Origin of the sequence: Psychroflexus longus (genome assembly GCF_020164595.1) — a bacterium.
Lineage (GTDB): Bacteria > Bacteroidota > Bacteroidia > Flavobacteriales > Flavobacteriaceae > Psychroflexus > Psychroflexus longus.
The window spans coordinates 1-102,069 of record NZ_JAIQZE010000013.1 but is presented as its reverse complement, the minus strand read 5'-3'; the positions used below and the strand labels follow the sequence as shown (position 1 = coordinate 102,069).

At 36.2% G+C, this 102,069-nt stretch carries 86 protein-coding genes and 2 tRNA genes; 57 read left to right on the top strand and 31 right to left on the bottom strand.

The features are described 5' to 3' along the window. Window positions 1-628: 628 nt before the first annotated feature. Window positions 629-1,591: a site-specific tyrosine recombinase/integron integrase gene (gene xerA / locus LB452_RS11640; protein ID WP_224461909.1), complete on the bottom strand. Its 963-nt coding sequence runs from the start codon at window positions 1,589-1,591 to the stop codon at window positions 629-631. Window positions 1,592-2,372: 781 nt separating this feature from the next. On the opposite strand from xerA, the gene LB452_RS11635 reads away from it, so the two are divergent. After that, a complete protein-coding gene (locus tag LB452_RS11635) occupies window positions 2,373-4,961 on the top strand; it encodes a M14 family zinc carboxypeptidase (RefSeq protein ID WP_224461908.1) in 2,589 nt (862 codons plus the stop codon). 105 nt (window positions 4,962-5,066) lie between these two features. Here the strand turns inward: LB452_RS11635 and LB452_RS11630 are convergent, their stop codons facing one another. Beyond that, a complete protein-coding gene (locus LB452_RS11630; RefSeq protein ID WP_224461907.1) occupies window positions 5,067-5,621 on the bottom strand; it encodes a manganese efflux pump MntP in 555 nt (184 codons plus the stop codon). A 318-nt stretch (window positions 5,622-5,939) separates the two neighbouring features. Here LB452_RS11630 and LB452_RS11625 point away from each other — a divergent pair, with 318 nt between their 5' ends. Continuing rightward, window positions 5,940-6,440, top strand: a complete 501-nt coding sequence (locus LB452_RS11625; RefSeq protein WP_224461906.1) for a flavin reductase family protein — start codon at window positions 5,940-5,942, stop codon at window positions 6,438-6,440. Between the two features lie 520 nt (window positions 6,441-6,960). Here the strand turns inward: LB452_RS11625 and LB452_RS11620 are convergent. The 9 genes from LB452_RS11620 to LB452_RS11580 all read right to left on the bottom strand — a co-directional run bounded on the left by LB452_RS11620 (window position 6,961) and on the right by LB452_RS11580 (window position 14,800). Further along, window positions 6,961-8,256 carry a hypothetical protein gene (locus tag LB452_RS11620; RefSeq protein ID WP_224461905.1) on the bottom strand — a complete coding sequence of 432 codons (1,296 nt, stop codon included), beginning with the start codon at window positions 8,254-8,256 and terminating at the stop codon, window positions 6,961-6,963. A gap of 649 nt (window positions 8,257-8,905) precedes the next feature. Further along, window positions 8,906-8,980, bottom strand: a tRNA-Val gene (locus LB452_RS11615). A gap of 40 nt (window positions 8,981-9,020) precedes the next feature. After that, window positions 9,021-9,095 (bottom strand) — tRNA-Val (locus LB452_RS11610). 59 nt (window positions 9,096-9,154) lie between these two features. Then, the gene (locus tag LB452_RS11605; RefSeq protein WP_224461904.1) at window positions 9,155-10,375 is read right to left on the bottom strand and encodes a bifunctional folylpolyglutamate synthase/dihydrofolate synthase; all 1,221 of its coding nucleotides are present in this window, start codon (window positions 10,373-10,375) and stop codon (window positions 9,155-9,157) included. Window positions 10,376-10,378: 3 nt separating this feature from the next. Next, entirely contained in the window at window positions 10,379-11,263 is an 885-nt protein-coding gene (locus LB452_RS11600) for an energy transducer TonB (protein ID WP_224461903.1), read from the bottom strand. Window positions 11,264-11,266: 3 nt separating this feature from the next. After that, complete coding sequence (locus tag LB452_RS11595) at window positions 11,267-11,659, bottom strand: ExbD/TolR family protein (protein WP_224461902.1); 393 nt, start codon at window positions 11,657-11,659, stop codon at window positions 11,267-11,269. A 2-nt stretch (window positions 11,660-11,661) separates the two neighbouring features. Then, window positions 11,662-12,351, bottom strand: a complete 690-nt coding sequence (locus tag LB452_RS11590) for a MotA/TolQ/ExbB proton channel family protein (RefSeq protein WP_224461901.1) — start codon at window positions 12,349-12,351, stop codon at window positions 11,662-11,664. Between the two features lie 77 nt (window positions 12,352-12,428). Beyond that, complete coding sequence (locus tag LB452_RS11585; protein ID WP_224461900.1) at window positions 12,429-13,655, bottom strand: Glu/Leu/Phe/Val dehydrogenase dimerization domain-containing protein; 1,227 nt, start codon at window positions 13,653-13,655, stop codon at window positions 12,429-12,431. 92 nt (window positions 13,656-13,747) lie between these two features. Next, window positions 13,748-14,800: an anhydro-N-acetylmuramic acid kinase gene (locus LB452_RS11580; protein WP_224461899.1), complete on the bottom strand. Its 1,053-nt coding sequence runs from the start codon at window positions 14,798-14,800 to the stop codon at window positions 13,748-13,750. 168 nt (window positions 14,801-14,968) lie between these two features. On the opposite strand from LB452_RS11580, the gene LB452_RS11575 reads away from it, so the two are divergent. The 6 genes from LB452_RS11575 (at window position 14,969) to arfB (ending at window position 19,696) form a co-directional block, all read left to right on the top strand. Beyond that, entirely contained in the window at window positions 14,969-16,111 is a 1,143-nt protein-coding gene (locus LB452_RS11575) for an acyl-CoA dehydrogenase family protein (protein ID WP_224461898.1), read from the top strand. A gap of 244 nt (window positions 16,112-16,355) precedes the next feature. Continuing rightward, the gene (locus tag LB452_RS11570) at window positions 16,356-16,616 is read left to right on the top strand and encodes a thiamine-binding protein (protein WP_224461897.1); all 261 of its coding nucleotides are present in this window, start codon (window positions 16,356-16,358) and stop codon (window positions 16,614-16,616) included. After that, a complete protein-coding gene (gene pnuC / locus LB452_RS11565) occupies window positions 16,600-17,238 on the top strand; it encodes a nicotinamide riboside transporter PnuC (RefSeq protein WP_224461896.1) in 639 nt (212 codons plus the stop codon). The genes LB452_RS11570 and pnuC overlap by 17 nt, the downstream gene beginning before the upstream one ends. Beyond that, entirely contained in the window at window positions 17,193-17,747 is a 555-nt protein-coding gene (locus LB452_RS11560) for an AAA family ATPase (RefSeq protein ID WP_224461895.1), read from the top strand. Before pnuC ends, LB452_RS11560 begins: the two co-directional genes overlap by 46 nt. A 7-nt stretch (window positions 17,748-17,754) precedes the next feature. Continuing rightward, a complete protein-coding gene (locus tag LB452_RS11555) occupies window positions 17,755-19,299 on the top strand; it encodes a DUF4301 family protein (RefSeq protein WP_224461894.1) in 1,545 nt (514 codons plus the stop codon). Continuing rightward, window positions 19,292-19,696 (top strand): alternative ribosome rescue aminoacyl-tRNA hydrolase ArfB, encoded by a 405-nt coding sequence (gene arfB / locus LB452_RS11550; RefSeq protein WP_224461893.1) that lies wholly within the window; start codon window positions 19,292-19,294, stop codon window positions 19,694-19,696. The genes LB452_RS11555 and arfB overlap by 8 nt, the downstream gene beginning before the upstream one ends. A 46-nt stretch (window positions 19,697-19,742) precedes the next feature. On the opposite strand, the gene LB452_RS11545 is transcribed toward arfB, so the two are convergent. Both LB452_RS11545 and LB452_RS11540 read right to left on the bottom strand, forming a co-directional pair. After that, a complete protein-coding gene (locus LB452_RS11545; RefSeq protein ID WP_224461892.1) occupies window positions 19,743-20,858 on the bottom strand; it encodes an NAD(P)/FAD-dependent oxidoreductase in 1,116 nt (371 codons plus the stop codon). A gap of 159 nt (window positions 20,859-21,017) precedes the next feature. Then, complete coding sequence (locus LB452_RS11540) at window positions 21,018-23,525, bottom strand: phosphoenolpyruvate carboxylase (RefSeq protein ID WP_224461891.1); 2,508 nt, start codon at window positions 23,523-23,525, stop codon at window positions 21,018-21,020. Between the two features lie 399 nt (window positions 23,526-23,924). Between LB452_RS11540 and LB452_RS11535 the strand changes: the two genes are divergently transcribed. After that, the gene (locus LB452_RS11535; RefSeq protein WP_224461890.1) at window positions 23,925-26,300 is read left to right on the top strand and encodes a TonB-dependent receptor; all 2,376 of its coding nucleotides are present in this window, start codon (window positions 23,925-23,927) and stop codon (window positions 26,298-26,300) included. Between the two features lie 60 nt (window positions 26,301-26,360). On the opposite strand, the gene LB452_RS11530 is transcribed toward LB452_RS11535, so the two are convergent. Further along, a complete protein-coding gene (locus LB452_RS11530) occupies window positions 26,361-27,356 on the bottom strand; it encodes a DUF4837 family protein (protein ID WP_224461889.1) in 996 nt (331 codons plus the stop codon). 72 nt (window positions 27,357-27,428) lie between these two features. Next, window positions 27,429-27,950 carry a DUF4304 domain-containing protein gene (locus tag LB452_RS11525; RefSeq protein WP_224461888.1) on the bottom strand — a complete coding sequence of 174 codons (522 nt, stop codon included), beginning with the start codon at window positions 27,948-27,950 and terminating at the stop codon, window positions 27,429-27,431. A 199-nt stretch (window positions 27,951-28,149) separates the two neighbouring features. Here LB452_RS11525 and LB452_RS11520 point away from each other — a divergent pair, with 199 nt between their 5' ends. The 10 genes from LB452_RS11520 (at window position 28,150) to LB452_RS11475 (ending at window position 39,309) form a co-directional block, all read left to right on the top strand. Next, the gene (locus LB452_RS11520; protein ID WP_224461887.1) at window positions 28,150-28,767 is read left to right on the top strand and encodes a porin family protein; all 618 of its coding nucleotides are present in this window, start codon (window positions 28,150-28,152) and stop codon (window positions 28,765-28,767) included. Between the two features lie 61 nt (window positions 28,768-28,828). After that, window positions 28,829-29,647, top strand: coding sequence for a pseudouridine synthase (locus LB452_RS11515; protein ID WP_224461886.1), 819 nt, complete (start codon window positions 28,829-28,831; stop codon window positions 29,645-29,647). Between the two features lie 8 nt (window positions 29,648-29,655). Further along, window positions 29,656-31,674: a hypothetical protein gene (locus tag LB452_RS11510; RefSeq protein ID WP_224461885.1), complete on the top strand. Its 2,019-nt coding sequence runs from the start codon at window positions 29,656-29,658 to the stop codon at window positions 31,672-31,674. A 5-nt stretch (window positions 31,675-31,679) separates the two neighbouring features. Then, the gene (locus LB452_RS11505) at window positions 31,680-32,501 is read left to right on the top strand and encodes a DUF2490 domain-containing protein (RefSeq protein WP_224461884.1); all 822 of its coding nucleotides are present in this window, start codon (window positions 31,680-31,682) and stop codon (window positions 32,499-32,501) included. A gap of 13 nt (window positions 32,502-32,514) precedes the next feature. Then, window positions 32,515-33,408: an MORN repeat-containing protein gene (locus tag LB452_RS11500; protein WP_224461883.1), complete on the top strand. Its 894-nt coding sequence runs from the start codon at window positions 32,515-32,517 to the stop codon at window positions 33,406-33,408. 231 nt (window positions 33,409-33,639) lie between these two features. Then, window positions 33,640-35,040, top strand: a complete 1,401-nt coding sequence (locus LB452_RS11495; RefSeq protein ID WP_224461882.1) for an arginine decarboxylase — start codon at window positions 33,640-33,642, stop codon at window positions 35,038-35,040. After that, window positions 35,030-35,905: an agmatinase gene (speB, locus tag LB452_RS11490; protein WP_224461881.1), complete on the top strand. Its 876-nt coding sequence runs from the start codon at window positions 35,030-35,032 to the stop codon at window positions 35,903-35,905. The genes LB452_RS11495 and speB overlap by 11 nt, the downstream gene beginning before the upstream one ends. Window positions 35,906-36,107: 202 nt before the next feature. Next, a complete protein-coding gene (locus LB452_RS11485) occupies window positions 36,108-37,076 on the top strand; it encodes a deoxyhypusine synthase family protein (protein WP_224461880.1) in 969 nt (322 codons plus the stop codon). A 218-nt stretch (window positions 37,077-37,294) separates the two neighbouring features. After that, on the top strand, window positions 37,295-38,833 hold the full coding sequence (locus LB452_RS11480) for a carbon-nitrogen hydrolase family protein (protein ID WP_224461879.1): 1,539 nt from the start codon (window positions 37,295-37,297) through the stop codon (window positions 38,831-38,833). Window positions 38,834-38,946: 113 nt separating this feature from the next. Further along, entirely contained in the window at window positions 38,947-39,309 is a 363-nt protein-coding gene (locus tag LB452_RS11475) for a hypothetical protein (protein WP_224461878.1), read from the top strand. A gap of 114 nt (window positions 39,310-39,423) precedes the next feature. On the opposite strand, the gene LB452_RS11470 is transcribed toward LB452_RS11475, so the two are convergent. Then, a complete protein-coding gene (locus LB452_RS11470; protein WP_224461877.1) occupies window positions 39,424-40,116 on the bottom strand; it encodes a zinc metallopeptidase in 693 nt (230 codons plus the stop codon). 711 nt (window positions 40,117-40,827) lie between these two features. Here LB452_RS11470 and rplM point away from each other — a divergent pair. The 11 genes from rplM (at window position 40,828) to LB452_RS11415 (ending at window position 52,644) form a co-directional block, all read left to right on the top strand. After that, window positions 40,828-41,283: a 50S ribosomal protein L13 gene (rplM, locus tag LB452_RS11465; RefSeq protein WP_224461876.1), complete on the top strand. Its 456-nt coding sequence runs from the start codon at window positions 40,828-40,830 to the stop codon at window positions 41,281-41,283. Next, window positions 41,284-41,670 carry a 30S ribosomal protein S9 gene (gene rpsI, locus LB452_RS11460; protein ID WP_224461875.1) on the top strand — a complete coding sequence of 129 codons (387 nt, stop codon included), beginning with the start codon at window positions 41,284-41,286 and terminating at the stop codon, window positions 41,668-41,670. Window positions 41,671-41,828: 158 nt separating this feature from the next. Next, entirely contained in the window at window positions 41,829-42,701 is an 873-nt protein-coding gene (gene rpsB, locus LB452_RS11455) for a 30S ribosomal protein S2 (protein ID WP_224461874.1), read from the top strand. 73 nt (window positions 42,702-42,774) lie between these two features. After that, complete coding sequence (tsf, locus tag LB452_RS11450; protein WP_224461873.1) at window positions 42,775-43,596, top strand: translation elongation factor Ts; 822 nt, start codon at window positions 42,775-42,777, stop codon at window positions 43,594-43,596. A gap of 131 nt (window positions 43,597-43,727) precedes the next feature. Beyond that, window positions 43,728-44,435, top strand: a complete 708-nt coding sequence (gene pyrH / locus LB452_RS11445; protein ID WP_224461872.1) for a UMP kinase — start codon at window positions 43,728-43,730, stop codon at window positions 44,433-44,435. Window positions 44,436-44,437: 2 nt separating this feature from the next. Further along, window positions 44,438-44,992, top strand: coding sequence for a ribosome recycling factor (frr, locus tag LB452_RS11440; protein WP_224461871.1), 555 nt, complete (start codon window positions 44,438-44,440; stop codon window positions 44,990-44,992). A 32-nt stretch (window positions 44,993-45,024) separates the two neighbouring features. Further along, window positions 45,025-47,325: a DUF5686 family protein gene (locus LB452_RS11435; protein ID WP_224461870.1), complete on the top strand. Its 2,301-nt coding sequence runs from the start codon at window positions 45,025-45,027 to the stop codon at window positions 47,323-47,325. A 58-nt stretch (window positions 47,326-47,383) separates the two neighbouring features. Further along, a complete protein-coding gene (locus LB452_RS11430) occupies window positions 47,384-49,786 on the top strand; it encodes an efflux RND transporter permease subunit (RefSeq protein ID WP_224461869.1) in 2,403 nt (800 codons plus the stop codon). Next, window positions 49,776-50,501, top strand: coding sequence for a tRNA1(Val) (adenine(37)-N6)-methyltransferase (locus LB452_RS11425; protein ID WP_224461868.1), 726 nt, complete (start codon window positions 49,776-49,778; stop codon window positions 50,499-50,501). Before LB452_RS11430 ends, LB452_RS11425 begins: the two co-directional genes overlap by 11 nt. A gap of 87 nt (window positions 50,502-50,588) precedes the next feature. Next, entirely contained in the window at window positions 50,589-51,767 is a 1,179-nt protein-coding gene (locus LB452_RS11420) for an acyl-CoA dehydrogenase family protein (RefSeq protein ID WP_224461867.1), read from the top strand. A gap of 94 nt (window positions 51,768-51,861) precedes the next feature. Then, complete coding sequence (locus LB452_RS11415) at window positions 51,862-52,644, top strand: DUF3050 domain-containing protein (RefSeq protein ID WP_224461866.1); 783 nt, start codon at window positions 51,862-51,864, stop codon at window positions 52,642-52,644. 156 nt (window positions 52,645-52,800) lie between these two features. Here the strand turns inward: LB452_RS11415 and LB452_RS11410 are convergent, their stop codons facing one another. Beyond that, window positions 52,801-53,136 carry a single-stranded DNA-binding protein gene (locus LB452_RS11410; protein ID WP_224461865.1) on the bottom strand — a complete coding sequence of 112 codons (336 nt, stop codon included), beginning with the start codon at window positions 53,134-53,136 and terminating at the stop codon, window positions 52,801-52,803. Window positions 53,137-53,761: 625 nt separating this feature from the next. Here LB452_RS11410 and LB452_RS11405 point away from each other — a divergent pair. The 8 genes from LB452_RS11405 (at window position 53,762) to LB452_RS11370 (ending at window position 61,200) form a co-directional block, all read left to right on the top strand. Beyond that, a complete protein-coding gene (locus tag LB452_RS11405; RefSeq protein ID WP_224461864.1) occupies window positions 53,762-54,253 on the top strand; it encodes a hypothetical protein in 492 nt (163 codons plus the stop codon). Window positions 54,254-54,318: 65 nt separating this feature from the next. After that, on the top strand, window positions 54,319-54,516 hold the full coding sequence (locus LB452_RS11400; RefSeq protein WP_224461863.1) for a hypothetical protein: 198 nt from the start codon (window positions 54,319-54,321) through the stop codon (window positions 54,514-54,516). Window positions 54,517-54,901: 385 nt separating this feature from the next. After that, on the top strand, window positions 54,902-55,186 hold the full coding sequence (locus LB452_RS11395; RefSeq protein WP_224461862.1) for a hypothetical protein: 285 nt from the start codon (window positions 54,902-54,904) through the stop codon (window positions 55,184-55,186). A gap of 62 nt (window positions 55,187-55,248) precedes the next feature. Further along, window positions 55,249-56,034 carry a GLPGLI family protein gene (locus LB452_RS11390; protein ID WP_224461861.1) on the top strand — a complete coding sequence of 262 codons (786 nt, stop codon included), beginning with the start codon at window positions 55,249-55,251 and terminating at the stop codon, window positions 56,032-56,034. Between the two features lie 174 nt (window positions 56,035-56,208). Further along, window positions 56,209-56,871 carry a GLPGLI family protein gene (locus LB452_RS11385; protein WP_224461860.1) on the top strand — a complete coding sequence of 221 codons (663 nt, stop codon included), beginning with the start codon at window positions 56,209-56,211 and terminating at the stop codon, window positions 56,869-56,871. A 125-nt stretch (window positions 56,872-56,996) separates the two neighbouring features. Then, complete coding sequence (locus tag LB452_RS11380; RefSeq protein WP_224461859.1) at window positions 56,997-57,770, top strand: GLPGLI family protein; 774 nt, start codon at window positions 56,997-56,999, stop codon at window positions 57,768-57,770. Between the two features lie 3 nt (window positions 57,771-57,773). Continuing rightward, the gene (locus LB452_RS11375; protein WP_224461858.1) at window positions 57,774-58,529 is read left to right on the top strand and encodes a GLPGLI family protein; all 756 of its coding nucleotides are present in this window, start codon (window positions 57,774-57,776) and stop codon (window positions 58,527-58,529) included. Window positions 58,530-58,533: 4 nt separating this feature from the next. Then, window positions 58,534-61,200 carry a carboxypeptidase-like regulatory domain-containing protein gene (locus tag LB452_RS11370; RefSeq protein WP_224461857.1) on the top strand — a complete coding sequence of 889 codons (2,667 nt, stop codon included), beginning with the start codon at window positions 58,534-58,536 and terminating at the stop codon, window positions 61,198-61,200. A 196-nt stretch (window positions 61,201-61,396) separates the two neighbouring features. Here the strand turns inward: LB452_RS11370 and LB452_RS11365 are convergent, their stop codons facing one another. The 6 genes from LB452_RS11365 to LB452_RS11340 form a co-directional block, all read right to left on the bottom strand. Beyond that, the gene (locus LB452_RS11365; RefSeq protein ID WP_224461911.1) at window positions 61,397-61,726 is read right to left on the bottom strand and encodes a 2Fe-2S iron-sulfur cluster-binding protein; all 330 of its coding nucleotides are present in this window, start codon (window positions 61,724-61,726) and stop codon (window positions 61,397-61,399) included. 205 nt (window positions 61,727-61,931) lie between these two features. Then, complete coding sequence (locus tag LB452_RS11360) at window positions 61,932-62,993, bottom strand: NAD(P)/FAD-dependent oxidoreductase (RefSeq protein WP_224461856.1); 1,062 nt, start codon at window positions 62,991-62,993, stop codon at window positions 61,932-61,934. 37 nt (window positions 62,994-63,030) lie between these two features. Then, complete coding sequence (locus LB452_RS11355) at window positions 63,031-63,285, bottom strand: NifU family protein (RefSeq protein WP_224461910.1); 255 nt, start codon at window positions 63,283-63,285, stop codon at window positions 63,031-63,033. Window positions 63,286-63,290: 5 nt separating this feature from the next. Beyond that, window positions 63,291-64,430: an Mrp/NBP35 family ATP-binding protein gene (locus LB452_RS11350; RefSeq protein ID WP_224461855.1), complete on the bottom strand. Its 1,140-nt coding sequence runs from the start codon at window positions 64,428-64,430 to the stop codon at window positions 63,291-63,293. 137 nt (window positions 64,431-64,567) lie between these two features. After that, window positions 64,568-65,545, bottom strand: a complete 978-nt coding sequence (locus LB452_RS11345; protein WP_224461854.1) for a LuxE/PaaK family acyltransferase — start codon at window positions 65,543-65,545, stop codon at window positions 64,568-64,570. A gap of 83 nt (window positions 65,546-65,628) precedes the next feature. Beyond that, window positions 65,629-67,575 carry a T9SS type A sorting domain-containing protein gene (locus LB452_RS11340; protein WP_224461853.1) on the bottom strand — a complete coding sequence of 649 codons (1,947 nt, stop codon included), beginning with the start codon at window positions 67,573-67,575 and terminating at the stop codon, window positions 65,629-65,631. A 282-nt stretch (window positions 67,576-67,857) separates the two neighbouring features. Between LB452_RS11340 and LB452_RS11335 the strand changes: the two genes are divergently transcribed. The 4 genes from LB452_RS11335 (at window position 67,858) to LB452_RS11320 (ending at window position 73,909) form a co-directional block, all read left to right on the top strand. Continuing rightward, window positions 67,858-69,129, top strand: a complete 1,272-nt coding sequence (locus tag LB452_RS11335; RefSeq protein WP_224461852.1) for a hypothetical protein — start codon at window positions 67,858-67,860, stop codon at window positions 69,127-69,129. 83 nt (window positions 69,130-69,212) lie between these two features. After that, the gene (locus LB452_RS11330; RefSeq protein ID WP_224461851.1) at window positions 69,213-72,026 is read left to right on the top strand and encodes a TonB-dependent receptor; all 2,814 of its coding nucleotides are present in this window, start codon (window positions 69,213-69,215) and stop codon (window positions 72,024-72,026) included. A gap of 120 nt (window positions 72,027-72,146) precedes the next feature. Next, on the top strand, window positions 72,147-72,833 hold the full coding sequence (locus LB452_RS11325) for a response regulator transcription factor (protein WP_224461850.1): 687 nt from the start codon (window positions 72,147-72,149) through the stop codon (window positions 72,831-72,833). Continuing rightward, window positions 72,830-73,909 (top strand): sensor histidine kinase, encoded by a 1,080-nt coding sequence (locus LB452_RS11320; RefSeq protein WP_224461849.1) that lies wholly within the window; start codon window positions 72,830-72,832, stop codon window positions 73,907-73,909. The genes LB452_RS11325 and LB452_RS11320 overlap by 4 nt, the downstream gene beginning before the upstream one ends. Here the strand turns inward: LB452_RS11320 and LB452_RS11315 are convergent. After that, window positions 73,848-74,909 carry a glycosyltransferase gene (locus tag LB452_RS11315; RefSeq protein WP_224461848.1) on the bottom strand — a complete coding sequence of 354 codons (1,062 nt, stop codon included), beginning with the start codon at window positions 74,907-74,909 and terminating at the stop codon, window positions 73,848-73,850. The genes LB452_RS11320 and LB452_RS11315 overlap by 62 nt on opposite strands. A 59-nt stretch (window positions 74,910-74,968) precedes the next feature. Here LB452_RS11315 and trmB point away from each other — a divergent pair, with 59 nt between their 5' ends. The 4 genes from trmB to LB452_RS11295 all read left to right on the top strand — a co-directional run bounded on the left by trmB (window position 74,969) and on the right by LB452_RS11295 (window position 80,240). After that, window positions 74,969-75,646 carry a tRNA (guanosine(46)-N7)-methyltransferase TrmB gene (gene trmB, locus LB452_RS11310; RefSeq protein WP_224461847.1) on the top strand — a complete coding sequence of 226 codons (678 nt, stop codon included), beginning with the start codon at window positions 74,969-74,971 and terminating at the stop codon, window positions 75,644-75,646. 3 nt (window positions 75,647-75,649) lie between these two features. Continuing rightward, window positions 75,650-76,273: a LysE family translocator gene (locus tag LB452_RS11305; RefSeq protein ID WP_224461846.1), complete on the top strand. Its 624-nt coding sequence runs from the start codon at window positions 75,650-75,652 to the stop codon at window positions 76,271-76,273. A gap of 3 nt (window positions 76,274-76,276) precedes the next feature. Then, on the top strand, window positions 76,277-76,618 hold the full coding sequence (locus LB452_RS11300; protein ID WP_224461845.1) for an MGMT family protein: 342 nt from the start codon (window positions 76,277-76,279) through the stop codon (window positions 76,616-76,618). Window positions 76,619-76,835: 217 nt separating this feature from the next. Continuing rightward, window positions 76,836-80,240, top strand: coding sequence for a hypothetical protein (locus LB452_RS11295; protein ID WP_224461844.1), 3,405 nt, complete (start codon window positions 76,836-76,838; stop codon window positions 80,238-80,240). On the opposite strand, the gene LB452_RS11290 is transcribed toward LB452_RS11295, so the two are convergent. Then, the gene (locus LB452_RS11290; protein ID WP_224461843.1) at window positions 80,237-81,763 is read right to left on the bottom strand and encodes a lytic transglycosylase domain-containing protein; all 1,527 of its coding nucleotides are present in this window, start codon (window positions 81,761-81,763) and stop codon (window positions 80,237-80,239) included. The two genes, LB452_RS11295 and LB452_RS11290, sit on opposite strands and share 4 nt — an antisense overlap. 138 nt (window positions 81,764-81,901) lie before the next feature. Here LB452_RS11290 and LB452_RS11285 point away from each other — a divergent pair, with 138 nt between their 5' ends. Continuing rightward, a complete protein-coding gene (locus tag LB452_RS11285) occupies window positions 81,902-82,945 on the top strand; it encodes a ferredoxin--NADP reductase (protein WP_224461842.1) in 1,044 nt (347 codons plus the stop codon). Here the strand turns inward: LB452_RS11285 and LB452_RS11280 are convergent. The 4 genes from LB452_RS11280 to LB452_RS11265 all read right to left on the bottom strand — a co-directional run bounded on the left by LB452_RS11280 (window position 82,942) and on the right by LB452_RS11265 (window position 88,579). After that, window positions 82,942-83,334 (bottom strand): DUF2721 domain-containing protein, encoded by a 393-nt coding sequence (locus tag LB452_RS11280; protein ID WP_224461841.1) that lies wholly within the window; start codon window positions 83,332-83,334, stop codon window positions 82,942-82,944. The two genes, LB452_RS11285 and LB452_RS11280, sit on opposite strands and share 4 nt — an antisense overlap. A 64-nt stretch (window positions 83,335-83,398) precedes the next feature. After that, entirely contained in the window at window positions 83,399-85,666 is a 2,268-nt protein-coding gene (locus tag LB452_RS11275; protein WP_224461840.1) for a TonB-dependent receptor, read from the bottom strand. A gap of 264 nt (window positions 85,667-85,930) precedes the next feature. Next, on the bottom strand, window positions 85,931-88,036 hold the full coding sequence (gene ovoA, locus LB452_RS11270; RefSeq protein WP_224461839.1) for a 5-histidylcysteine sulfoxide synthase: 2,106 nt from the start codon (window positions 88,034-88,036) through the stop codon (window positions 85,931-85,933). Window positions 88,037-88,045: 9 nt separating this feature from the next. After that, on the bottom strand, window positions 88,046-88,579 hold the full coding sequence (locus LB452_RS11265) for a GNAT family N-acetyltransferase (protein WP_224461838.1): 534 nt from the start codon (window positions 88,577-88,579) through the stop codon (window positions 88,046-88,048). A gap of 235 nt (window positions 88,580-88,814) precedes the next feature. On the opposite strand from LB452_RS11265, the gene LB452_RS11260 reads away from it, so the two are divergent. The 3 genes from LB452_RS11260 (at window position 88,815) to LB452_RS11250 (ending at window position 90,804) form a co-directional block, all read left to right on the top strand. Continuing rightward, window positions 88,815-89,468, top strand: a complete 654-nt coding sequence (locus LB452_RS11260; protein ID WP_224461837.1) for a metal-dependent transcriptional regulator — start codon at window positions 88,815-88,817, stop codon at window positions 89,466-89,468. A 2-nt stretch (window positions 89,469-89,470) separates the two neighbouring features. Beyond that, window positions 89,471-90,292 carry a ZIP family metal transporter gene (locus LB452_RS11255; RefSeq protein WP_224461836.1) on the top strand — a complete coding sequence of 274 codons (822 nt, stop codon included), beginning with the start codon at window positions 89,471-89,473 and terminating at the stop codon, window positions 90,290-90,292. A gap of 122 nt (window positions 90,293-90,414) precedes the next feature. Beyond that, the gene (locus LB452_RS11250; RefSeq protein ID WP_224461835.1) at window positions 90,415-90,804 is read left to right on the top strand and encodes a cupredoxin domain-containing protein; all 390 of its coding nucleotides are present in this window, start codon (window positions 90,415-90,417) and stop codon (window positions 90,802-90,804) included. Between the two features lie 3 nt (window positions 90,805-90,807). Here LB452_RS11250 and LB452_RS11245 read toward each other — a convergent pair whose 3' ends face one another. Next, window positions 90,808-91,404: a lipoprotein signal peptidase gene (locus tag LB452_RS11245; RefSeq protein WP_224461834.1), complete on the bottom strand. Its 597-nt coding sequence runs from the start codon at window positions 91,402-91,404 to the stop codon at window positions 90,808-90,810. 273 nt (window positions 91,405-91,677) lie between these two features. Here LB452_RS11245 and LB452_RS11240 point away from each other — a divergent pair, with 273 nt between their 5' ends. The 6 genes from LB452_RS11240 to LB452_RS11215 all read left to right on the top strand — a co-directional run bounded on the left by LB452_RS11240 (window position 91,678) and on the right by LB452_RS11215 (window position 99,950). Continuing rightward, window positions 91,678-92,415 carry a hypothetical protein gene (locus tag LB452_RS11240; RefSeq protein ID WP_224461833.1) on the top strand — a complete coding sequence of 246 codons (738 nt, stop codon included), beginning with the start codon at window positions 91,678-91,680 and terminating at the stop codon, window positions 92,413-92,415. Next, window positions 92,412-95,165, top strand: coding sequence for a TonB-dependent receptor (locus LB452_RS11235; RefSeq protein WP_224461832.1), 2,754 nt, complete (start codon window positions 92,412-92,414; stop codon window positions 95,163-95,165). The genes LB452_RS11240 and LB452_RS11235 overlap by 4 nt, the downstream gene beginning before the upstream one ends. A 49-nt stretch (window positions 95,166-95,214) precedes the next feature. Then, window positions 95,215-96,339, top strand: coding sequence for a DUF4249 domain-containing protein (locus LB452_RS11230; protein ID WP_224461831.1), 1,125 nt, complete (start codon window positions 95,215-95,217; stop codon window positions 96,337-96,339). A 15-nt stretch (window positions 96,340-96,354) separates the two neighbouring features. After that, window positions 96,355-98,064 carry a hypothetical protein gene (locus LB452_RS11225; RefSeq protein WP_224461830.1) on the top strand — a complete coding sequence of 570 codons (1,710 nt, stop codon included), beginning with the start codon at window positions 96,355-96,357 and terminating at the stop codon, window positions 98,062-98,064. A gap of 194 nt (window positions 98,065-98,258) precedes the next feature. Next, a complete protein-coding gene (locus LB452_RS11220; protein ID WP_224461829.1) occupies window positions 98,259-98,690 on the top strand; it encodes a hypothetical protein in 432 nt (143 codons plus the stop codon). Window positions 98,691-98,981: 291 nt separating this feature from the next. After that, a complete protein-coding gene (locus LB452_RS11215) occupies window positions 98,982-99,950 on the top strand; it encodes a bile acid:sodium symporter family protein (protein WP_224461828.1) in 969 nt (322 codons plus the stop codon). Between the two features lie 128 nt (window positions 99,951-100,078). Here the strand turns inward: LB452_RS11215 and LB452_RS11210 are convergent, their stop codons facing one another. After that, window positions 100,079-100,681 carry a porin family protein gene (locus LB452_RS11210; RefSeq protein ID WP_224461827.1) on the bottom strand — a complete coding sequence of 201 codons (603 nt, stop codon included), beginning with the start codon at window positions 100,679-100,681 and terminating at the stop codon, window positions 100,079-100,081. 139 nt (window positions 100,682-100,820) lie between these two features. On the opposite strand from LB452_RS11210, the gene LB452_RS11205 reads away from it, so the two are divergent. After that, window positions 100,821-101,669: a fructosamine kinase family protein gene (locus LB452_RS11205; protein ID WP_224461826.1), complete on the top strand. Its 849-nt coding sequence runs from the start codon at window positions 100,821-100,823 to the stop codon at window positions 101,667-101,669. Window positions 101,670-102,069: the final 400 nt, after the last annotated feature.

The window sequence follows — 102,069 nt, the reverse complement described above, 5'->3', positions numbered from 1 at the left end:
ACTCAACTCCCCAATTCTTGAAAATATAACAGTTTCTTCTTCCGTTTGAGCATTCAAAGTCAAAGTTAGAATTCCAATAAATAACGTTAATATGAATTTCATACGGTTCTCATAAATGTTTTACAACTCGTTATATGTTGATAAAAATACACGTTTAATTCAATTATTTACGGGATAAACGCATGTTTTTATCACTTTTATATTCAAAGATGTTAATTATGTTACATTTTTTCTCACCAAAAAAAAAAGAACTCAACAATCAGAATTATTCAAATCACTCACTATAATTACCCCTTTTTCAAAGGAAAGCATAAAAAAGATCTAGGCATTCTACAGTATAGCTTAAGCATAGCTTAAGTATGGAGAGTGTATTAAAAATATAAACTCAATTGGAGATGTAATTTTCACTTGAGGAAGAATTAAGTTTGACTTAAAGATGACTTAATTTCCTCTTGAGGGTTTTGTAAATTCGACTTCACGAAGTGCATAAAAAGACTAGTCTTTTTATGCAAAAAGAGTACTACTTTCAGAAGAAAAGACTACTCTTTAATTTTTAACGATTTCGGTCGGTTTTGGATATATAAATTTACTAAAATATAGCCAGATCCTATGCGCTCTAAAATATTTACTACAAAGATTTACGAGGCAATCCCCTTGATGGATTACCCTTAGTCAGCTGTTTATGCTTAGATACAGCCACATCCAAAGGATTTTGTATAGCACTGATGGATCTCTCCGTTACATGCGTATAAATCATAGTCGTCTCAGGCCGGGAGTGACCAAGTAATTCCTGTATATAACGAATATCCACACCATTCTCCAACAGATGCGTGGCAAAACTATGCCGCAAGGTATGGGGCGTAACCTTTTTCCTGATGTTTGCCAATTGGCAACTTTTTTTCAAAAAAGCCCTTACCGATGAGGCAGAATAAGCCATACCTTTTTCACCCTCAAAGAAAAAACGCTCAGGTCTATACGTCCGTACATAATTCAGCAGCAAAGGCTGTATACTCTGTCCCAAAGTGGTATGCCTGTCCTTTCTTCCCTTGCCAGACTTCACGTAGACCGACTGCCTTTCAAGATCCACATCAGCCAGCTTCAATTTCAAAAGCTCACCAATGCGCAGCCCGGAAGAATATATCAAACCCAGGATCGCACGATGTTTCAGGTTGCGAGTGGCTTGCAAGATAGAAATCACCTCTTCCGTAGAAAGGACATCAGGCAATTTCCGGTCTTTTTTAGGTATCGAAATTTTTTCAACTTCCACGTTCAGGTAACTATTTAGTCTAAAGAAATGTTTTAGCGCATTCATAGCCTGCCTGTGCGAGCTTATGCTGTAGTTGCGTTTAGCCAAGACCCCTTCAGCAAACAACTCCACCGATCTGTTGGACAAGTCAGTCAAAGCTTTAGAATTATTAAATTTCAAAAAAAGTTCTATAAAGTTGGAATAAGTATTCACCGTAGAAACACTCTTGCGTTGCCCTTTCAGATACTCACTGTAATCCTGCAGTGCAGCTAGATGCTGTGAGTTCAAAATCGATTCCATACGACGTTCAGCTTTAGCCTTCTGCATAGCCGAGTAGTCCACCACCCAGTCAGTACGGTTCAAAACCCGCATCAGTCGCCGTTTAGAAGCATCCAAGTCAGGAACATAATAGCACCTATGCGTCTGCGTCCATTTGCAATCAGGAAGCCCGCTCAAAGCCGATTTCAACTCAGCATCAAACCCAAACCGAATCGCTACACAATCCATATTCTTATGCTTCAAAGGCTTCAAAACAACAGTTTTCATAATAAAGGAAGTATTAAAATAACGATACAATATAAATCAAAAAAACATTATATAAGTCTAATGCCTTGGTAATCAGTAATAATTTCTTCTGAATTTGATACCGGTAAGACTTATTTTTCTTCGATAAATACACCTGAAACTTTAGCAATCACTTCCAACCCCCGTGGTTCAAAACACAAAAAAATCGCCAAGCCTGGCGATTTTTGAATTGTGCACTCGCATTAAAAAAGATTTGACCGGCTATTTAAATCTGAAATGGCAAACTGTAAAAGCATGATCAATGAAACATTTGTAGACTAGATTTAATTGAGAACCAAGCTTAATAAAAGATACCGTCCATAACGGACCTCATATGTGGTTTAAGGGGTGTTTTTGAAAATATGTTTTATTGACGGTGCAAATAATAAATCTCTCTCATATCCTTTCAAATTCTGTTTACCTGTTTTTAGCAAAAATGACCGCTAAAAAGACAAAGTTACAGCAGAAGCCTTGGCTAAATAATTTCTTCATTTTCAATTCACTTACCCATAATAAAATATACTTATATTAGCTACTATGAAGCTCTAAAACACAATGACTTATGAAGTTTATATTTTCAATATTCTTACTGCTTGCCACGTTTCAATTTCAGGCGCAGGATTATTTCCTGCAAGACAAAGGCCCCTTTGATCCTGATATTCCAAGTCCGGAAGTATTCTTAGGCTATTCTGTGGGTTCTCACCACACCCGCCACGACCAGATCGTTGCCTATCTCACAAAGCTGGCAGAAGTGTCAGACCGAGCTGAAATCCTCCAGTATGGGAAGACCTACGAGCACCGGCCTTTGGTTATGCTCAACGTTTCAAATCCGGACCATTTAGAAAATCTGTCTGAACTTCAGAAGAAGCACCTTCAGTCGACAGACCCAAATAGCAATGTAGACGTATCAGAGTTACCAGTCTTTATCAATCTGGGGTACAACGTGCATGGCAATGAGCCCTCCAGTTCGGAAGCAGCATTATTATCAGCCTATATTCTGGTAGCTTCAGAACATGCTGACATCCAAAAATTCCGTAATGAAGCAGTCATCATGATCGATCCAACCATCAATCCAGACGGGAGAGACCGCCACACTCAATGGGCAAATATGTTTAAAGGCGACCCTTTGGTCGCCGATCCTGCAGACGCCGAACATAATGAGCGCTGGCCGGGAGGAAGAACCAACCATTATTGGTTTGACCTCAATCGCGACTGGCTACTCGGCATTCACCCAGAAAGCAGAGGAAAGCTCAATTGGTATCATGAATGGTATCCCAATGTGGTCACCGACTTTCATGAGATGGGAACCAATAGCACCTATTTCTTTGAGCCGATGAAAGCCAATGCTTCCAAAGATCCTATCATGCCAGCAGAAAATTACACAACCTTGAATGATAAGTTCGCTGAGTATTATGTAGAGGCTTTAGATGCTATTGGTTCTTTTTACTTTACCAAAGAGGTTTTTGATGGCACTTACCCAGGTTACGGTTCATCTTATCCAGATTTGCAAGGCGGCTTAGGTATTTTGTTTGAACAGGCGAGCTCGCGCGGACATGTACAGGAAACACCAACTGGCGAAATTACTTTTGCTTTTACAATCAGAAATCAATTAACATCCAGTCTGGCCACAGTGAAAGCCGCAGTAGAAAACAAGGATTTGCTTTACGATTATCAGAAGCGCTTTTTCAAATCAGCCATTTCCAATGCCGATAAAAGTAAGGTTGAAGGCTATGTTTTTGGTGATGATTATGATGAGAACAGAACCAAAGCCTTTATAGATAAACTTCTGCTACACCGGATCAAGCTCTACGAACTTGAAGAAAGTGTAAAAACAAAAGGCAAAACCTTTAGTCCTGGGAACGCTTATTATGTGCCTACCAGGCAGCCACAATACCGCATGGTGCAAACCATGTTCGAAACTTATGAAGAATACACCGATAGTGTCTTTTATGATGCTTCAGCCTGGTCGCTGGTCAATTTTTACAATTTGGAATATGCTCCACTAAAAAAAGCAGCTAAAAAAGGAAAAGAAGTAACTCGCGAAGATTTAAAACTTAAAAATATTGAAGTTGAAAAATCGAACTACGCTTACCTTGTGGACTGGAACGCTTACAATTCTCCAGCCCTTTTATGGAGATTGCAAAATGCAGGAGCAAATGTACTTTCTGCCTTCAAGCCTTTTTCATTATCTATTAAAGGCAAGCAAAAAGATTTTGATTACGGCACATTAGTGATTCCGGTGAGCCAGCAACGTATAAGCGGTGATTCTCTATACAATTTGGTAAGAAATGCAGCAAATGAATACTCCGTTGAAGTCTCATCTGCAACTACCGGATATAGTAAATCAGGAGTAGATTTAGGAAGCCGGTATATCAATACTTTAGAAAAACCTGAAGCATTTATGCTGGTAGAAGATGGCGTTTCTTCCTACGAAGCCGGAGAGGTGTGGCATCTTTTGGACACTCGGGTGGATATGCCCATCAGTAAAATTCCTATGCGAAATTTTGAAAACATCAATTGGGAACGCTACAATACGATGGTGATGGTTTCCGGGAGTTACAAGCAACTCGATTCTACCGATCATCAGAAAATTAAAAATTGGGTAAGTTCCGGCAATACATTAATTACGATAAGAAATGCTTCCGAATGGGCCATCAAGAATAAGATTGTAAAAGAAAGGCTTTTAGAAGAAGAGGAAGATAAAGAAAGCGACGAGGAAACAGAAGAGAAGAAGGATAAGAAAATTGAAAGAAAACCTTACGTTGAGGCTTCAGAAAATATAGGAAAAAAATCCGTTGGAGGTGCTATTTTTGAGGTTGACCTGGACTTGACGCATCCTTTAGCTTTTGGTTATCAGCGGGAAAAATTACCTGTTTATAGAAATAGCAGTGTTTGGATCGCTCCAAGTGAAAGTCCTTATGCTACTGTAGCAAAATACACCGATGACCCGCATATCGACGGATTTATCACCGATAAAAATTTAAACGAATTTTTAAAACCTTCCGCCTCTTTGATTGTAAGCAAACTAGGGAAGGGGAGAGTGGTTCTATTTGCTGATAATCCAAACTTTAGAGGGTCGTGGTATGGAACCAATCGCTTGTTTCTGAATGCGCTATTTTTAGGCCAGCATATCGATGTTCCATCTGAGTAAGTGACTTTTACTTTAGCTATTTACGTTAAAAAAGGGATTGCAATTTTGAATTGTAATCCCTTTTATGATTCAAAATCTATAAATCACTTCCTCTTTTTGAAAAGATTAAAAAGGCGTGTCTAGAAAATTAATGACAGCCAAAACAATTAAAACAATACCGGCGAAGACCTGAACGTATTTACCAAATTTATCTTTCACGTATTTCCCGGTCTTGAGTCCAATAAAAGAAAATATACCAGAAAAGAACGCGATAATAGATGCTAGTTTTAATGGAGAAACCCCGCCGAGACCAAGACTAAATCCCACGAGAAGATTATCCAGACTCAGTCCGAGTGCCACAAGCAGTAAACCTTTGATGGAAGTGATAAATTCTAAAGAGTCTTTTCTTTGTTTTTTAGTTCTGTAAGCAGAAATGATGGTATAAATTCCAAATCCTGCCAAAATCAAACCTCCAATTAATTTGGAATAGCTCTCTATAAACGAACTTACAAATTGACCTATATATAAACCCACTAGAGGAACAGTAAATTCTACAAGAATAAAAATGATAACAATCCTCAAATGGTATTTTTTAGTGTCCAAAGCACCAAGCCCAAACGAAAAGGATAGATTGTTAGATGCTATAACAATTGCAAGGAGAATAAGTTCAAGTTTATTCATGTGTCAAATTTAAGACTTTAGCAAGTGAACAAATAAAGACCTTTAAGTTATGAAAAAAATGATTACATGTCTAAGTTTTACACCTAATTATTAAGTGCAGTACTATCAAATTGCCAAATCTTTTCCTTAGTACTTCAATCTTTTTTATTAACTGCCCACTAATAATCTTTCCATTTCTTTAACAGCGATATTCTCTTATTTCCTTTAAATTTAAAAATGTGGATGTTAAGTTATATTAAGTATCTTATTTAGAAACTTGATCAGCTTTTATAAAGCATCTTACAGAATTATGTTTTACTAATTAAATTCAAATAAATTATGAGCAAACTAACACATAAATTTACTTACGGATACTACATTCTTACAGCTTTAAAAAAGTCCGAGGATTTAGAAACACGAGATAAAGATTACATAGCGGCTGGAACTGTCAATTGGGTTTCACAAGTTTCCTTTTCACCAGAGATTATTTCTGTCTCCGTTGGTCAAAAAAGTGATCTTAATGAAACTATTGATTACAGTGAATATTTTACCTTGCATTTACTTTCAGAAGATCACAAGGAGTACGTGAAGAAATTTGGAATCAAATCCACAATTGAAGATAACAAAATAAACGGGGTGCCTTTCAAAAAACAAAATGATCAGGCTATTGTTGAAGACACTTTAGGGTATATAACTTGCAAAGTCGTTAAAAGTCAAAATGTAGGGGATCATACCGTTTATTTCGGAGAAGTTGTTAATGAGGAAGTCCATAAAGACAAACAAGCTTTATGCACCATGCAGCTTCCATCAGAATACACCAAAGACAAAGCGGAGATCTAGTATTCAATATTTGACTATACTACTAAAAAAATCCAATGCAACTGCATTGGATTTTTTGCTTTATATCATTCTGGACTCTGTTAATTAGAATTTACTTTCAAGTTTCGAGAGAGGCTGTTACTCGTGTATTGTCTACTTTTTTTTCATACAGACATGTTCACGTTTCTAGAAAAAATCATTAAAAAAATACTCCTTTTAAATGATGAAATAGGTAAGGGCCTTTAGCCCTGTAATTTTCTTTATATAAATATTTTTTGTAAATAAAAAAGGGTATAGCCCTGACGTATTATATGTAAGAGACCTTGGCAAACTTATCATTTATTCAAAACTAAAGCTTTCTTCTAGTAATGTAAATCGAATACCAACCGTAATTCTTGTATTTGTCAGGAGTAAATTAACTGATACTGCTTACAAACTCGGGTTATTTCATAATCGAATTATTACAAAAAAATGCCTCTGATCTTTAATGGTCAGAGGCATTTCTTCAGTATAAATTATTAGTTATTTCTGGGATTTTCTTCTATTCACAGACTACAGCATGTGCTATAATCCAGAAGTCTCCATCTCCACTGTAAGAAACAGTAAATGAATCGCTTGATTCACCATTTAAATTATTAGTGTTTCCATACTGCCCTGGAGCTATTGTAGAAGGAGGGTTATCACCAAGATATAAATGAGTCTCAATCATTCTATATCCACTGTTCATATCATAGGTGACTGTCACATCAGTACCCGATACTTCAATTGTCAAAAGACCAACTAAAGTTCCGCTGCTTGTATTGTTCTGGCCAGCACCAGCCCAAATATCCAAAGTATATGTACCATCTTGAACATCGGTAAACTCATTAGCCCATCCCCAACGACCATTGGTCAATTCAAGATCCATAAAAGTGTTGTTCCCAAAAGCAAATGCTGTTTCGCAGCCAGTTTCATCAAAGTCATCATAATCATCATCACAATTTTCATTGAGATGGAGGTAGCCACTCTCTTCGTTGATAGAGTCAACTTCATCCAGTGACAGAGTGGTTTCTACAAGTATTCCGTTCACAAATAACTTGATGAAGAATGATTGATCTTCTGTAGGAATACTTGGGTCGTATGGTAATTTTAAACAAAGGAGTTCGTTAGCTTCATCATCACTGTTATAATCACCATCAGCAGAACCACTCCAGATTAAATCTTCATCACTAGTTTCATTTTCATTTGGATAGACAAAGGCATCTAGGGAAGCTACAGCGTGTCCAGTATCAGGCATGCAATAGTTAGCAAATACACAAAGATTCTTTACTTGTTTAATAGTAATATCCCAGAATACAAAACCAAATTGTGGTGGTGTGAAGGCTTCGATACATAGCACTTCCAAGTCATATTCTATTTTCCTGTAATTTTCAACCGTTACATCAAAAGGCAAGGCCTGACTTACGAATGGACCAAACTCACTATCTGCACTAGGAGTTGCATAAAGTGGGTGATCATCTGTGTCATAAAGCTGAACGCTTGTCACTTGATAAGTGCCTGGGCCGAGCTCAATAAGATCCGTCTTGTAATTATCGCCCCATGCCTTTAGATTGATGTTATAGGTTTCTCCGCTCATTTCGATAACTGCATAAGAAGCTAGAGCCATGTCACAAGATTCTACATCATTTTTACTATTAGTAATTCCAGATTTGGCAGTACTTACCCTGTCCCCAGCAAGTAAGAATTCAACACCACCTTGTTCTTCCTGCGATGTAGATTCTTCATCTTGACAGGAATACATAAAGAGCATTGCTGCGCAAGCAAAAAGTAAACTGAAAGGTTTAATTAATTTTTTCATGATTTCAATGTTTTAGGTTTAAATTGTTAATAAAAAGTATTTTTTTAACTGATAATTCTCAGGGATTTAATGTGTGGTTCCATAATTCTCAGTTTTTTATTTATGATAAAATTAAGATTTAACTATATTTTTTTTTAGTTTTTTAACAAAAAACAAACTTTAAAAAAGTTATCAACAAATTAATAATGCACTGAAAAGCAGATAACTATTGGTTTTTACCAAAATTTAATAGCATTATAAATGAAAAAATGATAATATTTATTCTTAAATAAAAACTAAAAAAATTGCGTTCTTTTATTTGATAGTGTTGTTTTATGTATTCTTTTAATACTATTTTGAATATAAATGTGGTTTGAAATTCTGAAGTGCATCATATTGAATTTTGTTGACCCAAAGTTGAAGTTTGCTCCCGAAAATAGAAATCAAAACTGCTGGTGCGTTTTTTTGGAATTACCGTATTCAGGAATAAATAGTTTAAAGGGTTTGATTGGATTAGCTAGTGTTGATTCATAAAAGAAAACTTCTGCGAATAGGAATCTATAACTGATAGCGTAGCTTGTGTCTGTTTTATTTGGTAGAAGCTCTCAGGCAAGTAGTTTTTGCCAAACAAAAAATCCAATACCGAATGGCATTGGATTTCCGATTGATGTGGGTCATACTGGATTCGAACCAGTGACTTTCACCCTGTCAAGGTAACACTCTGAACCAACTGAGTTAATGACCCGACTCTAAAATAAAAAAACCCTAACTTTAGCTAGGGTTAGTGGGCGATGAGGGGTTCGAACCCCCGACCCCCTCGGTGTAAACGAGGTGCTCTGAACCAGCTGAGCTAATCGCCCCAAATTGGGATTGCAAATATAAACCTTATTTTGATTTCTCAAACTAATTTTTTTGTTTTTTATAAAATTTCTGCAACTGTAAATGTGCTGCCACCAATATAAATCAGATCATTCTGTTTTGCTACACGTTGAGCTGCTTTCAATGCATTTTCAACAGTTGTGAACGCTTTTCCGTAAAGTGAATAATCCTTGGCCTTATAGTACAAATCAGTAGCCTCCATGCCTCTCGGTACATTGGGTTTAGAGAAATAATATTTAGCAGATTTTGGAAACAATGGTAAAATGCTGTCCAGATCCTTGTCATTGACGAAGCCTAAAACCATATGTAACTTTTCATACTTTTCTTCCTGCACCTGTTTCATCACCAAAGCCAAGCCTTCCTTATTATGTGCAGTATCTGCTATTGTTTTCGGCTCTAGCTCCAGCACCTCCCATCGGCCTCTCAATTGAGTATTTGCTTTTACTTCCGTAAGACCTTTTTTTATGGCTGTCTTTGTAATTTTCCAGGTTCCTTGGCTTTGTAAAACTTCAAGACTTTTTAGGCAAGTTTTGAGATTAGGCTTTTGGTAGTGACCTCCTAGATCGGTCTTGATCACCGTATCATCCATATCTTCGGCAAAAAATATAGGAGATCCTTCTTTTTTTGCTTTCGTTTTGAATACTCGTTTTGTTCCTGCAGTGGTCTCCCCGATAACCACCGGCACCTTCTTTTTGATGATACCCGCTTTTTCACCAGCTATTTCTTCAAGGGTGTTGCCAAGCATAGCAGTATGGTCAAGACCTATATTGGTGATAACAGAAAGGATCGGCGTAATAACATTTGTAGAATCTAGCCTTCCCCCTAATCCAACTTCAATGATAGCAATATCCACTTCTTCTTTTGCAAAGTATTGAAAGGCCATACCCACGGTCATTTCAAAAAACGATAGCTTTTGGGTTTCCAGAAAATCCTTGTGAATTTCTATAAAGCTAATTACATCAGCTTTAGGGATGGTCACGCCATTTATTCTGATGCGCTCGCGAAAATCTTTCAGATGTGGAGATGTATATAAGCCAACTTTATACCCTGCGGTTTGCAAAACCGAAGCTAGCATATGGCTCACAGAACCTTTGCCATTTGTGCCTCCTACGTGAATGCTTTTGAAATGATGCTGAGGATTCTTCAGTTGCTTCATTAAAGCTAAAGTATTTGTCAAATCCTTTTTGAAGGCAACCTGTCCTTGTCGCTGGTACATTGGAAGTTGATCAAACATCCAGTGAAGCGTTTCAGTATATGTCATTTATTATTCAGATAATTTGAAAACGTAAGTTATAAATCCGATTTGAGTTGAGGGAGCTTTAGAGTCGCTATTGAACTTAGTCGCTAAAGCTGCACGTTTAGCCGGATCCATTAGGCAGGCACTTGAGTTGGTTGTTCCTTTAGCTCCTGGAGTTGCTTTTACAACATCGCCATTTCTATTGACCTCAATTCGAACGACTACTTCTCCAGATTCATCGCATTCCTGGACAAATGTCTTTTTGGATAATGCTTTTCTACCACCAAGTCTATAGTTTCCATCGCCGTCAAGTCCTTTTCCAGTACCATAGTAATTCTTGGCATTAGGATCCCCATTGGGGTCTCCTTTATCACCAGCCTGATTGTCATTGCCTTCGCCACCGTCAGCTTTACCATCATTTTCGGGACCATTCATCAGACTTTCCATAGCATCGGTTACCGATTTTTCTGGTTTTTGTTCTTTTATGGGTTCCGGCTCGGGTTCTGGAGTAGGTTCAGGTTGAGTTTCCTCTATTTTTTCTTTTACTTCTTCTTTTGGTTTTTCAGGTTGTTTTTTCTGTTCTTTTACGACTTCTTTTTTTTCTTCAATAACTGGTGCTTCCTCAGTTTCCTGTGTCACCACATCCTCTTGGATGTTCTCTGCAGTACTGGTTTCTTCAACTTCCTGCGGAGGAGGTGTACTTTTGGGCTGAGGTGAAGTTTTCACGGGCGCATCGGGCTGAACATCTCCGGAACCAACCTCTGTAGTTCCAAAATTAATAGCGATACCACGTTCTTCTGGAGGATCCAGGTACTTCAATCCAAAGAAAAACATCAATAAGATAAACAGGATATAAATCCCTGTAGTAATCAGGAATGATTTTTTCTCGTGTTTGGTTTTAAATAGACTCACGTTTTAGTTGGGTTTGACGGCCAAAACAATTTTATATTTATTTCTATTGGCTATATCCATTATTCTCACAGCCTTCTCGATAGGCACACCTTCTGCAGCTCTCAGAATAATAGTAGGTTCTTCAATTCCTCTGAGTTTTGCCTTCAAAGTGCTTTCAATTCTGTTGGAATTTACTTTTTCCTCATTCACATAAAACTCCAACTCTTTAGTAATACTTACCGCAATATTTTGAGTAGACGTAGTTTTTCCTTTAGCTTTTGGTAAAATCAAATCCAAGGCTTCTGGTGTAATTACAGGAGACGTCAACATGAAAAAGATAAGCAACAGAAAAACAATGTCTGTCATGGAAGACATGCTGAAGGTGGCGCTTACTTTATTTCTACCTCGTAAATTCATAATTAACTAGGTTCATTTAATAAGTCTAAGAAATCCACAGCGGTGGCTTCCATCTGGTGAACCACTTTATCGGTTCTTACCACGACATGGTTGTACCCAATGTATGCGATAATTCCTACAATAAGTCCTGCAACAGTAGTAGTCATAGCTGTATAAATACCTTCTGCGAGAGATCCCATTTCGGCTTGCCCGCTGCTGGTTGCCAGTTCATGAAAGGCGATGACCATTCCTATGACTGTTCCCAGGAAACCTATCATTGGTGCTGCACCGGCGATAGTGGCTAGTACACTCACGTTTTTTTCTAACTTATAAACTTCCAGACGGCCGGCATTTTCGATGGCGGTATTGATATCTTCTAGTGGAGAACCAATCCTGGAAATTCCTTTTTCAGTAAGCCTGGCGACAGGAGAATTTTCCTGAGCACATCGAATTTTTGCGGATTCAATATTGCCAGAAGTCACGCTGTCTTTAATCTGATTCATAAAATTCTTATCGGTTTTGGAAGCCGCTTTTATGGCAAATATGCGTTCAAAATAGATGTAAATCGCAAAAAATAAAAGCACTGCCAAAATCAGTATGATAATGGTTCCTCCCGGACCACCACTAAACATTAAATCGATGATGGATAAGGTTTTTTCTTCAACGACTTCCTCAGCAACTTCAGGGGTTTCTTGAGCAAAAGGTATAAACATGGGTTATAGTGTATTATATGGTATAAGTAACGCTAAAGTAAGCAATTAATTTTATCACTAGATAAGTATTTTCAGCTTTAGACCAATTGTTTTAATGCGATTTCAAAAGCGACTTTACTGATGTGTTTCTTGTCATTATTATTTTCAAAGGTCTGCTGAATGGCATTTTTAATAGTCACAGAAATATCATTGAAAATCGCCTCATCGGTCATTAAGACTTTGCGCTCCATGAAGTAGGCAAAGACTCTAGCCATACCGCAGTTGGCAATAAAGTCTGGAATCACACTCGCTTTTTGGTCGGCGTATTCCATAATAGGTCCAAAGAAAATCTCCTTATCCGCAAAAGGTACATTGGCCCCGCACGATATCATTTCAAGGCCATGCTCTACCAAATTATCAATTTGATCTTTTTGTATCAATCGAGAGGCCGCACAGGGAGCGAAAATTTCTGCACCGAGTGACCAGAACCTCTTATTGGCTTCTTTAAAAGGAATCAAATCCGGACTTTGTAACGTATTTCCATCTTTGGCCAAAAACAGGTCTTTTATTTCTTCAAACGTATACCCCTCCTCGTTGATGAGTCCTCCATTTCTGTCGAGTATTCCTATGATTTTAACGCCCATTTTGGCTAAATAAAAAGCGGCAGAAGCCCCAACGTTTCCAAATCCCTGGATGATGGCTTTTTTACCGTTGACATCTCCTCCGTAAATGTTGTAAAAATGCCTTGCAGATTCTGCCACCCCAAAGCCCGTACACATATCGGCAACTGTATATTTTCTTAAAATGTCCGGCGTATAATCTGTGTTTTCTATCACTTTGACAACCCCTTGGCGCAATTGCCCGATTCTATTAATTTTATCGGCCTCTGTAGGCTGGAAATGACCGTTGAATACGCCTTCCTGCGGATGCCAGACACCGCAGCTTTCGGTGATAGGAATTACCTCGTTGATTTCGTCGACATTCAAGTCGCCTCCAGTCCCGTAATAACTTTTTAGTAAAGGTGAAACCGCTTTATACCAGCGTTCCAAAACCGCTTGTTTTCTAGGATCTTCAGGATTGAAGTTGATGCCAGATTTCGCTCCGCCAATATCAGGTCCTGAAACCGTGAATTTGATCTCCATGGTTTTAGCCAAAGACAGCACCTCGTTTTCGTTGAGTCCTTCGCGCATTCGTGTACCGCCGCCAGCTGCGCCGCCTTTTAGAGAGTTGATGACCGTCCATCCTTCAGCTTCCGTTTCAGAATCTCTCCAGTGAAACACAATTTCAGGGGCCTTATCTTCGTATTTATTTAAAAGTTCTTTCATAAGAAATCTCTACCTTTTTATTGATTTGGCCGCAAATATAAAGATTCACTAAGGCACTATTAATTTTAGCATCAATAATTCTTAAGAAGATATTAAGGTAGAAAGACTTTACCTGAAGAATGATCACGCGAAGCTCCCGTTACAGACGACAACACGTTTATTTCTCCTCTGTCTTTCAACACACCCAAAAGCGCAAAAATTAGAGCTTCTTTATAGTTGATGATGCCTGGGGCTGGGAGAATCAATTCAGCATTGGTTTCAGCAGAAATGAGTTCCATTAAGTAGGTGTTGAAGGCGCCGCCTCCTGTAAAAAGAACACGTTTATGTCCGGAAATAGCCTTTGCAATTTGATGGGCGAAGTGCTGAGTACAGGTGGCAATAATTTCTTCGGAACCTGATTTTGCTAGATTTAATAGGGGAAGAAATTCAGCTTCCAGCCATTCGATACCTAGGGATTTTGGCCAGGGTTTGGAATAATACTGAAGCTGGTCGAGTTGTGCTAAAAGCTCCATATTCACAACTGAAGCCCTTGCGATAGAACCACTTTCATCAAATTCTTTCCCCAGTTTGTTGGCATAAGGATTCAATACTTTGTTGACAGGGCAAATGTCGTAAGCGATACGTTGATTATCCTTTTCAAAAGAAATATTGGTAAAACCACCAATATTCAAGCAGGCATCAAATTCTCCGAAAAGCAACCGATCACCAATTGGAACCAAAGGAGCGCCTTGACCGCCAAGTTCCACATCCTGAACTCTGAAATCACAAATGATTTTTTGTGCTGTTAGCTTTGCCAGTTTGGAAAGATTGCCGATTTGGTAAGTAAATTGATTTTCAGGTTGATGTAAGATTGTATGCCCATGAGATGCTATAAAATCAAGTGCGGATACATTGTTGTCGTTGATAAATTTGTTGATAAATTCAGATAGCAGGATTGTATAGTCTTCATCTAGGGCTTTAATTTTATCTAAAGGCCAGGTGTGCGCATGAGCTAACTTTTCTTTCCAAACAGGAGAATATGCATAAGTACTGGCAGTATGGATTTCAAAAGAAAAAGACGTTCCTGCTTTAATTGTGCAATGCAAAAGATCAATTCCGTCTATTGAGGTACCAGACATGACGCCGATGACAGAGTAAGTTTTCATGTGCTTATTTATACTTCAAAATTAATGCAATGCTTTTGATTAATCTTGTAATAGATCTTCATTTCCAGATTTTACATTAATCTTAATTTATGAAACCTTACGTTGAAAAATATGTAGGTAAACCCTATATTTGTGTCAAATTTTTAATAAAACTGAAATAATAATTATATGGATTTTAAGTTGACAGAAGAACATGAAATGATTCGCCAGGCGGCGAGAGATTTCGCAAATAATGAGTTGAAACCTGGAGTCATTGAGCGTGATGAGAAGCAAGAGTTCCCGAAAGAGCAAATCAAAAAATTAGGAGAACTTGGTTTTATGGGAATGATGGCGTCACCAGAGTATGGTGGTGGTGGAATGGATACTGTGTCTTATGTTCTGGCGATGGAAGAATTGTCAAAAATTGATGCTTCGGCTTCTGTTGTCGTTTCTGTAAATAATTCTTTAGTCTGTTGGGGTTTGGATACTTACGGTACTGAAGAACAAAAGAAAAAATACTTAACCCAACTAACTACAGGTGAAAAAATTGGAGCTTTTTGCTTAAGTGAGCCTGAAGCTGGTAGTGATGCAACTTCACAAAAAACAACCGCAATAGATAAAGGTGATCATTACGTGATCAACGGAACCAAAAACTGGATTACCAACGGAGGTTCTGCAGATATTTATCTAGTCATTGCGCATACCGATAAAGAGAAAAAGCATAGAGGAATCAATGCTTTTATTCTTGAAAAGGGAATGGAGGGGTTTGAGATAGGTCCTAAAGAACAAAAGATGGGAATTCGTGGAAGTGATACGCACTCGTTAACTTTCAACGATGTAAAGGTTCCTAAAGAAAATAGAATTGGTGAAGATGGATTTGGATTCAAATTTGCCATGAAAACGCTTGCTGGTGGAAGAATTGGGATTGCTGCACAAGCTTTGGGTATTGCAGCCGGAGCTTACGAAATGGCAAAAGCCTATTCCAAAATCAGAAAAGCATTTGGAACTGAAATCATGAACCATCAAGCTATTGCTTTCAAACTAGCTGACATGCACACTAGCATCGAAGCGGCAAGACACATGGTGATGAAAGCAGCCTGGGATAAAGATAATGGTGAAAATTATGATCTTTCTGGTGCAATGGCGAAGTTGTATGCTTCTCAAGTCGCGATGGATGTGACTGTTGAAGCGGTACAAGTTCACGGTGGAAACGGTTATGTGAAGGAATACCACGTGGAGCGCTTGATGCGAGATGCAAAAATCACTCAGATTTACGAAGGAACTTCAGAAATCCAAAAAATAGTCATCTCCAGAAGTATACTGGCAGACTAGATTTGAAATAGATTTAAACAAAAGCCTGGAGTTTTAAAATTCCAGGCTTTTTTTGTTGCTTGTTATTCAGATCCCTATGCATCCAGAAAGCGTTTCCTGCTTCGGTAATAGAGATCCATCAATCGTCGAAAAAGCTCCTTCTGAATAACAAGTGTCGCCGACTTTGCTGGAAATAAGCAATTATTTAAAAGACTTCTTTTGTTCTTGTAAAAAATGGTAACCTTGTGACACGAAACTAAAAGCTATGAAAATTTCAGTAGAATTAACCTTAACCCCCATACAAGACGACTACGAACCGATTATCATAAATTTTATAAAAGCCATGAGAAATTCTGGACTTACAGTTCTGGAAAATCCGTTGAGTACTCAGGTCTATGGAGAATATGATAGGGTGATGCAGATTTTGAAGGACGAAGTGGAAGTTGCCTTTGAAGCGATGGATCGTGGTTTATTGCACATGAAACTAGTAAAATCTGACAGAAGTGATTATGAGCCTCATTTTTGATTGGTTATTTTCAGAATATGAAAATACGCCCACTCATTATATAGTTTTAGAAGTCATTGCTGTCATCTTTGGTTTCTTGAGTGTTTTATTTTCCAAAAAAGACAACATTCTTGTATTTCCAACGGGAATTATAAGCACGCTGATATTTGTCTATATCCTTTACCAATATGGTCTTCTTGGCGATATGATGATAAATGCTTATTACTTTTCTATGAGTGTCTACGGTTGGTACCTATGGACAAGAAAGGTTGACGATTCTCATTTTATACCCATTGAAAAGGCTTCTCCTAGAGAAAATATTAAATCGATCTTTCTTTTTGTAGCAACCGCTATTTTTGTAACTGTAATCTACGAAGTGTTCGATAAATGGGATGGATGGGTCACGTATATGGATGTCATAACGACCTCCATTTTCTTTGTTGGAATGTGGTTGATGGCCAAGAAAAGATTAGAAAACTGGATCTATTGGATTGTTGGTGATCTCATCTCAATTCCTTTGTATTATTATAAAGGTCTTACGTTTACATCTTTTCAATTCATACTTTTTACTATTATTGCGGTTTACGGATATTTAGAATGGAAGAAGAACTTAAACAAACCCAAAGCAAGCTTACTAAAATAGTCCTTTTCGGTCCTGAATCTTCTGGGAAGTCCAGTTTAGCTGAAGCCTTAGCAGAGGAGTATAATACGGAATGGGTTCCTGAGTTTGCCAGAGAATATCTACAAGAGAAGTACAACGATTCTGCTGAGGTTTGTGAGCCATCAGACCTTATTCCCATTGCAAAAGGTCAAATCCAATTGGAGAACAAACTCGCAGAAAAAGCAAAGAATTATCTTTTTTGTGATACCAATGTTTTACAAACGCTTACTTATGCTAAAGTTTATTATGAAAACTTTCAAAGTGATGTATTAGAGCAGTGCGTAGAACAACATGAGTACACTTATTACTTCCTTACCTATATCGACACCCCATGGGTCGCAGACGATTTACGAGATAAACCCGAGCAGAGAAGTGAAATGTTTAGTATATTTGAAAATGCGCTCATCCTAAGAAATCTCCCTTGTACAATTTTGAAAGGAGATTTGAAGCAACGTTTACAAACAGCCAAATCTATTATTAAAGCAATATAATTCTATCATGAATTTTCAATCAGACGACTTATCTCATTTAGAGGACTATCATCAATCTGTTCAAAAAATTGAGAAAGATCTACAACATTTTAAAAAAGGATTTCCAAAACTTGAAATCGTAAAACCCGCTACTTTGGGAGACGGAATCCTGCATCTAGACTCCAAAGAAAAAAAAGAATTTATTGAAGTATACGAACAGTCAGCCTTACAAGTTTTAAAATTTGTTCCGGCGAGTGGCGCAGCCTCAAGAATGTTTAGATCCCTCCATCAATTTCTGGATGAATATCCAGATTCTAATGCGAGCTTCGAAAATTTTTTAGAAAAAGATAAATTTAAAGACCTAAAAGTATTTTTTGACTCCGTAGAACATCTTGCCTTTTATGAGGACTTGATTCTCGCATTAAAAGGTAGAGGTGTAGACTTTGACGAATTGTCCCGAGGAACTAAAGCCTATGAGCTGACTAAACAAATGCTGACTAAAGAAGGCTTCCAGATGGCAGATTTGCCAAAAGGGCTTATTCCATTTCATAAGTATCCTCAAGAAAAGTTATCAGCCTTCGAGGAACACTTTTACGAAGCCACAAACTACGCAGTAAAAGATGGTAAAGCCAAACTTCATTTCACTATCTCTTCAGACCATACTGGTAGTTTCAAAAATAAATTAAAAGATTTCCAGCCTAAGATTGAAAAGGAAACAGGAATTAGCTTTGAGGTTGAATTTTCTTTCCAGCATGCTTCGACAGATACAATTTGCCTGGACTCAAAAGGTAAAATATTCAGAGATGAAGATGGTAAAATCTTATTTCGTCCTGCCGGTCACGGTGCTTTAGTGGAGAATTTGAATCAACTTGATGCGGATATTATATTCATAAAAAATATAGACAACGTCGCTCATCAAGAGCCGGCTTTAGAAGCTGGCCAATCCTCATTGGAATACAAATCAGTACTTGCAGGCTTACTGATTCGATTGCAAGACAAAGCATTTTCAATTTTAAAAAATCTTGAAAAAGAATCCGTCAGTGAAGAAACTATTGAGGAAGCTGTCACTTTTTTGAAGAATGATCTGAACATTCACGTAGATTTTAAAAACAAGGAAGAAATAATTTATTATCTCAATCGACCTATACGAGTTTGCGGAATGGTTGTGAATGAGGGAGCTCCGGGCGGTGGTCCGTTCTGGATTAAAAATGAAGACGATAGTATTTCATTACAAATTGTAGAAAAGTCTCAGGTCGATTTGACTCAGCAAGATCAGAAAGAAAAATTAGAGGTTTCAACGCATTTCAATCCTGTTGATATCGTTTGTAGTCTGAAAAATTATAAGGGTGAAGCTTTTGATTTGAAGCAATTTGTTGATGCCAATAAAGGCTTTATCGCCAAGAAGTTTGTTGGAGGTGAAGCTATAAAAGCACTGGAATTGCCTGGACTTTGGAATGGCGGAATGGCTTTTTGGAATACGGTTTTTGTCGAAGTTCCTGCAGAAAGTTTTAATCCTGTAAAAACCGTGGTAGACCTTCTCAAGCCTGGTCATCAACCTAAAACTGATGTTTAACACTAAGCAATTATATAGTGAGCTTCAGTTTCAATTTGCCTTAAGTGGCGGACCTGGTGGACAACACGTCAATAAAACAGAAACTAAAGTCATCATTACCTGGCATCCTTCATCTTCAGCTGTTTTTTCTGAATCTCAAAAAGCTTTAATCCAAAGTAAACTTGCTTCAAGAATTAACTCTGAAGGTGAACTTAGGTTAAGCGTCGCTAAAACGCGAAGTCAACTTCAGAATAAAAAACTGGCAATAGCGATGCTGGAAGACCTGCTTAAAAAAGCACTTCATAAACCGAAAAAGCGGATCAAGACCAAACCATCTCGCTCTTCCAAATTGAAACGTCTTCAGAAGAAAAAACAGCATTCTGATAAAAAGCAATTAAGGAAAAAACCGAAGCTTTAGAAAAGTCAAGGCTGTAAATCATTAGTGTTTCTTTCGCAAACAGCTTTTAGTCAATCAAATCTGCCAATTCCTTGCCGACGCTGCTGCCAATGGCAACGCCCATTCCTCCGAGCCGAACTGCACAGCACACCCGATTCGATATCGGTTTTATGATTGGCCTTTTTTGTTGTCCAACTCCTAAAATACCACTCCAGCGCTGATCGATTTCAAAATTTTGATCAGGTAAAATGACGTCTTTCAGCAATTTTTCCAAGGCCTTTTGAATACGCGAGGTGGTTTCTAAAACGGAGGTGGTTTCGCCATCACTGTCCAGATTTCTACCACCACCAATTAATATTCTGTTGTGGATATTTCTAAAATAATAAAAACCTTCATCCAGATGGAAAGTGCCCTTAATGGACAAATAAGGAATAGGCTTGGTGACCAACACTTGATTTCTAGCTGGAGTAACATTAAGTTCTAATAATTCAGAGGCAAACGCATTGGTCGCTATAAGTAGATGCTTCGTTTTAAAATCAAAATTCTCCAGTTGAACATGAACCGATTCTGCCTCAGTCGAAAATGATTTGACTTTAATAGAATTCAAAATAGAAATACCTTCACACTGTGCTTTTTTCAATAAAGCCTGCATCATTTTCCCCGTATCGATTTGTCCTTCAAAAGGATTGAAAATTAAATTTGGTAAAGCATTTTTAAAGCCAAAGTCATTAGTTATTAGTTTAAAAGTGTCTGCCTTAAAAACGGGACGTAGCAGTTCATTGAGCATTTCTAAATGTGCTTCGCAATTTTCAAAAGTGTCTTTATTTTTATCTAGAAAAACTTCGTACCCGCCATGTTGCTGGAAGTCGATCTGTTTTTCCCCAAGCTTAGATTTTAGTAGTTCCAAGCCATTAACGCGTTGCTGGACCAAATTCAGAAGTTCTTCTTTAGTATGACTTTTCATGTCCGAAAGCAATTCACTTGCACTGCCAAAACAAGCGAAGCCAGCGTTTTTGGTGCTAGCCCCTTGTGGTAAAATCCCTTTTTCCAAAATTAGAATTTTTGCTTTAGGGTTTTTCTTCCTGAGTTGCAGCGCACAGGATAAACCTACAATCCCGCTTCCTACTATGCAAAAATCTACATTATCAAACCATTTATGCTGTTCCCAATAGGATAAATTCAAAGTGTTGTTTTTTGATTATTAATCGAAATATTTGAATACTTTTATTTCAGTTTTAATGAAAATATCAAATCGCAATCGGGATGTTCTATCAACTTCTCGACTGCGATAGAATAGAAAAAAGTATTTCTTTCAGGCTTTGATTTAAATTCAAAATACTACTTAGGCAGAATTTCGACTTGCGTTGATATTTCCAAATAAAGCTCTAATCACCATTTTTTCATAAATCTCTTTGTTAGCATCATCCTCTTGGATCTTTTGTAAAGCGTACTGTTGTATGCTGAGTAGCGGCAGAATAATATCTTCACGCATATTTATGGATTTTCTAGCTAGCTCTTCGTTTTCCATCAACTCGTTCTGTTTTGTCAATTTAAGAACCAGTTTTTTAGTAAGCTCATATTCTTCGCGTAAATTCATCCAGAACTTACCGTATTTTTTATCATTTTTCATGTAAGATGTCAACGGGAAATATGATTTTTTCATTGACATGATGCTATTCAAAATAAGAGATCTAAAAAAGGCTGAGTGTTTGTAAAGGTCTTCAACCACATGAAATTGATCTGCATAAGTATTAAGCGCTGTCCCTAGTCCGTAATATCCTGGTACATTTTGTCTTATCAACCCCCAGGATCCAACGAATGGTATGGCTCTCAAATCTTTCAATTGAAGTTTGGCATTTTGATTTCTTTTGGTCGGTCTACTACCTATGTTTGTAGCTCCGTAATACCTAAGGGTTGTCATTTCTTCCAAATAAGGAATGAATAACTCGTGTTCCTTAAGACTTATGTATTTCTCGTAACTTTTATCAGCTAGTTCGGTTAGTAATTCTTTATGATTTGGCTTCCAGCTTTTGCTTTGTTTTGATTTTACTCCTGCCAGAAGTAACTGTTCAAAATTATAAGTCGCCTGCTCATGAGTTCCAAAAACACTGGTAATTGTTTGTCCCTGTATAGTCAATTGAATCTTTTCGTTTGCAATTTCGTTGCCTTGAGCAGCGTAAAATTGATGCGTTTTTCCTCCACCCCGCGCTGGAGGTCCGCCACGACCATCAAAAAATACAACCTGATAACCTTCTTTTCTTGATAAAGTCGTTAAGCGTTCTTTGGTCCTATAGATTTCCCAGTTGGCTTTCAGGTAACCACCATCCTTGGTACCGTCTGAAAATCCTAACATGATGTGCTGTTCTTTGTTTCTTTTATGCAAATGTGTCTTATAAATTTCATTGTCATAAAGCGCTCTCATCACAGATTCAGAATTGTCCATTCCGTCCATAGTTTCAAATAACGGGACAATATCTATTTGTATATCTTCTTCCTTATATCCGCAATATTTGAAAAGAGCATACACATGTAAAACATCAAAAATACTTTCAGAATTGGAAATGATATAACGATGTAAACCACGCCGGCCGTTCAGCTTTTGGATGTCCCGAATTTGATACACGTTTTCAATTGTATCCACAACCAAATCATCCGAATAGTCAGCTGGATTTATTTCCAACGATTCCTGTGTTAAGTATTTTAATTTTTCTTCTGAAGACAAGTCGCTATAATCGACATTAAACTCCTTTTTGAAAATTTCAGCGATCACTTGGTTATGAATGCTGCTATCCTGACGGATATCTAAAGTTGCAAAATGATTTCCAAAGAGGTGCACTCTTCCAATAAAATCATCGATTAAGTCGATATTCAAAGACTGGTATTTGTCCCCGACCAACTTTCTCACTCGGTACATGATTTTGAGAATTTCTTCAGATTTTAAGCTGGTTTTCTTCTTGAAGATTTGCTTATATAATTTGCGTTTTAGTTTGTTCAAAGGTTCATTAACTTCCCTGAAAGTGAGTTTACGCATCAAAACTTTCAAGTGGTTGTAATAACATTTCATGATAGTAATCCGCAATTGAGTGGCCACCTCATAAGTAGTTTCTTTGGTTACAAACGGATTTCCGTCTCGATCGCCGCCTGGCCAAAACCCCATTTCCAGCAAATTAGGGTTGAAGTCTGGGGGCAAATTCGCAGCTTTTCCAATTTGATGGTAGATTTTACCAAGCGTTTCATAATACACATATCTTAAGTAAAAAATGATACTTTGTGCTTCTTCAAAAGGGGTGGGTTTTTCTCTATTAATAAACGGAGTATAAGCTAACTGTTGAAGGATATTGTCAATTTTCGTAATGCTATCTATTTGAACGGCATTGCGAAGTTCATGCATTATTCCTTGCACATTGTTGGGGTAAAATTGTGTGGGATGAGCTGTAAAGACAACTCTGGAGCTAAAATTCTTCAGGTGTTCAACCAGATCTTGGTAATTTGCGTTACCAGGCTGTAAAACGTTCTCGATTTTTTGTTTTTTAAAACTAGAAAATGCCGCATCCTCGATACTATCAAACAAAACTACCTGACGTTCGATATACTTTATCATTCTGAACAGTAAATCAAACTTTTCTTTGTCGGAAGTTAACTCCGTATGGTTAGACAGAAAGTCTTCAATTACTGCTTTTGGCTCTGCGTCTTTTTTATATCCTTCATTGCTCAACTTATGAAGAAGTGGAATGAAAACACCAGTATAAGTAGTATTTTCGTTTGGAAGATTTAAAAACAAACTGTTATAAATTAAATATTTATTGCTTACAATTTGTCTAAATTTTTCAGCACGTTCATTATTTTTCATGGTCTGTTGGTTTTTGGTTTAAATCTTAACTTAATAAGCTAGTTTATCAAAAATAAAGAAAAACCAAGAGTAAAATTTAAAACAGAAGTTTAATCCTAAGTGTTTAAAATTTGAGTCCCAAAACTTAAGTTTATAATCAATATATTTTTATCAATAATTAGTGCATTTATAATGACCGAAATTAAATTCAATTACATAAGTTTGCAACACATCTCAAAGGGGTGTTTTGTGAAAGCAAGACTGAGATCATACCCAATGAACCTGGGCAAGTAATGTTGCCAAGGGAAAATGACAAGTTCGTCATGCATTGTTTTATACTCCTGATACCAGAGCGGTCTTCAGGTTTTTTTATGTTTAACATTGAATAATTGCCCCTTTTATTCGTAAATCATTTTACGAATGAAAATCAAATTATTTCTAGTATTAGCTATCTTCTTTGGATGGCAATCCTTCTCACAAGATTACACGATAGAAGGAAAAGTAACAGGCAAGGGTAAAGCACTTTCAGGAGTAAGTGTATACGCCAAATCTACTAATTATGGAACAGTCTCCGATGCGAATGGAGACTATCAATTGAAAGTTTCACCAGGAACTTACACGCTTATTTTTAACTTCGGAAACAGGAGAGAATTTAAGGTGAATGTATATTCCAATCAAAGGCTTGATGTTGATATGTCCAAGGCTGAAGAGGCTCTAGATGAGGTTTTGGTCCAGGCATTTCGGGTTAATGCGGATTCACCAATTACGCACTCCAACTTCAGTAAAAAAGAAATAGAAGAGCGTAATCTAGGTCAGGATATCCCTATTCTACTAAATGTACTTCCTTCGGTCGTGTCCACAACCGATGCTGGGAATGGCGTGGGTTACACGTCTATAAGAGTGCGTGGTAGTGACGCCTCCAGAGTGAATGTGACCTTGAATGGTATTCCTTTTAATGACCAGGAAAGTCAAGGCTCCTTCTGGGTGAATTTGCCAGACTTTGCTTCTTCCACAGAGAACATTCAATTGCAAAGAGGTGTGGGAACCTCCACTAACGGCTCAGGAGCTTTTGGAGCAAGTTTGAATATCTTGACTGAAGCCAAAAATGATGAGCCAAGTGCTGAGTTGAGCAACTCATTTGGTTCTTTCAATACACGACGCCATACCGTGGAATTTGGAACTGGACTTTTGGAAGACAAATTCACGTTCTCGGGCCGATTGTCTCAAATCAAGTCCGATGGTTATATCGATAGGGCTTCTTCCGATCTTAAATCTTATTTTTTGCAGGGAACCTTTAAAGATGGAAATACCTTCATAAAGGCTTTGACTTTTGGAGGAAACAATGTGACTTACCAAGCCTGGTATGGTGTAGATCGACAAACTCTGGAAACTGATAGAACGTTCAATCCTTCCGGTCAATATACCGATGAAAATGGGCAAACCCAATTTTATGACAATGAAGTTGATAATTATAAGCAAGATCACTATCAGTTACACTGGAACCAGAGATTGAATCAGAACTGGTCGACAAATTTAAGTTTGAACTACACCTACGGTCGTGGTTATTTTGAACAATATGAAGAAAATGCTGACTTGGCTTTTCATGAAATTGGGCCAGTTACAGTAGGTAATGCTACGATAGAAGAGTCAGATTTGATACGAAGACGTTGGCTAGACAATGATTATTATGTCATTAACGGAACTGCAACTTATGCCGACAGTCAGCTTGAGTTTACCTCTGGCTTGTTTTACAGCTATTACACCAACGATCATTTTGGAGAAGTGATCTGGTCGCGATTTGCTGGTGATTCTGAAATTCGAGATAACTATTATTTCGGTACGGGGACAAAGCAAGAATTTACAGCGTTTAGTAAAGCTACTTTAAAGGTGGATGATAGGCTGAGCCTCTTTGGAGATCTGCAGGGACGCTTTGTGAATTATGAAACAACAGGTTTGACTTCAGACAAAGAAAACCTACTGGTTGATGAAAATTTCAATTTTTTTAATCCTAAAGCTGGTGCAACTTTTGAATTGAACGCCGACCAACAACTATACGCATCTTATGGTAAAGCCAGAAGAGAGCCGCGTCGTCGCGATTTTGAAAATGGCATTACCAATCCAGAAGTTCTGGATGACTTTGAATTGGGTTGGAGAGTTGATTTAGGAAATTCCAGCATTAATACAAACGCTTACTATATGTATTACAAAGACCAGATGGTTTTAACTGGAGCCATAGATGATGTGGGAGCACCAATTAGGGAGACTAGTGGGGAAAGCTACAGGCTAGGATTAGAAATCGATGCGGATATTAAAATCAATCGTTTGTTTTCTGCTCGACCAAATTTGACTTTAAGTCGAAATAAAAATATCGATTTTAGAGCAAATCTAGACGGCCAAATTAGGGACCTTGGAGAAACTAATATTTCTTTTTCTCCAGAAATTATAGCAGCCAATCAATTGATTTATCATCCTAGCGAGGAGTTTCAGGTAAATTTGATATCAAAATTTGTAGGTGAGCAGTATATGGGCAATATTGATAGTGAAGTGTCATTGCTGGATAGTTTTTTCACCAATGATATCAACATTGTTTACGAGTGGAAAGATGCACCTTTATTCAAATCGGTTGTATTTACAGGGCTTGTGAATAATGTGTTTGATGTAAAGTACGAGTCCAATGGGTATTTTTTCTTTTTTGATACACAAAATGATGCAGGTCAAGTTCAAACAGTTGAAGGTGCTGGATTTTATCCACAGGCAGGTATTAATTTCTTAGCGGGAGTGACACTAAAGTTTTAATCATAAAATTTATAAATAAAAAAGACCTCCAAGTGGAGGTCTTTTTTATATCAAATCCATTTAGTCTATAAACCGAGCAGATTTCAGTATGGCTTCAATTTCAAACATTTGCAATCTTTTGGAAGAAGAAGGCTTGAAAACAAAACCTTCTAAAATGAGATAACGATCATTTTTTTCATCTCTCACAGCATAAGTCATAAAAGGCCCAGCCATAAAAAAGCCTTTCACTTCCCAGGTTCCTTTGATCTCGTAAGCAAACTTTCCATCAATTTCAGTTTCAAACAGATATGGAGCATAAGCTTCCTCAGTAATCATGTGAGTGTCTTCCGTTGGGCCGGGAATATACTTTTCACCGACTGAATCTCTCATTTTTATGACATTGGCTATAATATTGTTGTTTTTTTCAATAGTAGAAGTGGGAACTTCATAAGCAAGTAATTCCATACTTCCATTTTTTATGTCCTTACGCATCCAGAAAAACTTATCTTCCTGCTTCGCGTAGCGATATGCGGAAGGAAAAAGCATTGTGAATCCCAATGATTTCTTGAGAACATCTACTTCTTTCGGAGCTTTTCTCATCCTTCTCCTTTTTTCTTTTAATTCAGTTTTGCTGAAAAGTTCCAGAAATTTCTCTTTATGAGTATTCAATTCTGTGATGATTGAGGAAGAATTGGGACCTGTAATCGCTATCCCAGTTTGAGGCTTGGCAAAAGAATCAATCAAAACTTGATGCCCAATCTTCTCAGAAGTTTCAATCTTTAGGAATGTTCTGTTCTTTCTTGCAAAACCATTAAAAGCTTTGGGTGGGATTTGGTTCAACGCATACTTTGGTTCTTGTTGAGGTAAGCCCTGAACATCCTCAGCAAAAATTTCCCGAATGTGTTCACCTATCGAGTCCTGCCAGTCTTCGTTGGTGATCACAACGTTAAGTTGATTCAAATTACCAGAAGATTCAGCCTTGTAAGCAGAATTTTTTGTGTCAGTGCAGGAATAAATAGAAATAAAGAAAACGAGCGCAAGGCTGAATTTCCCGAAGCGGCGTAAAGTTGATTGCATTTTTTGGAGTTTTTTGTTGGATACTACTTATCCAATATTGTTCCAAAAGTACGATTCTTAATAATAACTTTTCTAGCTCGCTATATTGTTCATAAGCTTGAATCTGTGTTCCTGGATGAATCGATCCAGTCTTTGATTCCAAAAAGGCACATCTTTGTAAAATTCTACACAATCCTGCAAAGTCTCCTGCTTAAGTAATTGGGGTATAATGTAATCTTCGAAGTCACGTGTGATTAGCTTCAGAAATTCTTCTGAATTGTCTTCATTGGTCAATGAATAGCCGATGCTATTTTTAAACCTATGAAACTGAAGTTCCTCGGGAAGATAGCAATCTTGAGAAACGCAAACCGCTAGCTCTGTGATCTCTGGACGTTTCCTTGATGAAGATTTAATCGGTGGTATCATCATGCCTAAATTGATTCTGAAATCAATTTTATCATCTGTAGACCACCAGTACTTTTGAAGTGTAAGTACTAAAGAAAACTCTTCTGAAGATTTCCACCAAATTTCGCCGTCATTATTAAAACCAGCTTCAAGCATAATTGGTTTTAAGATTTCGGCTTCCATTTTTTGTAATAATTCAATTGCTTTCATAACTAAGGGTATTTGACTTATTCAAATGTACAAGCCTTCTCTGGTTTTGATTTACGGTTCAACCGTAATCATAGTGCGGGAAAACCGTAAAATTTTACTTTACACTTACATAACAATCCAGTTCGTGATAACCTTAGTTAAAAACTCATCTTTTTGAAAAAAAAGTTATTCAAAATAATTACATTTGTTTTTTTTAAATATGAAGTATACCACTGCACTTGTTATAATCTTTATCACCTTTCTTTCTCCAACTGCATTTGCGCAAGAGCAACATTCTACATTGGAATACGGTGCCAAGTTTGGTTTATCTATATCTGAGTTGAAAGGCACTGAGAATCTGAAGTCTTTGCGATCGACTTTCACTGCTGGATTAATTTCAGAATATAGTTTTAGTGAAAAATATGCTTTACAACTGGAGTTATTATATTCCAGGCAAGGAAGCACAAATAGGGGGAATGAACAAGGATCTTATTTTGAAGACAGTGTAAACCTTAACTACTTCAACTTACCAATTCTTGGAAAATATTATATCAATAAGGGCTTAGCTTTCGAATTGGGGCCTCAGTTTGGGTATCTTATAAATGCCAATTATGAAAACAAACAAGCAGAAAATTCTAATAAAATAAATGTAGACGATGATTTCGAAACCTTGGACATGTCGATTTCTGCGGGTGTAAGTTATAAAACAGATTGGGGCTTTTTTGTTGGAGCTAGATACAGCCTTGGTTTAAACAATATCAACGACGGATTTAATTTTGAATCTGGCAATTTAAATAACGCAGTATTTCAGCTTTATTTCGGTTATTTAATTAAATAAAGCTTAGCTTTTCCAAATCGTCAACTGCTTTAAAAACAGTATCTTTGCGCAAATTTTGAAAATGAAAGACCCAAATAAACATAAAGACCCCAGCAAAAAGGGATCAAAAAGCAAATTCAGCAAAAAAGAAGTTGCTCAGTCTAAAGTAGATAAACAGATTAAAAACCCTAACGCAGGAATGCGTCTTAATAAATATGTATCAAACTCTGGCGTTTGTTCCAGAAGAGATGCAGACATCTACATAAAGTCGGGAAATGTTACTGTCAATGGTAAAGTTGTTACCGAGATGGGACATCAGGTCAAGCTCGACGATGAGGTCAAGTTTGACGGAAGATTGATTAACCCTGAACCTAAAACCTATGTTTTGCTTAATAAGCCGAAAGGGTTTTATGTTACAGGAAGTTATGAAAAAGGAAAATTGACTGCTTTGGATTTGGTTCAAAATGCGTCTAAATCTAAACTTGCTCCAGTTGGAAAACTAGACACCAGTTCAATGGGATTGATCTTGTTCACCAATGATGGGACACTGGCCAAGAAATTGTCAGGACATAAAAATGGTATTAGGCAAATCTATCAGGTAGAACTGACCAAACCTCTCAAAGAATCCGACCTTGAAGTCATAAAAGACGGCCCCTTTATAGAAGGGTCTAAAGTAAAAATAGAAGACGTTGCTTATGTAGATAACCGACCAAAAAATATAATTGGACTTGAGTTGAGAAGCCAGCGTGCTCATATTGTACAGCGTATCTTTAAAAAGCTAGGTTATGAAATTGAAAAACTCGATCGAGTGGTCTACGCCAACCTAGATAAAAAAAATGTACCCAGAGGTCATTACCGTATTCTCACCAAGCAGGAGGTTATCAATTTAGGAATGGTTTAAAAGTACTTATGAATAAATTGGACAGATACTTTTCATTGAACATCTTCTTTATATTAAGTAGAGTAACTCTGGTTCTAATTTTAATTTCTTCATCTGTGGTGTTTGCTCAGCGAAAAGAAGTTAAAAGAGACTCATTAATTATTAATGACAGTATTTCCGGAATTGTCAATTACGAATACGACTCCTCTAATGGTGAGAACCAATATGACGGAAAATTTTCTTTTGAATCTGTATCCTCTTCAAAGTTAAAGAGTTTCGATTATCAAGCTTTCACCTATAATGGTGAATTTTCATCCGATAAAAAGACTGGTAACTGGTCTTATTCTGACAAAAAAATGAAAGTGGAAAATCAGAAATTTGTTTCAGATTTTAGGGTAGGAAATTTGGCAACAGGAACAGAAAATAGGATTTCTGGTGAATTTCAGGAAGGAATAGCTGTTGGTAATTGGGAAGTGGTCAAGCAAGATTATGTAAACTCTGAAATTAAGGACACGCTATTCTTGATCGAATCCACGTTCAAAAAAAATCGATTAATAGGATCTTTAAAATCAAGCTCCAAGTCTATTACTGTTCAGGGCTACTTCAACGCAGATGGTTATTTCCATGGGGAATGGGTGATTCAACATAAGACTGAAAACCAACCTATTCAAGAAAACAGGACTTACGAAGCAGGAATTTTAAAAGCTTACCAAATTGTAATCGATGGTAAGATCTTCGATATTTCCTATTCAGGATTTGATACTACGGGAGTGGAAGATGGTGAGCAGTGGGAAGATTACACCTTGCAAGACGGGTATTTTGATATACTCAATCTCATAGATTTAGAAGTTGAACAAACCATTTCTTCGGAGGTGAAATTCTTAATCAATAACCGCCATCAAAAGACCAATGATTTTATAGAAAACAGCGTCCTGGCGTTTTCATTTAATTCCGGATTCGACATTTGGAATACCTTAAGAGGTAGTAGTCCTTTAGGTCTGGGAAAGTTTAAGGTAAGGAAATTTGAATTTTCATCAAACGAACAAAAAATAGTCAAAAAAATAGCTGATGACTTTCAGGAGATACAATCTATTCTGAAAAAATTTGAAAATAATCCGAAAGTCAAAATTGGTAAGCCAGTACACAAAAAATTTAATGAAGCTGAATTGATTTTTAATGTTTATAAAAATGAGTTAAGCCAGCTTAAGAGGATGGTAGAGGTGATCACTTCAGATGCTTTCGAGTATGTGGATAGAAAAGAAATTTATGGTAAGATTTGGCCTAAACTTCTCTTTCCAGTTGAAGTCACCTATGAGTTTCAATCAGAATTGGTGACGAAGTCTCATGAATTCCCTGAAGCTCCCGAACGAGAAAACTTCGATCTGGATAAAGCTAGTTCCTTAATCCAAAACATAAAGATGGATGTAGAGGCCATAAATTTGGAAGTCCAAAAGATATTCAAGGAGATGGAAATTGAAAAATCACTTTCCAATGATGAAGAACGTCTTGTAGAAAAGAAAGATAAAATTGAAAGTTTATTCAATCCAGATTCAAAAGGAAATGATTTAAATAGGTATCATCAAAGATATTCAGAATTAGTTTTAAAACTCACTAAAAACACCTTCAATTCCTACGGTGGTTTGAAGGTTGACCAAAAGAAAAATAGGATTAAGGATTTACTTCGTTGTTACAACAACCTTCTCGATTTCCACACTTTCCTTGACAATTTAGAATCTAAAAACAAAAGGTTGGACGAAGCTTACACAAATACAACTTTCAATGCGTATATGATGGTTGATATGTCTGAAAGGATAAAAGAAAATATTTATACGGCCTTTGTTGAAAGTTTAAGACCCTATTTGTTTGAAAGATTAAGCAACGATTTCAACTGTGAAAATCTAGAATTGGCTATGGAGGATATTGATAGCGTTTATCAAAAAATGCTGGAACTTAGCAAACGTGATACTAGGGCTGAGGAAAAAGAATTGAGAAGAGAGAAAGACCCTGAAGTTATTTTGTCTGTTCTGGAATTGAAGTTGAAATATTAATATATATGAAGTTAAACGGATCGATTAAATTCAGTTTATTCTTTGTTTTTATTGCAAGTTTTGTTTTTTCTCAAGAAGACAACACAAACTTTCCAGATCAGTCTATTTTGAATGAACCTGAAACACTAACCTGGATCAATAGTTACGGAACTTTCAGGCTAAGTGAGAAGTGGTTCTGGCACGGAGAGTTACATTACCGAATGCGTGAAAATGGGAGTAGAAATTTCATTGGCGATGTTGCTCAGGTTTACAACAGGCATGGAATTCAATATATACCTAACAAAAGCTTTAAATTTACACTGGGAGGTGTTTTGCGAGTAGATTTTGGTGACCAAAGTGGGGATGCTTTCGAAGAAATAAGATTGGAGCCCAGGATATGGCATGAGTATCAATGGATAATGCCCTACGAACGTTTTAGGATTTATCACCGTATAAGAATTGAACACCGTTGGAAAAAGAGTTTCCAAAAAGGTTCGGAATATGTTTTTGGCAACAGATGGCGTTATAAATTTATGATGAAGATTCCACTGAATAAACCTAAATTACAGCCCGGAGCTTTCTATTTTAATCCAGATGTTGAGTTGATTATGCAAAGTGGAAAAGGTATTGTAGATAATCCTATTGAGGATTTAAGGCTATATCCTGGTATTGGATACATTGCCTCACCCCGCGTAAGTTACTCGGCGAATATGATGTATACCACTGGTCAATCTGGAATAGATGGAGGGGTTTATCGAGAACGTTGGATATTCAAATTCAACGTGTATATCAACTTAGATTTGAGGAAATTCGATGATAAAATACCTGAAACTAGATTTTACGATTAATCAAAATTAAAGCATGAGCTCTAAAGACAAAAAAAATAAGAATCAGTATAAAATATTGTTCATTGTTTCATTGATTGCCATTTTGGCTTTGGTTGTGATTGTATTCTCTCTAGACTCTAAACTTAATACTTATCAAAACAGTGACACCATACCCGCTTCAGTTTATTCCGAATTAGAGTCTGATGTTACTATTCTAAAAGATATTATTTCAGCTGATGAGGTATGGATGATAGACAATCAACCAGAGAATGCTCTGAAACGGTATAAAAATCTTGAGATATCAGATAATGATCTAAGAAAAATGGTAGATCAAAGAATAAAACGGATCCAGAATATTTTACAATCTGAAAATGATGATGAACTCACTAAAATAAATCTACGAACTGAGCTCAGTAATACCATTGATTTGAAAGATTCTATTTCTACTCGCTTGGATTCTCTGCAGCGAACATTCAAGCTGTCATTGAATGAAATCAAGAGAGCCAATGATAGTCTTGAAAGTGAATTGAACGTCAAGTCCAAAGAGTTAAACCGCAAAGAGACCTTAAAGGTGATAAGTTTTAAATCCGATAAGGATATATTGATCCACTACGTTGGCGAAACTGAAAATAATATAGCTACAGGCAGTGGAGTAGGTGTGTGGACCAACGGCTCTATTTATAGGGGTGAATGGAAAGATAACAAACCGCATGGAAAAGGTGAGTTCCAATGGGCGGACGGCGCTAAATACGAAGGTGATTTTGTGATGGGTGAACGAACAGGTGAAGGTACTTTTAGCTATCCTACTGGAGAGAAATACGTTGGAGAATTTAAAGAGGGGTTGAGAAACGGCACTGGAACCCTTTATGATATTGATGGTAACGTAAGTTTTGAAGGTAAATGGGAAAAAGATAAACCAGTCCAGTAATGAGACGTTTTATACCATAAAGTAACCCAAATTTTAACATTTGTGAGCTTTTTCTATTTATGAAAATGATTTTCATTTGTATAAGTTTTCAAAATTAAATTTAACTTCACATATGAAGTTTCTTCAATATTGTAATTCTCTTACTAATACAACACATAATTCAATTTGGTGTTGATCTTCTTATTTAAAATATTTTTTTACTTAACTTTAAGGTTAATAATTAATTCATAAATGAATACAAAGTACATTGACTTAATAAGCCAAACCTATGATTTCCCCCAAGATGAATTTACTCTTAAAGGTGACGAACTTAAATTTCATGATATAGACCTTATGGGTCTAGTTGAGAAATATGGAGCTCCTTTAAAATTCACTTACCTTCCAAAAATTTCTGAAAATATTGGTCGTGCCAAAAAATGGTTCCAAGATGCCATAGAAAAGCACGAGTATAAGGGAACTTATAATTATTGCTATTGTACCAAAAGCTCCCATTTTAAGCACGTTTTGGATGAAGCGCTAAAAAATGATATCCACATCGAAACCTCTTCTGCTTTTGATATTGATATCGTTAATAGTCTGAAAGAGAAAAGGAAAATTACCAAAGACACCTTTGTGATTTGTAACGGTTTCAAGAGAGATCAATACGTATCCAATATAGCGAATCTAATCAATGGGGGACATCAAAACTGTATTCCTGTGATTGATAACTATGAAGAAATAGCATTACTCACCAAAGAAATTGATAAGGATTTCAAAATAGGAATAAGAATCGCCTCTGAAGAAGAACCTAAATTTGAATTTTACACTTCAAGGTTAGGAATTGGTTATAAAAATATTGTTCCTTTTTACGAAGATCAGATTAAAAACAACGATCAGGTTGAGTTGAAGATGCTTCATTTTTTTATTAATACAGGTATAAGAGATAATGCCTACTATTGGAATGAGCTTCAAAAATGTTTGAGAGTCTACACGCGCCTCAAAAAAGTATGTCCTAGTCTGGATAGCCTAAATATTGGTGGTGGTTTTCCAATAAAGAATTCTCTGGCATTCGAGTATGATTATGAATACATTATCGATGAGGTTATCAATCAAATCAAACTGACATGCGAGGAAGAGGATGTTCCTGTGCCTCATATTTTTACTGAATTTGGAAGTTTTACAGTAGGCGAAAGTGGTGGAGCGATTTATGAAGTTTTGTACCAAAAGCAACAAAATGACCGTGAGAAATGGAATATGATCAACTCTTCATTTATAACGACTTTACCAGATTCCTGGGCGATAAGTAAACGTTTTATCATGCTAGCCATTAACAGATGGCAAGATAGATACGAGCGAGTACTTCTTGGGGGATTGACCTGCGATAGTGATGATTATTACAATTCTGAACAGCATATGAACGCGATTTACCTCCCGAAGTATGAAAAAGATAACCCGCTTTATATTGGTTTTTTCAATACCGGTGCTTATCAGGAAACTATTGGAGGTTTTGGAGGATTGCAGCATTGTTTAATTCCAGCCCCCAAACATATTCTTATACAAAAAAACGACGATGGAAGTCTGTCGACAGAATTATTTAGTGAACAACAAAAAAGTGAAGATTTACTCAAAATTTTAGGTTATCATGGCATCTAACAAAAATTATGCAGGAATTCCAGACAAGTACGCACGTATCGACGAAGCGAAAGTCGTTTTAATTCCAGTTCCCTATGATGGAACAAGTTCTTGGCAAAAAGGAGCAGACAAAGGGCCTCAGGCTTTTCTGGAAGCTTCAGAAAACATGGAATTGTTTGATATAGAAACCCGAACAGAAGTTTATAAAAAAGGAATTTATCTCGCTCCTCCAGTATCCGAAAACAGCTCGCCAGAAAAAATGGTAGAAGCTGTTCATAAGACCACCAAAAATTATTTAAAGCAGGAAAAGTTTGTCACTATTTTTGGAGGAGAACACTCTGTTTCTATAGGAACCATTCGTGCTTTTCATGAGCAATTTCCAGAGTTAACCGTTGTTCAAATTGATGCACATGCAGATTTAAGGCCTTCTTACGAGGGCAGCGCGTGCAGTCACGCTTGTGCTGTTCATGAAGCCAGTAAAAAAGGGAACCTGATCCAAGTGGGCATACGCTCTATGGATGAATCTGAATTGGAGCATATGGACGAGAACAGAGTCTATTTTGCACATGATCTTTACGAAGACTGGACTGATGATGCGATAGGACAAATGACCCCAAACGTTTTTATCACTATCGACCTGGATGCTTTCGATCCTTCCATAATGCCGTCTACTGGAACTCCAGAGCCTGGGGGCTTGTTTTGGTATGAGACCTTAGAATTCCTGAAAGAAATTTTCAAAAAGAAAAATGTTGTTGGATTTGATATCGTAGAGCTTTGCCCAAATGAAGTGGATAAATCATCTGATTTTTTAGCCGCTAAACTGTATTACAAAATGTTAAGCTATAAGTTTAAGTATGAAAATGCTTCTGAGGAAGAGGAGGATTAAATAGTAGTAGATATCAGAAGTGAGATATTAAATTTTCAGTAAGGAAACAAGACACATGAGCCACGACTTCTTGTGATAAAAAATAATTTTGATCATCTAGAAGAAATTAAAAGGATCATTTTAGTTTTATCATATTTGACTCTTGACTCTATGTTCCTTGTTCTTCTCTCAGAATTAAATTAAAATAATAAAACAAAAAACCATGACCAAACCCATTTCAGACTTTATAGAAAAATATTATTTACACTTCAACGCCGCGAGTTTAGTGGATGCTGCCAAGGCTTATGAAAAGCAACTGGAAGGCGGTTCTAAAATGCTGGTTTCTTTGGCTGGAGCCATGAGTACAGCAGAATTGGGTAAGATTTTCGCAGAGATGATTCGCCAGGATAAATTACATATTGTCTCTTGTACTGGAGCGAATCTGGAAGAAGATGTCATGAATCTAGTCGCTCACTCGCATTACAAACGCATTCCTGAATACAGGGATTTAACGCCTCAGGATGAGTGGAATTTATTAGAGAAAGGCTTGAATCGGGTTACCGATACTTGTATCCCTGAAGAAGAAGCATTTAGACGTTTGCAAAAGCACATCGTGAAGATATGGAAAGATGCCGAAGCCAAAGGCGAGCGCTATTTCCCGCACGAGTACATGTATAAATTATTGCTTTCAGGAGTTTTGGAAGAATACTACGAGATCGATTTGAAAGACTCCTGGATGTATGCCGCCGCAGAGAAGAACCTTCCAATTGTCGTTCCAGGATGGGAAGACAGTACGATGGGAAATATTTTTGCGAGCTATGTGATGAAGGGTGAGTTGAAAGCTTCGACGGTAAAATCTGGAATTGAATACATGACCTTTTTAGCCGATTGGTACACCGAAAATTCAAAAGAAGGCATTGGCTTTTTTCAGATTGGTGGAGGAATTGCAGGTGATTTCCCAATTTGTGTCGTGCCTATGTTATATCAGGATATGGAACGCACAGATACGCCATTTTGGAATTATTTCTGTCAGATTTCAGACTCAACGACCAGTTATGGATCTTATTCTGGAGCGGTGCCAAACGAAAAAATTACTTGGGGAAAACTGGACATCAACACGCCAAAATTCATTATTGAAAGCGACGCTACCATTGTTGCTCCCTTGATTTTCGCGTATTTGCTAGAAATGTAAGCCTCATTTTTCGTTCATCTACTTTTGAACGTTAATTGTAAAACCTTCAGGAATCATCTTCACTTTGGACGCCGCTCTTAAGTGAAGATGATATTTAAAGCTTATTTTCTTGAAGCTTTATAGCTAACTTTGCACAAATTCAGAAGAAAAATAACTTCTCTATTCTATTCTGAATTTAATACTTACTATTTCGAATCTATAACTAAATTAAAGATCACATGTCGACTGAAAATTCTCCAAAAATCGAACAAATTGAACTGAAATACTTATCCCTTAAGGATTTTGAAGTCCTGAAAGAAGTATTCGTGGAAATTTATGGCGACGTTCCCGATGCGTATTGGCAAAAGGATGAGTTGAAACGATTGATCGATATTTTCCCTGAAGGTCAGGTGGTGATTTTAGTAAATGGGGATATTGCCGGTTGTGCGTTTTCTATTATCGTGGATTACGATAAATTGTCCGATAACCATACCTATGATGACATAGCTGGAGATGTAAAATTTAAAAACCACACAGGAGACGGTGATATGTTGTATGGTATCGATGTGATAATTCGTAAAGAATACAGAGGCTTGAAGTTAGGGAGAAGGCTTTACGATTATCGTAAGGAATTAACCGAACAATTGAATCTAAAGGGAATTGTTTTTGGCGGTAGAATTCCAAATTATCATAAGGTTTCAAATCGATTCACCCCTAAACAATATATCCAAAACGTAAGGACCAAGGAGATCGATGATCCTGTTTTGAATTTTCAGTTGTCCAATGATTTTAGACCTGTGCGAATCTTGTCAAACTATCTCGATGGTGATAAAGATTCCAGGGAATATGCAGTCTTGATGCAATGGGATAATATTTATTATGAAAAGAAGACCAAAGTCCCATCCAATCAAAAAAGTGAAGTTCGTCTTGGCTTGGTACAGTGGCAGATGAGGCCTTATCGAAGTTTGGAAGAATTGTTACATCAGGTGGAATATTTCGTAGAATCGCTTTCTGGTTACCGCTCAGATTTTGCGCTATTTCCAGAATTTTTCAATGCTCCGCTGATGTCTAAGTATAACCACTTGAGCGAGCCTGATGCCATACGAGAACTGGCTAAATACACAGAGCCTGTCAAAAATAAAATGGCAGAACTGTCAATTGCTTACAATATCAATATCATTTCGGGCAGTATGCCAGAAATTATAGACAATAAACTTTATAATGTAGGTTATTTATGTAAACGTGATGGAAGTATAGAGCGTTATGAGAAAATACATGTGACTCCAGATGAAGCTCGTGTATGGGGAATGCAGCGTGGAAGTGAGTTTAAGGTGTTTGATACAGACTGTGGGAAAATAGGGATTTTGATATGCTATGATGTGGAGTTTCCGGAGTTATCCAGGATTCTGGCCAAAGAAGGTATGGATATTTTGTTCGTTCCTTTTCTTACGGATACACAAAATGGATTTTCTAGAGTGAAACTTTGCGCGCAGGCCAGAGCGGTAGAAAATGAGTGTTATGTCGCAATCGCCGGGAGTGTGGGTAATTTGCCAAAGGTTCATAATATGGATATTCAATATGCACAATCGGCTGTATTTACACCTTCGGATTTTGCTTTCCCAAGTGATGGCATAAAAGCACAAACCACACCCAACACGGAAATGATTTTAATTGCAGATGTGGACTTGCTGGCTTTACGAGAACTTCATAATTTCGGAAGTGTCAAGAATTTGAAAGATATTCGTAATGATTTGTATACCTTGAAACGGCATAAGTAAAATAGATTATTCTCTAAATTACATTGAAATAATAATTTAGTTAGACCTCATTTAAAAATAATAAAGTTTTAGGGAAACAATTATTCTTTTGGATTTTATGCTATATTTAGAGTGTGCGAAAATTCTTAATTGTCATAATACCATCTTTTCTGCTTTGCTTAGGTTCATGTTCGGATTCCGAAAATGAGGCAAATGATATTGAAGTAGAGATCTGCGATGATGGAATTGATAATGACAGTAATGGTTTTGTGGATTGTGAAGATGCAAGTTGCTCTTCAAACAGGGCTTGTATTGAAAGTAGTTGTGATGATGGAATTGATAACGATGGAGACGGTTTTATAGATTGCGAAGATTTAGATTGTGAAGATTTTCAAGATTGCCTTATTGAACGTTGCATCGACGGAATTGACAACGACGGGGATGGTTTAATAGATTGTGATGATCCGGATTGCCAATCAAATATCAATTGTACTTAGTCTATTGCGAACAAAATTACTTTAGTCAATCTTAAAATGATAGCCGAAAGCTAAAAAAGGCGTTTTAGAAACCTCTAAAACGCCTTTTATACTATTATACTATTGAATAGTTTTTTAATCTCGACCCATGTAAATACTAAGGAAATAAAGTAAAGTGGCGAGAGAACCAATGGCTGCAACCACATATGTTCTTGCGGCCCACTTCAAAGAATCTTCAGACATTTTATATTCTTCCTGGTTGACGATGTTATGATCTTTCATCCAGGCTAAAGCTCGGTTACTTGCATCATATTCTACAGGTAGCGTGATGAAACTGAATAATGTACCCAGACCAAACATAATGATACCAGCTAGAAGTACAGTTTGACCAACACCTACGCTTACCATTGTCATCAAAATAAGGCCACCAAAAATGACCCATTGGCTCCATTGGGAAGCAACACTAACAAGTGGGACAAGTTGGCTTCTCATTTCTAACCATGAATAGGCTTTAGCGTGTTGTACAGCATGACCTACTTCGTGAGCTGCAACTGCAGCAGCAGCTGCGTTCCTTTGATTGTAAACACTTTCACTTAAGTTTACTGTCTTTTTAGTGGGGTGATAATGATCAGTCAATTGCCCTGGTGTAGAAATCACTTTTACATCATGAATATGATGATGTTCCAGCATTTTTCTGGCAATTTCGGCTCCAGTCATTCCATTCTGGAGTTGAATTTTTGAGTATTTTTTGAATTTACTTTTCAGTTTATTACTCACATACCAACTTACAAGTAAGATGGCTCCAATTAAAACGTAATATCCTATCATTGTTGTCTTTTTAAATGCTTAATCAAAAGTTTGACCAAAAATACATTTGTCAGGTTAATTTTGAAATACAAACTCTAGAAATTCTAAATCTGAATTTTATTTTACTGTTTTCAAAATCTAATAACTGACGACTTGTGATTGTAAATCTTAATGTTAATGCTTCCGGTGTTTGTTGAGCCATTAAAGGTTGTTGCATTTGTTTACACATCATTATTTTGTGTGTTAGTGCCCTTGTCAATAACTTTTAAACAACTTATATTTTGATTATTTTTAAAAGTAAATTCAACTTTTGGAATATTTGAATCTGTTGGAGTTGTCACTAAAATTGACTTTTATTCCATTATAATATGTCATCTACTAAGTAGGACTGGGATTTAAGGTTTAGTCATTATTTTAATCACCATGAGTACCAGTGTTGAATACAGTAAGAAACTATTCAGCTTAAATACAATTTTAAGAAAAACCGTGAAGTGTCACTCCTCATTGTCCTAGGACACATTGGTAATGCCTGAAATAAAAATTTTAACTTGATTGAGGATTTCCACAAACTTCGTTTTATCACTCAAGTAAGACCTAAAGACTTGAGTCTAAATGTGTTTACAAAATATTTGAGGGCATACCTTGTTATATAAATTTATAATCGTAAATTTGCACCCTTATTTTCAAGACTTTGAAGATAAAAGGAATGTTTAATTATTTAAAAATTTAAGTGTGGATACATTAAGTTACAAAACGGTTTCAACCAACAAAGCTACTGCAGATAAGCAATGGGTTGTAGTTGATGCCAGCGGACAATCTCTTGGACGTGTAGCTTCTATTGTTGCCAAACTTTTGAGAGGTAAGTACAAGCCTAGCTTTAGCCCTCATGTTGATTGTGGAGACAATGTAATCATTGTTAACGCAGAGGAAGTCAACTTGACAGGTAAAAAGTGGGACTCAAAAGAGTATATCCGACATACTGGATATCCTGGTGGACAGAGAAGTTTAACAGCTCAAGAAGTTTTTGACAAGAGCCCTGAGCGTCTTGTGGAAAAATCTGTAAAAGGGATGCTGCCTAAAAACAAATTAGGTGCAGATTTATTTAGAAATCTACGTGTCTTTACAGGAACAGAGCATAACATGAATGCTCAACAACCAAAGGAAATTAATATAAACGAACTAGTGTAAATGGAGACAATTCACAAAATTGGCCGTAGAAAAACTGCCGTAGCTAGAGTTTATCTTTCTGAGGGAAAAGGTGAAATTACCGTTAACAAGAAAAAAGCTAACGAATATTTCACAACCGGACCTTTGCTTTATAAAGTCAACCAAGCTTTGGCTTTAACTGGTAATGAAGATAGATTTGATATCAATGTAAACGTGTTTGGTGGTGGTATCACCGGACAGGCAGAAGCTATCAGATTGGCGTTATCTAGAGCAATGTGCGAGCTAGACCCAGAAAATAGAGCTACGCTTAAGCCAGAAGGATTACTTACCAGAGACCCTAGAATGGTAGAACGTAAGAAATTCGGTCAGAAAAAAGCAAGAAAGAAATTCCAATTCTCAAAACGTTAATCGGGAATTTCATTCAATTATTGAAATTATTAATAGTTCAATTTTTTGTTGTTATTTGGGTAAAGCCCAAAGTTAGTTTAGCATCTAAATGAATAAGACCAATATTATTGCTACTTATTTATTGCTATCCCAACAGAAGAACGTAAACTAAAACAAAAATGGCAAATCAAATAGAGGTCAAGGAATTACTTGACGCTGGTGTACATTTTGGACACCTTACAAGACGATGGAATCCAAACATGGCTCCTTATGTATATATGGAGCGCAATGGTATTCACATCATCAACCTATACAAAACGGTTGCTAAAATGGAAGAAGCTGGAGAAGCTCTTTCAAAAATAGCAGCAAGCGGAAGAAAAATTCTTTTCGTCGCTACCAAAAAACAGGCAAAAGAAATTGTGGCTCAAGAATCCCAGAGAGCACAAATGCCTTACATTACCGAAAGATGGCCTGGAGGTATGTTGACCAATTTTGTGACCATAAGAAAGTCTGTAAAGAAAATGGCAACAGTAGATCGTATGAAAAAAGACGGTACTTTCAATTCCCTTTCCAAAAAAGAAAGATTGCAGGTTGACAGGATGAGAGCTAAATTGGAAAAGAACTTAGGTTCTATTTCTGAAATGTCAAGATTGCCTGCTGCAATATTTGTTGTTGATACTTTAAGAGAGCACATCGCAGTAAAAGAAGCACAAAAATTAAACATTCCTGTGTTTGCAATGGTAGATACGAATTCAAATCCTAGAGATGTGGATTATGCTATCCCTGCAAATGATGATGCTTCAAAATCTATTCATAAGATTATGTCTTATATGGCAGATTCTATCCTTGAAGGTATGAATGATAGAAAAGAAAGCAAAGATGCTGATGCGAAACCAGCAAAAGCTAAAAAAGAAAAAGCATCGGAAGATAAATCTGATAAAAAAGAAACTGAAGCAAAAGCTGATAAGAAAGCACCTGTTGTTGAAGAAGTTCCAGCTGATAAGGCAGAACCTACAAAGCCAGCTGGTGAAGAAAATAAAGCTTCAGAATAACATAAATTTAAAGATTGCAAATCGCTTAAGTCTTACTTAAGCGATTTTTATATTAACACAAAACATACAAATCATGGCAAAAATAACGGCTGCTGAGGTCAATAAATTGAGAAAAAGCACTGGTGCTGGTATGATGGATTGCAAAAAAGCTCTTGTAGAAAGCGAGGGTGATTTTGATAAAGCTATCGAAATATTAAGAAAGAAAGGACAAAAGGTTGCTGCTAACAGAGCAGACAGAGACTCATCTGAAGGTGCAGTTATAGCTGTAGTAAACGATGAAGCTACCAAAGGTGCTATTGTTTCTTTAAACTGTGAAACAGATTTCGTTGCTAAAAATGATTCATTTACCAAAATGGCAAATGATTTTGCTCAACTTGCACTTGGTGTAGAAAGCAAAGAAGAATTATTAAAACTTGATTATAACGGCATCACTGTAAGTGAAAAACTTACTGAGCAAACTGGAGTAATAGGTGAGAAAATTGAAATCGGTGACTTTAGAATCCTAAAAGCTCCGTTCGTTGGATCTTATATTCACGCTGGAAATAAAATTGCGGTTTTAACTGGTCTTTCAAAGCCTGCTGAAGGTGCAGAAGAAGTAGCTAAAGAAGTTTCTATGCAAGCAGCTGCTATGAACCCAGTAGCTCTTAATGAGGAAGGTGTTGACCAAACAACTATCGATAAGGAAGTCGAGATTGCTAAAGATCAATTAAGACAAGAAGGTAAGCCAGAAGATATGCTGGATAAAATCGCTAAAGGAAAAATTCAACGTTTCTTTAAAGATAATACTCTTGTTAATCAAGCCTTTATTAAAGACAGCAAAATTTCTGTTGCTCAACATGTGAAAACTTTGGGTGATGTTGAAATCGTCGCTTTTGAAAGAGTTGCTTTAGGCTAATTCTTTATTCAATTATTATATGACCCTTTAGTGAAATCTAAAGGGTTTTTTTATGCTCAAAATTGAAGTGAATATGTCATTTTTTCGTATGAGATTATCCTTATATTTGCAAAACTTTATTTTAAATAGCTATGCAGTATAAGCGAATTTTACTCAAACTTTCAGGAGAAGCTCTCATGGGTGATCGTCAATATGGAATCGATCCTAAAAGACTAGATGATTACGCAAAAGAGATCAAATCGATTGTAGATAAAGGAGTAGAAGTAGCGATTGTTATAGGGGGTGGTAATATTTTTAGAGGAATTGCTGGTGCCAGTAAAGGTATGGACAGAGTTCAAGGTGACCACATGGGAATGCTTGCTACTGTCATCAACGGTCTTGCTTTGCAGAGTTCTTGTGAGGACAATGGTATGCAAACCAGACTTCAGTCTGCCATAAAAATCAATGAAGTTGCTGAGCCTTTTATCAGAAGAAAAGCTATCCGTCATTTAGAGAAAGGAAGAGTAGTTATTTTTGGTGGTGGAACAGGAAACCCTTACTTTACTACAGATTCTGCTGCTGTGCTGAGAGCTATTGAAATGGAAGCAGATGTTATTCTAAAAGGCACTCGCGTTGATGGAATCTATACTTCAGATCCAGAACAAAATACAGATGCAACAAAATTTGATTTTATCAGTTTTGAAGATGTGCTGAGAAAAGGATTGAAAGTAATGGATACTACAGCATTTACATTGAGCCAAGAAAATGAATTGCCTATTATCGTATTTGATATGAATACGCCCGGAAATTTACTTAGAATAATTTCAGGAGAAAAAATCGGAACAAAAGTGAACTTATAGATATGAACGAAGAAATAGATTTTATTTTAGATAGCGCCAAGGAGTCGATGGAAGAAGCGATCAAGCATCTTAAAAAGCAATTGACAAATATAAGGGCAGGAAAAGCAAATCCAGCTATGCTATCTTCTGTTATGGTAGAGTATTATGGTACCATGACACCACTTAATCAAGTGAGTAATGTAAATACTCCAGACGCAAGAACGCTTACGATTCAGCCATTTGAAAAAGCCATGTTCAAGGAAATTGAAAAAGGAATCATGAATGCAAATCTTGGTTTCAATCCTATGAATAATGGAGAAAGCGTAATTATAAATGTTCCGCCTTTAACTGAAGAAAGACGTCTACAGCTTTCTAAACAAGCCAAGGCTGAAGCTGAAGAAGCTAAAATTGGAGTTAGAAACGACAGAAGAACTGCTATGAATGAGATTAAAAAAGCAGATCTTCCTGAGGATGTTCAAAAAGATACCGAAGATGAAATTCAGAAACTGACCGATTCTTTTATCGTTGAAATCGATAGAATTAATACAATTAAGGAAAAAGAAATCATGACCGTATAATATTCGGTGGTATTGTTTTACAACTTCAAAATTTGAAAATTCAACATCTTTTCAGCTTTTTATTTTTTGCAATAGTGTTGAATAGTTATGCCCAATCTTCAGTAAATGGAAGAATTAGAGATAACTCAAATGAAAAGAATTTTATTTCTAACGCTGTTTTGATTACGAATCAACAGCGTTATTTTTTTTCAGATTATAATGGTGAATTTTCTGAAGAGCTTAATCAAGGTGAGTTTATCGATAAAGTTATTTCCAAAGGATTTGAAAGTTTGGAAATTTTCGAAGATTTCTCAAATCTTAAAATGATACCTAAAGAATCTATCGATGCTAAAGAAATTGAAGCAAGTAGAATTGATTCACTATCCAAGAATCATTCTTTTTCTACAAACTACAAATTCAAAAGTTTAAGTAAAACAAGAATCACAAATCAAAAATCTGATTTCGTTTTAAGAAAAGACATTGATCTCCGACTTACTGGACAAGAAGGTCTTCAACAGAAGTTTAATGCTATAAGTGTCGATGGAATAGATGAGGTTGTTCCCAAAATGGTGAACAAAGATATTTTCTCGTTCAACTGGTTCCAAACCCATGTTGAAATTTTTGATGAACGATTTGTTTCTCCTTTCAATAGATTCAATTCAGTCAACTATGAATTCTATAGCATTTATGAAACTTCTGAATTTGAAGTCATTCAATTTGAACCCATTTTGAAAGGTTTTCAGCGATCTTTCAAAGGGATTCTCTTGCTTAACAAATCAACTTCCAAATTTGAAAAAATTCAAGTGACTCTGGATGCAGATTTTAGATTGAATATGATCACAATTTTCGACCTTGATACTGGTTTGCCAAAAGATATCAGTCTAGATATTTATCCAGGAACGGGAGGAACGAAACTTTCATTTTTTGGTGGCGGGATGTCTTTTGGTCGAATTCAGAAAAAAAATCCAGATGATGAAGCCGTTTTAAAGCACAAACAAATTTATTATGATTTTGTAGCTGAAAATAGTGTTTCCCCTTTTCCAAAATCTCTGAGTAAGGTCTTAGAAGATAAAAATGAGACAATCCCAGATGCTTACTGGGAGAATTTTAACTTCTCCTTTATAAGTGAAAGGGAACAGAATACAGAAGATCTGGAGACTTATGTTAAAGAAGAAAACATAAAGAACAGGGTGAAAAGAATATCAGCTTTTGATGCCGGATATTTTCCTATAGGCATCGTAGACGTCGATCTTACCAGGCTTGTGAAAGCAAATAATTATGAAGGTTTACGACTTGGATTGGGTTTACAAACCAATCAGTCGTTTTCAGAAAAATACCGGTTGGGAGGGTTTACAGCCTACGGAACTCAAGATGGAAATTTTAAATATGGCTTTAATGCAGGAATGTTAATAAATCCTGACTCGGCTACATGGTTTAATGCCTTTTACGATAATGACATTGAAGAGGTTGGGATGAACAATTACCTCACAGATCAGCGTGTTTACTCTTTGTTTGAGCCACGGCTTGTCAATATTACGTTCTTTTATAAATACGAAAAGTATGGGCTAAGCCTTCAGCATAACTTTTCTCCTCAATTGATTTCTGAATTTAAAGTTGATAAAAGCAATATCTCTCAAACCAGAGACTACGCGTTTTTAAATAACGGAGATGTGTTCGAGAATTATAATCTTACCACAGCTACCTTTGGTTTAAGATGGACACCAAATTACAGCTATTCCAAAGTAGGAAAGCGGATTTATATAAATAATACATCTGCTCCTGAAGTTTCAGCCCAGGTTAGCCAAAGTTTCAATGGTGTCATGGATGGCGATTTTAATTTTACAAAAATGAGTGCAAAAATTGACTATGACTTTATTCATAGTTGGGGAAGTGTATCTAGCGTTGAGTTAGGTGGAGATCTTGGGTTTGGAGATATTCCTTTGATGCATACATTTCATGCTTTTCCCAATAGTCCTAACAAAGCAGGTATTTTTAATCGGTTTTCGGTAGCTGGAGTTAAGAGTTTTGAAACTATGTATTTCAATGAGTTTTTTAGTACAAAGTTGGCTACTTTACACATGAAACATAGGTTAGCACCATTTAAAATTTCCAATACCATTCAGCCAGAATTGGTTCTAATATCCAGGCATGCCATTGGAGATTTTGATAATCCCGAACAGCATCAAAATATTTCCTTCAATGATCTTTCACAAGGTTACAATGAAGCGGGATTCGAACTTAATAAACTCCTTTTTGGTTTTGGGTTGAGTTTTGCTTATAGGTACGGTGCTTACCATCTCCCTGATCTTGAAGACAATGTTTCATTCAAATTCACATTTTACTTAAAGCTTTAAAAATTAAAAACACTTACAGTTTTTGATTTTTTACATTTGCAAATTCACACAATACTACATGAATAAGGTTTTCAGCTTCGGATTTTGGAATTTCATAGCTAGCAAGATTCTTCGAAATAGAATTTTGATCATCATATTGCTTTTAGCAATTACAGTCTTTCTTGGTTTTCAGTGGCAACACATGAAGTTTTCTTTTTCTGAAGCCAACTTGTTACCCGATGATGCTCCAATTAATCAACAATATGCTGAATTTGAAGAGAAATTTGGATCGGATGGTAATGTGATCATGATAGCCACCGATGATGAGAGCCTATTTACTCCAGAAAAGTTTAATGCTTGGGCAGAATTGGCTGACACTTTAGCTTCATTTTCAGAAATAAAATCTGTAATAGGCATTCATAACTTGCAGCAATTAGAAAAGCGAGAAGACCCCAAGCGCTTTGAAATGCACTCCATTTTAGACAGGGATTCCCTTTCTGAAGACGAAATTAAAAACTACGGTAAAACTTTATTTACAGATTACCCATTCTACGACGGACTTATTTTCAATTCTAAAAGTAAGACTGTGCAGACAGTTGCCTACATGCAGGACAGCATCGTCAATGCTAAAGGGCGACAGATTTTTATTATGGAAAAATTTGTTCCATTGATAGAGTCTTTCAAGAAAGACAATTCCTTAGAAATTCATGTTTCTGGAATGCCTTATATCCGGACTTTGAATTCTCAGAATATAGTGGATGAGATTCAGTGGTTTGTCCTCTCTGCTTTATTTGTAACGTCATTAATATTTTTCTTTTTTTTTAGATCCTTTAGGGCGACACTTATTTCAATGCTTACTGTTATTGTTGGTGTGATGTGGGCATTTGGGTTCATAGGCTTATTAGGATTTGAAATTACTGTATTGACCGCGGTCATTCCGCCTTTAATTATCATCATAGGGATTCCTAACTGTATTTTTCTCATCAATAAATACCAGCATGAGATCAAAAAACACGGTAATCAGGCTAAATCGCTTCAGCGTGTAATCACCAAAATCGGTAATGCTACTTTGATGACCAATGTGACTACAGCTTCTGGTTTTGCCACCTTTATTTTTACTCAAAGCGAATTGCTTAAAGAATTTGGTATTCTGGCTTCCATCAATATCATTGCGATTTTCATCTTGAGCTTACTCATTATACCCATCATCTACAGTTATATGCCGCTGCCAAAGGATAAGCATTTGAGGCATTTAGGCAAGCAGTGGATTGAAGGCTTTGTGGAGTGGATTGTTAAGATGGTAAAACATAGAAGAGTAACTATTTACTTTACTTCTGTAGCTGTTTTAGGCCTTAGCATCATAGGTATTTTTAATATTAAAATCTCAGGGAGTCTTCTTGAAGACATGCCGCAAAACGCTGAATTTTTCAAAGACATCAAGTTTTTTGAAGACAAATTTGATGGCGTGCTTCCTTTGGAAATTATGATTGACACTAAACGTCCAAATGGTGTGACCAAACTCTCTACATTGAAAAAAATGGATGAGTTAAAATCTGAAATCAATGAAATTGAAGAGCTTTCTCCACCCTTATCTATCGTAAATTTGGCGAAATATGCCAAGCAAGCGTTTTATAATAACAATTCCAAATATTACCAACTGCCTACTTCACAAGAGCAAACTTTTATGGCTCCATACATTAGAAGCATGGATAACCTTGAAGGTGGAATTTCCTCCTATGTAGATTCGACTGGGCAATTTGCCAGAATGACCATGTTCATGAAAGATGTCACTACCGAAGAAATATCCAGAATTGAAGCTAAATTACTTCCAGAAATTAAAAAAATATTTCCGGAAGAGCGCTTCGAGGTTACAATGACTGGAAAAGCTTTGGTGTACCAAAAGGGTACGCATTATTTAGTAGACAATCTTGTACTTTCCTTATCACTTGCGATCATACTTATTGCCTTATTTATGGCCTGGATGTTTAGATCGTTTAGGATGATTTTAATCTCTTTAATTCCCAATTTACTGCCACTCTTGATGACAGCAGGTATGATGGGCTTTATCGGTATTCCTATAAAACCTTCTACCATTTTGGTTTTTAGTATTGCCTTCGGGATTAGTGTTGATGATACCATTCACTTTCTCGCCAAATACAGGCAGGAGTTAAAGGCAAACCATTGGAAAATAAAACGCTCAGTTTACCCAGCTTTACGCGAAACTACGGTGAGCATGTTCTATACTTCAATTGTTTTGTTTTTTGGGTTTTCAGTGTTTATGATTTCAAGTTTTGGTGGAACAGTAGCTTTGGGAGGATTAGTTTCCGCCACTTTATTATTTGCGATGTTGGCTAACTTACTACTTCTCCCCTCGTTGTTGCTTTCTCTGGAAAGAAGCATAGCTAATCAACGAACGATGAAGGAGCCGCAGATGAAGATTATCGATGTCGATGATTATGAAGACGAAGAAAATGAAAGATAAAGTTTTTCAGTTTAAGGAATTTAATATCAATCATTCCAAATCGGCGATGAAAATTGGAACGGATGCTGTCCTTCTAGGCGCCTGGACAGATGTTGATGAAAATATCAACTCCATTTTGGATGTAGGCGCAGGAACAGGAGTTCTAGCACTTCAGATGGCTCAACGCTTTCATGCTGAAACTATTGATGCGGTGGAAATAGATCCTGATGCTTTTGAAGAATGTGTTGAGAATTTTGAAAACAGTCCCTGGGGCGATCGCTTGTTTTGTTATCACGCCAGCTTTAAAGAATTTTATTCTGAAATGGATGACACCTACGATTTGATTATCTCGAACCCACCTTTTTATTCAGAACAACCTAATTTTGATGGCGAAAATACCTCACGGGAAAAAGCTAGGTTTCAGGAGCATTTAAGTTTCGAAGATTTATTACAGGGAGTTTCTATGTTGTTGTCTGCTAGTGGATCCTTCAGTGTAATTCTTCCTTTTTCAGAACAGGAAAAATTCATTTCAGTGGCTAAAGATTCCCAGCTGTACCCATCAGACATACTAAATGTGAGAGGCCAACCTGCTTCCCCAATCAAGCGAACGCTACTCAAATTCAGAAGAAACAAAACAGAGCAAGTTATAATTGAAGAATTGATTATTGAGCATTCCAGGCACATATATACCCAGGAATATATCGATTTGGTAAAAGATTTCTATTTAAAGATGTGATCTTTTGGGATTTAAGTAAAATAATAACAAAGCTTAGTAGAAGTTCAGTCCTGTATTCGTTAAATTTGTTTACAATATTATTTTATTATGAAACAAGATACTTTTCAAGCCCCAGATTATTACAATATAGATGATTTATTAACGGAAGAACACCGCATGATTCGCCAGGCGGCGAGAGATTGGGTGAAGCGTGATGTGAGCCCTATCATAGAAGAGGCCGCTCAAAAAGCTGAATTTCCTAAGTCAATCATCAAAGGTTTATCAGAAATAGGTGCTTTTGGACCTTATATTCCGGAAGAATATGGGGGAGCAGGCTTAGATCAAATTTCTTACGGATTGATCATGCAAGAAATTGAAAGAGGAGATAGTGGAGTGCGGTCTACGGCTTCGGTACAGTCGTCTTTGGTAATGTATCCGATCTATGCCTACGGCACTGAAGAACAACGTAAAAAGTTCTTGCCAAAGTTGGCCTCAGGCGAATTTATGGGTTCTTTTGGATTGACGGAGCCAGACCATGGTTCTAATCCCAGCGGAATGACAACTAATTTTGTGGATAAAGGCGATCATTATCTATTGAATGGTGCCAAAATGTGGATCTCCAATTCACCATTTTGTGACATTGCTGTAGTTTGGGCTAAAAATGAAGAAGGCAGAATTCACGGACTGATCGTGGAGCGTGGTATGGAAGGGTTTTCTACTCCAGAAACGCACAACAAATGGTCGCTTAGAGCTTCAGCTACCGGCGAGTTGATTTTTCAGGATGTAAAAGTGCCTAAAGAAAATCTATTGCCAGGTAAAAGTGGACTTGGAGCGCCCTTATCTTGTTTGGATTCGGCTCGTTACGGTATTGCCTGGGGTGCTATAGGTGCAGCAATGGATTGCTACGATACGGCGCTTCGTTATGCTAAAGAACGCATCCAATTTGGAAAACCTATTGCTGGTTACCAATTGCAGCAGAAAAAATTGGCTGAAATGATTACTGAAATCACAAAAGCTCAGTTGCTAGCCTTACGATTGGGTCAGTTGAAAAACGAAGACAAAGCGACGACGGCTCAGATCTCAATGGCCAAACGTAATAATGTAGAGATGGCGATCAACATTGCCAGAGAAGCAAGACAAATTCTTGGTGGCATGGGAATTACTGGAGAATACAGCATTATGAGGCATATGATGAATCTGGAAAGTGTGGTGACTTACGAAGGCACCCATGATATTCATTTACTGATTACAGGGCTGGATATTACTGGGATTTCGGCTTTTAAATAAAAGATAAGATATTCAAAATAAAATTCTAAAATAAAGAGTCAGATAGAGTTAAATCTTATCTGACTCTCTATTTTTGCAAATAAAATTGAAGATAATGCAGGTAACGGAACTCAAAGCAAATTTAAAAGACTTAAGGCCACAACTCATACGCCACCACCTTTATAAAAGTGTAGAATCTCCTCAAGATTTACAAATCTTCATGAAACACCATGTGTTTGCGGTTTGGGATTTTATGTCGCTCTTGAAGTCACTCCAAACGCAGTTGACCTGCACAAGTTCGCCCTGGGTGCCTGTAGGGAATCCAAAACACCGCTACCTGATCAATGAGATTGTTCTAGCAGAGGAAACCGACCTTAATGCCGATGGTGAACGCCAGAGTCATTTTGAAATGTATCTGGATGCGATGCAAAAGGCAGGAGCTTCCACCCAGACAGTGCAGGATTTTGTGGATCAAATTCAGCACGGGACAGATGTGTTTTTGGTCATTGCTACCAGCGACTTACCAGAGAGTGTGAAGGAGTTTCTGATATTTACCTTCAACACCATCAAAAATGGGAAAGCTCATGAAATTGCCGCCTGTTTTACGTTTGGAAGAGAAGAATTGATTCCGGATATGTTTACCTCTATCATCGGCGAGATTCAGCAGAATTTTCCAGAGGAAGATTTGAGTTTGTTAAAGTACTATTTTGACCGTCACATCGAGCTGGATGAAGACGAACACGGCCCGATGGCTTTAGAATTGATCGCTGCCTTATGTGGTGAGGATGAGCAAAAGTGGAAGGAAGTGGAAGCGTGTTCTCGAGAAGCTTTAGAAAAACGACTTATTCTTTGGGATGGGATTGCCAAAGAAATCAATTATTACAAGGCTATAGCGTAAGTCCCCTCCCGACCTCCCTGAAGGAGAGGAAGAAAAATGCCCAGCCCTAGCCCATCCCTAAGGGAAGAAAATTAAAAAACTCCTGCTCTAATTGTAGAGCAGGAGTAAAAGTTATTCCCCCCGGGAGGGAGTTAGAGTGAGGGATTTGACTTTTGCCTATTTCTGGCTTGTAGGTACAATCTCCGAACAATTGACTTCGGTGATGTAGCGTTTTTCGCCGTCTTTGGTTTCGTAAGAGCGTGGGGCAAGTTTACCTCTCAATAGGACTTCTTGTCCTCTCTTGACGTAGGTTTCTATAAAACTAGCCGTCTTGCCCCAGGCGATGATGTTGTGCCAATAGGTGTTGGTGACTTTCTCTCCGCTGTTATCGTAATACGACTCGTTGGTAGCGATAGAGAATTTAACTAATTTCTTTCCAGAGTCTAGATTAACTACTTCTGGATCCTGGCCTAAGTGGCCCATTAACTGTACGTGATTTTTTAAAGTACTCATAACTATAAAATTAAAATGGTTTTAAAAACTGACTTAGTCTCTCCAAGTCACATCGACGGTGTTTCCAATCGACAGGGCAAAGGTGCTTCGACAATAGGGGATTAGTCGTCTGTTATCCATTTACTTTCTTTTACTTACGTTTACAAACGTTTGTAGTCGTTTGTAAACGATTGTAGTTTGCCAACAAACAAATTAAAAATGAAACAAGTTACTTCTGGGAATTTCAAAAACTAGAAGAATTTTTTTCTGAAAAACAAGGTTTTTTGTAGTGCGAAAATAGTAATCTTCTGTAAACAGTGGGATGAGAAGTTTTTTAGATCAAAATTTGGTTTGAAAATATTTACGGTTTTCCCCTAACAAAAGTACGGTCGAACCGTAATTGTGAACTGAATATTAACTATATCTTTATGAAACAAAATCATATGCGAATGAGATAGTTATAAGGATTAAAAAGAGAAAGCTCCTGCCAGGCAGAAGCTTCTCCCGTAAAGGCATGAATACATATGCTTCACTTCGTTTCGTAAATGTATAGGTTTTCATGAGATGTGCAACTTCTTAAGCGAGAAGTGTGGAGAATCCGGTAAGATTGAAAATTGCTTAAAAAAATTGTTTAATAATTTTAATCATGAAAAATTTATTTTTATTTATTGTAATAATTTTCATCACCTCTTGTACTAAAGATGAAGTAATTAGAGAAGTAGACAATTTGTCAATAAATGAATCCAATTTCCAGTTAAATTTAAAATCATTTGAAAGTTTAGGAAAGGAAGTTGAAATCAAAAACGGAAATGTAAATGAATTTTTGACTTCAAATTTTGAAGAGTTATTAACTATGGAAGATGATTTAGAGCTAAAGATTTTTTTAAGAAAAAATAAAAATACCTTCGCTCTTAAAAGTATTAATAATAATGACAATAACCTCTTAAAAGCTGACCCTCCAGGTTTTTGGGACTCTGAAACAGTTTGCAATACTTGTAGGAATGAAGAATGTGTAAAAAGTACTCTTTCAGAAGCAGTAGGAGAAGGTAATACTGATGTTGATATAAGAGTTAGAGTCAAACGTACTTTAGGTGTTCAAACAGGATTAGAAATCTGTTATGAAAGGTATGTGAATTAAACAATTTATTTACAATTAAAATAAAAAACAGTAGCCGTAACTTTTAAAAGTTTTAGCTACTGTTCATGCAATCAAAAATACTCGAGGGTATAATAAATGAGTATATAAAAGAAGGTATAAAAAGGCTAGGTAAAAAATCAGTTTTTAGAATGGTTGGTAAAGTGTTGGGAAGAGCATTGAATCGGGTTGGTGTAACATGGGCTGTAGCTGATTTTTCATATTGCATGTATAAAGCTAACGTAAATGAAGAAGTAGCTTCTTAAATATTAGTACTATGATTTACTCATATTTTAAATAGCATTATTATCAATTGCAATACTTATAGCTATATATCATTTGTCAACTGACAATCTGTTCAAAATAAAAAATAGAAGATATTTTAATAAATTTTTATTGTTCATTTTAATTCTACTATTATCTTTAACTTTAATAGATCTAATAATTAAGATTTAAACTGCAAATAATATATAGCATAACCAATAGCTTGTAAGTGCTAAAACAAAAACTACTGTATATTTAAAAATAAAAGATAAACTTAAAGTTAGGCTAGTTTTTAGCATGCTACTCGCTTTCTAGAGAACCGTTTAACTGCCAAAATCGTTATTTAAAATTTTAATCATAAAAACTTTATTTTTTGCACTAGCTTTTATGCTAGTAAGAACCTTTGCATTTGCTGCCAATGATCCAAATGAAAACTTTGAGTTCGAATTATTGTGTTTAGATTCCCTGGATATAGAATCTAATATTGATGTCGATTACGGACTTTGTATGTTTAGTTACAGCATAACTGCAACTAATCAAGTTACTGGAGAAGTAATAACTAGAAACTACACTCAAACAGCTAATGATTCAAGTGAAACTGAATATAAAGCATATGCTAAGACTACTATGATGTTGCAAGCCAGATTAGTTCAAGCTGAGTTAAACAATTAAGATTAATTTTACAGATGGGGTTGATAAAATATTGTCAGCCTCATTTTATTTAAATGATTCAAATGAAAAATATAATATGTCTTTTAATTACCTTTATTACAGTTCATTTTACAAACGGCCAAGATAAATCTTCAAAAATTTATGTGGAGTACGCTGTCAATAAAGGTTCTATCAATAGTACTGAATATTTAATAGCTAATACCAATAATGCGCTTTATACCACTGATTTTATAGAAGTGAAGAATGACAAGACTATAGAAAGCGAGGATGGTGATGACTACAGAATCAATCCTGAAATAGTAAAAGTCAATGCTATGAAGTATTATAGCCAGCTGGACTCACCCTACTTGTATTTTGTAAGTCAGTCTAAAAATTCCGAGAACACCATCGTTGCAGTAGATAGTTTACCAAAACTGCAATGGGAATTGAGCCCAAACAAGACTAAAGAGATCAATACATTTACTTGTTTTGAAGCAAAGACTACATTCAGGGGTAGTAAAATAGTTGCTTATTATGCTCCAGGAATCCCAGCTGGATTCGGACCATTTAAACTTAAGGGATTACCAGGCTTAATTTTAGAAGCTTATAATGAATATAGCGGATTAAAATATCACTGGAAGGCAATAAAAATTATTAGCCCATTTAATCAAAAATTAAATTTAAAGTTTTCAGAAGAACTGTATGATTCACCGTTAGTTACCTATAGAAGTATTGTCGAAAAATTTGATAACAAATTGAAACAAATGGATGAAAGAATGAAAGCTAGGGTTTCAAGAGGAGGTTCTATAACATTGAATAAAACAGAACGAGTGAGTTTAGAAAAAATTTACGAATGGGAAGAGAAATAAACTTATGAATTCTTTAATTCTAACAATATCCTTTTTTTTCATGAAAGTACTAAATAAGTAAAGATCAGGAAAAAAAATCAAAAATATAATTTTTAAAATCAAGCAATTTTCTAATTAGATGAAATCAAAACTTAACTTACGAAAACCTTTATATCTCTCATTTTTCTCTCATTTATGTTTTTTTCTTTTGGACAAAACAACTACGAATCACAGTATGATTACATCAATGTTGGATTAGGAAAAACTATACCAGTGAAGCATATATTTAATTCGAATGAATCCATATCAATATTTAATTTTCAAGGAGAAAATAACTTGACCCAGGATGAGTCAGGTGAATTGAGTTTTAAAATATCGCTTAATGACTCCATTGGTAATCAGTACTATAACCGTTCAGATAAATTGATATTTAGAGACGTCGTATTTAATAGCGGTAAAGAATATGTCATTGTAGAAGATGATTTACCCGATTTTAAGTGGCAAATATCTAAAGAAACCAAACAAATAGGACCCTACCAATGCTTAAAAGCAACAGGATCTTTTAGAGGTAGAACCTACAAAGTTTTGTTTACACCTGAAATAATCAACCAATTTGGTCCTTGGAAATTTAAAGGATTACCAGGTATAATTTTAGAAATATATACAGTGGACGAACCTATGATTCATCATTGGAGGGCTACCCAAGTAAAATATCCTTTTGATACGGAGTTAAGGCTAGATTACCAAAATGATCTTGAAATCGTCGACTACAAAGAGATTGTAGAAGAAAGGAGGAACATATTAAATTGCAAATGCAGAGAATGCAATCTAGAGTCCCACAAGGTGTTACATCTGTAAATTCAAAAATTAACCGAGCTGGTGTCGAAAAGATTTATGAGTGGGAGCTTTAAAATTTGAATAAAAATTTAATTGACTAATTTTTTAGTTATATTTGTCAGAATCGAACTTCTATAATTTTAAAAATGAAAACATTTATAAAATTCAGTTTAGTTGTCTTATTATTTGTAATTCAATCAAGTGCCCAGTCCATTTGTGGTAAGGTTAACTACACACATTCTACTCATTTTTCAAGAGATTTCTCAAGAGAATTCACATTGGAATTTAATTCGAGATCCTCTCTTTATAAGGAAGTGGTGAATAAGAAATCAAATAAAAAAGAGTCTATCTCACAAGAAGATGAGGGTTTACAAATGAATGTTGAAGCAGAAAGAAACAATCTTAATCCAGAGATGTATCTCAACAAAATTGATGACTTACATTTTTTACAGATTTGGTACGACAAAGAGCTTGTTGTCAAGGAAGATGCTTTCCAATGGAATTGGGACTTGAAAGATGAAACCAAAACGATTGGAAATTTCTTATGCTATAAAGCTAAAATAGAGTTTAGAGGTAGATTTTATACAGCCTGGTACTCGCCAGAAATACCAATTCAATTTGGGCCTTGGAAATTCCAAGGACTCCCAGGGCTTATATTAGAGGTATATGATGCAGATAGAGTTTTACATATACACGCAAAAAAAATATCACTATCCAAAGAACAGTCTTGTTCAATTTCTTATGATGAATCTAAGTTTGAGAATCCTATGACTGTAGATGAATATTTGATAGAAAGAGAAATTCTTGTAAATAAAGAATTAGCCAGGCTTTCTAGTAAAATGCCAAAAGGTTACAAAAACCAACCTCTCAACCAAAAATGTGAAGATTGTAAGGAGCAAGTTGAAAAATTTAATAAATAACTCATGAATAAATTGCTGGTACTACTTCTCATTACTTTATCAAACACTTACACTCAGGAGAATATTCAAAATCATACGATTGTAGAATACACGCTTGATTTAAATTTAGATATTCCAATATCTAAAAATTCTCAATTAACTTTTACTTCAGCCCAATCTATATACAAAGAAGGTAAAGGAGATATAAAATCAATTCCTGATAATACTCAAGTTAGAGATTTATCAGGCACAAATCCCACTTTTTATTTTGTGAATTTAAAAGATCGGACGTTGAGAATGAAAACCCAATTAGATGGTGAAAGAATAATCGTAAAAGAGAATTTGCCAGCTATTGAATGGAATATAAAACCCGACTCTAAACGAGAGATTATGGGTTTTGATTGTATAGAAGCAGAAGCTCTTTTCCGTGGTAGACTTTATACAGCCTGGTTTTCGCCAGATATACCCGTGCCTTTTGGTCCCTGGAAGCTTCAAGGTTTGCCTGGTCTTATTTTAGAAGCTTATGATAAAATGGATGAAGTACATTTTTATGCAACACGTTTGAAGTATGAACAAGGCTCTTTTAAAGAACTGAATATTCCAAATGAAAATGATGATCATAACGAAATTACTCTCAAAGGCTATATAGAACTAAGACAAAAAGACGTTGAAAAACAATTTGCCAAACTCTTAGCTAAACTTCCTAGAGATAGCAGAGTAAGTAATATCAAAACATCTAAATACAAAGGATTGGAGTTGGAATATCCCTGGGAAAATTAAAAGTATGAAATATCTTAGTCTATTTTTAATTCTAATTTCATCATTGATTTGCTCTAGTATTTCAAATGCCCAAACCACAGTAAAAGGAACCATCAATGACACTGAAGGGAATACCATTGCTTTTAGTAATGTTCTTGTCAAAAAAGACTCTCTGTCCTCTATTATATCCTACACCTATTCAGATGCTGAAGGAAAGTACAACATCAGCATCAAGAAATCTGGTGAGTATACTTTAGTCTTTTCCAGCCTTGGGTATGCTTCTCAAAATAAAATTGTTATTATAAATGAAGATACAGATGAAATTAATGTAGATATAGTCCTCAAAGGTGAGTCTACAAGCTTAGACGAAGTTATAGTTTTAGCCGAACGACCTATTAGAGTGCAAAACGACACCATCACCTTTAAATCTAAATACTTCACGGATGGAACAGAGCAAACTGTGGAAGATCTATTGCGGAGAATTCCAGGTTTACAAATTAATAGTGAAGGCACCATAAAAGTAGGTAACCAGGAAATCGAAAAATTAATGGTGGACGGTGATGATCTTTTTGAACGAGGCTATAAAATTTTATCCAAAAACATGCCAGCTTATCCTATCGAAGAAGTGGAAGTGCTTAAAAATTACTCCAACAACAGGCTTCTAAAAGGCGTTGAGGAAAGTAATAAAGTGGCTCTTAATTTGAAACTGGACGAAAAATCCAAACGCATCTGGTTTGGAAATATAGAAGCAGGCCACGGCAATGACGGGTTTTATGAACTGAAGACTAACTTGATGAATTTTGGGAAAAAGAATAAATATTACTTCCTGACCAATTTCAACAGCATAGGTTACGATGCGACTGGAGATATCAATCAATTGATACGACCAATGCGTTATAACGAACCAGCCAGTATTGGAGACAACCAGCAGGTGCGCGACCTTATTAGTTTGGCGCCTCCACAGCTTAATTTCAAGCGCAGAAGAACTAATTTTAACAATGCCGAGTTGGTATCTTTGAATGCAATTTTTAATACTACTGAAAAGCTTAAGATCAAAACCTTAGGTTTCTTTAATGCCGATGAAACCGATTTCTTCCAAACCAATATCCAAAATGTAACATTAAATGATGTCAATTTTACGAATACAGAAGATTTTCAACTGAAAAATAGAAAGCTAATAGGCTTTGGAAAATTAGATTTTGTTTATGATTTTTCAAAAACTGAAATGCTGGAAAGCACCACAAAATATAATTCCGGAAATTTTGATGATGATTCCAATTTACTTTTCAATGGGATCTCTACCCGGCAAGATTTGTCGCATACCAATACGTTATTTGATCAAAAGCTGAGTTATAGCAATAAGTTTAAAGACAAAAAAGTCTTTCTGCTCACAGGGCGCTTTATTGACGAAATGACACCACAAACTCACCGTTTAAATCAATTCTTTTATGAAGATCTGTTCCCAGATCAATCTGCAGATAATGTCAGACAACTCAGTAACAACAAAATGCAGTACATTGGTGTAAACGCGCATTTATTGGATAGAAAGGCTAATGATGATTTATTTGAAGTGCAAGTGGGAAATGAATTGAGGAGAGACCGCTTGCAGACCAGTTTGGAGCTATTAGAAGATGATGTGGTCTCAAATCGACCCGATGGCTACCAAAACCAAACCTCCTACACGGTGAATGACTTGTATTTAAAATCCAAATACAGATACAGTATAAATGATTTTGCGATCATAGGGGAAGCAAATGTGCATCAATTGTTTAACAAGTTGGAATTAGAGAATTCTTCAGATAACGAATCTCCTTTTTTTGTAAATCCTAGATTGAGTTTGGATTGGAAGATCAACGATAAAAACAGAATACGTTCGTCTTATTCTCACACCACCACCAATGCTAAAATTCTAGATGTATATTCAGAATTTGTATTGACAGGTTTTAGGCCTTTTACTAGAGGTACGGGAGAGTTTAACCAATTAGACGCTTCCTCGGTGACTTTCAATTATGAACTCGGGAACTGGAGCAGCCGATTTTTTGCCAACACATTTTTGATTTACAGTAAGAATCATGATTTTTTTAGCACCAATACATTTATAGATCAAAACTTCACACAATCGAGCAAAATTTTGATCCAGGATAGGGAGTTTATCAGTATTAATTCCAAATTGGATTATTATTTTAAGTTTATATCCTCCAATTTGAAATTGGACCTAAGTTACAGTCAATCAGAATTCAAAAACATAGTCAACGATTCTGAACTAAGGCAAGTGGAATCTACTACTATTGGTTATGGTCTGGAATTAAGATCAGGTTTTACGGGTTGGTTTAACTACCATTTGGGCACTAAGTGGACTAGTAACGAGATACAAACGACGATTCAAAATTCGTTTACAGATAATGTAAGTTTTTTGGATCTAAGTTTTATTTTAAATGAGAGGTTCTATATTCAGGTGGAGTCAGAGCGTTACGAATTTGGAAATATCAACCTAGACAATGTGTATTATTTTGCCGATTTGGAAGCACAGTATAAATTAAAAAAAGACAAGTGGACGCTTGGACTGAGTGGAAAAAATCTTTTCAATACCAGGCAGTTTAGAAATTTCAACATTAGTGATATCGGATCCACCACTACGACTTATCGGCTATTGCCAAAGTATGTTTTATTAAAGGTTTTGTATAGATTTTAAATAGCTGTTTCTCGAAGCTTTTCCAAAGAGAGATAAAATCAAAATTTTAAACATAAGGTAATTATGGATTATAATTACCTTGACTTCTACCTCTAATTCACCCAAATCAATTATTTTGACTACCGACTACCGACTACCGACTACCGACTACCGACTACCGACTACCGACTACCGACTACCGACTACCGACTACCGACTACTCCTCACTCGGCGCTAGCTCAACCACTAGACCTTCCAGCTCTTCGGTGATGGGAATCTGGCAACTTAGTCGACTGTTATCCTGAACGTAAAAGGCCTCTGCTAGCATGGCTTCTTCATCGTCCTCTTTCTCACGCAGGGGCGTATCAGATTTCACATAGCATTGGCAGGAGGCACACATCGCCATGCCACCACAAATTCCTATCGTACCTTCAGGCGCAAGTTCATAAGAGCGGACCACTTCCATGAGGTTCATAGCCATATCTGTAGGAGCATCTACTTTGTGAGCAGTGCCGTCCCGATCTATAATTGTAATTTTTACATCCATTGTTGTAACGATATTCGAAGTGGCAAAACTATTTAATCTAAAGGGATTTTCAGCTGACCTCAATCAGTTTTAAATAAAGTTTAGACTGCTTCGCTTTTAGAACATAGAACATAGATCGCTTTGCTTTAAAAGCAAAAATAAATTTTAACCAATTGAAAATCAATTCAAAATTTAAATCTAAGTGTAATAGGAAAAATCTTGTTGGTTAATCGATGCTTCTAATCACAGACTTAGGCGCTTCTTTCTTGGTGCCATCAAAACCTGCGACACCACCGACGGTAGTATATTTTAAAACGTTGCGTTTCCCAGGATGGATTTTTGCAAAGGCACTTTGACACATCAAAGTCGCTTCGTGAAATCCACAAAGAATCAATTTTAGTTTACCGGGATAGGTGTTGACATCTCCAATGGCATAAATGCCGGGAATATTGGTTTGATAATCTAACGTATTATCAACCTTAATCGCATTTTTTTCAATTTCTAATCCCCAGTCCGCAATAGGACCCAGTTTTGGAGAGAGTCCAAACAGCGGAATAAAGTAATCTGTTTCTAAGGTAAAATCTTCTTCGGGATTATTGTTTTTGCGGATCGATACCGATTCTAAGTGATCCTCACCATTCACATCCACAATTTCGGCAGGGGTAATTAATTTGATTTTACCCATATCCTTTAGTTCCTTCACACGGTCTACAGATTCCAGCGCACCTCTAAATTCATTTCTTCTGTGCACCAAAGTCACTTCAGAAGCCACATCGGCCAAATAGATGCTCCAGTCCAAAGCAGAATCTCCACCGCCTGCAATCACCACCGATTTGTCTCTAAACTGCTCAGGATCCTTTACCATGTAGTGAATACCCTTGTTCTCAAACTTGGAAATGTTATTAATAGGTGGTTTTCTAGGTTCGAAACTTCCAAGACCACCAGCTATAGCCACGATAGGGGCGTGGTGTTTGGTGCCTTCATCTGTAGTGACAATAAAACTCCCGTCCTCTTGTCTCTCGATATCTTTTGCTCGTTCACCAAGCGTAAACCCAGGTTGAAAAGATTTGATTTGCTCCATCAAGTTATCAACCAACTGCCCAGCTTTTACTTCTGGAAAACCAGGAATATCGTAGATAGGTTTTTTAGGATATAATTCTGAAAGTTGCCCACCTGGTTGAGGTAAGGCATCTATGATGTGACATTTCAGTTTCAACAATCCTGCTTCAAATACAGTAAAAAGTCCTGTAGGTCCTGCTCCAATAATGAGAATATCTGTTTTGATCATATCAAAATCAACTATTTAATTTTAAAAATTCAACTTTTTAAGCCAACTGATCGGCTTTTACATTTACGACCTCTTTTATCTGAGGGGCATGTTTTTTTATCGTCATTTCTACACCAGATTTCAATGTCATTTGATTTACGGTGCAATCCACACAAGTTCCCATCAATTGAACTTTTACAAGAGAATCGTCTTCAATAGAAAGCAGCTCAATATCTCCGCCATCACTTTTCAAAAAAGGACGGATTTCGTCCAATGCTGTTTCTATAGTTCTTCTTAATTCTTGACCAGTCATCATAATTATTTCTTTTTAACGGCACTACATCCAGCCATAGTTGTGATTTTAATAGCTTCTGTAGGCGGTAAGGTTTTATTTCTATTCACCACTTGTTGCACAGTGTTACGCGTCAATTCTGCAAAGGATTCACTAAGTGGGGTCCCTTCTTGCAGAGCAGCTGGCCGACCAACGTCTCCAGACTCTCTAAGACTTTGTACCAAAGGAATTTCTCCCAAAAATGGAACTCCTAAATCTTCTGCAAGGTATTTGGCTCCTTTTTCTCCAAAGATATAATACTTGTTATCAGGTAATTCTTCTGGAGTAAAATAAGCCATGTTTTCGCAAATTCCTAAAACAGGAACATTTATGCTTTCTTGCTGAAACATCGACACTGCTTTTTTAGCGTCAGCCAAAGCTACATTTTGAGGAGTACTTACGATTAATGCGCCAGTAATTGGCATAGACTGCATGATCGATAAATGAATATCTCCAGTTCCTGGAGGTAAATCTACAAGCAAGAAGTCAAGCTCTCCCCAATCGGCATCAAAAATCATTTGATTGAGTGCTTTTGCTGCCATAGGCCCTCTCCAAATCACAGCCTGATCTGGCTTGGTAAAAAATCCTATAGAAAGCAACTTTACACCGTAATTTTCGATCGGTTTCATTTTGGATTTTCCATCTTTGGTTACCGATAGCGGTTTTTCATTAGCCACATCAAACATGATGGGACCAGAAGGTCCATAAATATCTGCATCTAGCAATCCTACTTTGAAGCCTAACTTTGATAAAGTCACAGCCAAATTTGCAGTCACAGTAGATTTTCCTACACCTCCTTTACCAGAGGCTACTGCAATAATATTTTGAATGCCAGGAATTGGTTTTCCTTTGATTTCGTTAACATTTTTCTTTTCTGGAGCTTCAACGGTTATTTTGACTTCAACTTTTGCTTTGTTGTATACGTGTTCGTGGATGGCTTTCATCACATCTACTTCAGCACGCTTTTTAATATGTAGAGCAGGAGTTGAAAGTTTAAGATCTACAACCACTTCATCACCAAAAGTGATAATGTTTTGTAATGCCCCACTCTCCACTATATTTTGACCTTCACCTGCAATGGTAATTGTCTCTAAAGCCTTTTTAATATCGTCTTTATTCAATTTCATAAAACAATTTACTTCTATTAAGATTAAATCTAAATGCAAATATACAAGTTAATCCTCTATTTGCTTGTAATTGAAGTTGTTTTACGCTGATTCTTAGGGATAAATTAACGAGTTCAAAAGAATTAAAAACTTAGATGTTATAACACAAGAAGATTACACCCGCGTATGTCGCTTTGATCAAATCTTCCGAGAATTTCAAATTCTTTAGAATTGATTTTTTTACCCAAATCTTGAGTCGCTATAAATGGGCATGAATCGATGTTTGCAAGATCAATCACATTAATTCCGCCAGTTTTTCCCTTTTCTAAATAATGAAATGGATCTTCTGTATCTCTTATCAATATCTTCATATGAGGCGGACATTCAAATTTACTTTGACCTTTGGAATAGGCTTGAGAAAGGAGCTCGGTCATACCGTATTCACTATGTATATCTCCAACCCCAAAACCCTTACTTAAAATGTCATGGAGTTCTTTACGTATCATCTCTTTACGTCGACCTTTCATTCCTCCGGTTTCCATGACGATGGTGTTTTGAAGTTGAAACGTTTCTTTTTCCACCAGGTCGAGCAAAGCAAACGAAACTCCAATCAGTAGAACTTTCTTCCCAGATTGGTCAACTTTTTTTAGGGTTTCTGAAAGTTGGTCAAGCTCATTTAAATAAAACCCACTCTCTTTAAATTTGCTTTTCTTTATAAAATGATCGATCATATAAATCAAAGATGAACCTTCGCGTTCCAAATAGGAGGGAAGCAAACCTAAAATGACAAAGTCTTCGATATTCCCATAGAAATGTTCGAAGGTTTTGGTGAAACTATCTTCGTAAAGTGAGAGATTTTTCACTTTGTGCTGACTTTGAATCTGCCCTGTAGTTCCACTGCTTAGAAAGGTAATTTCAGGAGTGAAATCACTAGTCTTCACCTCATGAGTTTTAAAAAACTGAATAGGCAAGAAGGGAATATCTTTTAGCGATTTCACTCGATGCTTATTGACATTCAGATGTTTACAAAATTCATTATAGACAGGATTGAAATTGAATTGTTGCTGAAATAACTTTAAGGCAACTTTTTCAAAATCCTGATCTGATGTTATATGTAACGGGAAGTCGTAATTCATAAATTTAAATGGAATTCAAAAGTAATAAAAAAGCACCCTGCAAATAGGGTGCTTTAGTAAATAAGTGGATACTGAATTAAATCTTACTTGATCACAACTTTCTTTGTAAGTGATGATGAACCTTGATTAATTTTCACCAAATATACACCTGCATTCAAATTGGAAACGTTGATGTTTTTGGAATTTTTGGAAGTCAATACGCGTTGACCAAGCATATTAAAGAATTCAATACTTAGCGCATCGTTTGCAGAAGTCTCAATATTTAAAATTCCATTGGAAACTGGATTAGGGTATAATTTTATTGAGTTTAAATCAAATGCATTGACACTTAAAGTAGTTGAAAAAGTTCCGATTGGCCAAGGATTGGTTGCTGTATCTTGAGTTGTATCATCGTCATTTTCATCGACACCGCTGAATGTCCAGTTGCCTAGTACAAAGGAGCTACCGTCAGGTCCCGTATTATTAGTTCTGTATACCCATCCGTCTAAATATTCCCATGCTTCACCTGTTCCATCTGTGTTAATGTCCCCAAAAGTATCTATCACCTGTCCGTTTTGAAACAATTCAATGGCATCATCACCATTGTTATTAGCTACGGTTGAAACATAGTCTGAATCAAAACCAAAAAAGGCGTTGAAATTTGGAGCTTCAGATGAAATGTAAATGAACTCACCAGCGGTTGCGGTTACATTAGGAAAAGTGAACTCTTGTCCGTCTGTTCCACCACCATTATTGGCACTTCCAGCACCGAATGTGCTAAGGTCCGAAATGTCTCTTACTACATAGAACTCAATTACTTTTGGAGTTCCACCTGTTAGAGGCCCGTCAAAAACACCTGTAATAATCATATCGCTGGTAACTTCACCAAATACATTTCCACTTAATTCTACTGTTTCCTGGGTCGCATTAGGTGAAGTGACTTGAAGATTTCCTGTGTAAGCTCCTTCCGTAAGGCCTTGTACTAGTCTTACATATACAGTAGATGAAGCATTTCCCGCAGTTTGATTAACAGTTACATTATTAGAAAATCCAGTACCAGAACTTAAGGAGACTTCAAAATCGACTGGCGCAGCAACATTGATATCATCAATCAAAAATTGACCTTCAATCACAAAGCTTTCTTCTTGAGATGGACCGTTGCCTAGATCATAGTTTAAATCTGAAATAGAAGCAGTTTGTACATCCAGTTGTGGACTAGCTACTAAGACTTCACCATAAACGCTTACAGATTCTGAAACGCTACTTGAACTTACAATAACAGCTCCTGAGTAATTTCCAGGAGATAAATTTGATTGTAATCTTACAAATACTTCAGTTGAAGAAACTTCTCCACTATTTTCTGTAAGGCTTATTGCATTGGAAAAAGTTCCACCAGATGTGGTTGAGATTTCAAAATCTGCGGGTGAAGTAATTGTAATATTTTCTGTGAGATTAATTCCCTGCACAGAAAATGAGCCTTCAGCATTGGTAGGATCGAAATTGCCTTCAAAATAAAATAAGCCGGAGACATCACTTCCCACAGATATATTAGGTGTAGCCGAACCAGTATATCCGGTCCATGAAATATCATCAATAACTACCTGACCATCACTATTGTTTTCATTTATAAATTTGATTACAAAATCTCCAGGTTGATCTATAGTTATCGTTCCAGAATTTTTTACAATATTTTGTTCGTCACTGCTTGTTACATTACCAACAACAATATCATTTACTAATATATTTAGATTAACATCAGTACCAAATGCTTGTAAGTAGTTGAATGTAAGTTCTCCAATTCCTCCAGAAATTGACCCAGAAAAGAATTCAGCTTGTGGTGATCTATTTCTACCAATCATAATAGATTGACCTGTGATTTCAACATCGCCTCTACATTGAGTATAAGTCCAAGTAGAGCCGTCCTGTCCTTCGAAAGTTCCGTCTTGATAACTAGTTCCTGACAATTCAAGATTGTCAAATGTTTCTGTACCCTGTCCATTAGAATTCAAACAGAATGAAATTGCAATTAACAATAGAGTAATTTTTTTCATAATTGAAGTTTTTAAAGTTCTTACCAAAAATAACAGAAAACTTTCAATATCAATTATGTTTTAATCTATAAGTCAATGACTTAACCTTAATATAAACTTAGAAAGCTAAAATTTATACACCCTCTTGAGGTCGGAACTAGTCTTTTATTCCAATGTAAAATTTTGATTAACAAAACTTCAATCTATTAATCTGGGAATAATCTTTTGTTAACAACTACATAACATCAGAACTCAATTCTGCCCGTAAGTTTGCCACATCAAAAACAAATTAAATTTATCAAAATGAAAAAATTGAATTTAAACATTTTTACAATCCTTGCTTTAATGTTAAGCTTAAGTATTGTTTCCGTTGGTTGTAGCAGTGACGATGATGCACCAGATGTTCCAGGTCAAGGTGGAGGAGAAGAAGGTAACACTGAGGTGAGATCTGGAATTTTAACTGAAGACGAAACCTGGACTGCCGATAAGTTCTGGGTACTTGATGGAAAAGTAGTGGTGAATGAGGGTGTGACTCTTACAATTGAGCCAGGAACTATCATTAAAGGAGAACAAGGTCAAGAAGCAGCGGCGGCAGCACTAGTTGTTGATCAAGGTGGAAGATTAATCGCTGATGGTACAGCTCAGTCACCAATTATATTCACGTCAGTTCTTGATAATATTGAATTGGGTGCAGTTGCAGGAACAAATTTGAACTTAGGGAATGTTGGTCTATGGGGAGGTGTAATAGTTTTAGGAAATGCTCCAATATCTGTTGATGGTAACGTTGGTACTGCACAGATAGAGGGTATTCCGGCAACAGAACCTTATGGACAATATGGTGGCAACGATCCACAGGATAACTCTGGTATCATAAGATATGTCTCAATCAGACACGGAGGAATTACCATTGGACAGGATAACGAAATCAACGGATTAACTATGGGAGGTGTTGGCCTTGGAACAACTATCGACCATGTTGAAGTTGTAGCTAATCAGGACGATGCTTTTGAATGGTTTGGTGGAACAACAAATTCTTCAAACCTATTGGCTTGGGCTCAGCAAGATGACGGTTTAGACATTGATCAGGCTTATAACGGGACAATTACCAATGCTGCTGTTATCCAGTCATCAAATTCTGACAGAGCTTTAGAAATTGACGGACCAGAAGGACCAGATGCAGCAAATCCAGCTGACTTTGGATTCACAATTGATGGCCTTACAGTTATAGATGCTGAAGATGGTGAGTTCTATGCTGACTTTAGAGACGGTGCCATAGGTACAATTAAAAATGCGGTTTTCAGTGGGACTACAACAGGCGAAGCTAAATTTAGATTCAATGGTGTAGATTCTCAAAATAATTTTGCGAATGGACTTATTGTATTTGATACTAATGAAATCGTTCTGCCAGTAGGTGTTGCAAGCGCTGAAGAACTTCTTATAGATGCTCCAGCCGGGTCTGAAGGTAATTTTACTAATAATGTAACTGTGCTTCAGGCTGCTTCCAATGCAACAGTAGGTGCTGACTTATCAGTATTTGCAAATTGGACGTATGCCTCTTCTCAGAATGCCTTATAAATAAATCACACTATAATTATTATCCACTGCTCATTTTGAGCGGTGGATTTTTTCATAAATAAAAATAAACAAAGATCTTTCAAATGAGATATCTATTAAGTCTTGTGGTATTCAGTTTCATGTTTTTAACTACGAATGCACAAACAGGTAAAGTTTCAGGAACAGTAATGGACGGCGAGTTAAATGATGTTCTTCCGTTTGCTAACATTTCGGTTAAAAATACGTCTAAAGGAGCAACTACAGATTTTGAGGGAGACTTCCAGCTAAGCCTTGAGCCAGGAACCTATGATATAGTGTTTTCATTTGTAGGTTATCAGACTAAAGAAATTACGGGGGTAATCGTAAAAGAAGGCGATAATACTTTCGTCAATGTAACTTTAAGTGCAGCAGCAGGAAATCTTGATGAAGTTATCATTACTACGACTGCAAGACAAAATACAGAAGAATCTGTTCTTAGGATGCAAAAAAATTCCAACGTTTTGATGGATGCTATCTCTATAGAAACCATGAAACGTTCTGGAGCAAGTGATATCGCTTCGGCTGTAAAAACAGTACCTGGAGTTTCTATCCAAGATGGTAAATATGTTTTTGTAAGAGGATTAGGAGACCGATACACGAAATCTGTGCTTAACGGTATGGATATTCCAGGTCTTGACCCAGACAAAAATACCATTCAAATGGATATTTTCCCGACAAGTATTTTAGAGAATGTAAATGTCTCCAAATCTGCTTCAGCAGACTTACAAGCGGATTTTACAGGTGGTGTAATTGATATTATTACAAGAGACTTTCCTTCAAAGGAAGAATTTACCGTGTCTTTCAGTAGCGAATATAATCCAGACATGCATTTCCAAGATAGTTATCTGAATTATCCTGGTGGTAATACTGACTTCTTAGGCTTTGATGATGGAACCAGAGAACTTCCGGTAAATCCGAATGTAAGAATTCCGAACCCAGCCTCTCCAGATAATCAGCTTACTGGTCCTTTAACGAGTAGGTTTAATCCACAGATGGCAACAGAGAGAAATACAAGTCCTATGAACTTTAGTCTAGGTTTGGGTTACGGCAATCAATGGGATGTCAAGGACAATAAGTTGGGTTTTATTGCTTCGCTCGACTATAAAAATAAGACTAATTTTTATGAGAATTTTGAAAACGGTATTTACCAAAAGAATCCAGACCCTTCTGTAAACGAATTAAGGTTTGACAGACGACAGATAGGTGATTTAGGTCAAAACAACGTTTTGCTTACCGGTATGACTGGTCTTTCCTACAAGACAGATTATTCAAAGTACAAATTTAATGTTCTGCATATACAGAATGGTTTGAGTCAAGCTTCTTTGTTCGATCAGGATACCCAAATTTCTAATGCTATTTCTACAGTAAAAGACAACCTTGAGTACAACGAAAGATCAATTACCAATTTTCTTCTAGGCGGAAAACATACGCGGGATGATGGTAATTTTACAATAGACTGGTCTTTATCACCAAGTTTTGTAAAAGCAGATGATAAAGATGTGAGACTTACTACTTTCATTAGAGAAGTAAATACATTAAACATAAGCTCTGATGCTGGATTCCCTACTAGATTGTGGAGAGAGCTGGAAGAAGTAAATGCAGTAGGAAAATTGGATTTCACCAAAAAGTATTCTTTATTAGAAAAAAACTCAACACTAAAATTTGGAGGATTCTTTTCTTACAAACAAAGGGATTATGCTATTTACAACTATAATGTTGGTTTTATAAATACAAATCCAAGAGACCTTAATGGTGATCCAAATGCTATTCTAAGAAGTGATAATGTTTATGATGCTGACTCAAATTCTGGATATTTTATGAGAGGTGCTTTTCAACCTTCCAATGCTTTTGATGCTAGCCAAACCGTTAGTGCTGCATATGCTTCCAATGAATTTAAAATTGGTGATAAGTTGAAAAGTGTTATTGGTTTAAGATTAGTAGATTTCAGAATGTACTACACAGGCGTAACTACAGGTGGGCAAGCTTTTGATAATGAAGAAACATTAAGCAAACTAGATCTTTTTCCATCTGCAAACTTCGTTTACGAGTACAGTGATAATACCAATTTCAGATTATCTTATGCCAGAACAACAGCCAGACCTTCTTTCAAAGAAAAATCGAATGTCCAAATTGTAGATCTTCTTACAGGCATAATATATTTGGGGAACCTTGATGTTGAGCCTTCCTACATCGATAATTTCGATTTGAGATATGAGTTTTATGGTGACCAGGCACAGATGTTTGCTCTAAGTGGTTTTTACAAAAGATTCAACGATCCAATTGAACTCGTTGCGTTCAACGTCAATGCTCCAAACCAATTTACACCGAGAAATTCTGATTTTGCAGAAGTTTTTGGAATTGAATTTGAAGCTAGAAAAAATTTCAATTTTATTGCTGAAAGCTTAAAAGATCTAAGTCTAAACTTCAACATTTCTTTTATTGAATCAAGGATTGAGATGAATAAAGGTGCTGGGCAGGAGTTTGAGTCCAGACAAGCATTTGCGAGAGAAGGAGAAGTTATTGATGATACAAGAGAACTACAAGGCCAATCTCCATATTTGATCAATGCCGGTTTGAATTATAATAACCAGGAAATGGGTCTGGAAGCTGGCTTTTTCTACAATGTGCAGGGTGAAACGTTACAGGTTGTAGGTTTTGGTCTTAACCCAGATGTATATATAGAACCATTTCATAGTTTGAATTTCAACTTTTCTCAAAAATTTGGAAAAGACCAGAAATCGACCATAAGTTTTGGAGCTAACAATATTCTCAATGATGACAGAGAAAGTCAATACCAATCTTTTGGAGGTCAAAGGGAGCTTTTTGAGATAAGAAGACCTTTCAGAAGTTTTTCTTTAGGATACAGTTATAAATTTTAAATGTTTTTTGATAATTAGCCAGAAAGCTGCTCTTTACGGAGCAGCTTTTTTTATTCCTTATTCTTAACTTTATGCTAATATTCAAAGCCTTAAATTTGTCATTATCAAAACTAAAACTTCATGAAAAAATCCGACATCACTATACTTGTTGTGGACGATGATCCAGATATCTTAGAAATCTTAAGTTATAACTTAAATGCTGAAGGTTATAAAGTAGTCACGGCAGAAAACGGGTTTGAAGCCGTTAAAAAAGCCAAGAAGAAAAAGCCCCAACTTGTGATCCTGGACGTGATGATGCCAGAGATGGACGGGATAGAAGCTTGTGAACAGATTCGTGAAACCAAAGGCCTGGAGAATACCATCATCACTTTTTTAACGGCGAGAGGAGAAGATTACTCACAAGTAGCAGGATTTGACGCTGGCGCCGATGATTACATTACCAAGCCAGTAAAACCCAAAGTCTTAATGAGCAAAGTGAAAGCCTTGTTGAGACGCTTTAAATCGGGATCATCTGAAAAGAACATCGTAGAAATAGGAGATATTATCATCAATCGGGATGAGTATAAAATTTCTAGCCAAGGAACTGAGATGACCTTACCGAGAAAAGAATTTGAATTGCTATCTTTACTCACTTCAGAACCTAATAAAGTCTTTAAAAGAGATGATATTTTAAACACAGTTTGGGGAAATGAAGTGGTTGTGGGTGGAAGAACCATCGATGTCCATATTCGAAAATTAAGAGAAAAATTGGGCGACGACAAATTCAAAACCGTGAAAGGCGTCGGCTATAAGTTTGTTCATGAATGAGTAAAAAATTTAAAAGATCCTATAAGTTTGCCCTCAATACCTCCACTTATATCACTGTTTTTCTTACGGGCTTAATCACATTTTATGAGTACATACAACTAGAAGTCAATTTGGCTTCTATTTTTGTTTTTGCTCTGCTTTGCTTTGTTTTTTCTTTCTTCATCATTCAACTCAGGATAGAATTTTTCATTTATAAACGAGTAAAATCTATCTATGATAGCGTTTCAGTCCTAGATCAATCCTCACTTTCAAATCCAAGAACAACTTCCGATATGAAAACGCTTACAGAAGAAGTCGAGCGATTTGCTAAAGGGAAGAAACTTGAAATTGAAACGTTGAAAGTGAGAGAAAATTACCGAAAAGAATTTATAGGGAATGTCTCTCATGAGCTTAAAACCCCTTTATTTACTGTTCAGGGATATATTCTTACCTTGTTGGATGGCGCTATAAAAGATAAAAAAGTCAGAAAAAAATATCTGAATAGAGCTAGCAAAGGTGTAGATCGACTGATTTACATCGTGAAAGATCTGGACATGATCACGAAGCTGGAAACTGGAGATCTCGATCTTTATATTGAACCCTTTAACCTTGTAGAGCTTGTCGAAGGTGTTTTCGAACTTCTGGAAATGAAGTCGGCTAAAAAAGAAATAAGTCTTAATTTTGATAAGGAGTATGCTCCTATTTATGTCGATGGCGATAAGGAACGCATCCAGCAGGTGGTGACCAATCTTATTGTCAATTCTATCAAATACGGTAAGAAAGGAGGAACTACAGAAATCAGTTTTGAAGAGTTAGAAAACTCGAAAATCATACTTCGTGTCAATGATAACGGGGAAGGTATTGAGAAGGAACACATTCCAAGACTTTTTGAGCGGTTCTTTCGAGTTGATAAAACAGGCTCCAGACGTGAAGGCGGTTCTGGCTTAGGACTTTCCATTGTAAAGCACATTATAGAAGCACACAATGAACAAATTTTTGTAGATAGTGTTTACGGCATTGGCAGTGAATTTTCCTTTACCCTTCCAAAGTCTCAAGAAATCCTGGAAGAGGAAACTGATGCATCTCTTCTGAATTAAATCCAGAATAAAACTTTAAGTTTTCGAGATCTGTAGTTTTAAATTTCTCCTGAGATGAGAACGGTGCAATCTTCATGTGTTCTAGTCTTTCTGCTAAATATTCCTGTTCGCCTTGGTGAGGTGTAGGAACAAAAAATACTTTTTTACCAAGACAAGCCATATCCATAACAGAGGAATAACCCGATCTGCAAATTACTACTTTGGCTCTACAGACCAGCGAATTGAGCTCTTCAGAATTTAAATGGTTATAAAATTTTAGATGAGGTAAATCTTTTAATTTCTCCCTATCATAAACTCCTCGTACGATCACACAGGTTTTGGATTTTAAGTTTGAAAAGGCTTGAATCAATTTCTTTTCAAACTGGGTTCGAAGAGGTTCCGGTCCCGAAATAACTGCTATGTAGTCAATGTCTTCTCCCAGTTCGAGTTTGGAAAAACGGCTTAAGATGCCAATCGTCTTCACGGGTGCTTTAACTTTATGATATTGACTTAAAACACCACTCAAACTTGGAGATGTATCTGTGTCTGGAACCCAAACTTCAGAAAATCTATTTAAACTTTTGGCATTGAAATGAGATGAGCTGTAGGAAAAAAGCCCTGCTTTAAACTGAAGTTGATGACAGATAATTACCGACTTTACATTTTCTGAAAAAGTGCCAAATCTATGGTCTGCAACTATTAAGTCTACTTTATGTTTTTTGACGAAAGCCTTTACCAGTTTCTCATCTTTTAAAGCCCTTTTCTGAAGTCCAAAACCTTGCAGTATCAATTTCAGATAAAAGAAAAAACCAAATGTAGAATAAGTGACATTGCTAGAATTTAATTCTAAAACATCCAGGTCTGGAAATTCGTCTTTTAATAACTGTAACGCATTTCCATCGGATGCAATGCTGACTTTAGAGCCTTGTTTCAGAAAATAGCGGATCACGGGCACACATCTACTGGCGTGGCCAAGACCCCAGTTGAGAGGAGAAACAAGAACATGGTTGGGAAAGTCCAAAATAGAAGGTTTTGAGTATTGGTAAATTTAGTTAATTTTACACAAAAATTTCAGCAAAAGTGGGGAGTAAAAACAAGCTTAAACGATTTAAAGAGAACGAGGTTTTTGAAAATGTAGTACAACCTACACGATCTGAAATAGTTGATGAACTATACGAATATAAAGGAAAGTGGAAAACAGAGTTTTTCAAGAATAACAACCCTCTGGTTTTAGAATTAGGATGTGGTAAAGGAGAGTATACGGTTGGTTTGGCCAAGCGAAACCCAAACTGTAATTTTCTGGGAATAGACATCAAAGGAGCGCGTTTCTGGAGAGGGGCCAAAACAGCAATTGAAGAAGACATGTCAAACGTAGGATTTCTGCGAACCCAAATTGAACTAGTCGACCAGGTCTTTGCAGAAGGTGAAGTGGACGAAATTTGGATCACTTTCCCAGATCCTCAAATCAAGTGGAAACGCACCAAACACAGAATGACCAATCCTGATTTTTTGAATAAATACAAAAAAATATTAACCAAAGAAGGCCTTATTCATCTAAAAACGGACAGCGAATTTATGCATGGTTACACTCTGGGCATTTTAGAAGGTTTGGGTCACGACATTATTTATGCGCATCACGATGTTTACGTTAACCATGAAGCGCCGGAAGAAGTAGTTGGTATTCAAACTTTCTATGAACAGCAATATTTGGACAAAAAGAAATCTATCACCTATTTAAAATTTAGACTCAAGGACTAAGATTTGGAGGACTTACAGATTTACATCTATACCTTTTTAGCGGCTTTTGTTGGGGTGGTGCCTCCGGGACTTGTTAATATGAGTGTAGCAAAAACCTGCCTTGAAAAAGGAAAGCGCAATGGTACTTTTATGGCTTTTGGCGCTTCTTTAGTTGTTTTCTTTCAGGCGCTACTTGCTGTTTTAATTTCAAAATATATTTTTTCAAACCCTTACGTCAAGAGTATGTTTCTCAAAGCAGGAGTTGCCATCCTGATCTTGATGTTTCTCTACTTTTTATTGTCTGCCAATCGCAAAAAGACTCAACGTACAATTAAGAAGCGAACCGGAACTAAAAGTTTTTTCACGGGTATTTTAGTTTCAGGACTCAATATTTTTCCAATACCTTATTTTGTCCTTATTGGAACTCTGTTGACTAACAATTTCAAAATCACTTTTACGATTTATAATGATGTTTTTTTTGCCTTGAGTGCAGCTCTGGGCACTTTTACAACATTATACCTTTACATCATTTTCATTATGAAAATCGATGGAAAGACGGAGTTGTTTAAGAAATACTCCAATTATTTTATGGCGGCTTTGATGCTGGTTCTTATTATCATTACTATTGCTAGATTATATAATATGTAAATCATGGCTAATTCAGATTTTTTTGAAAGGGTTTACGAAGTTGTTGCACAAATTCCAGAGGGTAAAGTGACCAGCTACGGAGCAATTGCAAAATCTATTGGTGCTGCAAAAAGTGCCAGAACTGTTGGATATGCCATGAATGCCTGTGTGAAGCTGGATCGGGATTTGCCAGCGCATCGTGTGGTGAATAGAAATGGAATGTTAACAGGTAAACATCATTTTCCTGGGCAGAATACGATGCAACGGCTATTGGAAGAAGAGGGTGTGGAAATTGAAAATGATAAAATAAAAAACTTTAAAAATATTTATTGGCAACCCCCTGTTAACGAGAGCTTTGAAAATTAATTTTAAATTTAATAAATCTTTAGCTTATTAATTGTTTTGAAAAGTAAACAAATCTTCTATATTTGTATCAGGATGAAGTTTTTCATAATAGATTGGTTAATTAGCAAAGCCTCGGATTCATAACCGAGGCTTTGTGTTTTTATAAACTTTCCTGATTTCCTCAATTACTTTTTTGTAAGTGATTAAAATATTTTAGTAAAGCTTTAGTTTTACACACATGAGGCATTATCTCTTACTTGTCTTTTTGTGTTGCGGCATCAGCTCAATTTTTGGTCAGTCTGGCTTAGTCACCAAAACTGTAAGTGTCCAAGATACCATTCAACTCGAAGAGGTAAGTATTGCTCCATTTCAATTCAGATTACAAACCACCGATAGTTTAGACATTGAATCCACCTTTTTTAGGATTGATTTTCCCAAGGCTCAGCTGTTTCCTTCTTCAGAATTAAAATCAAACTATGATAGTTTGATAGTTACTTATTTAAAGTATCCCGAATCTCTAACCAAAACTTACAAAGGCCTGGACGAAAGCCTGATTATTGATACAGGAAACCCTGTTGATAATTTGTATGAATTACAGCAACAGCGACAGCCTAGCAGTTTTGTCCCATTTGCCGGACTTAATACCAGCGGAAGCATCTCAAGAGCAATAAGTGTTGGAAATAATCAAAATGCAGTGGTAAGATCTGAACTTGATTTGCAGATCTCCGGAAAAATTTCTGAAAATGTGTCTTTGAAGGCTTCCATTCAGGACGACAATGCACCAACTCAGTCGGGAGGATATACCCAACAACTAGATGAATTTGACCAGATTTTTATTGAATTGGAAGCTGAGAAGTGGAGAATACGTGCTGGTGATATTGACTTGATAGAAAACGAATCTTTTTTTGCTTCCTACACCAAGCGGGTGCAAGGACTTTTGCTCTCTGCAGATGTAGGTAATGAAAAGCGCCAAACCGAAGTTTACTCCGCTGGCGCATTAGTGAGAGGGGTTTTTACACGGAGTGAGCTGACTGCTCAGGAGGGAAATCAAGGACCTTATAAACTGGTGGGACAAAATGGTGAACTTTTTGTCTTGATCATCTCTGGAAGTGAAGATGTCTATGTCAATGGAAGGCTATTAACCCGGGGAGAAAACGAAGACTATCTCATAGACTATAATGCTGGCGAACTAATCTTTAATTCTACTTTTCCTATTACTTCTGAAATGCGAATTGTTGTTGAATATCAGGTCTCCGACAGAAACTTTTCAAGAATCGTTGCCACAACAGGATCTCGATTTAGGTCTGAAGCACTTCAACTGAATGGATTTCTTTACAATGAAAATGACCTCAAAAATCAGCCTTTACAACAAAGTCTTACAGATGAGCAAGTGAATGCTTTAGAGGACGCTGGCGATAATCAAGACCAAATGTTTGCGCTGAGCGCAGTTCCTGCTGAATATTCTGAAAACAGAATTTTATACGAAAAAGAACTTCGTGATGGCAGGGAAGTGTTCGTGTTTTCCAACGATCCCGAAGCTGAATTGTTCAACGTTCGGTTTACCAATCTGGGCACCAATCAAGGGAATTATATATTATCAAGTCGAGATGCTATTGCTAATATTTATGAATATGTCTCACCAATCGATGGTATTCCACAGGGTAATTTTGAACCTGTCGTCAAGCTTTTTGCTCCTACCAAACTCCAAATTGCTATGCTCAATGGCGTCTATTCTCCTTCAGAAAAAACAACGGTTCAGTTTGAAGTCGCAGCTAGTAATAATGATGAAAATTTATTTTCTGATAGAGACCAGGGAGATAATCGTGGCCTGGCAACTCAATTATCTATTAATCAGACTCTATATCAACAGGGTGCAGATAAAAAGCTGGATGTTTTTGGAAATTTGAATTTTATAGAAGAAACTTATAAGAGTATTGAACGATTGTACAATGTTGAATTTACCAGAGATTGGAATCTTTTTAATCCAACTGGAGATCAAATCTTTGTCGATACTGGCTTTGATTTCAGAAATAATTTGGAAAGCAATACTCAGTACCGCTTTCAGCGTTTGGAATATTCAAAAGATTTTCTTGGCGAAAAACACTCTATAAGCGCCAGGCAAGTTCAAAGCAAATTCAGAATAGATGCGAACGCCAGTTATATGGATAGTGAATCTTCATTTCTGAATTCTAAATTTGTGAGGGCAAGTGTCTCTGGAATTTATGATTTTAGAAAATTTTGGTCGGGTTTGCGTTACAATTTGGAGGATAATCAGGAATCGAGAGTAGACAATGAAGAATTCACCCCCAATACTCAGCGCTTTGCTAGTTATGAAGTGTTCTCCGGGGTGGGAGATTCTACAAATGTTTATGCAGAATTGGGTTACAGGTATCGAGAAAATGATAGTTTAAGAAATAACAATCTGCAACGCGTCAACTCGTCCGATAATTACTTTGTGAGGTCTCAATTGGTCAATACGCAAGCGACCAAACTCAGAGTATTTGCTAATCTCAGGAACCTGAAATTTAATGAGCAGGACCGGGCAGATGAGCAAAGTTTGAACTCCAGAGTCAACTATTCTCAAAACTTGTGGGATAGGCTGGTTAATCTAAACACTTCATATGAAACCAATAGTGGAAGTATTGCACAGCAGGAATTCACCTATCTCGAAGTTGAGCCGGGTCAAGGACAGTACACCTGGATAGATTATAATGGTAATGGAGTCCAAGAGTTGAATGAATTTGAAATTGCTCAGTTTCAGGATGAAGGGAGATTTGTGAGGATATTACTACCCAATCAAATTTTTGTGAGAACCAATCAAACTCGATTTAGCCAACAACTCACTTTAAATTTTCAAACCTGGCAGAATAAACAAGGCTGGAAAAAAATAGCTTCTAAGTTTTACAATCAAACTTCACTATTGCTGGATAAGAAATTTCGTAAAGATGGGAATTCATTGAGTCTAAATCCCTTTGGAGGAAGTGGTGAAAATATTTTGGGAGAAAATACGACGTTTAGAAATATTCTATTTTTTAATCGTAGTCTTCAAAAATTTACAACGTCTTATAATTTCACACAGAATACAACTAAAAACTTCAGTCTTTTAGGGCTTCAGGAAAGCTCAAATCTTTTGCATGAGCTCAAGTTTATTCATAAGTTTCAGGAGAGTTGGTTGTTGACATTAACTCAGGACCTTAATTCTTCCGAGAGTTTTTCGGATCGATTTCAGAATAGAAATTTTGAAATTGAGGGTTTTTCTTTAAATCCTAAATTGTCTTATTTGCTTGGTGACAAACGTTTTGATGTATTCTATGAATTAGCTTCCAAGGAAAACCAGGTAGGAGAGCAGGAATTTTTGAATCAGCAAACCTTTGGCTTATCGTTTACCTTAAATAATGCTCAAAAATATAGCATTAACGGAGAGATGAATTACATTCAAAATAAATTTGAAGGGAGTACATTTTCTCCGGTGGCTTACCAATTGCTGGAAGGCTTATTGCCCAATGATAACTTTACTTGGTCGTTGTTTCTCCAAAAGAAAATCACAGATTTTTTAGATCTTAACTTGACCTATTTCGGCAGAAAAAGTGAAAATGTAAGTGCAATACACACGGGAAGTGTTCAATTAAGAGCGTTCTTTTAGCTTTTGGACACTTTGAGTTTCATTCCCGGCTTTAATTGACTGTTATTCAGTTTGTTGATGGACTTTAAGTCTTCAACACTGATGCCAGGGTATTTTCTGGATATGGTCCAAAGTGAATCTCCGGGTTTGACATTGTAAAATTCAGTTTTGCTTTCAGTTGAAGATTTGGCTGGAGTAGTTTTAGACTGAGCTTCCACCATAGCATTTACATTTCTTGGATAAATGATAAGCTTTTGTCCTATATACAAGTTGTTCCCTCTCAAACTATTCCAGGATTTGATCTGGCTTACACCGACTCCAAATTTTTCTGCAATTCTTCCAAGATAATCCCCAGACTTGACGTAATAATTGATCTTATCGTCGGCTTTATAATTTTTTGGGAGAGCCTCTTTAGCTTCAGCAAGACGCTCTTTAGCAAAGCCATAGATCTCATTTTCATTGGCTACAAACAATCCTGATTTTTCATATGGAAGGCGCAAATAATAGGATTTATTTTCTTCAAAAGGTACAATTCCTAATTTATAGCTGGGGTTGAGAAATTCCAGCAATTCTTTATCGGTCTGGGTAACCTTGGCCACCTGGTCTAGAGTGATGAGCTGCTTTACTCTAATGGTATCGGTACCATAATAAGTTGATTTTGGACGCTGAGGCTGGAACCCGTGTTCGTCTGCATATTCATAGAGGTAAAGCATGGCTTGAAAGGAAGGTACGTAGCCAGCAGTTTCTCGTGGTAAATATCTTCTGAGTTTCCAGTAATTGGTTTCTCCTCCGCTTCGGCGTATGGCTTTGGACACGTTTCCTGGTCCGGAATTGTAAGCCGCCAATGCCAGATCCCAATCGTCGAACATGTGGTATAACCTTTTCAAATACTTTGCAGCAGCTTCCGTTGAAGCCACGGGATCCATACGCTCGTCCACATAACTACTCACATCAAGATCGTACATTTTTCCTGTGCTGTACATAAATTGCCATAAGCCTGTGGCGCCAACTCTGGATTTTGCCTGAGGATTTAAGGCAGATTCTACTAAAGCTAAATATTTCATCTCAAGCGGAACGTCATATTTATCCAGTGTGGCTTCAAACATGGGAAAGTAAAATTTACTTAATCCTATAAGTCTTTCCGTTCCTTGTTTTTCTCTCCTTAAGAAATAACCGATGACACTTTCCAAACTTTCATTGTATTCAATATTGAATGGAGTTTTTGCGTTTAAAGTTGATAAACGTTCTTTTAAAAGCTCTGTGGATATTTCTGTGATAACGGCCTTATTTTCCAGACTGTCTTTGATGACATTTTCTAAACGTCTGGAATAGCTTTGATCTGTCAATTGGATTCTCCATAGCGAATCCAATTTCATAGATTGTCTGTAATCTTCCAAAATCAACTCCAATGAATCTACTTCAATCTTATGCAGTTCTACTTTTTGCGAAGATCGATTTTTCGTATCTGGTCTTAAATCCTGCGCAAAACAAATCGTTCCTAAGCTAAGAAAAAGTAAAGTAAAACGTAGATGATTTAAAGTCATAAGTTGAAAAAATTAAGTATACAAATGTAATTTGAAAATGTGTATTTATGGATAAAAACTTAAAAGCACATTAAAATATTGTTCAATGATTAGGCTAATTTCTGAAGGGTTGTATTTTTATCCCATAAATAAAAATTAATGGATCAATTTCGTACGCTTTCTATCAAAGAAATCAACAGACAAACCGATAAAGCAGTGAACATCATCTTTGATGTTCCTTCTGAATATGCTTCAGACTATAAATTTAAAGCAGGTCAATACTTAACCTTAGAAACCAAGATTGAGGGAGAGAACGTGAGACGTTCGTATTCTATTTCTTCCGAAGAAGGAAAAGATTTGGGGATTGTTGTAAAAGCAATTCCTGACGGAAAATTTTCAAATTATGCCAATTCTGTTCTAGCAGAAGGCGATGAGATTGAAGTACATCCTGCCGAGGGTAAGTTTTTATTGCCAGAACAACTGGATGGCAAAACATTTTGTGCCTTTTCTGCTGGTAGCGGTATTACTCCAATTATGTCCATGATAAGGACTTTGTTAGCTCAATCTGAAACAGCAAAATTTGTTTTGGTTTATGGTAATAAATCTCCAGAGCAAACTATTTATTTTCAAGAATTATTGGACTTGCAAAAAGATTTTTCTGAACGCTTTTTCATTGAATTCATTTATAGTGAAACTCAGGAGGATAATGCCAAATTTGGAAGGATCGACAAAGGGACGGTGAATTACGTCATCAAAAATAAATACGATGGATTCGACTTTTCTCAATATTACCTCTGTGGTCCAGAGCCAATGATAGAGATGGTGCAGAACACTTTGAAAGAGGCAGAAGTCGAAGAAAATCAAATTAAGTTTGAGCTATTCTTTTCCAAGGAAGAAGGCGAGGTTGAAGCTGCAACTGATGGACAAACAAAGCTTACAGTTATAGTCGACGATGAAGAATTTGAACTTTCCATGGATCAAAATGGAGTTATTTTGGATGCTGTTTTAGCTGAAGATATTGATGCACCTTATTCTTGTCAAGGTGGAATTTGTAGCTCATGTGTTGCAAAAATTAAAGAAGGAACTGTCGAAATGCGAAAGAACCAAATTCTTACTGATGATGAGTTAGAAGAAGGTCTGGTTCTGACTTGTCAGGCGCAACCCACTTCCGCTAAAGTAGTAGTGGATTACGACGATATTTAATCGTTCCCTATATCCTTAAGTTGAATATTTAGGGCTTTCACGCTGATTTGGATTTCGATAATGGACAAGATCAGAGAAATCATCAGCAGAACCAAAGAAACTCCAAAAATGATACTGCCAACCGTTTGCCAAGTTTCATAAATGGCAAACATGCTGACTACGCAAAGCAATAGCGAAACGATGCCGAACAGTTGCATGTTTTTGATGAGGGTCACCCGTTTTTTTAGATTTGAAATTTGAGCTTTTACATTGGTATCTGGATCATCTTGATATTTCTTATGTAAATTTCTGATCAATCCAGCTATGGTTAAAAACCTATTGGTATAGGCGAGAAGCAATAACGAAATCGCAGGAAATAGTAGGGCAGGAGTGGTTAATGAAACTTCCATTGTTGATATATAATAATTATTTAATCAATGATAATTAGGTTTTACTTAAACAAACGGAGAATCTTCAAAACATATACCTCACATTAAGCATTAGATTTCTACCTGGACTTGGAATATTAAAAGCCCTAAGGATCGATAAATGGTCTACGTAAGTTTCGTTAAATAAATTTTGTAGAACAACCGATGCTTCCAGCTGATTGGTTTCTCCAAAATCAAATGTTCTGCTTAATCCAATATCGACTAAAGTAAAACCTGGCGTTTCTCGTTCATTAAACCCAGGACGATCCTGTCTGGCCACTGCTCTAATTTTTGAATACAAGGATGTATTTTGCAGCTTGCCAAATCCATAGTTCACTTCAAAATTTAAATTATCTGGCGGAATAAAGGTGAGTGGTTCATCAAAATCCTTATTCTCGCCTCTTGCCAAAGCTGCTCCAAGATTAAATCTCAAGCTTCGATCTTCCAATGCGACATACTGCAAGTTGATTTCACCTCCATAAAGTTGAGCCTTGGCCTGCTGATATTCCCAAATTTGAAGTCCTGAATCTGGCTGAATTTCTCCTGTATCGGCAAAAAAGATAAAGTTATCGACCTGACTTCCAAAAACAGACCATTCCAATCTAAATCTATCCATAGTCAGGCTATAGTTCAAATCAAGCTGTATGCTTTGTTCACGTTCAAAATTGGCATTACCAATTTCAAATCTATTGGTGCCAGGATGTTGACCAAAAGAGTACAATTCTGCCAAGTCCGGCGAACGAAATCCAGACGACAAGTTGGCTTTAAGCTTTTGAGTCTTACTTAAGGTTTTGGTAATTCCCAGCGACCCGGTAAATCCACTAAAGTCCGAATCCAGTGTTCTGCTTTCGGGTTCGCCAGGCAATACAAAGCCTGCATCTATAAATTGTGAATCACTCGCATCTGCATTGACTGTTCTGTAGTCGTATCTTACGGCTCCTTGAATGAAGTAGCTTTCCCAATCAAAATTGACCATATAATAGGCGCCATTTTCAGAATAACTGGCATTAGGGATCAAAATCTCCTGAACCTTGTTTTGATTTTCGTTCCTTAAAAAATTTCCCTGAAGTCCGAAATTATGAGTGAACCGACCTGTGTCAAAATTTACTCTGGCGTTATAAAAAGTATTGTTTTGGTTAAGACCAAGATCTACAAGGCTCAGGTTATCTTCTATTTCTTTTCTGTCGTTAAAATGATGGGAGAGATGAAAAACAGATTCAAATTTTCCATGGTCTATCCGTTGATTATAAGACAGTAAAACATCGGTCACTTCCTGAAACGGCAACTGCATGTCTCTGTCATTTCTTGTGGTGGCATTGGAATTTTCCAGCTCGTCATCTTCAATAATTCCAAGGTCTTGTCTTGAATAGGATACCGATAATTTATTGTCGAAATTTTCTTTATCAATTCCTGCGTGAATTCTAGCGCTACTCATATTGAATCTGCTATTGCCAATGACATCACCATCACCAGATTTGTAATCAGCGTGATTTTCGTAAGCAAGTTCAGCTCCAAAGAAAAGATCGTTTTTCAATTTTTGGCCTACTGACCCGTAAGTTCTTATTCCGTTAGAAACTGAATTGAATGTTGTTCCAAAATTACCTGAAAGCTCTTTTGAAGTTTTATAAAACTCATCATCCTGAATCAAAATAACACCGCCTAAAGCTCCGGAGCCGTAAAGAACAGAGGCAGGACCTTTGATGACATCAATACTTTCTACTCCCAGATCATTTACCCCCAGGCCGTGATCGGCACCCCATTGTTGATTCTCTAATTTATTACCCTGGAAAACGGTAGCCACGCGGCTAAAACCAAGCCCACGAATAAATGGTTTGACGATGCCTTGTCCAAACTCAGCACCATAAACACCAGGAACTTCTCTTAGAATTCCCATGACTCCAGACGGGCTGCTTTTATTCTCAATTCTATCCATACTCACAGGCGTATAATTGTAGGGTGTTTTTGAATTTAAACCCGTTTGCCTGTCAATGATAACTACTTCTTCTAAAGTATTGTCCTTGGGTTGAAGATGAAATTGAACCCTGCTAATTTCTTCTGATTTCACTGTCACTGACTTGATTAAATCGACATAGCCTAGTGATGTGACCTTTAACTTATAAGTGCCTTCAGGTAAATTCTGAAATGAAAATGCGTTGTTCTGATCTGTAATTGTGTACATATCTTCATCAATAATTTCAATTGTTGCCGATAACCCAGCTTCATCCTCAAAACTTACTGTCCCTTCGATGCTTCCATTTTGAGATAAAGATCCTAAACTTGTAAGCGATAAGGCCAACCAAATTATATATTTCATCAATAATTAATTTTATTTTAGGCAAAACTAAAAAATAAATGGTTACACATCTAAATACTAAGAGTGATTAACAGAAAATTTATAAAGGGCTTGGATTACAGTTCTTGGAGATTTTTTACTCTGGCTATTTACTTAGTTAATGCAATTAATTTGTTTAGCTTATACAAGAAACTCCGCAAAGCGGAGTATCTTGTATTTAAAATCATGTTCAAACAAGTGAGACTGTTTGTAATACTTGACTGTTAATAAACCAATACTAAAGGTTTACTTTTTACGCCAAATACTTATTTCTGAATTATTTACTTCAAAGTTGCGACTTGATTTTCTAGTTGCGTATTGTAAGTCAAATGGCTGAGAAACTAAAGTAAAATGAGATGATAATATATCGGTTATACCTTCGATAGATTTCACAGGTTCACCATTCTTTTTAACGCCACCTACCCAATTGTCCTTGTGGCTGATGCTTTCTTTCCATTCATAAGTTGAACCTAAAATCAATGTACCACCATCATTCAATCGTTCATGGATTGTGCTGAGAAAAGCAGTTGGATTTTGTAATTCTTCAAGTAAATTGAAAGCTAAAATCACATCATAATCACTGAATTTCTTTTTCAGTTTCATAGCATCGTCCTGAAAGAAATGCAATGGGCTGGAATCTTCATTAGGCTTTATATCTTCCAATAATACATCTTTATATAATTGCAAATCGCCTTCATCTTTGATGACATAGCGAAGCAAACCACTGTTCTGTAATTCAATGGCAGGTCGAATAAAGCGTGCGGAAGTATCGATTGCTGTCACTTCTTTAAACATTTTTGAAGCCTCGAAAGCCAAACGTCCCGTACTACAATTTAAATCTAGAAACTTCTTCTCTATGGGATTTTCAATCTGTTCTTTTAATAGTCCAGCAAGTTGAAGTGGATATTTTTGAAACCCTAAGTAATCCTCTCCATAATTTTCTTCACAGGAAATCACTACTTCTTCGTCAGTTTCGTAACTATCAATTCGAATCTTTGGTTCAAATTCAGATTCAATGTATCTAAAGCCAGCATGCTGATAAAAATGTCTTCTGAACGCATACCTCGCATGAAGTGTAGCTTCATTGCCGGTAGAAATCCATGATCCTCCTTTGATGATGTTATGTTTCCCATCAAACGTAGGCGTCGAAAAATCATCGTATAATGGGTGAACTTTAAATCCTGGATAGCCTGTAATCGGACTTTCTGTCCATTGCCAGACATTGCCCATCACATCATAAAAATCACCAAAAGAAAACTTATCTACTGGACACGGTGATGTGTAATGTTCTAAGTTGATATTCCCTGGCGCAGTCTCCCACTCGGTAGCATCTTTGACATCGCTATATTCTACTAAACGATACCACTCAGCTTCGGTTGGTAAACGCAGTTTTTTCCCTGTTTTAGCAGATTTCCAATTGCAAAATGCTTTAGCTTCTAAATAATTGATTTCAACAGGAAAACTCCATTTCATAGGCACGATCATGGTCATCAAACGCAGTTGATAAGAACCACCATCTTTACGCCAAAATAAAGGATGTTCTGCTTTTTTATAGGTTTTCCAGGACCAACCTTCTTCAGTCCACCATTCTTTGTTTTGGTAACCACCATCTTCAACAAACTCTAGAAATTCAGCGTTTGAAACCAGATATTTGGACGCTTTAAACTCTTTGACATTTTCATTGTAAGTTCCGTATTCCAAATCCCATCCATAAGAATGATGATCATGTGGTTTTCCTAATTGCATTTCGGCGCCTTCAACAGCGATCAGTTCATTTTGAACGGGTTGTTCATCTGTGTTATAGATCGCATCAAAACTTGCATTTTGAAGTAGTTCAACAGGCAATTGTCTGATCAACACTGATGAGGTTTCGATATGAATATTTTGGTGTTCTATACCCATTATAATAGGCCAAAAAGCACTTTCCCAATTGATAGGTAGCGATAAAGGCAATTTATTAATGAGTTTTATTATTGTTGATTTAACAGTATTTCGGTAATTCGTAACTTCATCAACACTTGGCCAGTTGTAGTTTTTATCATTTAAATCATCCCATGACATTTCATCAACCCCAATAGCAAACATGGATTCAATGACTGGATTGATAGGAGCAGGTATAAGTCCGGCTAGTACCAGCTTATTGACGTAAAAACACGACGTGTGTCCGTAATAAAAAATGAGTGGATGGCGAAGCTGATCAGCTCGCATGTAAAAGGTTTTTTCATCCTTTAGCGTTTTATATAACTCGTCATCCAGACTAAAGGTTCTTTTAAAATAATCAAGAATTTCTTGACGTTTCAGTTCTTGTTTCCCCTCCAGAAGGTTCGGGGTTTTTAGATTAAATTGTTTCATATTAATGGACTAATAAATCTTTACCATATAATTTTTATGCATTACAAACTTATCATTTGTAAGAGGCCTTATTTTTTCTTGAACGATGTGACCGCAAACCTTAAACCCAGCTTTTTGATATAGGGCAACAGCAGCTTCATTTTGATTCCAAACTCTTAGCAAAACATGTTTTCTTTTTTTATCTAAATGGTCTTCAAAAGCACGCATCAACTTTTTACCCAATCCCATTTCACGGAAATTTTTATCGACAAGGACTTCTGCAATGTATTCAGCAGCTGCAGTGTCGTATAAAGTTCTGATGTTTTCCGGGCGTTCGTTATCGGAGGTTAACGGTATTGAAATTAAAGCAGCAATTAATTGATCATCTGAGAATGCAAAGATCCCGTAACCGTCAGAAAATAATTTATCCAGGTAGGTTTCGGCTTCATCGGTAGTTATTTTCTGAGCGGAGATTCCTTCTGTAAACGCACTCAAATAAAGGCGCACAAGCTCCTGCTTGACGTCTAAATATGATTTTTTGTCTGCTTTGTTTAATGAAATCATGTAAAGGCAAAATTATTGCTAATAGTTTTTATAATAGAATGCATTTTTATTAAATTTTCATTAATAAAAGAAATGCTCCTATGTTCCAATGTCAAGGACTTCAAAGAATTTGATTTGTAATCACATCAATTTTAAAATCGATTGTTAGATTAAGAATATTTTAAAATTAGAGATGTCTAAATATTTTACAAGAATAAATTTAATCGTTACTTTCGTGAGGTCTAAATTTATGGTTATGTTTTCCTTATCGGAAGAAAATTATCTCAAAGCGATTTTTCATCTACAAACGCATCCCAAAGCAGGAGTGAGTACAAACGCCCTAGCTGAAGAAATGCAAACTAAAGCCTCTTCTGTTACCGATATGGTTAAGAAGCTCTCCGACAAAAATCTTGTCATTTATAAAAAATATCAGGGAGTTTATCTTTCTGAATCAGGCCGAGAAACCGCTTTGCAGATTATCAGAAAACATAGACTTTGGGAGGTTTTTCTTGTTGAAAAATTGGATTTTACCTGGGATGAAGTCCACGAAGTTGCGGAAGAGTTGGAACACATTAAATCTGAAAAATTAATTTCAGAATTGGATAAATTTTTGGATTATCCTAAGCGAGATCCACACGGTGATCCAATTCCAGATGCTCAAGGTGATTTTCAGGTTGCCAATAAAACTTTATTATCGGACCTGTCCAAAGGAGAAAAAGGTACCTTGGTTGGTGTTAAAGATACTTCACCAGAATTTTTGAAATACCTTGACAAAAATGACATCGCTTTGGGTAAAACCATTGAAGTGGTTGACAAAGAAGAATTTGACGGTTCAATGTTGATTCAGATTGAAGACCAAAGTTTAAGAGTATCTACGATGGTTACTGCAAATATTTTTATAAAAATCTGACTATGGAGAATTTAATCTCTTTTTTTGAAGCTCAGGATCCCGTGATGGCGGCACTTATAGCCACTATTTTCACTTGGTTGGTGACAGGACTTGGGGCATCTTTAGTGTTTTTATTTAAAAGTATGAACCGAAAGTTTTTTGATGCTATGCTCGGTTTTACCGGTGGGGTGATGGTAGCAGCGAGTTTTTGGAGTTTGTTGGCTCCAGGCATTGAAATGAGCGAAGGCGAGGGATTTATAAAAGTTATTCCTGCAGTGGTGGGATTTGTACTTGGAGCTTTATTCATTTTTGGACTTGATAAAGTATTACCTCATTTACACGTCAATTTTAAAGAAAATAGAAAAGAAGGCGTAAAGACTAAATGGCATAAATCAGTCTTATTAACTCTCGCGATTACTTTGCACAACATCCCTGAAGGATTAGCTGTAGGAGTTTTGTTCGGTGGAGCAGCTGCAGGGATGGAGGGAGCAAGCATTGGAGGTGCGGTAGCCCTAGCCATCGGTATAGGATTACAAAATTTCCCGGAAGGGTTTGCAGTCGCAATGCCGCTTCGGGGACTTGGACTTTCCCGCTGGAAGAGTTTTAATTATGGCCATTTATCTGCTATCGTAGAACCTTTTGCGGCAGTGCTTGGTGCCTGGGCAGTTTTAACCTTTGAGCCGATTTTACCTTATGCTTTGTGTTTCGCTGCCGGGGCCATGATTTTCGTAGTGATTGAAGAAGTGGTTCCTGAGTCACAACAAGACCGTAATATCGATTTGGCCACCCTCGGCTTTATTGGTGGTTTCGTGGTAATGATGACTTTAGACGTTGGTTTGGGATAAAACTATTTCTATTACCTTTAGCTTTTACAACTTACAATCCCAGACGGCACATGAAATTCACCCTTTTAATTTTAAGCTTGATATCGTTATCCTTAAGTTTAACGGCTCAAAATCCTGCCCGCGTGACGCAGTCAGGCAGGTCCGAAGAAAATAAAAACCTGTCTCAAGAAAAAGTGCAGGTGCCTGAAATTGTGACCAAACTTAAAGTCTTGGAACAGCTACAGATTGATGAGTATCGGTTAACCTTTAAAAGTATTGTAAATGACGGTAGATGTCCTGAAAAAGTAACTTGCGTCTGGCCTGGTGAAGCCAACGTGATGCTAGAGATCTTTGATGGAACGGACACAACCTCTAAAACAATCGCGATTCCCGCACTTGGATTTCATAGGGAACTCTTTTCTACATCCGAGCATGTTGTATACTTGAAAAACCTGACACCGTACCCAATTACTGCGAAAGATAACATAAAGGCTTACCAACTTTTACTGAAAATACAGCCTAAAAAATCTTAGGATTTACTTCTTTGGAAAGGCTTTTTTGTTGAACACGACCAATAAACCAAATCCTGTGCTGATTGCTGTATCGGCCACATTGAAAACAGGCTCGAAAAACACAAAGCGCTCTCCACCCCAGATCGGAATCCAGTTGGGTAGCGTGTCGTTATAGAGTGGAAAATACAGCATGTCTACCACTTTCCCTTTGAGCAATTCCCCGTAAGGTTTCTCTGCAAACAATGTAGCAACGTTTCCTAAACTACTGTCGAAAATGACGCCGTAGAACACAGAATCGATTATGTTTCCAATGGCTCCAGCCAAAATTAAAGAGACCGAGACAATTAAGATCTTAGGAGATTTTTTCTTTACGATGTCCCACAACCAATAACTGATGAGGCCAATGGCAACAATCCTAAAGGAAGTGAGTAAAATTTTTCCATAGGATCCTGGAATTTTTGCTCCCCAGGCCATTCCATCATTTTCTACAAAAAGTATACGAAACCAGCCTAAAACATTGATTTCTTCGCCCAACATAAAGTTGGTTTTGATGTAAATTTTGGAGACTTGGTCTATAACCAAAATAAGAAGGATAATTAGGGAAGCTTTCTTTAAGGACATAATATTAATTTGAAAGCACAAAAATAGTTTTTTTATTGAATTGCGATTTTATTTTCTGGTTTTTGCTAAGTTGCTGGATATAGTTAAAAGAAGTTTGCTACTTCACATAAGACTTAGAATGGACTCTCTGGATGATATATTTATTTCTTTATTATTTTAATAATTAGAAATAAAATTATTTAAGTTTACACCTCTAATTTACAGATTTGTTGAAATAGATTAATTCTTTTAATTTATTATGAATTTTATCATATCCTTAATCTTGTTTTATTAATGAACTTAAACTATTATTCAATTTTATTAATCTTATTTATCAGCTTAACAAGTTTTGGTCAAAGCTACTCTAATACAGAAATTTATTCTTGGTACGACACTCAAACCGGAATTCAAAACTCTAAATTACTTCGCGGTGTTGAATATATAGAAGAGCACAGAATGATCAATGAAAATCATAAATTCTTGGAGTCCAATGAATTTCAAAAAGGAGTACTGGTTTATGATGGACAACTATTCAATGAAGTGACACTAAAATTTAATATCTATGACGATATATTGCTCATTTACCTTCAATATGAGCAGAGGAATTTATTTTTTGAGTTATTCAGTGATAAGGTTAATAATTTTCAACTTCATGGTCATGAATTCAGCTATATCAAGACTGATAATGATTCCAGTATCTTAGGGTTTTATGAAATCATAAGTGAAGAAGGAGATTTTAAAATATTTAAAAAACACATCAAAGATAGAACTGAAAGAAGAGATAAAAGATTAGCCTATTTTGAATTTTATGCTGCCAAACCTGCTTATGTTTTTGAGTATAATGGTGAGTTTTATGATTTAAACAAACGCAGAGATCTATTTTCAAGATTTCCTGATCGTAAAAAAGAAATTAAAGATTTTTATAGGGATTTTAAAAAGCAGTCGAGAAATAATCCAGATGAATTCATGGAGAGACTCGCTGAGAAAATGAGCATCCTTCTTTCAAATACACAAAATGATATTGACGAATGAGAAAATATTTATTTCTTTTACTTTTAATCTATTTCCCTTGTGCTAATGCCCAAACCTCAGATTCCAAAATATCTTTAAGTTTTGAAAATAAAAATTTACTCGATGTCATTATAGAGATTGAAGAGCAAACTGACTATCGATTTTTCTTTGATGAGAAATGGTTTGATTTTGAAAAGCTATCTGGAGAATATTCACAAGTCAGTCTTGATGAAATATTGAGAGATGTTTTTAAGGATACAAACTTGAATTATTTTATTAAGGATCAACGTATCATTCTTACTCAAGGGAGCATAATTTACGATAGACTTTCTGATGATTTTTTAAAGATTGAAGACGAGACACTGCTTGCAGAAGAAGATACTCAGACACCTAATCCTATTTTTTATGTGAATAGTTCAGAAAAATCGAATACTGTTGAGACTATTCTTATCGGGAAAGAAAACAGGCAGTCCAAGCAAAACAGCTATCAGATTGAAGGCAGAGTATTTTCAAAACAGGGAGAGCCGATTTCTGGATTGAACATCTTGTTACCAAATCAAAATACCGGAACAGTTACCGACATTGACGGAAATTACAGTATAAATTTACCAAAAGGAGTAAATTTAATTGAGATGCAGGCTCTTGGTGTAAATAATATGAAAAAGCGTCTGGTGGTTTACAGCGATGGTGTTTTAAACTTTGAAATAGAAAAAAACTTTGAAGAATTAGGAGAAGTTTTAATAGAAGCCAATGCAAGGGATAATGTAAAGTCTGCATTAACCGGAGTAGAAAAAATAAACGTTTCAGAAATCAAAACGATTCCTCTGGTTCTCGGTGAACGGGATATCCTAAAAGTTGCTACCACTTTACCCGGGATTACCACGGCAGGTGAAGCGGCAAGTGGCTATAATGTAAGAGGTGGTAAAACCGACCAGAATTTAATTTTATTGGATGAAGGAGTAATTTATAATCCTACGCATTTCTTTGGAATATTTTCAGGATTAAATCCCTTTACTACAGGTAATGTTAGTATTTACAAAGGGAGTATCCCTGCTGCTTATGGAGGAAGATTATCTTCTGTTTTCGATTTGAATACCAAAAAAGCAAATAAAGAAAAATTTACCGGAGAGGTTTCTTTAGGACCTGTGACTGGAAATGTAAGTCTTGAAATACCCATTGTTGAAGGTAAATCGAGTTTGATTGTGGGTGGTCGTGCCACTTACTCAGACTGGATATTAAACCTTTTAGACGATGAATCCTTAAAAGATAGCCAAGCTTCATTCTATGATTTTGTCGGAAAATACAGTCATGAATTCGACAATCAGGATGAGTTAAATGTAAGTGGATATTATAGTAGTGACGTTTTCAGTGTAACATCAGATTCATTATTCAGCTATACCAATAGAATGCTTGCTGTATCTTACAGTAAAGTGTTTAACGAAAAACATCGTGGAGAATTGGTAGCAACCAATTCTAATTATGATTTTAATTTAGATTTCGAAAGTGACTTCGATAATAACTTTGACTCTGGTTATACTATCAATGAGTCTGAAGTGAAGTTGAAAATGAAATATTTTCATAATAAGAAACATACGCTGAATTACGGTATAAATTCAAAATACTATAATGTGTCACCAGGAGAAGTGCGCCCAGGGAATTCAGAATCATTAATCGAAGAACTTAGTATTCCCAAGGAACGTGCGATAGAGACTGCTGTTTATATTGAAGACAGTTTTGAGGTAAATGATAAGCTTTTAATAAATGCCGGGTTGAGGTATTCGTTTTTCACAGCTTTTGGACCAGCTGAAATAAACACTTATCAAGAAGGTTTACCTAGAAATGAAACCACCAACATTGGAATAGAAAGTTTTGATAGTGGCGAGGCTATAAAAACTTACAGTGGTCCAGAAGTTAGAGTTTCTGGGAGATATTTTCTTACGCCCAATTTTTCAACAAAACTGAGTTACAATAATACCTATCAATACATTCACACTCTATCCAATAATACCACAGCGGCCCCTACGGACACTTATAAGTTATCGGATTCTTTTATAAAACCACAAAGAGCGAATCAATATGCTCTTGGTTTTTTCAAAAATTTTGATAACAACATTTATGAGCTAAGTCTTGAAGGTTACTACAAAACAGCAGACAATCTGTTAGATTACAAAGTTGGCGCCGATTTATTTTTAAATGACAACATTGAAACTGAAGTTTTGCAAGGGGATGGAAAAGCTTATGGAGTAGAATTACTACTTAGAAAAAAGAAGGGAGCACTTAACGGATATTTAGGCTACACCTATTCCAGATCATTTGTAAAATTAGACGGTGATTTTCAAGAAGAAAGAGTAAATAATGGTGATTTTTTCCCTACTAATTTTGATAAACCTCACGATTTTAGCGCTGTGATGAATTATAAATTGACACAACGCTTCAGTTTTTCAGCTAATCTTGTTTATCAAACGGGGAGACCAATAACTTATCCTATAGGAAAGTATAGTTTCAATAACTCTGAATATGTAGTTTACAGCGATAGAAACCAATTTAGAATCCCCGATTATTACAGATTGGACCTAAGCTTTAATGTTGAAGGAAACCATAAAATTGAGAAATTTGCACATAGCTTTTGGAATATTTCAGTTTATAACGTTTTGGGTAGAAATAACCCCTACTCTGTATTTTTTGTAACTGATAATGGAGAGGTAAAAGCTCTTCAAAGCTCTATTTTTGCTATTCCAATTCCTACAATAACCTATAATTTTAGATTTTAAACGACCAAAGAAGGTGATGAACTTAAATATAAAACAAAAACGATCATTTTTGCTAATTGCTTTGATAGCAATTCTAGTTTCCTGTGTTGAAGAAATCCCATTGGAAACTGAAGGCTTTGAGGAAGCTATTGTTATAGAAGGCACAATAACCAACGAGCTAAAACAACATCAAATCAAGTTATCTGAAACTTACGCCGTTGATACAACTGGCCCAAATCCTTTATCTGGAGCTGAAGTTAGAGTCGTAGGCAATAATGAATACGTTTTTGAAGAAACAGATCCGGGCATCTACATCTCAAGAGATACTTTTGCTGCTGAACCAGAGGTTGGCTATCAACTTAGGATTTCAGTAAATGGGCAGGAGTATGAATCTGAATCTATGCAGCTGCCAGATACTAGTAATATAGATCAATTAGAGGCCTCTCGCATTGATTTAAATGGAGAAAATGGGATTGCTATCACCTTGAACAATGAAATCGTCGCCGGATCTTCTAATTTTTATAGATATGAGTATACTGAAACATTTAAATTTAATTCAAATTTGCTCAAAGTTAATGACCTTATTATAGAAGATGGTGAAGTTGTTGAGGTTCCAAAACAAAAGGAAGAATATACCTGCTACCGGACTGATGAATCTCAAAACATAATAATTGCCAATACCAATACACTTTCAGAAAACAGTGTAAAAGATTTATTTATCACATTTGTTAACTCAAATGATCCCAAACTTTCCAATAGGTATAGCATACTGGTAAGGCAATTTGTTATTAGTCAGGGAGCCTATGCATACCTTGAAATACTCAAAGAGCTTTCCGGCTCAGGTAACCTTTTTTCTCAAACTCAACCGGGGTTTTTTGCGGGTAATATTTCAAATATCAATAATCGAGATGAAAAAATCATTGGATATTTTGATGTTTCGACCGTGTCGACCAAACGACTTTATTTTGATTATGAAGATTTTTTCCCTCAAGGAAGTACAAGACCAAAATTTGTTGCTGATGCTAATTGTGCTGAAGTAACTCTTAGTATTCCTGCTTTGAGAATACAAATACAGCAAAATCAAATAAGATGGTCATCTACCTCACCAGGCGGCATATTTTCAGTAGTTCAAAGGCGATGTGTGGATTGTACAGTATTTGGGACGAACGAAAAACCTGAATTTTGGGAAGATTAATCACAAATTAGACTAATGATAAAAAGTATAATCTTAATTTTTATTACCTGGCTTGGATTTGTGAATTCATTACAATCCCAGACCACCGATAAAGAATTTTTACAAAATGAGATTCCTAAAGAACAGGTGTACCTTCACGTAAATAGTAGTTTACTACTGAGTGGAGAAAAATTGCTTTACAAATTTTATTGTGTGAATGCTGACTCTCAAAAGCTGAGCATGCTCAGTAAAATTGGATGGGTAGTTTTAGTAGATTCAAATCAAGAGGAAGTCTTTAAACACAAATTAAATTTAGAAAACGGTCAGGCTTATTCAGATTTCTTTATTCCTTCCAACCTGCCCTCTGGAGCTTATAAGATTCTTGGATATACGTCTTGGATGCTGAATGCTGAAGACTATTATTTTGAACAAGATATTCATATTTTAAACCCATACCAAGAATCAAATAAAGACATCCTTATTAAGGATACAATTGAAACTGTAAAAGAAGAGATCAAACCTCAAACTTCAAATGAATTCAGTTTAAGTCTGAATAAAAATTCATTTTTAAAACGAGAAGAAGTCGTCTTGTCTGTTGACAATTTAAAAGAAGTAAGAGGTGATTTTTCAATTTCTGTTAGAAAAATAGATGGTTTTGATAAACCTAAGCGTGTGAAAAGCATAAATTTCTATGAAATCTATAACAAAAATGCCTGGAGTTTTTCTGGTAATTTCATATTACCAGAAGTAAGAGGCTCATTTTTCAAGGGTAAAATTAGTGGAGCAAATAATCAAACTATTCAAAGTAGCAATTTGATCATATCCCTTCCTGGTGAACAAAATCAAGTAAATTTCGTTTCTGTAGATGACACTGGTGAATTCAACTTTACCATAAATGAAAGTACAACAATTGACGAAATCTTGTTTCAACTTTCTGGCTATACCGAGGATGATTTTTCTGTGGAGCTTTATAAAGATAAAAGTCTAGATTATTCAAAATTGGATTTTGTTAAGCGACCTAAAGTCCAAATCAACCTTAAAGATTCTATTTTAGAAAAAAGCATAAATAATCAAATCGAAAATGCGTTTTCAGCGACTAAGGCTGATCAAAATTTAATTCCTGCAGATGTATCTTATTTCTTCAATAACGAATTAACTATATACAATTTGGACGACTACACAAGATTCAAGGGAGTTGATGAAACTTTTGTGGAAATAATAAAATCCGGACGAGTAGAAAAAAATAAAGACGGTACCTACAGCATATTCGTTAGAAACAAAAATTTCAATGGCCAATTCACATTACCAGCATTACTCATTGTTGATGGAGTAGTGGTGCAGGATCATAGTAAATTGATATCTTTTGGAGCAGAACGAATTCAGAGTATCGGACTTCTCACAAGGAAGACTTTTTTTGGTCCACAAACATTTCAAGGTGTAGTTGCGGTTGAAACTAAAGAAGCGGATTTCCCCGTAGAATTTAGAGATACGTATATGAAATCGACTAAACATATTACACCACAAAACCCAAAGCAGTATTATAGTCCTAACTATAAAAATGAAGATTTAGACCGCATTCCCGACTATAGATATCAACTCTGGTGGAATCCCTATGTGGATATTGACAGGAACAAATCACTCAATTTTTTCACTTCAGATTTGAGCGGGGAATTTGAAATTGAACTGGAAGGATTCACTATAAATGGGAAGCCCGTTTCAATTCGCAAAGTCTTTAGTGTAGACTAATTTTTGTAATTTAAATAATAGGTCTAGTATTCAGTTGTAAAATTATATTTTAGTTTTTTTGAATAAGAAAACACGAAATTAACTATAGGTTGTGAAACTACTTAATCCTTTAATATTGGATTTATCTAGTGGAAATTAGTGAGGGTTTAAACCAGGCCATTATCAATATTTATGGAACAAAAATCGAAATCGGCATGTCTATTAAAAAAATAGTAAGTTGGAGTTTTGTTGCTATTGGGTGTGCTATCATCATAGTCTATCTTTTAAAACTGGAAAATGCCTTTTCAGAAATAAAATCTTCCGACCAAGTTAGGCTCTCCCTAAGAAACTATCACATAAGTATATGGATAGGTTGGGTCATCGTCACTTCATCTGCTACTTACTACCAGTGGACACAAAAGAAGTACATCATTTTCGTTTTGGATTACCTGCTCGTCATTTTAGCTTTTATATTTTTTAGACATTACCTTAGCCTTGGCGAAGAAGAGCAGTTTTGGTCGTTAGGAAGTTCCTTTAAGACAGGAGCAAATTTTACGTCAATGCGTAATGCTTTAGTAATGATTTTCATGACTGCTTTTGTACAAGCAGCGATTAAGTTATTTTCCAGCAAATGGCATCGGAAATGAATTTTCGTATTCAATTGCGATTTTATTTATTGACTTTTGATTATTAAATAATCTTTTTCTGAATTTGAGCAGAACTAGCTTAATGCATATCGACATCAAGCTTAATGTTTCAGATGGATTCATGCAGCATCTTGAGCGGGATGATTTTTTTAAGGGTTTATAAATATCTAAATTTTACAAGAACTTTACCACAAAAACATTCTTTTAGCATAACTGAAAGGAAATGAGTATTATTGAAAAAAGTGAATAGATAAATGCATCAGATAACTTTCAAGATTCCAACTCCATGCGATGAAGATTAAACTAGATCCTTTTGTAGTTTCCATTATCGTGGTAATAGTTCTGGCTTATTTTTTTCCAGAGCTAGGTAGAGAAGGGAATGCTATTCCATTAGATACCATCGTAAGTGTTGGGATATCCTTAATTTTCTTTTCCTATGGACTTAAGTTGAGCAAACATCAGCTTTCTTCGGGTTTAAAAAACTGGCGACTTCACCTTTTAGTGCAGTCTTCTACATTCCTTTTATTTCCAGCTATTGTGATCAGTTTTTACCCTTTCATAGAGCAGGGTAAACCAGAAACTTTATGGCTGGCGTTTCTCTTTTTGGCGGCTTTGCCATCAACGGTGTCCTCATCGGTGGTGATGGTTTCCATCGCCAAAGGCAATATTCCCGCAGCCATTTTCAATGCAAGCATATCCGGTCTTATCGGGATTGTCCTAACTCCGTTGTGGATTGGTCTCTTCCTTCAGGAGTCGGGAGTAGGTTATGATTTAGAAGGAATATATTTAAAGTTACTTCTTGAAATTTTACTCCCCGTCGGTCTAGGACTACTATTGCAAAGGTTCTGGGGAAAGTTTGTAAATAAATATGCCAGGCAACTCTCCCTTTTTGACAAGTCAATTATTCTATTGATCATTTACAAAAGCTTTGTAGAATCCTTTGACGAAGGGGTGTTTACCAGTGTAAAAACTAGAGATTTGATTTTTCTTGGTATAGCCACCATCCTTTTATTTTTTGTGGTTTACTTTATCACAGGCTACCTTTCCCGGAATTTAAAATTTAATAAGGAAGATCAAATTACCGCCCAGTTTTGCGGAACCAAGAAGTCACTGGTTCATGGAACTGTCTTTTCCAAAGTGCTCTTTCCAGAATCCATGTCAGTTGGCTTAGTCCTTCTCCCGCTTATGATTTTTCATGCCTTTCAGATCCTGTACATAAGTTTCATTGCTTCTCGTCTCGCTAATAGATTCAGGAAATAATTTCTTCTGATTTTGATACTGCAAACTTTAACGTTTTACGACATCTAGCTTAAAATCATATTTAAATTGATGAAGCGTCTGGAGTGAGATGATTTCTGAAGGAGATGATGAAGATCAGATAGCTCTGTCTAAAATTGAAAGCCCACACCTATAAAGAAGGATCTGGTTTTGATTTCACTATCATAAATAATAAGATCAGCTAAGTCTGATTGAGGTTGATTTTGAATATCGACTAATCCATAATTATATCTAATTTCAAAAAATAGCCCATTATCAAAATGATAGTCTGCACCAGTAAGCAAACCAGCATCCCAGTCTTTTATGAGATTATTATTTATGATGTTGTCACCATCAGTGTTAACGTCTATTCGGTAACCCGCAAATCCACCAGCATTCAAAAATAGGTTGGGAAGTGCTTCAAATTTTACAAACACGGGAACGCTTAATTGTAAAATGTTTGTTTCAATGTTGAAAAAGTTATTATCCCTCAAATTATAAGCCTCAAATAATAGTTCAGTTTGCAGTTTAAGTTTCGAAGAAAAGCTAGTGCTTACAAAACCTCCAGCGTAAAAGGAAAGATCAGTTCTGGGCTCTACGGCATCTTCAGAAAAACTGTAAAAGCTCTTTCCAGCTTTCACTCCGTAATTGAGATGATCAGGACTATCTTGTTGAGAAAAAGACAATTGGGGGATGGATAAACATAATATACAAATAGGAATAAGCAGTTTCATGATAAAAGAATTTAGATTGGTTAATTTTGAAATTAAAGATGCTTATTATTTGAATAAAGAAGAGTATTTTATTTTGTTTTTTTAAGAAGGTAGACAAACATGATTTTCAAATTAAATTCAATATTGATTAAACTCTTTTATGCTTTCAGTAAAACTTAAAACACATTTAGAAGAAGGTTTTGACTTCATAATAAAATCAACCCAAGGCTTGAGTGGGGGAGATATCAATTCGGTCTATCATATAAAAACCAAAGATGATCAATTTGTTGTCAAGGTAAATCGGGCTGATGCTTTTCCGGAAATGTTTCAGAAGGAAGCTAAAGGATTAATGGCTTTGCGAGATACAGGATCTATAGATGTACCGCAAATTTTGGGCTTTGGTGATTTTGAAGATAGTACCTACTTGTTATTGGAGTATAAAGAACCGGGTAAAGCTGATCGTCAATTTTGGGAGTTATTTGGACACCAGTTAGCTACTTTGCATCAAAATACCAGAGAGAAATTTGGATTTGACGAGGACAATTACATCGGAAGTTTGCCACAGTATAACAGGAGTACATCATCTGCTTCTGAATTTTTCATCGAACAGCGTTTAAAGCCTCAATTTGAAATGGCTAAAACACGAGGGTTTAACTTTAATAACTTAGACGACTTTTATAAAAAAGTCGGGCAATTGATTCCAGATGAGCTGCCAGCCTTGATTCACGGCGATTTATGGTCAGGAAACTATTTGGTTACTTCAAATAATAAACCCTGCTTGATAGATCCTGCTGTAGCTTATGCTACCCGCGAAATGGACCTGGCCATGATGAAGCTCTTTGGAGGTTTTGATGACAGGATGTTAAAAGCGTATCAGGAGTCTTTTCCGTTGGAAGATAACTTTGAAGAACGAATTCCTTTATGGCAGCTTTATTATATTTTGGCTCACGTCAATCTCTTTGGTGGACACTATTATAGTAGGGCCAAGGAAATTATGGCTTGTTACTAAAGATATTGATCGATAAAAAATCAACATTATTTTCTTAAGTGTTCGAATGTTTGAAGCCCCACATTATCGAATGAATTTGGGTTAATTCTTAAATTTTAAGGCATAAAAAAGCCATTTAGGAAACTAAGTGCTTGATGTTAAGTCGGGATGGCAGGATTACCTCTCGCTGGTCGGTGATCATGAATAAAGGTTTGTTGTTCAAGAAAAGCCAGTACCTATAGGTGCTTGTACCTTTTATTTATTCAATTTATGAAAGTTGTCACTTTCAATATCTGTCTCGTCCTAAATAACCGATACAGATTATTAGCCATTAAATTTATAATTTAAACCTTAACGATGCTAGCATCGTTAAGGTTTTTTGATTTATACGATTTTCTTTTGAGTTTGTTTTGCTTGTGCA

Bases quoted from the DNA above. Each gene is read 5' to 3' on its own strand.
- LB452_RS11635 (WP_224461908.1), top strand. From the start codon at position 2,373: ATGAAGTTTATATTTTCAATATTCTTACTGCTTGCCACGTTTCAATTT.
- LB452_RS11630 (WP_224461907.1), bottom strand. From the start codon at position 5,621: ATGAATAAACTTGAACTTATTCTCCTTGCAATTGTTATAGCATCTAAC.
- LB452_RS11625 (WP_224461906.1), top strand. From the start codon at position 5,940: ATGAGCAAACTAACACATAAATTTACTTACGGATACTACATTCTTACA.
- LB452_RS11620 (WP_224461905.1), bottom strand. From the start codon at position 8,256: ATGAAAAAATTAATTAAACCTTTCAGTTTACTTTTTGCTTGCGCAGCA.
- LB452_RS11605 (WP_224461904.1), bottom strand. From the start codon at position 10,375: ATGACATATACTGAAACGCTTCACTGGATGTTTGATCAACTTCCAATG.
- LB452_RS11595 (WP_224461902.1), bottom strand. From the start codon at position 11,659: ATGAATTTACGAGGTAGAAATAAAGTAAGCGCCACCTTCAGCATGTCT.
- LB452_RS11590 (WP_224461901.1), bottom strand. From the start codon at position 12,351: ATGTTTATACCTTTTGCTCAAGAAACCCCTGAAGTTGCTGAGGAAGTC.
- LB452_RS11585 (WP_224461900.1), bottom strand. From the start codon at position 13,655: ATGAAAGAACTTTTAAATAAATACGAAGATAAGGCCCCTGAAATTGTG.
- LB452_RS11580 (WP_224461899.1), bottom strand. From the start codon at position 14,800: ATGAAAACTTACTCTGTCATCGGCGTCATGTCTGGTACCTCAATAGAC.
- LB452_RS11575 (WP_224461898.1), top strand. From the start codon at position 14,969: ATGGATTTTAAGTTGACAGAAGAACATGAAATGATTCGCCAGGCGGCG.
- LB452_RS11570 (WP_224461897.1), top strand. From the start codon at position 16,356: ATGAAAATTTCAGTAGAATTAACCTTAACCCCCATACAAGACGACTAC.
- pnuC (WP_224461896.1), top strand. From the start codon at position 16,600: ATGAGCCTCATTTTTGATTGGTTATTTTCAGAATATGAAAATACGCCC.
- LB452_RS11560 (WP_224461895.1), top strand. From the start codon at position 17,193: ATGGAAGAAGAACTTAAACAAACCCAAAGCAAGCTTACTAAAATAGTC.
- LB452_RS11555 (WP_224461894.1), top strand. From the start codon at position 17,755: ATGAATTTTCAATCAGACGACTTATCTCATTTAGAGGACTATCATCAA.
- arfB (WP_224461893.1), top strand. From the start codon at position 19,292: ATGTTTAACACTAAGCAATTATATAGTGAGCTTCAGTTTCAATTTGCC.
- LB452_RS11540 (WP_224461891.1), bottom strand. From the start codon at position 23,525: ATGAAAAATAATGAACGTGCTGAAAAATTTAGACAAATTGTAAGCAAT.
- LB452_RS11535 (WP_224461890.1), top strand. From the start codon at position 23,925: ATGAAAATCAAATTATTTCTAGTATTAGCTATCTTCTTTGGATGGCAA.
- LB452_RS11530 (WP_224461889.1), bottom strand. From the start codon at position 27,356: ATGCAATCAACTTTACGCCGCTTCGGGAAATTCAGCCTTGCGCTCGTT.
- LB452_RS11525 (WP_224461888.1), bottom strand. From the start codon at position 27,950: ATGAAAGCAATTGAATTATTACAAAAAATGGAAGCCGAAATCTTAAAA.
- LB452_RS11520 (WP_224461887.1), top strand. From the start codon at position 28,150: ATGAAGTATACCACTGCACTTGTTATAATCTTTATCACCTTTCTTTCT.
- LB452_RS11515 (WP_224461886.1), top strand. From the start codon at position 28,829: ATGAAAGACCCAAATAAACATAAAGACCCCAGCAAAAAGGGATCAAAA.
- LB452_RS11510 (WP_224461885.1), top strand. From the start codon at position 29,656: ATGAATAAATTGGACAGATACTTTTCATTGAACATCTTCTTTATATTA.
- LB452_RS11505 (WP_224461884.1), top strand. From the start codon at position 31,680: ATGAAGTTAAACGGATCGATTAAATTCAGTTTATTCTTTGTTTTTATT.
- LB452_RS11500 (WP_224461883.1), top strand. From the start codon at position 32,515: ATGAGCTCTAAAGACAAAAAAAATAAGAATCAGTATAAAATATTGTTC.
- LB452_RS11495 (WP_224461882.1), top strand. From the start codon at position 33,640: ATGAATACAAAGTACATTGACTTAATAAGCCAAACCTATGATTTCCCC.
- speB (WP_224461881.1), top strand. From the start codon at position 35,030: ATGGCATCTAACAAAAATTATGCAGGAATTCCAGACAAGTACGCACGT.
- LB452_RS11485 (WP_224461880.1), top strand. From the start codon at position 36,108: ATGACCAAACCCATTTCAGACTTTATAGAAAAATATTATTTACACTTC.
- LB452_RS11480 (WP_224461879.1), top strand. From the start codon at position 37,295: ATGTCGACTGAAAATTCTCCAAAAATCGAACAAATTGAACTGAAATAC.
- LB452_RS11470 (WP_224461877.1), bottom strand. From the start codon at position 40,116: ATGATAGGATATTACGTTTTAATTGGAGCCATCTTACTTGTAAGTTGG.
- rpsI (WP_224461875.1), top strand. From the start codon at position 41,284: ATGGAGACAATTCACAAAATTGGCCGTAGAAAAACTGCCGTAGCTAGA.
- rpsB (WP_224461874.1), top strand. From the start codon at position 41,829: ATGGCAAATCAAATAGAGGTCAAGGAATTACTTGACGCTGGTGTACAT.
- tsf (WP_224461873.1), top strand. From the start codon at position 42,775: ATGGCAAAAATAACGGCTGCTGAGGTCAATAAATTGAGAAAAAGCACT.
- pyrH (WP_224461872.1), top strand. From the start codon at position 43,728: ATGCAGTATAAGCGAATTTTACTCAAACTTTCAGGAGAAGCTCTCATG.
- frr (WP_224461871.1), top strand. From the start codon at position 44,438: ATGAACGAAGAAATAGATTTTATTTTAGATAGCGCCAAGGAGTCGATG.
- LB452_RS11430 (WP_224461869.1), top strand. From the start codon at position 47,384: ATGAATAAGGTTTTCAGCTTCGGATTTTGGAATTTCATAGCTAGCAAG.
- LB452_RS11425 (WP_224461868.1), top strand. From the start codon at position 49,776: ATGAAAGATAAAGTTTTTCAGTTTAAGGAATTTAATATCAATCATTCC.
- LB452_RS11420 (WP_224461867.1), top strand. From the start codon at position 50,589: ATGAAACAAGATACTTTTCAAGCCCCAGATTATTACAATATAGATGAT.
- LB452_RS11415 (WP_224461866.1), top strand. From the start codon at position 51,862: ATGCAGGTAACGGAACTCAAAGCAAATTTAAAAGACTTAAGGCCACAA.
- LB452_RS11410 (WP_224461865.1), bottom strand. From the start codon at position 53,136: ATGAGTACTTTAAAAAATCACGTACAGTTAATGGGCCACTTAGGCCAG.
- LB452_RS11405 (WP_224461864.1), top strand. From the start codon at position 53,762: ATGAAAAATTTATTTTTATTTATTGTAATAATTTTCATCACCTCTTGT.
- LB452_RS11400 (WP_224461863.1), top strand. From the start codon at position 54,319: ATGCAATCAAAAATACTCGAGGGTATAATAAATGAGTATATAAAAGAA.
- LB452_RS11395 (WP_224461862.1), top strand. From the start codon at position 54,902: ATGCTAGTAAGAACCTTTGCATTTGCTGCCAATGATCCAAATGAAAAC.
- LB452_RS11390 (WP_224461861.1), top strand. From the start codon at position 55,249: ATGAAAAATATAATATGTCTTTTAATTACCTTTATTACAGTTCATTTT.
- LB452_RS11385 (WP_224461860.1), top strand. From the start codon at position 56,209: ATGTTTTTTTCTTTTGGACAAAACAACTACGAATCACAGTATGATTAC.
- LB452_RS11380 (WP_224461859.1), top strand. From the start codon at position 56,997: ATGAAAACATTTATAAAATTCAGTTTAGTTGTCTTATTATTTGTAATT.
- LB452_RS11375 (WP_224461858.1), top strand. From the start codon at position 57,774: ATGAATAAATTGCTGGTACTACTTCTCATTACTTTATCAAACACTTAC.
- LB452_RS11370 (WP_224461857.1), top strand. From the start codon at position 58,534: ATGAAATATCTTAGTCTATTTTTAATTCTAATTTCATCATTGATTTGC.
- LB452_RS11365 (WP_224461911.1), bottom strand. From the start codon at position 61,726: ATGGATGTAAAAATTACAATTATAGATCGGGACGGCACTGCTCACAAA.
- LB452_RS11360 (WP_224461856.1), bottom strand. From the start codon at position 62,993: ATGATCAAAACAGATATTCTCATTATTGGAGCAGGACCTACAGGACTT.
- LB452_RS11355 (WP_224461910.1), bottom strand. From the start codon at position 63,285: ATGACTGGTCAAGAATTAAGAAGAACTATAGAAACAGCATTGGACGAA.
- LB452_RS11350 (WP_224461855.1), bottom strand. From the start codon at position 64,430: ATGAAATTGAATAAAGACGATATTAAAAAGGCTTTAGAGACAATTACC.
- LB452_RS11345 (WP_224461854.1), bottom strand. From the start codon at position 65,545: ATGAATTACGACTTCCCGTTACATATAACATCAGATCAGGATTTTGAA.
- LB452_RS11340 (WP_224461853.1), bottom strand. From the start codon at position 67,575: ATGAAAAAAATTACTCTATTGTTAATTGCAATTTCATTCTGTTTGAAT.
- LB452_RS11335 (WP_224461852.1), top strand. From the start codon at position 67,858: ATGAAAAAATTGAATTTAAACATTTTTACAATCCTTGCTTTAATGTTA.
- LB452_RS11330 (WP_224461851.1), top strand. From the start codon at position 69,213: ATGAGATATCTATTAAGTCTTGTGGTATTCAGTTTCATGTTTTTAACT.
- LB452_RS11325 (WP_224461850.1), top strand. From the start codon at position 72,147: ATGAAAAAATCCGACATCACTATACTTGTTGTGGACGATGATCCAGAT.
- LB452_RS11320 (WP_224461849.1), top strand. From the start codon at position 72,830: ATGAGTAAAAAATTTAAAAGATCCTATAAGTTTGCCCTCAATACCTCC.
- LB452_RS11300 (WP_224461845.1), top strand. From the start codon at position 76,277: ATGGCTAATTCAGATTTTTTTGAAAGGGTTTACGAAGTTGTTGCACAA.
- LB452_RS11295 (WP_224461844.1), top strand. From the start codon at position 76,836: ATGAGGCATTATCTCTTACTTGTCTTTTTGTGTTGCGGCATCAGCTCA.
- LB452_RS11290 (WP_224461843.1), bottom strand. From the start codon at position 81,763: ATGACTTTAAATCATCTACGTTTTACTTTACTTTTTCTTAGCTTAGGA.
- LB452_RS11285 (WP_224461842.1), top strand. From the start codon at position 81,902: ATGGATCAATTTCGTACGCTTTCTATCAAAGAAATCAACAGACAAACC.
- LB452_RS11280 (WP_224461841.1), bottom strand. From the start codon at position 83,334: ATGGAAGTTTCATTAACCACTCCTGCCCTACTATTTCCTGCGATTTCG.
- LB452_RS11275 (WP_224461840.1), bottom strand. From the start codon at position 85,666: ATGAAATATATAATTTGGTTGGCCTTATCGCTTACAAGTTTAGGATCT.
- ovoA (WP_224461839.1), bottom strand. From the start codon at position 88,036: ATGAAACAATTTAATCTAAAAACCCCGAACCTTCTGGAGGGGAAACAA.
- LB452_RS11265 (WP_224461838.1), bottom strand. From the start codon at position 88,579: ATGATTTCATTAAACAAAGCAGACAAAAAATCATATTTAGACGTCAAG.
- LB452_RS11260 (WP_224461837.1), top strand. From the start codon at position 88,815: ATGTTTTCCTTATCGGAAGAAAATTATCTCAAAGCGATTTTTCATCTA.
- LB452_RS11255 (WP_224461836.1), top strand. From the start codon at position 89,471: ATGGAGAATTTAATCTCTTTTTTTGAAGCTCAGGATCCCGTGATGGCG.
- LB452_RS11245 (WP_224461834.1), bottom strand. From the start codon at position 91,404: ATGTCCTTAAAGAAAGCTTCCCTAATTATCCTTCTTATTTTGGTTATA.
- LB452_RS11240 (WP_224461833.1), top strand. From the start codon at position 91,678: ATGAACTTAAACTATTATTCAATTTTATTAATCTTATTTATCAGCTTA.
- LB452_RS11235 (WP_224461832.1), top strand. From the start codon at position 92,412: ATGAGAAAATATTTATTTCTTTTACTTTTAATCTATTTCCCTTGTGCT.
- LB452_RS11225 (WP_224461830.1), top strand. From the start codon at position 96,355: ATGATAAAAAGTATAATCTTAATTTTTATTACCTGGCTTGGATTTGTG.
- LB452_RS11220 (WP_224461829.1), top strand. From the start codon at position 98,259: ATGTCTATTAAAAAAATAGTAAGTTGGAGTTTTGTTGCTATTGGGTGT.
- LB452_RS11215 (WP_224461828.1), top strand. From the start codon at position 98,982: ATGAAGATTAAACTAGATCCTTTTGTAGTTTCCATTATCGTGGTAATA.
- LB452_RS11210 (WP_224461827.1), bottom strand. From the start codon at position 100,681: ATGAAACTGCTTATTCCTATTTGTATATTATGTTTATCCATCCCCCAA.
- LB452_RS11205 (WP_224461826.1), top strand. From the start codon at position 100,821: ATGCTTTCAGTAAAACTTAAAACACATTTAGAAGAAGGTTTTGACTTC.